The following is a 90,884-nucleotide window of genomic DNA, read 5'->3' as shown; positions in this document are numbered from 1 at the left end:
TGTCCTATTTACTCGTTCGGTTGTAAGCCGGTGTTTAACCACTGGTGCAGCTTTGAACATCTAGGTTTTCGCATTTATCGTGAAACGCTTTCGCGTTTTTCGTGCGCCGCTTCACGGGAACATACAACAAATTCAATATTCTGCTCTTTTAGTTTATTCCAAATACGATTAATCAGGTCGGCGTGAGCTGCAGCCAGGTTTTCATACTGTTCTTTATCAGCTGTATGTCGCAAGTGCTGAGGAACATCGTCGAGGAAAAGAGCAAAATGTTCTACCCCCAGCTCGACCATCGCCTGTATCTTATTATTCAAAGCAGCAAAATCAGCAGAATCGGAATAGACAATATCCAAACCCGGACTAATCGCAAAAAACAAATCTACCCCCGACTCCTCACTCACTGAGACGAATTCACTAAACTCATCAAGCTTTTCGCCGACATATGGTTCACGCCATTTGGCCCGATGAAATGGATCATCTTTGGGAGCGTAGAAATAGGTATCCATGCCAACTTCTCCCATAAACCTTACCATATCTAACCGGGCTTCATGAGTCCATGGTGTTCCATAAAAACCTTCCACTACCCCAATTTTCTCAAAGTGCTGATCCGTTTTGGAACAAAACATTATAAAAAACACACTGACAAAAATTAAAAAACCTGCACTAAGAGAATAATTCATACGCATGTTTAAAAACTAGTAAAGGGGTAACAATTTTATTCTCTGAATGCTAAGAAAAAAATATGTTAACTGCCTGATCTACAAGAGATTGAGTATGATGTTTTAATTATTTTCTGTGAATTGATATCTTAGAGTATATTAATCGATAAGACCTTATTATGATAAGATTTACAATTCATTTTCTTCTCATCATTTTCATTCCCACTTTGGTTGTTGCTCAATACAACCCATTAACAACTTCCCCACCTACCAATACTCATATTGATGAAAATTTTATCCACTTTTCAACGGAAGAGTTTAAACCTAAGAAAGAAGGAGTTGCATTTCTTTTGTCAGCAGCGGTACCCACAATGTCTTTCATTGCAGGACAAGCCCTTCTTAAAAATGATGTGAATATGCCCGGAGCAGTTTTAGCCACAGGTGGGATTATCATCGGACCCTCCGCAGGTAATATGTATGCAGAGAATAGCAAAGCTGTAGGTAAGGGTATTGTAACAAGAGCTATAGCAGGCGGTATGATTACGGTGGGCGGTTATATGGGTATATTAAATCAGTTATCCCACGGTGGTGTTAGAAAAGACCCGGACGGCTTTAACGAGATTACCGCAATGGCATTATTTTTTGGTGGTGCAGGTCTACTGGTTTACAGCACTTTTTATGACCTATTCAATTCCATGAAGAACGTGAGAAAGTATAACACAGAAAAACAGTCGGCTAAATTCACCTTCAGCCCCACCTATTTCCCAAAAGAAAAAGCTCCGGGAATAAGTGTATCCCTGAGCTTTTAATTAACTGATTTTCTTCATCAGCTTTTCCATAAAGTCATCGCTTGCTTTCACTTCTCTGAATTGTGAAAGCAGCTTCTTTCCTTCTTTTGCAGAAAATGCCAGTTCACGAAGGTCATCATCATGAACCAGCACTTCTTCAAAAGATGCTCTCTCAACCGAGCCCATTTCATCGTCCACATAATCGGTGATGAAATCTTCTATTACCGGATGGTATTCTTTATCTAAAAATTTATCCATAAGGGAAGTTTGCTAAATGAGTCTTCACTTCCCTTTAATTCACTTATGCAGCATTTGTTCCCAGCTGCACATAATCTTTAATTAAGGCCTGGATTTGAGCCCTTCCGCGGTTAATTCGGGATTTCACAGTACCCATTGGGATGTCCGTGATATCAGAGATTTCTTCATAGGAAAGTTGCTGTAGATCCCGGAGTATAATTACTTCGCGAAAATCTTCCGGTAATTCCATCAGGGCTTTTTCAAGCTGCTCCATGCATAATTTCTCATGAAGAGCATCATCCTGAAGGATAGTAGCATCCTCCAGGAGAAGCTCTCGATCATCGGGGTCAGATTCGTCTTTGTGAATTGACACCTTATACATTCGTTGCTTCTTTTTATACAAACTCTTGGCAAGATTCAGCGCAATAGTGTACATCCAGGTCGAAAATTTGGCAATGCGCTCGTAAGAATGCTTGCTTTTGTGAACTCTTAAGAACGTTTCCTGAACCAGGTCTTCACAGTCCTGGTGGTTATGAGTGTAGCGATACAAAAAGTTATGAAGACGGTCCTGATACCGGTAAACTAATTCGTTGAATGCCAACTCTTTTCCATTCTGAAAATATTCCATTAAATCTTCGTCGTCATAGTTCTTGACCGATGCTGCTTGAAACGCTTTCATTAGTAAACTCCACAATTTTAGTTTCGATTCTTATGATGAGCGAATCGATACTACCCGATGATTCGCTTGACCAGGAAGAATAAAATCGAAGTGGAGTCTAATGTGCTGAAGCCTTTGATAGAGCGATCTGCATCCAGTAAGGCTTCAAATATCCCGGGCATATCGCTGTAGCGAAAAGATGAGGCATCTTCCCAGAGTTTATTAAAGTACCAGCTGCTGCCGATGCCTAACTCGCTCTGGATCTGATTTTTAGCAAACCCCTTTTCGGAGAGCCTCAAAATCTGCCAGATATTTACAAACACACTGTTAAAGAACCCCACGAGACGAATTAATTCTCCCGTGTCTGATTTAGTGTGTTGCAACATCTGTTCCGAGATATAAAGCGATTGTTCCAGATTTCGCTTAACAATGGCCTCTTTGAGCTCTATGGCCGTAAATTCGCGATATGAGCCGATTATTTTTTTTACATCGGCCTCTGAAACGGTATCAGAAGTGTCCACAAAAGTGCACACTTTATCTATTTCAGTGGACAGTAACTGCAGGTTATTACCCACAAACTGAGACAACAACTGGGCTGCTGCCGGCTCAATTTCTTTGGAGTGATGGCTTCGAACCCAATCAATCACCCAATCCGGGATCAGATAATCAGCCATGCGTTCAAATTCATGGAACCCAACCTTCTTATCTTTTTTCAGGGCCTTTCCGATGTTGGTATTACCTGCCGGTTTCTTGGTATCAAAGCAAACCAGTATGGTGGAAGGGTTGGGTTGTTCGATGTAGGAAATAAAGTCATTAATATGCCCCGCAGGTGATCCGTCTTCACTCCCGCCCTTACTTAGCTGAAGAAAGTTACGGATAATGAGCACTCGTCGTTCTGCCATCATGGGGAAGCTGCGGGCGATTGAGAGAGTTTGTGCCGGCGTAACTTCCTGCCCGTATAACAAATCGAAGTTAAAATCTTTTTGCTCAGGCGGGATGATTTTCGAGAACCGTTCCAGCAGTTGGTCCAGATAAAAATCCTCTTCCCCGTAGAGATAGTAGATGGGTTTTAGGTTTCCGGAGTTAATTTCTCCAACTACCTGTTGATAAATCTGGTTACTGTTTGGTTTTCGTGCCATCGCGGTGGAAATTCCAAATAACGTGCACCAAATTCCATTCTGTTTTTGAGTTTTTTTGGTACAGGTTTTACTGCTCTATTATAGTTTTTCATGGAATACCGATTTTGGTAATGGAACTGATTATTTGACTGCAGATGTCTAAATTCATAATCCATTATCAACTAACACTTGCCAATGTTTAAAACAACAAAGTACTTTCTATTCCTTAGTGGAGCTGTTTTACTTTCCTACGCTTTCACCTTTTTAATCAGTCCCCACACCCTCGGCGAAATTGTAGGTTTCACTCATCACAGCCCCAATACATTGGTTGAGGTAACCGCATTTTATGGCGGACTTGAATTCGGGATAGCCCTCTTCTTTATATGGAGCGGCTTCAAGAAAGACCGGTATCAAATTGCACTAACAGCGTATACTTTTATTTTTCTTTCAGCCGGTATCGCACGATTTATGGGGATACTTCTTTATGGATTCGAAGATCCCAGCCAACCTATTGTAACCGGAGTAGAAATTATTTTCTCAATATTTGCCTGGTGGTTACGCAAAAAACTTAATTGAAATACGGGAACATTTCCCTTAGTGTATAGTTGGAAGTCATACTATGCTTAAGAGAAAATCTACCCCCGTGAAAAACACATCAAATAGTAACTCAAACTCAAGAAGCGGCTCTTCCCCTTCCATCACTTATATAACAAAATCCACCGAAATAACGGCGGATATGTTTTGTGAAGATGATGTCCGGATTGCAGGAACTGTGGACGGGAAAATTGAATCAAAAAAGAAAGTGATGCTTACCGAATCAGGCAAAGTGAATGGCAGTATTCATTCCCCTGATGCCGACATTTCCGGTTCTGTATCAGGAGATGTAAAAGCCTCCGAATCGCTGGTTCTTAGGGCATCAGCTATTGTAGATGGAAAAATCTTTACCAAAAAGCTGACTATTGAGAACGGTGCTCAGATAAAAGGCTCCTTTCAGGTTGGCCCCAATGTCTCTGTTCCATCCGGCGACTCACAAACTGTTAGAAAAACAACGGCTGGCAATAAAAAGAAAGATGAAACCGACAATTAGTCCCATCTGATTTTTTTGTAATCAATGTAAATAAATTGATCTGTATTCAATATTTTATGGGTTCGATCAAGGTTAACTAATTGGTATTTCGTGGACGAACTTAACAAGGCAGAGTCGGTAACTAATATTACGAAGGGCACCCGGGTCTCAGCTAATATTGAAACTGAAACAGATATCCGTATTGCCGGAACAGTGGATGGCGATATTAAAGCTCAGAAAAAACTTATTTTATCTGATACCGGACGGATAACCGGTTCTGTAATTGCACAGGATGCTATTCTTGAAGGTCGGTTTACAGGAGAACTTCGGATCAAAGATCATATTAAAGTGACCTCCTCTGCTGTGATCGATGGCTTTATTTTTTCAAAGAGAATTTCCGTTCATGAAAACGCCGAAGTAACGGGAATTGTAAGTGTAGGGCCTGATGTGGATGTAATGAACGCTAAACTCACCAAAGAGCCAAAACGCCCTGAAATCCAACAAGCCGTTAAAAAAGCAAAAGAAGCTATTTCCGATTCTGATGACAGTGATCAGAAAGAAAAAAGTATCGAAACTACCTCTCCATTTGGTAATGAGCCTAAACCTCACAAGAACCGCTATATTGGTAACGTATTGATTGGTGTGCCTTCAGCTGATGTTGATGAAGTCAAAGCCGGTGAAATCAAGTCTGTTTGTGAGAATTTTATGGAGCAGCTCGGGTTTGAGCTTGAAATTTATGACGAACCGGTTCTGGATTCTTTCTACCAGAAACTGACTTATGTACGGAAAAGCTCTGACACAGAAAACGATATCAGGGATTTGTACAAAAAAGGAAAAGAGTGCATCGAAACATCCCTGCTCAATAAAGGAAATTCAGATGCCAACTCTGCCCTTCAAAACGCTGCGGATAGACTGGTTCAGCTCTTCAGGCAGTTTGATGAGTTTGCAATCACCCTGGGTGATATCGTCCTCGTTCAGCAGGTGGAAGACGACGTGCAAAGTATTGCCGTAGAGATAGTACCCGAACAGCTGCACTCTGCTTTAAAGAAAGATGCTGAATTGGTGAACAGTCCTGCCCGGGTATATTCTTACGTAGGAAATTAAGGCGTCAGCCGTCCCATCATTCTTGGGAATGGAATAGTCTCACGCACGTGAGATAAGCCACACAGCCACGCTACGGTCCGCTCTAACCCAAGACCATATCCTGAGTGTGGAACCGAACCAAAGCGGCGTAAGTCGAGATACCATTCAAATACCTCTTTATCCAACCCTTCTTCTTTAATGCGCTCTTCCATCACTTCGAGATCATCTTCACGCTGACTTCCACCAATAATTTCACCATATCCTTCAGGAGCAAGAACATCCATCCCAAGGGCGAGTTTATTGGTGTCATCACGCTTCATGTAAAAGGCTTTGATTTCAGCAGGCCAGTGTGTCACAATCAGCGGCACATCGTATTGCATCATGAGTACGGTTTCGTCGCTACCACCGAGGTCATTCCCCCACTCAAAGTTACGGGCCGACACTTTCCAGCTCGGTATATTTCGAAGGTCTTCTTCAATTTGATCGATGCGAGCTGAAATTTCTTTTATGCGTTGATCAATCTGGGCTTTACGCCACTTTTTTGCCGATCCGTGTTCTTTTTTTATTTCTTCCCACTCCTTCTCGAGATCCACCTGCTCCTGTCTGCGCGACTCTGCCATCTCATCCAGCATATCAGCGGTTTCATCACTCTTCAGGATTTTCACGGCCTCGTCATAAGTCATTCTTTCGAAGGGTTCTGTAGCCGTTTTTTCAAGAGATGACGTATCCCGTTCCAGGATCTCCAGCTCATCCTTTCTCTTCTCCAATACAGTAGATACAATCGCTTTGATCATATCCTCAGCCAAATCCATATTCATGTCCAGATCGTAATACGCCATTTCCGGCTCAATCATCCAGAATTCAGTCAGGTGTCGGCGTGTTTTAGACTTCTCTGCACGGAAAGTGGGGCCGAATGTATAAATCAATCCATGTGCCATGGCCATTGCCTCTCCGTAAAGCTGTCCCGTTTGTGCGAGATAGGCTTTTTCCTCAAAATAATCCGTTTCGAAAAGTGTGGTACTTCCCTCGGCCGCGTTACCGGTAAAGATCGGTGAATCCATTTGTACAAAGTCACGCTCCTGGAAAAAGGTATGGATGGCATAAATAATCTCATTCCGAACACGCATAGCCGCCCACTGTTTTTGGCTGCGTAACCAAAGGTGTCGGTTGTTCATAAGAAACTCAACGCCGTGTTCTTTTGGGGTGATGGGATAGTTCTCCGCCACCTGATGTACCTTCACATTAGAGACATGGATTTCATGACCTCCAATACTACGCTCATCAGCCTTTACGGTACCCACCACTTCCAGCGAACTTTCCTGTTTGAGAGAGGTTGCGGCTTCCCAAACGTTTTCTGAAACATCATCTTTGGCTACCACACATTGTGTAATGCCGGTTCCGTCTCTCATTTCAATAAAGACAAGGCTTCCGCTGCTGCGGAAATTATATACCCAGCCTTTTAAGGTTACTTCTTTATCAACGTGGTCAGCAAGTTTGTTGATGTAGGTCATTGGAAATTATAAATTATTAAATGCTTAAGGTGGAATGTGACTTTGCGGTAATTCTTACTCTGGTAACAGGATTGCTTCCATGAAATCTTCTTCGGTGAAGAAGTCTTTTACGAAGCGTTGAATTTCTTCTGCGGTTACCGAATCGATGTTTTCAACGAGTTCGTCCAAAGTAACAAATCGGCCAAAATATAATTCGCTCTTCGCCAAACGAGTCATACGGTTACTGGTGCTTTCCTGAGATAGCAGCAACTTCCCTTTCAACTGTGATTTGGCTTCGGCCAGTTCTTTTTCAGGAACCTGTTCGTCCTGCATTTGTTTGAGTTCTTTTCGGATCAATTCGCGAACATGATCCACGTACTCTTTGTCGGTTCCTACGTAAATTCCCCATAAACCGGTATCGGTATACGACTGGTTGAAGGTTTGAATGGAGTAGCAGTATCCGTACTTCTCGCGCACATTCTGATGCAGTCTGGAGCTCATCCCTCCTCCCAGAATGGTATTAGCCAACAGAAGTAAGTATTTGTCCTTATGATCAAAGTTCAGCCCTCTCCTGCCATAAATATAATGGGTTTGTTCAATGGCTTTGGTCAGCGTGACATCTTCCGGTTTGAATTCAGGCAGTGGCTGCTCCGACTCGTCGTGGTCTTTGGCTTCAAGGTTTTCGAAATACTCAGTAACCAGCTGCACTACTTTGTCGTGATCTATATTGCCGGCAACGGAAACCAGTAAGTTGCCCGGGTAATATCGATCCTTCATATAATCATAAAGGTCCTGGCGGGAAAAGTCAGATACTGTCTCCTCATATCCCAAAACCGGCCGTCCTAACTCATGGCCGTTAAAAATTTTGGAATTGAATTCTTCAAAGAGATAATCATCCGGAGAATCACGGTACATCTTCATCTCTTCGATTACCACTTTCTTCTCCTTCTCTATTTCCTCTTCAGGAAAGGCCGGGTTAAGTACCATGTCAGAGAGCACATCCAAGGCGCGGTCCAGCTGAGTATTCAGGCATCTTGAATAATAACAAGTGTATTCTGAAGAGGTGAATGCATTCAGGTATCCCCCTACCGATTCCATACTCAGCGCAATATCAAATGAAGAACGTTTATCAGTTCCTTTAAACAGCATATGTTCAAGGAAGTGAGTAATTCCGGCTTGCTTCGCAGTCTCGTGTCTCCCTCCAGTTTTCACCCAAATTCCAACGGATACGCTTTTTACAGACTCAATCTTTTCGGTAACAATTCGAAGTCCGTTTGGCAGCGTACTCTTGCTTACAAAATCAATTTCTTTCACGTTTTCCATTCCTTTTTATCTTCTCTTCTAAACAATAACTTTTCCAAAGTTATAAAGATACCATTAAGCGTTTTCAGTCCTGTTAACTTTGGAAAAGTTATTACGGCGTATTATTCAAAAAAATGGCGCTCTTTCGCGAAGAAAAGCGCCTAATATAAACAGCTTTGTTGGTAAAGACTTACTCTTCTTCTTCGTTTTCCAACAATGCTTTTCTGGATAATCGAAGCTTATTGCCCGGCTCAATCTTGAGGAGCTTAACTTCAATCTCATCGCCCACACTCATGTAGTTTGTTACGTCTTTAACATGCTTATGGTCGATTTCAGAAATATGAAGCAGGCCATCGCGTCCCGGAGCGATCTCTACGAAAGCACCGAAGTCTTTAATGGTCTTAACGGTACCCTTGTAAGTAGCGCCTTCCTCAAGCTGACCTGTGATTGCCTTAATACGATCTTGTGCATCTTCGGCTTTATCTAGGCTGTCAGCTGAAATTGTAATTTTACCTTTGCCGGTTTCGTCATCTTCTTCAATCCAGATTTCTGTATCTGTTTCTTTCTGAAGAGTCTGAATCACTTTACCACCCGGCCCAATCACAGCACCAATCATGTCGCCATCAATAGTCATATTAATGAACTGAGGAGCATATTCGGATAGGCTTTCTCTTGGAGCAGAAATGGTTTCCGCCATTTTCCCAAGAATGTGCATTCTTCCGGTATGAGCTTGCTTAAGGGCTTCTTCCATAACTTCAAAAGAAATGCCCTTAACTTTCATATCCATTTGGCAAGCGGTGATACCATCTGCGGTACCGGCCGTTTTGAAGTCCATGTCGCCCATGAAATCTTCTTCTCCACGGATATCAGAAAGAACAACGGAATTGTTTTCTCCAACAATCATACCCATTGCAATACCTGCAACCGGTTTTTTCAGAGGCACACCGGCATCCATCAGCGCCATAGAACCACCGCAAACGGAGGCCATGGAAGATGAACCGTTAGATTCTGTAATATCAGAAATAACCCGGATTACATAACCAAAGTCATCAAATGATGGCATCATCATTCGGAGTGCACGCTCGGCAAGGTGACCGTGTCCAATTTCACGTCGGCCAGGACCTCTCAGGAAACCCGCTTCACCAACAGAATATGGAGGAAAGTTGTAATGCAGATAGAATTTCTTCTCTTCTTCATCGAACAGAGTATCTACTGCCTGGGCATCTTTTTTAGTACCTAAGGTCACAGATACAAGAGCCTGTGTTTCGCCACGGGTGAAAATAGAAGAACCATGTGTGCGAACGAGGTATCCGGCTTGCGTCCAGATATCGCGAATGTCCTCCGGAGCACGACCATCGATTCGGCGTTTTTTCTCCAGGATCATGTTGCGAAGCTCTTCTTTCTCAACCGTACTCAGAATATCCTTAACGATATCCATTTGCTCTTCAAACTCTTCTTCGAGCTCAGCAATCACGCTGTCTTTCGCTTCCTGAAGCTTGGCAGAGTATTCTTCTTTTCCTAGTCCGATATTAACTACTTCTTTAATTTTGTCGGTAGCTAATTCACGAACTTTATTCTCAATTTCCTCAGGATTTGATTCCGGAGTGAATGCTCTTTTCTCGCGTCCGTACTCTTCACGAAGTTCTTCCTGAAACTCGCAAAGGGTAATAATAGAAGCATGAGCAGCTTTAATAGCGCCTAACATCTCATCTTCAGAGATTTCATCCATCTCTCCTTCCATCATCAACACCGAGTCGGCTGTACCGCCAACAATCATGTCGATATCACTTTTCTCCAGTTCAGACAGGGTTGGGTTGATAACAAACTCGCCATCAACGCGCCCTACACGAACTTCGGCCATAGGGCCGTCGAATGGTACATCAGACATGTGCAGTGCAGCTGAGGCACCAAATCCACCCAGAACATCACCGTCGTTTTCACCGTCAGATGAAAGTACGCTTGAGATGATTTGGGTTTCACATAAATATCCTTTTGGAAACAGTGGACGCAAACTGCGATCGATCAATCGACTTGCTAAAACTTCTTTTTCTGAAGGACGTCCTTCACGTTTCATAAACCCACCGGGAAAACGTCCACCGGCTGAAAAACTTTCTCTGTGGTCAACAACTAATGGGAAAAAATTCTGTCCCGGTTTTGGTTCTTTAGCACTTACGGCGGTACAAAGTACCTGGGTATCTCCCATTCGAACCACTACAGCGCCATCGGCTTGCTTGGCAATCCGGCCTGTTTCTACTGAAAGCACCTTACCCGGTGCAAATTCTACACTTCTTATTTCTTCTTTCATTTGTCTTCTTTGTCTTTATTGATTTGCGAAATCCTGTCAACATCGGATAGGAAAATAGCGACAGGATAAATTGAAAAAGGCTCCACAGCGGAGCCTTTTTATACGAATATAAACTTACTTACGGATACCGAGTTCTTTGATCAGTTCTCTGTACTTCTCGATATCGTTTTTCATGAGGTAGTTCAACAACCTTCTTCTTTTACCTACCATTTTCAACAATCCTCGTCGTGATGCGTGATCCAATTGGTTGTCTTTGAGGTGGTCAGTCAGGTCATTAATTCTTTTGGTAAGAAGGGCGATTTGTCCTTCAGTGGAACCCGTATCGGTTTCACTTTTTCCAAACTTCTTAAAGATTTCTTTCTTTTCTTCTGCGGTTATGCTCATTGCAATGGTTTAATTAGTACTTATATAAATCGATTTACAGTTTTGAAAGATAGGGGTTTTTGTTGAAATGGACAATATCTGATCTATGATTTGTTTTCCCCCGCTATCCTTCAAAGAGCCTTCGTTTCAAGGATAGTTTTTTAACTGCCAACCATTAGAATAACTGGTACTGAGGTGGCGTAATCCCGTTCATTCTCAAATAAATAGTTGTTTGCCCTTTGTGATGCGTATTATGCTCTAACGCTTTGTGAATCCACCCTCTTCTGGTTACTTCAAATTGCCCTCTTTGTACAATCTCCGTCAACTGAGAGGCATCCATTTCTTTGATACTCTTTATAGCAAAATCATAACTCTCGGTTACAATACGAAGCACCTCCTCTTTGGTGTGATAGGCTTCGGTGGCTTCAAGATTTTCTCCTTGAAAGATCGGAGTAGCTCCGGTTCCGTTTGATGATAACCCGATGAGTCCCTGAGCAAGATGTAAATACTGCGCGGCAAAAGTCCGTACTTGCTCATTGGGCTGAAAACCAAATTGATCAGCAGGCATGGCTTCAATATAGGAAAGAGACATGGCTTTACTTCTTTCCATATCTGAGGCAAGTTCATCAACAATATACTGCTGGGAAAAGGCTGTGGTTGAAAGGCTAAGAAAAAAAATTGTAATCAGTAATCGCATGGGTTCGGGATTTGTTTGGATTGAGTCCCTTGAAAAAAAAAGGGCTAACCCAAACCTACGTAGTAAAACCCGAATTGATTCAGTCTTCTAAAATTTGAAGTGCTGTTTGCTTGTCCGATCCCAATTGTGCTTTAAGCTCTTCAATCCCCTCAAACTTCTTCTCATCCCGAATGCGATCAATGAACCGGACTTGTATCGTATCTCCATAAATCTCCCGGTCAAAATCAAAGATATTGACTTCCAGTGTTCTCTGATCTTCCCCGAACGTTGGACGAACACCGATGTTCATCATACCGCCATACCATTCGTTATTCACCCGAACTTTGACCGCATACACCCCGTTTTTTGGAATCACTTTATTCTCATGTTCAGGCTTCAGGTTTGCCGTTGGGTAACCGATGGTGCGGCCGCGTTCATCCCCGTGCATAACAATGCCATTCAATAAATAATGACGGTTCAGATATTCAGCGGCTTGTTTCACATCGCCTTCCTCAGCCAGGGTATTCCGGATTACGGTACTGCTGATGGTCACCTCTCCCATTTCCTGCTTCGAAACCACATACGAATCAAAACCTAACTCGCCGCCCAATTTCTCAATAGTCTCGATGGTGCCCTTGCGGTCACGTCCAAAATGATGATCGTAGCCTATCACAAATTCAGACACGCCGATCTTCTCAAAAATAATATCACGGACAAACTCTTCGGAAGACAAAAGAGAAAAATCACGGTCAAATGGAATCACCAATAATACATCCACCCCAAGATCTTCCAGTATCTCCGCTCTTTCTTTGAGTGTTGTAAGTAGCTTAATTCCTTCTTTACCCGGATTTATAATCTCTCGGGGATGAGGATCAAACGTCACCACTACACTGCGGGCATTTCGTTCGCGGGCCTTGGCAACTACCGCTTCCATTAGCGCCCGGTGTCCCTGATGCACACCGTCAAAAGTGCCTACGGTTGCTACGGTGTTGGGATCACGGGTAATGTTTTTCAGTTCAATTAACTCTGCCATATGTCCTTTAATTGATCTCCCATTTCATGAGGCGTTAGCGCATCGTCCACTAAAAAATCTCCGATGGCCGTTCGTTCCAACCCACTTAAATATCCTTTTGAGTCAAGAGCTTCTCCCAAATCACGTGCTAAAGATCGAATGTAGGTTCCCTTGCTGCACTTTATTCTAAGAGTGAGCTTAGGCGGTTCAAAAGTCAGAATTTCATGTTCATGAAACGTAACCTGCCGTGGTAGCCGAACCACTTCCTCCCCTTTTCGAGCCAATTCATACAGCTTTTTTCCACCATATTTTAGGGCTGAATACATCGGAGGAATTTGCTCTACCGTACCAGTGAATTCCTTCTCAAGAACATCAATAATCTTCTCTTTGGTGATGTGATCCCAGCTTGCTTCTTCACTCACCTCTCCTTCGGCATCATAGGTTGTTGTAGCTTTACCAAAGGTGATTTCCCCGGTATATACTTTGGGTAAATCCTGAATCATGGAAATAGATTTGGTCGCTTTACCACAACACAAAATCAGCATTCCTGTTGCCAGCGGATCTAAAGTGCCTGCATGCCCAACTTTCTTAACCCGTATTCTTTTTCGCAAAAATTTAACTACATCAAAGCTGGACCATTCCAAGGGCTTATCGATAAGGAAAATAGCACCGTCAGATAAATTAGTATCCCTGTCCGGTAAATTTTTTTTACCGTAAACCGGAATTTCATCCAAAGGAAGAGCTCGGGCCATTGGTTAGTCTTCGGAGGGTGAATCAGGGTCTTCTTCAGGTATATCTACCTTTTTAAGCAATTGCTCCATTTTATTGACATACTCAGCGGTATCGTCTTCATAAAAGTGAAGTTCAGGAATCTTACGAACCTGATTCTTGATTTTTGAGGCCAGATCGTAACGAATTTGGTCGATATGTTCATCGATAAATTCATAGACCGGTTTGTCATCCCGTCCTGGGGAGAACACACTTAAATAGACCTTAGCTATGGAGAGGTCATCGGTCATAACCACATTGGTTACGGTTACAAATGTTCCGCTTGGCTGGTAAGATCTTTGTATGATTTGGCCGAGGTCACGCTTAATAACCGCTGCCAATCGCTTTGGTCTGAAACCCATAATCAGGTAAGTATAAAAATTAGACTTCTAATTCCGTCAGATATGGATTATCCGGCAGAATCTTCAAGAGTACGCTTCTGCTCGGTAATCTTGTAACTCTCAATCTGATCGCCAACCTTAATGTCGTTGTATCCCTGGATACTGATACCACATTCGTATCCGGAGGTAACTTCTTTCACATCATCTTTGAAACGCTTGAGAGCATCGATTTCACCATCGTAAATGACAACACCGTCTCGTACAAGTCGGATTGGGTTATTTCGCTCAATCTTGCCTTCGGTTACATAGCAACCTGCAATAGTTCCAACTTTGGAAACTTTGAAGGTCTCACGAACATCAACTACACCCATCATCTGCTCTTTCAGCTCAGGTGATAACAGTCCCTCAAGGGCATCGCGTACTTCATCCACTGCATCGTAAATAACACTGAACAGTCGGATGTCAATCTCTTCAGATTCAGCCAGCTTACGTGCACTTGAAGTTGGCCGTACCTGGAAACCGATAATAATCGCATCAGAAGCTGAAGCCAGAAGTACATCAGATTCAGAAATTGCACCGGCTCCGGTGTGAATAATATTGACCGCTACTTCATCGGTACTTAATTTCTGGAGTGAACCTGAAAGTGCCTCAATAGAACCATCCACATCGGCTTTAATGATAATGTTAAGCTCAGAAACCTCACCAAGAGCAAGTCGGCGTGAAATATCATCCAGCGTCATATGCTTGGTCGTTCTCATGGCTTGCTCACGGCGGATTTGCATTCGCTCGTTAGCTACTTCTTTAGCCAGTTTCTCATCTTCAGCTGCAATCAGCTTATCACCTGCTTGTGGCATTTCATCAAAACCCATAAGCTGTACCGGCGTTGATGGTCCGGCTTCTTTCACACGCTGACCACGATCATTTTCCATGGCTCGTACACGTCCGAAGCAAGGACCGGCAACAAACGGATCTCCTACTTTCAGCGTACCACCCTGAACCAGGATATTGGATACAATACCTTTTCCTTTATCCAACCGCGCTTCAAGTACAACACCATCTGCTCGTCGATTTGGATTCGCTTTCAGTTCGAGCAGTTCGGCTTCGATCAGTACTTTTTCGAGCAGGTCTTCTATTCCCTGTCCGGTATGAGCCGAAACTTCAGCATACTGAACTTTACCGCCGTATTCCTCGACAATCACGTCATGCTCAGAAAGCTGGGTTTTGATTTTATCGGGATTAACACCCTCTTTATCAATTTTATTAATTGCAACAACAATAGGTACACCTGCTGCTTTGGCGTGATTAATCGCCTCAATCGTCTGCGGCATCACAGAATCATCGGCTGCAACTACCAGAATTACAATATCGGTAGCTTGTGCACCACGAGAACGCATAGCGGTAAAAGCCTCGTGACCCGGGGTATCCAGGAAGGTAATTTCATTATCATCATGTACTACCTGATAAGCACCAACGTGCTGGGTAATACCTCCGGCCTCACCGGCTGCAACTTTCTCTTCACGGATATAATCCAGCAACGATGTTTTACCGTGGTCAACGTGACCCATTACCGTAATAATAGGAGCACGAGGCTGAAGGTCTTCTTCCTTATCTTCCGGAATGGTAAGATCTTCATCCATTTCTTCAGCTTCAATAAACTGAACTTCCTTACCGTATTCTTCGGCAACTAATTCAATGGTACCGGCATCCAGTCGCTGGTTGATCGTAATCATCAACCCAATAGACATACAGACTGAAATAATATCGTTTACACCCACACCCAGCAGGTCAGCCAGTTCATTAGCAGTAATAAACTCGGTAGTCTCGATAATATCTGACTCGAGCTCTTCGAGTTCCGCCTGCTTTTGCAGTTCCTCCTCTCGTTCCTCTTTTCTTTCCCGGCGACGTTTCTGACGCTTGCTACCCACCGTTTTAGAAGATTGCATCTTCTTCATGGTTTCGCGCATCATTTTATCAACATCGGTCTCGTCAATCTCGGTCTTTTTCTTCCTCTTTTTGCGAGACTTCTTAGACTTCTTGTCCGAATCAGATTTCGAGCTCGAAGAATCATCGTCTTTTCGATCTTTACGACGTTTTCTCTTCTTACGAGGCTTACGTTCGGTAGTGAAAGATGCTTTACCTAATACCTTAGTTCCTTTTAGTTTGCCGGCAGAGCCACGGATAACATCTTCTTCCTCATCGTCTTCGTCATCGTCATCTGACGTTGTGGATTCAGTATCTTCTTCCTCATCTTCGTCTTCGTCTTCTGCCTTTTTGGCTTCGGCTTTTTTCTTCTCGGCTTTCTCAGCCTCTTCTTTCTCTTTCTTTGCTTTGGCCTCTTCTTCAGCTTTTTCCTTAGCTTCCGCTTCTTCTTTCTTCCTGGCCTCTTCTTCTTCTTTCTCTTTCTTAGCCTTGGCTTCTTCTTCAGCCTTTTTCTTAGCCTCTTCTTCCTCGGCTTTCTCATCAGCCTCGTCTTCTTCATCGATAGGCTCTAAATCAAGCTCGTCACTGTCCTCGTCCTGTGGCTCAAGATCTTCCACATCATCTTCCGGCTCCAGCCCTACCTCTTCCTCAATAGGTTCCAACACGTTATCCAGAGTAACGCTGTCGTTGCGTTGGTTCATCATCTGGCTTCGGCGGCTTTCATATTCTTCACGGGCTTTTTCGTGATCTGCACTCTTAGCCCGGTCTTCGCCATATACTTCATCAAGCGCCTCATACATTTCAGGCGTTATTTTGAAGTTGGGACGATTGGCAACGTCAAAACCATCTTCACTTAACGTATCCACAATGCTTTGTGTAGATACGTTAAACTCTGATGCTACTTTAAATAATGGTTTGGGTCTTTTAGACATATACAATATTTGAATGTGAGCTTGTTAAACTAAGAATTTTTAAATGGAATTGCCGACTTAAGCCTCGTCTTCGAATTCGTAGGCAATAACACTCATTATCTTCTCAGCAAGCTCGGGATCTATTTCTTCGTTCGTTCTGCTTACTAATTCATCTGCATCTAACTCAAGTACTGCGCGTGCAGTGTCGCAGCCAATGTCATGAAGCATCTGGATTACATCAGCTCCAAAATCAACTTCAAATTCATCGATATCAATGTCATCTTCAGCTTCCACTTCCCGGTATACATCGATTTCAGCTTCAGCCAGCTTGGAAGCAAGACGGATGTTAACCCCACCCTTACCAATAGCTTTAGAAACTTCATCTGCCGGAACCAATACATTGGCGTGCTTGGCTTCTTCGTTCAGCTCAACCTTCAATACTTCAGCCGGCTGCAGTGCTCGTTTGATAAATTCAATTTTATCGGGGGTGAAGTTGATGACATCAATATTCTCGTTCTGCAATTCACGTACAATAGCATGAATTCGAATCCCCTTCATACCTACACAGGCACCAACCGGGTCAACGCGCTCGTCGTGAGAGAGAACAGCTACTTTGGAACGGTCACCCGGGGCGCGTGCAATACGCACCAATTCAATGATGCCATCAAATACTTCCGGAATTTCGTTCTCAAATAATCTTTCAAGGAATAGCTCTGAAGTCCTTGAGATAATAACCGTCGGGTTACCATTACGCATATGAACACCCGTTACAACCGCACGAATGGTATCGCCTTTACGGTAACGGTCTTTATAAATCTGCTCACTTTTCGGAAGCAGCAGCTCAACCCCATTGTGATTTACCAGAATATCTTTGTTGTGGCGAACCTGGTACACATCCCCAAGAATAATTTCTCCCACACGGTCGGTGTAGTCTTCATAAATATTATCTTTCTCAATCTCTCGGATTCGCTGTGCCAGCTGTTGCCGGGCCATCGTCACCGCTCTTCTTCCAAAATCAGTAATCTGAATTTCCTGAGCGAGCTCGTCATATAATTCAATATCCGGATCTACTTTCTGGGCATTCTCGAGAGTGATTTCAGCCACTTCATCAGTTAGCTCGTCAGCAGGAACAACTTCCTGTACATGTAATATCTGAATCTCTCCCCGGTCGGCATTGAGGATTACCTCAAATGAATCATCTGACTCATATTTTTTTCGAATCATAGTGCGGAAAACATCTTCCAAAATGGAAAGAAGCATATCACGCTCAATGCCTTTCTCGTGTGCAATTTCGGCAAACGAGGAGATAATCTGTTTTGATAATTCGTTCTGCATCAGTATAGCTTATTAAATTACGGGGATTATTTTGGTTTCAACGATGTTGTCGAACGCGATCTGAGTTTCCACTTCCTCTTCGTCCGTTATAGCCACCACTTTGTCTTCAATGCCGGTGATTACACCTTCAATTTTCTTATACTCACCGTCTGTATCTTTAAATTTGATAGTAGCCACCCGGCCCTCATTCTTTTTGTATTGCCGCAGGTCGCTCAGCGGACGGCTCAATCCCGGAGAAGAAACATTCAGCCGGTATTTTTTATCAAAAAGCTCATGCGCCTCAATCAAAAATCCAAGTTCGCGGCTAATTTCAGAGCAATCATCTATATTTACTCCGCCTTCTTCCGTGTCCAAAAGAACCCACACTTCCGTTTGTCCGGAATGTGTTTTTAACTCCACATCCACCACAAACAAATCGTGTTCCTGAGCAAGAGGATCCGCTAAGTCCTTAATATTTTGAGTGATATCTATTTGCATTTCTATCAAATTCTGAAACAAAAAAAAGCGAGTGCCTTGCGACGCTCACTGCTTTCCAAAGGTAGCTCTATTTCGTCTAAATTTCAATGAAACAAACCGATTGAAGATAGATTCATTTTTGATTCAAAGTTTTTGGAGTTAATTTCCTGACTGCCTTAAAAGCTGACATTTATCAAGTTTTTCCTCTAACCCGTTTCTTATTTATGAAGTACTCCACAAACACTCTGTTTTTTTGTGCCTTATTTTATTCACTTTTTATTCTTTCCTGCTCCCAAAAAGATTCCAATAAAAAGAATGACAACACTGACCGGGGAAGGCAATTGGATTTAGTAGAAGAAGTTACTTTTCTCACTCCGGATGGAGAAGCGGTTTCTACCGTCATGGTGGCTCTGGCAGATGAACCGGAAGAACGAAACCAGGGGCTGATGGATGTAAACGAAATGGATACTAATGCCGGTATGCTTTTTATTTTCCCTGACGAAGCACCACGCAGTTTCTACATGGCTAACACTCCTCTGCCGCTCGATATAATTTTTGTAAATGCGGATAGCATAATCGTAAGAATTCACCACAACACCACCCCTTTTAACAGTGAGCAGCTCCCGTCTGAAAAACCTGCTAAGTTCGTAGTTGAGACCAACGGTGGTTATTGTGTTTCTAACGATATTCAGGAAGGAATGCGAATTCGATTCTGATCAGCTGCTATTCTTTTTCGAATAACCGTTCGTAACCGTGGTATGGGCGAAGTGGAATAAGTTCAAAAGAAATTAAGCCTTTTTGAACAAGTGGAAGTGTTGAGAGTTTCTCTTCTGCTTCCTGCACATCGTTACATTCAAGAATAAGAACGGCTTCCGGTTTATCATCCCGAAAGTACATTTCACGGATTACGCCTTCCTTATAAAGCTCCCATCCACCCCGGGCTTCGTCTCTTAAATGGGGAACAAAATCCCTTTTTGAAAGTCCTTGAGCTTCTTTTTGAATAGCGATGATTCTCATAATTAATTCTGTATTAAGAATGAACTTTGAAATACCTGATGTGGGAAAAACTATACTCAATTTACCAAACGCGATGCCTTGAACAACTCGCTTGCTTATCGAAATACATCTTGCCTTTTTTTACCAAATAACCCACCAATAGAAAAAGCTTTTTATACTATAACCCTTCCACAGTTATGGCAATTAGTTTGACTCGAGCATATGGGTTTAAATCTGGAAGGGTTAAACGATAGTCGGACAACGAGAGGTTCAGCCCTTAGCAACTAAAGACATTTACTGTTCAACTGTTGCGTGCTCTTCCAGGAATTCCATCACCGTTTGCACATTCTTTTTTGAGCCAATGTAAATAGGAGTTTGTTCGTGAATGGATTTGGGCTGGAGTTCCATTATACGCGTTTGTCCATCGGTAGCTACCCCACCGGCCTGCTCAATAATAAAGCTGAGTGGATTACACTCATACATGAGTCGTAATTTTCCATTGGGATATTTCTTGCTGTGCGGATAAATGAAAATCCCTCCCTTCATAAGCGTACGGTGAATATCAGCTACCATAGAGCCAATGTAACGGGCTGAATAAGGTCGGTTTGTATCCGGATCTTCTTCCTGGCAATACTTGATGTATTTTTTAAGGCCTTCATCCCAGGAGTTATAGCTTCCCTCATTAATGCTGTAAATAGCACCATGTTCCGGCATTTTTATACCACGATCACTCAAAATAAATTCGCCAATACTTGGGTCTAAGGTGAAAATCGACACTCCCAGTCCTGTAGTATAAGCCAGAATGGTACTTGAGCCATATAACACATATCCGGCCGCAACCTGACGTACGCCGGGCTGCAAGGCATCTTCTTCCCGAACGGTAGGGTCAAATCGAGGCTCCCGCATGTACACTGAAAAAATACTCCCTATCGATACGTTTACATCAATATTGGAGGAGCCATCAAGCGGGTCGAGATATACAATATATTTTCCGCCTTTGCTGCCCAGTTTCACCACTCCATCGTTCTCTTCAGAAATCACCATACAGGTAATCAGAGAGCGATCCAGTGCAGAAATAAGCTGTTGGTCGGCAAACAGATCCAGCTTTTTAACGGATTCTCCATGTACGTTGGTGGAGCCATCGTAACCAAGGATATTTGTAATTCCTGCTTTATTCACTTCCCGGGAAATAATTTTCGCGGCCAGGCCAATATCCCTCAATAATTGTGAAAGTTCCCCTGTTGCACCCGGAAACCTGTTCTGAGATTGAATAATGTATTCTTCTAAGGTTACCAATCTGGAATCTTTTGTACTCACCATATTTCTTTACTTTTTGGAAGCGCTTTTTTAAAAGATAAGAATGTTTATGAGAGAAAATCTCCCGTTTTTTAAAATTCTAATCAGTAACCGACTTAATCTCTTTCAAAATCTGACCTGCTTTCTCTCTCAACTCATCTTTGGAGCCACTGTTGAGAACTACAAAATCAGCAAGGTGAGCAAGCGATTCAAAATCAGGCTGTTGAGCCATACGGTCTCTGATCTCTTGTCCTGTCGCATGATCACGCTCTGAGGTCCGTTCCATTCTTACCTCCTCATCAGCCGTCACAATAATTACATAATCCAGGTCTTCTGGCCGCCCATTCGACAGAAGTATGGCTGCTTCTTTAGCAAATACCTCCACTCCATCCAGCTCTTTTTTCTTAGCCAGATCATCAGCCCTTTTCCATAAAACCGGGTGAACCAAGCTATTCAATTCTTCTACTCTTCCTTTTTGAAATGCCTCCCGGGCAAGAAAAGATCTGTTCAGATTTCCGTCAGAGTCATATGACTGCTCCCCGAACACTTGCTTAATTTTTTCCTGAAGTTCCTGATCTTCCTGCATCAGCTGTTTGGCAAAATCATCTGCATATAATACGAAAGCCCCAAGCTTTTCCCATTCCTTGCAAAAAGTAGTTTTTCCTGAACCTATTCCTCCGGTTATGCCTGCTTTAATCATAGCTAAATCACTGTAGTTGTTTTTTGGCTGGAGGTTTCCGGGTAATCGGTAGTGTAATGCAGACCCCGGCTTTCTTTACGCTGCATGGCTGATCTGACTATCAGGTAGCCTACGCAAACCAGATTTCTTAGCTCACACAAAGGAACGCTAACTTTTGTTCGGTGATAGAAATCTTCTGTTTCCTGATAGAGCAATTCGGTCCTTCGAGCCGCTCTTTCAAGTCGCAAATCACTCCGAACGATTCCCACGTAATTCCACATTACCTGGCGTAATTCCTGCCGGTTGTGAGAAACCAACACCCACTCTTCGGTATTGGCTGTCCCGCTTTCATCCCACTCGGGAATCTCAGCGTTGTAGTCCAGCTCTTTGAAAAATTGAACCGATCGTTTAAAAGCCTGGTCCGCAAATACCAATGACTCCAGCAGGCTGTTTGATGCCAGGCGATTGGCCCCGTGCAATCCTGTGCAGGCTGTCTCACCGCACGCAAAGAGCCTCTGGATAGTTGTTTGCCCATTAAGGTCGGTAGCAACCCCACCACAAGTATAGTGAGTGGCGGGAACTACGGGAATCAGATCTTTAGTGATATCAATACCGTAGTTCAGACAGGTATCGGAAATGGTAGGGAATTCTTCTTTGAGGACTTCTGAATCCAGATGAGTTACATCCAGAAAAACATGAGCATCCCCCCTTTTCTTAAGCTGATCATCAATAGCACGTGCAACAATATCTCGGGGAGCTAATTCTTTTCGGTCATCATACTTCTCCATAAATGGCTCACCGGCAGAATTCCTCAAGATCCCCCCAAAACCGCGCACGGCTTCAGATATTAGAAACGAACCTGCTTCGGGAATGGCTAAACTGGTAGGATGAAACTGAACAAACTCCATATTCTCAATCCGGGCTTTAGCACGATAAGCCATGGCGATTCCATCTCCGGTAGCTACCGATGGATTAGTGGTATGTAGATATACTTCACCGGCACCTCCTGAAGCCAGAATGGTCACTTTGGCGAGCATCCTCTTAACCAGATCCTTTTTCCCATCCAATACATAAGCCCCGAAGCAATGGATTTTGTCAAGCGATTTCACTTTCTGCCCCAGGTGGTGCTCAGTTAACAGCTCCATGGCAAAGTGGTGCTCAAAAATCTCAATATTCGGATGATTCCGGGCCTGATTTACCATAACTGATGCGATCTCGAAACCGGTGGCGTCAGCAGCATGGACAATGCGATTTTCGGAGTGACCTCCTTCCCTGCCCAAATCGAGCTTACCGTTCTTGTGTGTGAACTGAACCCCGTAATCAATCAGTTCCTGAATAAGCCTCGGGCCTTCTTTTACTACCAATTCAACGGCATCCCGGTTACATAGTCCTGCCCCAGCTTTCAGTGTATCAGAGATATGCTTTTCAAACGAGTCGTGCTTGTTGAGGACACCGGCAATGCCACCCTGAGCATAGGCCGTATTGGCCTCCATCATCTCTTTTTTAGTGATGATGGCTACGGTTCCGTGTTCAGCAGCTTTCAATGCAAAGCTAAGCCCTGCAATTCCACTGCCAATCACCAGAAAATCGTAGCTAAACTTCGGCATCCTGTAAGAGATAAGCTTTTATGAATTCATCAAGATCGCCATCCATCACCCCGCTTACATCACTGGTTTCGTAGTTAGTACGGTGATCTTTAACACGCTGGTCATCAAAAACGTAGCTGCGGATTTGTGACCCCCACTCGTTCTTGCTTTTAGAACCTTCAAGCTTGGCCTTTTCTGCTTCCTGAATCTCCTTTTCCAGTTCATAAATACGGGACTTTAGCAAAACCATAGCCTTTTCCCGGTTCTGAAGCTGTGACCGCTCCTGCTGGCACTCAGCGACTACCCGTTCGGTCCTGCCGTCTGAGAGTTCACCTTCCCAAACAAGCCGAACTCCGGTTTCTACTTTGTTTACGTTCTGCCCACCGGCACCGCTGGAATGAAAACGTTGCAGTTCCACATCACTTTCGTTGATATCTACCTCGATGGTATCGTCAATCAAAGGGGCTACGAATACAGAACAAAACGATGTATGTCGCCGTGCATTACTGTCGAATGGAGAAACCCGCACCAATCGGTGCACGCCACTTTCCGCTTTCAAAAATCCATAGGCGTTATCACCCTGTACTTCGATGGTGGCACTTTTTAGCCCGGCCACATCCCCATCCTGATAATCTACAACGGAAACTTTGAATCCTGACTTATCAGACCACCGGGTGTACATACGATAGAGCATTTCGCCCCAATCCTGACTTTCCGTTCCGCCTGCTCCCGGGTTAAATGTGACGATCGCATCACGATGGTCATCGGGGCCGCTGAGCATATTGCGGAGCTCCATATCTTCCAGGGCTTTCTCAAGCTTTTTATACTCAGCTTGCAGGTCATCTTCCACATCCTCGCCCATCTCCTGAAATTCAAGATACACGTTAATGCTTTCCCGGAGGTCGTTCAGGTTATCCCAGCCTTCCACCAAACTTTTTTCATGGTTGAGCTCTTTCATAATGGATTGAGCTTTATCAGGGTCGTTCCAAAAGTTTGGATCCTGGGTGTGTTCGGTAAGTTCTATTATTCGGACTTTTCTTTTTTCGTAGTCAAAGATACCCCCTGAGCGCGTCCACACGCTCGTAGAGTTCATTAAGGTGATCTGTATTTATTGCCATCTCAGTAGTTGAATATATTTTATTTACCGCCTCTGGTAAGCAGGGCGCCAACCAGCAATCCGGCTACAAATGCGATCCCTAACCCTTGTTCAGGATTAGCGCGCACGTATCTTCGGGCGTTGCGGTATTCGTGCTTTAATTCTCGTTCGAGGCCGTCCCGCTCATACTTTAAACGATCGAGCAAAACGTCATATGTTTCTTCTGCTTTATTCTGAAGAGCCTCTGTAGTATCGTAAATAGTCTCTTCTATATCGCGTTTTGTTGTTGAATTTTTCTTCGAAGCAGCCATAATATTACCTCCATTAGTTTATCAGAAAATACAAATTCGTGTGCTTAATTTTCGTGTGATTTAGAGCCTTATTTAAGCCTACCTACACATATGAACAATTTATAAAACCTGATGTTCCACGGTATCCTCAACCGGCCACCAACTGGTCTTTGTACTGAAGCTCATAAAGTTTCTTATAGATGCCGTTTTCCTGCAAGATAAGCTCCTGATGACTTCCGGATTCTCTGATCTCCCCTTTATGCATTACCAAAATTCGATCAGCATGCTGTATGGTCGACAAACGGTGGGCTACTACAATTGAAGTTCGGCCTTCCATCATCAACCGGCTGGACTCTGTAACCAGTGCTTCCGTTTCTGAGTCCACACTTGAGGTGGCTTCATCAAGAATCAATATCTCGGGATCGTACACCAGAGCGCGGACAAAACAGATTAATTGTCTCTGCCCCATCGATAAAGAAGCACCCCGTTCCTGTAAAACATAATCATAGGTTTCCGGCAGTTTTTCAATGAACCGATGAGCTTCTACTTTATGAGCAGCTTCAATCACTTGTTCCCTGGTAATTTCAGGATGCCCTAAAGTGATGTTGTCCAAAATAGAACCTGAGAACAGTGCATTATCCTGAAGTACCAACCCAAAATGTGATCGCAAATCATGCAGTGTAAGGTCACGGATATCAACACCGTCCAGCTTTATGCTCCCTTTCTGGATATCATAAAACCTCATCAGAATATTTATGATAGTCGTTTTTCCGGCTCCTGTCGCACCAACAAGGGCGATATCATCTCCTGGTTCAGCTACAAATGAAATGTCTTTGAGAATCCATTCTTCATCTTCATTGTATTTAAACCAAACATTCTCAAATTCGATTTTACCCTGTGGGTTCTTAATCTGCTTAGGATTATTTGTCTCTTTAACTTTGGTTTCGGTATCAAGCACACTGAATATGCGTTCTGATGAAGCCAGTGCTGATTGAAGCGTATTAAATTTCTCAGACAATCCCTGAATAGGACGGAAAAACTGGCGGGCATACTGAATGAAAGCTACCAGCACACCAAAAGTTACACCATCCATCAAGGCCCTGGCACCGCCATACCAAACAACAAGTGCCATCGCCAAACTGGCAGTTACCTCAACAATGGGCCAGAAAATAGCAAAGTAGAAAATGGTTTCGATGTAAGCATCACGGTGGCCGGCATTAATCTTCCGGAATTTCTCCTGCTGCTTTTCTTCCGGTTGAAAAGCTGAACCACATCCATCCCGTTAATATGTTCCTGAACAAAAGAGTTGAGTTGGGCGATTTTATCTCTCACTTCCAGAAATGTAACCCGCACCTTTGCCTTAAACCAAAATGTGGCATAAAAAAGGATGGGGAGAACCGTCAGCGTTACCAGGGTCAGCTCCCAGTTCATGCTAAACATAAAGTACAGGATGAAGATAATCCGGAACATATCCCCGATTATCGTGACAACCCCGTCTGAGAGAAGTTCACTCAGAGCTTCAATATCACTGGTAGTTCTTGTAATCAGCCGTCCAATAGGGTTTTTGTCAAAAAACTGAACATTAAGCGTCTGAATTTTTTTAAACACCGAATTCCGAAGAGCGTACAGTGAGTTTTGCCCAAACCAGCGGGTCAGGTAGGTATTAAAAACCAGGAGAATGAATTCCCCCAGTAAAGCCCCTGCAAGCAGAGTGATAATCCACCACAAGCCTTCAAAATCATCGGTGGCGATGTACTCATCAACAGCAATCTGGGTAAGCTTGGGACGGATAGTCCCCAGGTAGGAAGCCGACAGTGTAAGGCCTATGGCGAGGAGTACGTACCAACGATAAGGTCTTAGAAAAAAATAAAGCCGCCGAATCAGTGTGGTATCGACGGCTTCAGAATTTGATTTATTGCTCACAAGTTAATTTGATTAGAATCTGTCAAAGTCATCATAGGAAGATCTTGGAGTTATCTTCCGCCTTGAGCTTGAATCAGAGTCGTCATTTTTGTCTTTGATGTTCGCGCTATAGGTACTGCTTCCGTACGTTTTGCGCTTATAATTACTTTTTCCGCTTTTAGAACGATTTGAGCTACTGCTTCGGTTCCCTCGCGAACTGCTTTTTCCGCGGTTGGAACTGCTGCCTTTTCGGCTACGGAAATTCTTCTTTCCACCGCCCTTACTGCTCTTACGTCCTTTATAGTTCTTACCACCGCCACCGGACTTCTTATTCAGTTCGTTGATCTCTACCTTCGGCGTGATAATTCCACGCTCATGGGTTGGATCTGTAAAAATTGGGCGTAACTCATTTGCCAACCAAGCCGGGTAAAATCCATCACGTGCTTCCTGGAGTAAGTCGTGCTCGTTCGTATAACGTGCTGAAAAATGACCGATAACCAGAAGTTTGGTTTGAGCTTCTGTTGCTACCCGAGCAGCATCAGCTGTAGAGGAGTGTCCGGTTTCTTTCGCTTTATCATCCAGATCTTTACCAAAGGTTGCTTCGTGATACAGGATGTTGGTATTCATCGCCAACTTCACTGCATTTGGAGTGTATTCGGTATCGGTAACATAAGCAAAACTGTCGCCCGGGCGTGGGTGACCAACTATTTCGTGAGACTTAATTACAGTGCCGTCTTCCAGGGTAACATCCTCACCGGCTTTAAGGGCCTTGTATTGTTCATCTTCGGAGATGCCCATTTTTTTAGCCTTTTCAGCATCTACTTTACCGGGACGATCTTTTTCCTGGAACCGGAATCCTACACAAAACTTGGTGTGATTCAGTGGACGAGCTTCTACATAATATTCATCTGCATCAAAAACACGATCCACTTCTTCAAGATCTTCCTCTATTTCGTGGAAGTTAATTTCATAAACCGGATCTATTTGAGAAAATTTGAGATTCCATTCCACATATTCTTTGATGCCTTTCGGGCCCACAATGGTAAGCGGCTTATCCCGACGCTGAAGCTGAAGGGTTGCCAGTAAGCCAAGTAAGCCTGAAAAGTGGTCCACATCAAAATGTGAAATAAAAATGGCTTCTATTTTTGAACGCTTTATTCCTGCCTGAAGCATGCGCATTTGTGCATTTTCACCGCAATCGAAAAGGAAAACACTTCCCTCTCTCCATAAAGCTACTGAGGGTAAGTGTCTTACAGCGGTTGGGGTTGCTGAAGCTACTCCTAAAGGTACTACAATCATTTTTCTGATCTCCCGTAATGTATGTTTTCTTTTTGGGGCATTGCTTTCATACAATTGGCCCCGGTTGATAACTTATATTTCTGCCAATTCTTGTTCTAATATCTGCTTATTGTACATAGCGGTGTATCTGCCATCTTCAGCCAACAATTCTTCGTGTGTGCCTTCTTCTACAACGCTTCCTTCCTCAATGTAATATATCTTGTCAGCATCCTTTATAGTAGAAATACGATGACTAATCATGATGGTTGTGCGTCCGCTTAACTCTTGTCTGAGGTGTTTTAATATTGCGTCTTCTGTTTTTGTATCTACCGCACTCAGTGAGTCATCAAAAATTAAAATCCTGGGGTCTTTAATCAGTGCTCTTGCTATTGCTGTCCTTTGCTTTTGACCACCTGACAATGTGATACCCCTCTCGCCAAGCATAGTCTTAAATTTTTTCTCAAAATCCAAAATATTCTGTTTTACCTGCGCTTTTTCTGCAGCTGTCTCAATTTGCTCATCCGAGGCGTTATCTACCCCAAAGGCTATATTTTCACCAATGGTATCAGAAAATAAAAATGTTTCCTGAGGAACAAAACCAATGGCTTCCCTCAAACGGCCAAGCGACCAATTCTTTAAGTTGACTCCATCAATCAAAATCTCCCCTTCCACCGGGTCAAAAAGGCGGGGTATCAACTGCACCAAGCTTGTTTTACCAGATCCGGTTCGGCCTACAATGGCTATATTCTCTCCGGGTTTAATTTCAAAACTGACCTTACTGAGCACCATTTCATCGTTATCCGGATATTTGAAGCCCACATCCTTAAACTCGATATGCCCTTTAACTTCGCGATCAACCTGCTCGTCCGAGTTTTTAATCTCTATAGGTTCATTCATGAGCTCCTCAATACGGTTCCAGGATGCCAGTGAACGCTGAAACCGATTCGTAGTGTAGCCCAAAGCTGCAACCGGCCAAATTAAATAGGCTACATAAATCAGAAACTCAGCGATATTACCTACTGTAATCGTTCCGGCAATCACCATTTCTCCCCCCTTCCAGATCACAATAAGCAAGGATATCCCAATCAGAAAATTAAGAGCGGGATGAAACATAGACTCAATCATATCTAACCGAAGTTTTTTCTTCCGGTATTTTTCGCTCTCGTCTTCAAATAACTTCTGCTCATTATCAATGCGGTTGTATGCTTTTATGAGCCTGATGGCTGAAAAGGTTTCCTTTGCCCTGCCGGCGAGCGAAGAATACTGCTCCTGAATAATGGTTGAGTGTGTGTGGATGAACCCGGTAATCCAATAAGCAAAAATTGAGATGAGTGGAAGGGGAATCAAAGACCACAAAGTAAGTGTGGGATTCACTAAGAACATCATGGTTAATACAAAACCGGCACGTGTAATCGTATTGATACTGTACATGATTACCGGCCCATAGTAGTCACTAACTTTACCTACATCTTCGGTAGCCCGGACATAGGTTTCGCCCGAGGAGTTCTCCGCAAAATAGCGTTGCGGGAGCTTCATCAGCTTTTCGACTATATCATTTCGAATATCGAACTCTACCCTTCTGGAGGTAACTATAAGGGTTTGACGAGTAGCAAAAAGCAGAATACCGTACATCACAACCGCACCGATGAGAATCAGGGAATTGGTAGCAAGCAGCTTGGATGCTTCAGTAGTAAAAAGCGTTTGCACAATACTTGAGGGTACATCAAACCCCTGCTCTCCTATTCTCTCCACCTCATCCATAGTCTGCCGGATGAGCACCGGTATCCAGACAAGAAAAGCATTTGATGCAGTCAGGAAGAGGGCACCCAGTATCATCGTGCCCTTGTACTTTTTAAGGTACCTGTTAAGTTGTTTTATAGCACCCAAACCTAATCCGGTTTAATGGCTTTTAAATTTAATTAGTCGGCAAATTGCTCAACCCAGTGTTTTCCGAGTCTCAATCCAGACAGGTAAGCCGACTCAACGGTGTTACCGTTCATGTAACCACCAACCAAAGCTAATGGAGTGTCGTTTCCTCTAATTTCCATAAAGTCGTGTGGAAGTGGATTCACAGCCCGGCTGTATCTCCAGAAGTGCATTTCTTTCCAATCTGCAAGAGCCGCCCATCCTCCTAAAATTTCCGTAAGTCGATCAATAATCATTTCTTCAGCCACTTCGCGATCGCTGTGCATATGCTTCTTCGCAAATTCTGATGTAGTATGAACAACCAATGTTTTTAAATCTCCCTCACTTCTCTTAGTAGTTTCATTGGAAATGAATTCAATAATATCATCTTCACAATCCAGCGCATTCCACTCGGGCATGTCTGCTTCTTCGAAACCAGCCATCAGGGCGAACTGAGACTCATATTCCACTTCATCAATTTCCCGGACCATCTTCAGTGTTTCGATTTCATCGATGGTGGTATTTAAGAGTGCATAAGCCTGACGGGCTGGTGCTGAAATAATAACCGCATCCGCGCTTTCCGTTAAAGCAGTTGGGAAATTCAGCATCCAGCTTTTTTTCTTGCGGCGGTTTTCACCGATATGAGTTAACCCTCCCACCTTTTCATTGAGCCGGATATCGAGATTTCTACCCAGATACTTCCCAATGGTATTCATCCCTTGGGGAGCATAGTAATAAGGCGAGCCATTCTCCCGAATGGTTACCTCACCGTTCGCAATCCTGGTGGCATAACTTCCTTCCCAGGTTGTAACAATATCTTTAGCAGCCAGTTCTGTAATTAATTTTTTGAACTCCGGAGATTCAGCTGTAAAGAATGAAACACCGTGATCAAACTTATGGGCATTATCTTTACCGGCATAACGGGTAGCCAGCCTGCCCCCATAGCCTCTGCTTTTTTCAAATACTACAACTTCGTGGCCTGCATGTGCCAATTCTCGTCCGGCTGTTAATCCTGAGATTCCTGCTCCAATAACCGCAATCTTCATTATTCTTACTTTTTTAACTCTTGCGCAAACCAGTCAGGGTTTGTGCTTTGATGATGATTAATTATTTAATTTCAAATAAAGTGACTTTCGGACTCACTGCATCCTTGTCCAACAAAGCCGGCCAGTAAGCTACCACATCGCTTGCTTTGGGCCGCCCTCCCGCAAAGCCGGTTACACCGCTTGGACCCGTTAAGATAAGAGGTGCTATTTCCATCCCAAAGCGATTTAAATCATTTTTGCTTTTTCCTGAAACCGAGACCCGCATCTGAATTTCATCAAACTCCGCATTCAGGGCTTCTTCTGTTACAGGGGTCTCTGTATTTCCATTAAAGCCAATATATTCTTTATTGAATTCATCGAAATTCAACCCAAGTGCTTCAGCTCTTTTCTCCAGGATTTCAGCACCTTTAACGGCTTTCTTCAGGGCATCGGGCCAGCAGTAAACCAGTGTTGAGGAGAGTTTAAATCCGTCATTATAACTGGCTGATACTTTATAAGTGGGTGTATCGGGTCGGCCTTTTATACCGGTCACTTTTACCCGATTGGCTCCGGCTTCTTCAACCTTAACAGAAGTGAAATCAGCAATTACATCCGGGGTAATATACTCTGAAGGATCCCCGATTTCGTACAACAACTGCTCTTTTACCGTCATCTCACTTACAAGTCCACCGGTGTTTTCGTGTTTGGTAACGAAGAAGTCTCCGTTTGGATACGCTTCAATGATAGGGAATCCTATATCGGTGAAATCGTCCACCTTTTCCCAATCGGTGAAGTTACCGCCCGACACCTGGGCTCCGCATTCTATAATGTGTCCGGCAATGGTCCCTACCGCCATTTTATCGAAATCATCCGCCTCCCATCCAAATTCATGGATCATAGGTGCGAGCGTAAGTCCGGTGTCTGTTACTCTTCCGGTAATGATCACATCAGCCCCGGCCTCCAAAGCTTCTACAATAGGCTGGCAGCCAAAATATACGTTGGCGCTGAGCAGGTCATCCTTTATTTCCGAAATAGGACGCCCATCGTCCATATTTTTCAGCTACATGACCGTCTGCTATCAATTCATCAATATTGCTTAGAATATCATCGCCGTTTACAACCGCTACTTTTAAACCGGTATAGCCTTTTTCTTTGGCTACTTTCAAAATTTCATCCTTACAAGCCATCGGATTCACTCCACCGGCATTGCTGATTACTTTAATTCCGTCATTTTTGATTTCCGGCAAAACCTGTTCTACAACATTCACAAAATCGCGGGCATATCCCCAGTCAGTATTTCTCATGCGCTGCTTTTGCATGATGGACATGGTTACTTCAGCCAGGTAATCCATCACCAGGTAATCGATGGGCCCTTTTTTTGCCTGATTGACGGGTGCATTGGGCAGATCGCCCCAAAAGCCTTGTCCCGATGCGATGCGAATAAAATCTTTCATAAAAAGCTGCGTGGTTTGTACATCTGAAATTCGCGCTGAATATCGGGATATTTTCGCTGCATGTGAAATTAAAAAAGCCCCGTCTTTATCAAAAGACAGGGCTTTAGTGTATTAGGTTAGTATAGTCTGGAAGGACTTACTGCGCCCAAACTAAAAACCACACGTTCCAATTAAACCGCATGATAATGTGGTTCTAACAGAAAACAGGCGTATCAATCGTTGTCAGGATCGATAATATGGCGGGTAATTCCTTTGGCTATGGCTTCGGAACGGGAATGCACTTCCAGCTTTTGGTAAATATTACGGATATGATGCCGGACTCCATCCACCGACAAGAATATCTTTTTCCCTATAGCTGCATACGAACGACCGGTGGCCAACTCTTTCAGGATTTGTATTTCACGATCCGACAGCTCTTCTTCCAAATCCGCTGCCTTTTGAAAAGTGGCGATCACTTTTCGGGCTATATTTGGGGTGATTGGTGAACCGCCTTCATGGGCATCACGAATAGCATGTACCATTTCATCGGGTGTTACTTTTTTCATCAGGTATCCCACAGCACCGGCTTTCAGAGCATCGAAAATATGGTCGTCATCATCATGTACCGTTGCCATGATGATATTCACATCCGGGTGGTTTTCCCGCATGTATTTCACCCCTTCAATACCGGTCATTCCCGGCAGACCAATATCCATAATCATCAAATCCACTTTATTGATGGCATCGGACTCAAAGGCATCTTCACACGAACCAAAGCTTCCGATTACCGTTAAATCCCTTTCATGGTCGATAAAGGTTTCCCATCCCTCCCGCATGTACTCATTGTCTTCTACGATACCAACTTTAATCACGATAAGCCCTTGTTACTTTGTAAGATATTTGCTTCCCTGAATATAGCCCGTTCTACCGAAAAACCTACCACATGCTTATGTGGTCTTAATCAAAGTGGAACTTTCAGCATCCATCGGGTTCCGAAACCTTCCGATGTTTTCAAAGAAATCTCTCCATCTATCTGCTCTGCCCGTTTGTGGATGTTCACCAGCCCGTTCCCTTTTCGTACACTATCCACATCCATGCCTTCACCGTTATCCTGAACTACCAGTTTTAACTCCCCTTCTTCGTACTTCATGATAACATCCAGCTGGGTGGCTTTGGAATGACGTACGGCATTCGTCACCATTTCCTTGAAGATCAGCCACAGGTGTTGGCGCAATTGCATGTCGAGCTTACCGGGGATAAACTCATCGATTTTAAGGCTGTATTCCATCTCCTTACTTTCCAACAAATCTGACGTAAAACGGCGGCACTTGGAAAGAAAAGCCGGCCAGTCGTCATGCTCCGGGTTGATCGCCCACACGATGTCTGTGATTTTCTCTTTAGCGTCATCGGCGCTGTTGGCTATCAAATTAACGAACCGGTTCTTGTCTTTTTTCACCTTGTCACTTTTTATAGCCTCTGCAAAATAGCTGATACTGCTAAGAGTGGCACTAACCTCATCGTGAAGGTCGCTGGCAATGTTATTCCGGATTCGTTGTACCCGAAGAATTTGATTAATCCTGATTTTATAGGCCAGGTACAAAATCCCGGCAATGGTAAACGTATATAACAAATAGGCCCACCAGGTTCGGTACCAGGGGGGTAAAATTTCGAATGGAATAGCATCGGCGATACCTGCTACATCATACACATTCTTACTGCGGACCCTGAACATATATTCCCCTTCCGGGATGTTGGTATAATCTTTTTGGGTTTCGGACGTCCATGTGCTCCAGTCTGAATCAAATCCTTCCAGCTTTACCTGGTACTGGTTGCGGTCAGGGGCCACATAACTGGCAGCTGCATAACTAAACCTGAGCTCGTTATTGGCATAGGGTAATATAATAGGCTGCTGCGGTTCGCCGAAGCCTCCATAAATCAGCGAGTCTCGGTTTATGTAAATACCGGTGATATTGGTTTTGAAGTCAGTGTCATAATTAAAATCGGGCTCTTTCAGGTGAAAAAGCCCGATTGTTCCACCAAACCACACCCCATTTGACTCGCAATTTATCGTATTAATTATTTCCGAAGCGCTTCCTCCGTTGAGTAAACCAAAAGACGATTCATCCAATTTCCATTCTTTTGCTTCTTTAAATATCCTTACAATTCTTAGCCCCCCAATAAACCAAATCTCTGAATCTGAACATTGTTGAAATGTAACTACCTGGTTAGAATTGAACTCAGGGATTTTTGATAGAAAATGTTCGTTACTCATAAAGCTCACTTCTCTTTCAAATTTGTAGAATGAGATTTCAACATCATCCCCCTCTACGGCTACATAAATGTCATTGTTAATACTATCAATTTCATTGTAGAGGTTAATAGCTTCCTCATTAGTTCCGAATGGGATTGATGTCACGGTACCGTTGACAACTAACTGCAAACCTGTTGAAGGGTTTAGTACAAAAAGTGAATCTCCGGTTAACAGTGCATCCCCGGGTGTATGTATATCCGGCAATGATAATTTCTCAAACCGAGATCCATCGAAGTGAATGAGATGAGTTTGATTCACGAATGAAATTCGATCTGTCTCATATTTCGACTTCACCTTTATCAGGTATGGATCATTAATCAGTTTTTCAAAACTTCCTTCTTCGTCAATCTTATACAGTCCGTTACTTGATAATGCATAAAAAAGGTTCTTCCAACTGAATACATGCACTATGCTTTCAGGGGTATCTACTTCTGTAAACTCCATAGTTCGTTCGGGTTGAATGACTTCTCCCCTAAACAATCCAAAAGTTGTATTGACAAAAACCTTTTGGGCATTAAATGCAAAACCGGTTACAATGTCATTCAAACCAGAGGATTCATTATATATTATTAGTGTTTCATCCAATAATAGTTTCTGAATTCCTTTTTGAAGTCCCAGCCAAAGTATTTTTTCTTCATCAAAATAAAGATCATAAACCTGATTAGTCGCCAGGCCATTCTTCTCAGTGAACATTTTTAAGAGTTCACCCTTTTCGTTTATAAAAACTACCCCACCAGAAAGAGTTGCTATGGCATATACACTGTCTGAAATTACTTCAAAATCGTAAATGCGATGTTCTCTCAAATAACCATCGACTTCCGTAATAAATGGTCTGAAAGAAGAACCATCATAATCAATCAGCAGGTTTCCCCAGTCCCCAAACAGCACATGTCCTGGTTTATAATTGTTGGCAATCCAGACGTGCTTCCCAGCAAATATTTCAGAGCCCTTTTTAAAATTAAAGCTGCCCTCTCTATCCAAACTAAATGATACAATACCCCGGGGAGCTCCTATTAAAATTGAATCGGCCATCCTGGCTGAATGTCCCAATATGCCTTTATCTATACCAAACTTAGTCAGATTCTGTCCATCATATTTATTAATACCCCATGAGTGCCTGAAAAATAAGCTACCTCCCTGCTCGTAGGTTTCGAACTGTCCGGGAACCCGTTCCTCTTCTGAATAAAATTTTTGTGAAATAGATTCATAGCTAAAAGAAGAAGTAGAGTCCGGTGCCAGGTATCCAAAATCTGTTGAGCCGCTTGCATAAATTTTGCCTGTACTAGAGGTAAAAATTGAATTTCCCCTGCCGGTTTCGCCTATGTGAGTTCCTTCCCATTCCACCCCATTAAATGTTATCAAACCTGAACCATTACCAATATAAATGAATCCATTAGTATCCTTTGCAGCCGTCCAGTTCTGCACGTGTGAACCATACTCCTGAGGTGAATAATAAGTATGTAATGAAAATCCCTGTCCCAAAGTAGATTCAATACAAAGAAAAGTAATAAAGAACACAGCCACACCTTTTAGACAAAGACTGGCTGTGTTGAATTCTATTTTCAAAAAGACCAAGTGTTTTCTTTAGTAGAAGCTTGAGGTTTAATTACATATTTCGTGAGTTGGGTCACACACATGACCATAGATGTGCTGCACCATCAATGCTTTGTGCGCCTTCATCCCTTCCTTAAAACCCTCCATTTCTTCATCGTATTCAATGTGTTCATGATCTTTCGGAAGTTTTGGAATGCCTTTGTGGAAATAATAATGAATTTCTATTCCCTTGCTGTTTGGCAAAATTTTTGTACTTGTTGAGGTGGGTCTGAAATGTTCATTAAAATTGGTAGTAACCCCTCTTAATTGATAATTACCCTGGCCCAAATCTTTACTCGGAATAACAAGTATTAATGTGACTGGCTGATTATTACCAGATCTTAGTCTTGCTGTATCCATTTGCATTGGTGAATTCTTAACTAATCTGGACATAAATCCGCCCAATCCATCACTTTTTGAGGAAGCACCCTTTCGATTTCCCCCTTTCTGTTTGATAAATACCTCAATTGGAAATTCTAACTTACTAACCAATGAGTCTGGAAATTCAGGGTGCATTAATGATTGTGTTTGCAACAAATCAGAGATCTCTACAGGATCCTGTACATCCATATTTGAATACTGAGCATGTAGTGCTCCTGTTGTAAATACCCCAAAGAATAGAACCAAAAATGCTTTTTGTATTACTTTCATATTGCTTACCCAATTTAGATTTAAAATGTAGAAGAATTAACGAGATTTTCTTCCCGAATCACCGCATAGGTATGTTGTTTGAAGTACGCTGTTAATCCTCAATAAATCAAGGGAAGCCATTTGGTGTGATTAAGAGGCTATGGTAAGCCCTGTTGACTGTTAATTTTATGTTCTGATAATGCAGATATAATTTGACTCATTGGGATAAGATTCACACATTAGGCTCATTATTGATTGAAAACTGCATAAACAGGTGGTGATCAATTAGTATTTTTTCGGTACATATAACATCACATCTAGTCATTTTTACGGGGAGCGAATAAATAAGTGGGTACGCTTATCTCAACTGATTAGGGGTTACTAAACAAACAATAAATAATACAAGGGGTAATCATGAGATCCAGATTTCTACCATTTCTGTATGCTATCTTTATACTCTTTTTGGGAACGCAGTATGCGTACTCTCAAACCGGAGCATTCGAAGCTAATGCCTTTGCAAGTCCTTCCGCTGATGCGATCATAGGGAATGCAAATGTTACATTCGAACTGAATATTCTAAACGCAGTTATTACTGACAGTTTAGATTACGTAGATGTTTTTGTATTTCCACAAGGAGATACATTATCAGCTGCTACCTTAACTCAGTTGGGTACGCCAGGTACTCTGAATGAATTAGCTACAAACGAACAATTCTTAGTTCAGGGTAATGATATAAACGTTGCTCTTGGAGGTTATGATCCAGGGAACTACTACACCATTCAGGTTGATGCCTACACAGATGATGATGGTGTTGGTGGTGGTGCCACTACATTAGAAGAGACTGCATATATTGATGTGTATGTTGATGTAAACGCACCTGTAATTTCAGCATATGGCTTGGACAACTACTCTGTTGATAATGAACCAAGGATAGGTGGCGATACATTACGTTTTAACCTTCAGGATGATTTTCTGGAAGTCTCTAATGACGATTTTGTACTTGATTTGGCTATTTTTGAAAATGGTACTACAGATACTACCTATCAAATATCAGGTACTATTGCCGCTCTTTTGACGGATGGTGTACTTATTGATACTACAATGAATGATTCATTAGACTATGATTTCACTTTCCTGTTAGATATTACAGAGTATGTACCTTCTTCCTCAATTAATGTTGACATAGATCTTGAGGTTACAGATGGAGCAAATAACAATTCTGTAGAAAGTCAGACAGTCGTTATAAACGACAACACCGCACCAACGGTGCAATTACTTACCATTGATGGAGCGGCTCCTACAGCCGATGTTGTTCCTAACGCAAATACAGGAGTTAACACACTCATTTATGACGTGCGGGATACGTATTTAAGTTCAGACAGCTTAAGAGATGACTATAACTTTGACCTTACTTTGTTTGGAGATCTCTTCTCTGGCACTATCGAAGAGCATGAAGACGCCGGACGACTTACCGTTCAGGGTGATACCTTATTTATCTTCAATGTAAATCTTAAGCCTTATACCCAAAGTAACGGCAATATTACGCTTGAGGTTACCGATGCGGCCGGAAACAGCGGGTCTGATACAGATAATATAGATATCATCGATTTTAACACCGATGATTATTACCTGATGCAGCCCTACCCTCATACAGCTTTCAATGATGACCTGACCGTTGAACTTGTACCTAATAAGGAAGGAGAATACACCGGAGCAACCATTCAGCTTTCGAGCGATCCTAATTTTGCCACCACAGATACTACCTATACTCTGGATGATGCCGTTCTAAACGGAGTATTTGATACACCGGCTGATCTTGGGCTTACTGATGGAGGAATGTATTATGTACGGGCCGTTGTTTCTGATGCCGATGGCTCTACGTTCAATACTCGGGCAAACCCGGTTTTCTATGATACGACCGCACCGTCGCTGACTTTAGCTTTGCTTGACGCCATCGATTTTGGTGGAACCGATTACATTACCGGCGATAATACAAGAGTACAGTTCAATTCAACAGACGATGATCTCAATGAATTGGATGTAGATGTACAGCGGGTACTTATTGATTCTACTACAAATTACTTTAACGCAGCTTCGCTGACTGAGTATCCATTCCGCTTCGCTTTCGATTCGGAAGACTATGACGGAGATCTAACCAACGAGTTATTTGATGGAATGTTTGTTTTCAGAGTTATATCAACCGACAATCTGGGCAACCAAAGCATGCCTATGTACTTCCCGGTTAACGTTGATAACGTATCGGCTGATTATATCCTGTCGGAAGTAAACGGCATCGATATCCTTGCTGATAACGCTGACGGCAACTACCCTCCGATTAATGCCGGTGGAGTTCTTACGCTTGAATTCACCCATTATGCCGATGACATAGCCGCTGATGGTGCCGAATTCGAACTGGATTACGGTGGTAATACCATTATTGGAGAAATCACTGCTCAAACATCGGATACCTATACGGTAGAGTTCGCCATCCCGGATAATGATATGGACGTAGATGTGGATCTGACTCCCGGCTCTGGTGATATAACCGTAAACTTTACCGATGTATTTGGAAATGATAATGAGAACTACATTGGTACTCCAAATGTTGGAACTATCCAGATTTTTAATAATGCACAGCCATGGGTAGCCTTACTTGATGGTTTTGCCAACAACACTGTACGTGATACACTTGAACTTGATCTTGACCTGCAAAGCGACCGCGAGCTGGTTGACAGCGTCATGATCCAGTATGGTACGTATAACGAAACGGATACTACCTATTCTGAACTGGTAACCTTACCTGTAGATTCTCTGGACGGAGCCGGTGATTATACCTATCCGTTCTTAACTACTGACTTAGCCGACGGCGATTATCTGCTCCGAACCGTGACGTACGGTTTTGAATATGATCGCTTTGATGGTACACAAGTCACCGTAGCCGATACCTCCTATGCTCTGCGCATTGATAACACGCATAACGGTACAACCGAACGTGTGGCTATCCTTGAGCAGCCGGACAACACCTTACATGGCAGCGAGGATATCACGTTATCAGCTGAAAATGGCGGAGATGCTTACGGTACCCTTTTCGAAGGTAAATTCGTTGCCACCAATCCTATGGTTGAAGATGGTGCTGATACTACATGGGTACTCATCGATTCTGTAACTGCAGAAACCACCGACGGTATCTTTACTACTGATGTAGATGAATTAACACTGGAAGGGTTGTTTGATATCGACAATGTGGAAGGTGTGTTCACATTCCGTGCGGTCGGTTTTGACTCTGCAGGTATTTATCAGAACATTACCGGTAACATGGATGATCCAATGGCGGTAGCTACCATCGAAGTTTTCTACGACGATATCTCTCCATCAGGAACCATTGCCGTTAACGGAATGTCGATTGAGCATCCCTCCTCTCCTGTAAATGCTGATGACTGGGGTTCTCAGTCTTTCACAGACTTCAATTCATGGAGTGGTATGGTAACCATAGGCTTTGAGCTGGATGAAGAAGAGAATGACTTCAACAGAGCCATTTTAGATATCCGAAGAGGTGCGGCCAGAGAGCCCGGAGATTATGATGATTTCCGATCTTCTCAGGATCAAACCATTGCCACTATGACTGGTGCCGGAGCAACATATGAACTGGACGTGGATGAATTAGATCCGGGTGCGGTTTATGTACTTACCATGTATCTGATTGATGACTTTGGTAACCGCTACGAGGCAGGAACCGTTGAATTTACCGCTGTAGGACCAAGAGCACACATTACCGGTTTAAGTGACGAACACGGTGATATTTACGTGCAGGCTACTCCTCATACCCAAACAGCTATTCTGGAGGTTTCTACCGACAGTGGAGCGACCTATGAGCAGGTATCTGTTATTGAAGATGGTGATTTCAGTTACTTCCAAAGTTTTGGATATGATGCCTACAAATATACCAGCATGAACCTGGAAGATTTCCAGTTACCTTTGGGTAACCTGATGTTCAGGTTAACAGCCGGTGAAAATGAAGAGTTGTATGAATCAGAGCATCAAAACTCGACCACTATCATGATCAACCATTCCGAAAGCTCAGATGTACGAGCTAAGGCAGGTCCTGAAGTAAATCAAATGCAGGGTGTCTTCACTCCTATTACTTCAGACGACATTGACCTTTCTCTCTACAGAGCTAAAGGTGAGATCAATGATATCCGGGTTGAAATCGCTCCAATCAATACTAACGATAATGTAAGTCTGTTCCTTTTAGCCGATCAGAATACATTCTCTACTCTTAATAGTCTTGAGTGGGCCATTTTCCCGAGATGGGCTGATTATACCGATAGCGATTGGTTTGGTATTTCCAGTCCGCTTGAAGCTATAGACGGCAACTACCTTGGATTCAAGGATGAAAATGATGCCATACGCCTTGATGATGACGTTGACATTACTGGCGGCGGTAAGTTTTATGCTTACGTTACAACGGTACTACCTACCGGTGAAACCATTATGACCCGTGAAATCATTGAAGTGCAACGAGTAGCTGCCCAAAATGGTGGAATGGTAGTTTCCCAGGATGGTAACTTCATGATTGATATTCAGGAGAATACGCTTGACAAAAACGCCAACCTTATGATTGAGGAAGACCCTTCAAGCTTATTCTTTACACATGCCAGTGAAGCTCAATACGGACAGATTGGTACAGCTTATTACCTGAATTCGTTTACAAGTAATGCTGTACGGGATGGACGAAGAGTTAACTTCTCTATTTCTTATAACCCGGCTGACATCATGGACCTAAATGAGAATGGTTCCACTGATGATGAAATCGCTGCCCTTTGCGTTGGTTTTACCGATGTGGGAGACACTGAGATCAGCTTCCAGGGAATACTTGACAAGCAGATTGACACCGACAATAACATGTTCCATTTCACGATGGAATACCTTCCTACTACGGCCATGCGTTTAGCCTTGGTACTTGAAGGGGCGGTTGTTAACAACCCGGGATCAATGAGAGTAGTTAATACCTCTATTGACAGTGATGTACCATATGTGAATGAAGATCATTTCCTTTCCATCACCGTTTCTGATGATAAGGTAAATAGCTTCAATGAGTACTGGATGATTGTAGATGGCTCCATCATAGGTGCTGATACCTATTCTGCAGACGGGCTGGAAAATGGCTGGAAAATAGTTGCAGACAACGATATTGAAGACCTGAATCTGAATGAAGGTCTGCATACCGTACGGTTTGTAATCACCAACAACAATGGCAACCGCCTGGATATGACTTACGATTTCATAGTCGACAAGAAGAAGCCTGTAATTTCTCAGGATATTCAGTTCGTTGATATGATTCAATCCGGTCATAAGAACACGCTTTCGTTCATTGTCAGAGATGCAATGGCCGGTAACCAGGCAGGGTCCGGAGTAGCACTTGACGAAATCTACGTAGATGTTTACCTGATAGAGCCGGACAAGCGTTACGGAGCATATGATACAGCTTCCGGAACATGGCACTACCGTCAGGATGTCTTCAAGCGATACTTTAAACAGTATAGCGAAGGAGATTTTATGATGGGCGAAGGAAGCCGAAGCGATTCCATGGGCTTGTATTTTGAAGTAGTCTTCAACCAGGAACTGGAAGTTTCAGGCTACGAATTCGTGGTGCATAACGGGGATTTTGTTTTCGATGAAGACTCTCTCGAAATATGCGAAACCGTTTGTAGAGAAGATGACTTCGAAATCGAGAACTATTACGAAGGCGGAATTATGGACAGGGCCTCCAACCAGGCGAATGCAGTTTCATTTACCGTTGGAATCGATCCTACCGTTACTTCGAATGAAGAGGAAAACATCATTCCTGAAAAATTCCATATGGATCAGAACTACCCGAATCCATTCAACCCAACTACTACTATTCAATATGGCATTCCTGAAGCAAGTGATGTTATAATGAAGGTGTACAATACACTTGGGCAGGAAGTAATGACCCTGGTTAACGATCGCAAGAGTGCCGGAACGTACAAAGTACAGTTCGATGCCGCTACCCTTGCCAGCGGTATGTATATATACCGTATCGTAGCCGGAGATTTCGTTCAAACGAAGAAACTGATGCTGATCAAGTAGAACTCAGCGCTCAGTTAAATACATAGTAACTTTAAAGGGCTGCTCTCGGGCAGCTCTTTTTTTATGTCTTTATTTTTAGATGGTATTGTTCCAGCTACAACAATCGGGTTAATGATGCTGATGAGTATAATAGCAGCTAATCACTTATAAATCGGACTGAGCTGTAGCATATAGCAAGGTCTTCTTTTTCATGGTTCTACCTTGCTCCTGTTGGGTAAGCTATATAAACACAAAAAGGCCCGTCATTTCACAGACAGGCCTTTAGCAGTTCTTTAGGTTAGTAAATGAGTAAAACTCAATTTGGTAATTTGTACCCCGAAAACCCAAACCAGTTTTTACTCTGATACGCCACTATGATCGAGAATATTCTTTCATCAAACACTACATACTTATGTAGTATTTGAGTTATTAGGTTTTTTTAATAAATCTCCGGTATTTCAGATCAGTTTATCACGAAGTGCTTTAGCTACTGCTTCACTCTTATTGCTCACTTCCAGTTTATTATAAATATTCCGGATGTGATAGCGAACTCCGTCAACAGATAGGAACACTTCTTTTGAAATACCTTTGTATGAATACCCTTCGGCCAACAATGTCAGTATTCTGACCTCAGCATCTGATAGTTCAATGTCAACATCTGTTGAGGCCTGAAAAGAGCTAATTACCTTTTTGGCTATGTTCGGACTCATGGGAGATCCCCCGTTCTGGGCAATATGAACAGCATCAATTAAGTCGTCAGGAGATATTTTCTTGGACAGATACCCGATGGCCCCATTTTTAAGCGCCTTAAAAATGCGTTCATCATCATCGTGGATAGTCACCATCATAACAGATAGATGAGGAAACTTATCACGGATAATTTTAACTCCTTCTGTACCATGAATTCCCGGCAGCTGAATATCAAGCAGAACAACATTGGCTTTTGCAAGCTGTGTATCTTCAAAGGCATCTTCGCAACTTTCATATTCAGCGATTACACACAAGTCTTGCTCAAAGTCGAGAATAGTTTTCCAGCCTTCCCGCATATACTTGTTGTCTTCGATAATTACAATGTTAATCATGGGGCTGATTTTTAATGCTATATAGCCATTAACTAAGAAAAAGTAACCACCTATTCAGGCAGTTCTAAGGAATTTCAGGAGATACTGAACGTAAAGGTCCATTTCGTTCCTTCTCCCGGAGCTGATTCCAGATCAACGGTACCTTGTATTTGCTCTGCCCTGTACCGGATGTTATCAATACCATTACCTGATTTGAGGCTTTCAGGGTCAAAACCCAATCCGTTATCAACAATACTTAAGAAAACATGATCTCTCTTTTCCTGTAATGTAATCCCAACTTTGGTGGCTTTAGAATGCTTACTCAGATTTGTGATGCACTCTTTATAAATGAGCCATAAATTCTGGCGAAATTGAAGCTCTACCGGAAAGCTGAAATCCTCGTCCATATCAAAACTATACTCAATATCGTTGCTGTCCAGTACATCAGCCGCAAACCGTTTACATTTTTTCAGAAAAACAGACCAATCATCTTTGGATGGATCAATCGCCCAAATTATGTCATTGATTTTCTCTTTGGCCTCCACAGCGCTCTTAGTAATGATGTTAAGGAAGCGTTCAGAATCTCCCCTTTCTTTGTTTACCCGATGAGCTGCTTCACTGAAAAAGCTGATACTGCTTAAGGTTCCGCTTAAATCGTCATGCAGGTCCCGGGCAATCTGATTTCTTGTTTTTTCTTCCTTAAGTAAGTAATACAATCGATAACGGTAAAAAACATAGCCGGTAATCAATATCAACCCCACAATGATCAACATATTCCTCAGCCTGATATTCTCGATCTCCAGGTTGGCGTCCATTAACTGAGCTTCTTTATTCTTAAGCTGATATCGTACAGCTAGCATGGCTTCATTTCGCTCTCTCCTTCTTTCATTAATTTCGTTTTCATGTGTTCGTTGAAGCCGTTCATTAATTAGCGCATTATCCAGATCACCTGTCTTCTCAAAAGCATTAGCTTTTAGTTCATACACCTTTCTCATCATTCTGGACAGGTTGTGTTTCTCTGCTATTTCAATAGCCTGATCTGCATACCTCAGGCTTTCTGAATACTCAGCCTTCGCCAAGTGTAATTCTGATAGAAATTCATACTTTCTAATGTCTTCATTCGGTCGCGAAAAAGGTGTGGGCGGAGCGGTTCTTATAATTCTACCTACAGAATCGGCTTCTTCAACCAAACCCTGATCCAGATAAAGATTGCCAAGCCTCGCTAAATGCGAATTACCAATATTCGGTACCCTGTATCGTGAACTGATAGAAGTAGCTTCCTCCATGAGCTGAGTTGCCCGGGGCAGATCTTCCCGCTGATACATGGAACTCAAATTGGATCGTACCATCGCACTTATAGGCGGAGGTAAGTTTTCATATTCCAGACAGGGACTAAGGGTTGATATTGCCCGATCCATATCATCCAGTTCCATAAAGCTGGTTGCCAGTTTTGACAAGATATTGCATCGATTGGGCGGACTATCCTCATGCTCCAAAAATTTCTCAAACATCTGTATGGCCAAATCGTGAGCACCTACCGTCACATACAAATTTCCGAGGTTGCCGTAAAAGAATTGAATGGGATATTCTACCTGTTCCTCAAGTTCGCTTCGGTAGGAAATGGCGTCCAGATACAGTGATTCTGCTTCCAGGTATTGATCCTTACGTGCATATTGCATAGCCTGAAGGTTCTCCATCATCAGGTACGAGTTATGCTCACCCAGTTCCCGAAGTTTGTCAGAAGCCCTGCTGGCATAGAATATTGTTGAGTCAGCATTCATCAACCGGTAGGCATTAGCGTTCAGGAATGAAATGAAGGCTTCTTTCTTCTCTTCCTGTACCCCTTCAAGTTGGTTTATTTCACCTGCGATCACCAGCAGAGAGTCAGGAGCATTCCGAAAGTATCGGTTACTCATTTCTATGTAGGTTCTCAGTTTATCATCCTGAGACTCAAGCAGCTCTATTTCTTTGCGAATTTCATCCAAACTAAGGGAAGGTGCCCGCTGTTGTGCAAACGATAAAACCGGCAGTAAAAAAAGGATAACTGCTAATAAACTACTAACCTTAAATCTCATACTCATTGCCTGCTTCCATTTCGGAATTCGTCTGATAATCATAGCTATCAGATTGGATGTCAATCCACTTTACCAAACCCGATGTGTTAAATAACACACATTTAATTTTAAACAGCAGAAAATAACAAAATCAACCTTATAAAAAAGTGCTTTAAACGTGTTTAAATAACAAAAAAGCCCATCCTTAAATTAGGATGGGCTTTCCCGGAGAACTATGACCTACTGTTCAAAATTTACTTATTCACAGCATCACGATTCAAAAATTCATCATAGAGCTGTGTGTGACGACTTGTCATCGGGATTTTATACCCCTTAATAAATACCTGTTCAATATTGGTCATAGGCTCCAGCGGATCACCATCAGAGATGAACAAATTCGCTTGTTTGCCTGCTTCCAAAGATCCGAGCACATTATCCACGCCAAATATCTCAGCAGGATTAATGGTCAAAGCTTTAATAGCTTCTTCTTTGCCCAAGCCATATGCCGCTGCATATCCGGCTTCAAATGGAGCGTTCCGGGAGTTCTCGGTGTCGTCAGAGACGATAGCAACTTTCACTCCTGCAGCCGCCATCAAACCGGGATTTTGATATGGGCGCTGGTAGTTGTCATAGTCACGAGCAGGAGTGTAAAGAGTGGTTGTCAGAACAGGGATACCTGCTTCAGCTATTTCATCAGCTACCCGCCAGCCTTCTTCAACGCCGGCAAACACAAAGTTCATGTTTTCATGAGATTTTGTCCATTCGATGGCATCTAGTATTTGCTGCTCTCGGTTAACGGAAATCACAACCGGAACTTCACCTGAAAGTACTTCTCCCATTGCGTCCATTCGAGGATCATAATCCGGCTTGGTTTTACCGGATGGATTTTCATTGTAAGCTTCCATCATTTCATGATAGAATTTAGCTTTTTCAATGAAGTCATTGATCTCTTTAATGTTCTGCTCGTATTGCTTTCTGATCTCCTCTTCCGACCGGTTATCCCACCAGCCTCCTCCCTGAGAAGATGGAAGGTTCAAAATCAGCGCTCCGCTTTTCTTCACAGCCATAGAATCCGGAGAATATCCCCATAAATCCATAACCGCACCTTTACCGGCTATACTTCCCGAACTTGGGCGTGTCATAACTGTGGTAACACCACTAACTCTTGTTACCGGCACAGAAGCACTATGCGGGTTGAAGGCTGTAAAAGCATACATATGAGGGTTGAATTGACCTAATTCCCGGTTATCAACGGTTACGGCAACAGCCGAAACCTCAACCAGTCCTAAAGCTGACCAGCCGTCTATAAACCCGGGATAAACATGCTTTCCTGAAGCATCAATACGCTGGTAATCGTTTGTGATTCTTACATTCTGACCTACCTGGACAATTTCTTCTCCGTCAATCAAAATAACTCCACCTTCAATGGTTCCGTTGGTTACCGTGTGAATGGTGGCCCCTGTGATGGCAAATTTACCAAATTCAGGTTTTTCGGTGATTTGTGCTTCCGCTGTGGCATTTAATCCAAACAGCAGAACAGCTGCAAAAACAAAAATATTGAGTTTCTTCATGATGCTGTCTCCTGTTTAGTTTTGGGAATGGTTATGGGCGGATTGATTCTCCATCAGAATAAAGACGTCCTGAATACAGGAATCTTCTTCGCGGTTATCAACAATACGGCGAAAATTGGACCCGTCTTCAAACTCTGTTCCCGGGTTGATTTGGATGCGCATATCATCGGGATCATTTTCGATATCGAAGTATTTTTTACCATCCACGAATGTCATCACAGCTTTGCTGTAGATACTGAACGGGTGTCCGTCCCAGATTACCACATCACCGTGTTTTCCTTCTTCGATGCTTCCCACTCGATCGTCAATGCCCAGCTGAATAGCGGGATGCAAAGTAATCATTTTCAGAGCATCGTTTACAGAAGTATTTCCATATCTGACTACCTTAGCTGCTTCATGATTCAGCGTTCGCAGCAACTGGTCATTATCACTGTTAATGGAGTTAATGACTCCATTGGCATTCAGAATTGAAGCGTTGTAAGCCGTTGAGTAGTACACCTCGAACTTATACGCCCACCAGTCAGAGAAAACGGAAGTATGTGCTCCATTTTTTGCCAGTTCAGGAGCTACCTTGAACGCCTCATTGGCATGCTGGAAAGTATAATTCTTGACACCATAATCATTGAAAACACGCATCAGCATTAAAATCTCATCAGAACGGTAAGAGTGGCAGTGGACCAGAATCTCTCCCTCTATGATGTCGTTAAGAACTTCATAACGAAGATTTTTAGCCACAGGAACAGGTGGTGTTCCGCGTCCTCGTCGGTCATATTGCTCTTTTGCATTCAGATAAGCCTCTCGTTTCCGTTTGTAATCGATGGCTTCATCGAAGTGACCTCTGATAACCTGCTCAACTCCCATTCGGGTTCGTGGCTGAATGCCGTTACCCTGTCCGTGTACACGGGTTGGGTTTTCACCCAAGGCAAACTTGATGGTTCTTGGTGCATCTTCAAACTTCATGCCTTCCTGGGAAGCACCGTAACGAAGCTTAAGCGTCTCGCCCTGACCTCCAATTACATTTGCTGAGCCGTGCATCAGGTGAATACTTGTAGCACCCCCTGCCAGTGCATGGTAGATTCCTACTTCATTTGGATCTACCGATTCTTCCATGGTTACTTCTGCAGTAACCGGATTTCGGCCTTCATTAATATCCACGCCGTTTAAGTGTGAGTGAGCATCGATAATGCCCGGCATCAGGTATTTACCGGTAGCATCAATGGTTTCAACTCCTCGCGGGGCACGCAGGTCCTTTCCTATTTCGCGAATAATTCCATCACGAATGAGTACATCCGTATCCTCGAGATCTCCGTCAGTAATTGTGATAACCGTTGCATTCTGTATCAGCACTGAGCCTTTGTCCTGAGCTTCAGCTGTAATACAGAAACCAAGGAGCAATAAAAGTGTAATTAGTTTCTTCATCTTTACTCTCCGTTAAATTCGTGAATAGTGCCGTTCGAAATGCTTTGAAGCACCTTCGCTTTATCTTCTGACATGGGTTTATCAAAAACCGAGAAACTGGCATTTTTCCCTTTGGCCATACTTCCCAGCGTGTTATTTAAACCCAGGATGGAAGCCGTATTTGTAGTCATTAGTTTTACGACATCAGCCTCAGACAGCCCTCCTTCATCCATCAAGATGTCCAGCTTTTTGGAAAGATCTTTCAGCTCGAGTCCGGCAGATGCATATCCAACAGAAACACCGGCATCCATCAGTTTCTTGATGTTCGTGACTTCCGCTTTCCATGCAGCCAGTCGTTTATCACGATACTGCTGTTCTTCTTCCGAAATTTCCTCTTTCTCTTCCTCTTCTGCTTGATCAGAGTCTCCCTCTTCTTCCTCTGACTTTTCTTCAGCTTTCTTCATCTTTGAGTACCAATCAGGCGCATCCGTAAAGTCTATACCGGCAAGTACCGGGATGTTTCTACGCTTCAACTCAGCTGCCTGTGCATAAGCTTCCTTACCTGAAACAATAACAGCTTTAAACCCAAATTCATCTTGTAGCTTGAATAATCGCTCCATGTGCTCTTTGGAATCCACTTCGAAATAAAGCGGTGTAGCCTTATTTACCAATGGGAATAGAGCTTCCAGCACTTTATCTCGTTTTGGAGCCGGCATTTCAGGATTCTGAGAGTAGTACTTGATGTGTTGCTGTAAAGCACTCGCATCAAACATAACCTGACGAAACTGAGCCATCACTCCCATCATCGTAGATGGATATGCTCCGTTACCCCATCCTCCGGGGGCTTCATCAAAAGAACCGGCCAGCGCCATGCTTTCCTTCAATAAACCAACATTATCAGATTCTGGTGCCAGATAAAAGATTTCTACCTGTCCGGGCAGCATGTAACCGTTCGGATAGAGAGCCGCTGCCGTGAAACCGGCTTTCATTCCTGCTTCAAAAGCTTTGTCGTCTTTTAATAAATTACTTGGCTTCCTCTCGGGCTGAATACCAGCACGGTCATAGGGCGGGTCTCCGGGGTTGTCTAATGACTCCAAATTTCTTGGAAGATCGGGACTTCCCCAAATAGAAAACCCATCAATAAACCCGGGATAAACATGGAGACTATCTCCTCCATCTATCTCAAAAGCATCAAAGGGAATGTTTACGTTTGTTCCAACGGCTTCAATAACCCCAGCCCGCCAAACAATAGTGGCTGACTCGGTTACGGATCCATCGGCATTATGAATAGTAATGTTTTTTAGCGCATGTGCGGGTGAGGTCTGAGCAAATACTCCCTGCAGACTCGTACCCAAAAACAAAAACGCCAATAAAAGAATGTGTTTTCTCATAGCACCTGTACTGATTATGGTTTTAGGTGCCGAAATAACTGAATTAATTAGGTATTAAAAAAGGCGTGCCGATCTAAATTTTGTAAATATTATACCCATTAATTCATCTCATCTGCATAGGCAGCAGAAGAGCTGATTATTTGCCAGTAGCCGGACTTTCCGGAAAATGCTGATTTCATAAGTTGATCAAAAGCCGATTTGGTAATCGAGACTCTGGCATACCCTCTGTATTTGCCCTCATCAGAGCGGGAAACTCCATTCGAAAGGCTTGCTGCTTCCTGCACCTGATTGTGAGCGTTACGTAAGGTGAGAATGAAGTCAGAATTTGATACCGTTGCATTTCCTTGCTCTTCCAATACAGCCCTCACATCTTCCATTTTGTAGGCTATAGCACTTTCAAGGTTTGCCCGGGCCTGCAGCTCTGCGTTCGCAATGGCTACTAAGGAGTCGGCTGAAATTGCGGTTGCAAAACCGTGAAAAGAAGTTGAATCAGTATCAAAATCAGCGGTGCTGTACCAGGTCGGGTACATGGATAACGAAGATGAGGGAACGGAGGCTTTTTCTGAGGAGGAACAGGCTGCAAAGCCTATTAAAAGAGCGGACAAGAATACAGGTACCTTTAAAAAATGGGTCATTTAATTTCTTTTTAACTCGATGAAACCGCGGGCATCTTCTTCATTTATGATTTCCAGCGTCACCGATCCTTTTTCATTTAAATATCGGCGCATAAGTTCTTCTAAACTGGAGAGATCTTCAACCTTTTCTTCTCCTATTTTTATAATCTGTTGATCTTGCCGAAGTCCCCTGTTCCATGCTTCTGAATATTTGTAAACCTGATCAACAATTAAATCAAACTTTTGAGCATTTTCTGCTTTGGCAAGTGCCATCACCCGAAAGCCTAAATCAAATTCCTGGTACATCACCCCTTCATTATTTCCTTCCGGAATTTCTCGGGGATCAATTGGGATTTCGTTGGATGATATTTCCGGAATGTTTTCGGACTCCAGTAGCTTAAGCTTCACTTCCTTTTCCAGCTCTCTTCCGTTCCGAAGTATATTCAACTTTACTACTTCTCCCGGACTCATAACTGCTACTTGCTGCTGAAGCTGATTGGCTTCATAAACCTCTTTACCATTTACACTGAGCACCACATCACCCGGAATAATACCGGCCTGAGAAGCAGCTCCGTCCTGTGAAGTACTTAAGATTTCAACTCCCCTGACAGTTTCCATTCCTTTTTCAATGGCCCGATCATAATTAACACCGGCAATAGATACCCCCAACAGAGCACGGCGAACCTGTCCGTATTCAATCAGGTCTTTGGCTACTTTAATAGCCAGGTTGCTTGGGACAGCAAATCCATATCCCTGATAAGCGCCGGTTTGAGATGCTATCGCCGTATTTATCCCAATCAGCTGTCCACTTGTATTAACCAATGCTCCGCCACTGTTCCCTTTGTTAATTGCAGCATCAGTTTGAATAAAACTTTCGATTCTCATTCGATCATCTATAATCTGAACATCCCGACTAAGGGCACTCACAATACCGGCTGTTACCGTTGATCTTAACCTAAACGGGTTCCCAATGGCCAGTACCCATTCCCCAACATCCAGTGTTTCTGAATCTCCAATAGTTACCTTGGGTAAATTCTCGCCATTTATTTTAATAACGGCCAAATCCGTACTCGCATCAATACCAACTACCTTTGCAGGATATTCCCGTTTGTCGTTAAGTACTACCCTCAGTCCTTTCTCAACTGCGCCATCAATTACATGATAATTGGTTAGAATGTATCCGTCAGTGGTAATCAAAACACCTGAGCCAACTGTTCGGGCTCGTCTGGGCATCAAGCGATCCCAAATGCTTTCGCCGTCATCTTCCTCTCCGTCAAATTCATGACTTTCATCTTGTGGGATAGCTTCATCTACAGGCACAATGGCTTCTATATATACTACGGTCGGTGTAACTTCTTCGGCTATCTTTTTAAACAGAAATCGTGCATCAGCTCCTTCCAGTTCCTTGTCTGTAATGAAAGGTTCATTGCTTTGGGTGATTTCGGTAGTCCTTACTTCTGCAAGAGGTGCCAGTTCCTCGTTAATGGTATACAGCGCAATCAGCGTGCCGGCGGTAATGCCAATCATTATCAGTAATATGGCTGTGAGAATTAAGTCTTTACGTTTCATAGAATCACCTATAGCATCTGTTCAAAAATGGAATCCGACCTTCTTTCCTGATATCCTTCAATATGGTATTTAAAATAAACATCTAAATGGTGAACAAGTTGCCTTAGCTCTCCATTCTCTAATCCCACTTTAAAAATATTCTTACTTTTTGTGGACATTCCTAAAATTAAAAACCGCGTTTGGGCAGCTGTTAGTTTATAAGACAATTCTTCTTCCGACTGTTCCGAAATTTTTCCGCTCGACACATTTAAGTAAGCTTGATCCGGGACTTCGGCCAACCCACTGATTAAACCAATTCCTGAGATTTCAGCCAAACGGAGCTGGACGTACGCAAATACTGATGGATAAGTTTCCCTGGTGTCGCCCAACCACTCAATAAAATTTCTGCTGAACTCAAATACCGGCTTATTAACCTCATTTTCGTGAACTAATTGTGATACAATTTCGAGCGTGGAATATAAAATGGCCGCTTTCTCAAAATCTTTGCGAAACTGATCGGTTGAATACTGAACTGAGGCTTCGGTTAGCGTTTGTACACCCCGGTTAGCTTTGTAGTAGTAAACCACATCTAATACCACTCCTATCTCCAAAATACCTGCAAGTTTACTTTTCGGCTTTTTCGCTCCTTTAGCTATCAGGGCAATCTTGCCGTGCTCTGCCGAAAGTACCGTAAGAATCTTGCTCGACTCCTGGTAATCGATAACCCGTAAAATAATGACCTGGGTGTGTGAAATCATGAGTTCAGACTTGTCGCTATGGTAATATGTATATTTATAATGAATCCGTAATCATTTCAGCGGTTCTATAAATTCCACTTTGAATTTGAAATAGATATCGAGCTTTTCTTCCAGTTCCCGGAAAATATCATATACTTCATCTAACTCTTCCTTGTCAGACTTAACCAATCTGATATATCCATTTTCCGTCATTATATCGAAAGTAAACCACTCTTTATTCTCCATGCCCTTGCTGAATAAAGCTTTTCCGGTCTCATGATTGGAGAGTAAAAATTCTTCCACTTCCCCAAAACTTATGGTTCGTAACCTGAACCTGAAATAACTGAAAAGTTTATAGTACTTGGTGATGGTATACTCATCGGTGTTAAACTCGAACTCATACCGGGAAAAAATTTTCTGGAGCACCGCTACTGCAAAAATCAAAAAGAACAATGCGAATACAAAGCCTAATAAAAAGCTTGAAAAGAATAGCAGAAAGTCGATTAATGTAAAGCTGGCTTCTACACCCAGAAAAATCAGGTTATACTCTTTGGTTAGCTCGTAATTCAAAAAATAGTTTGTTGGGTTGAGTTCTTTCTCTTTGATAATATCATCTGCCTGAACTGATTGCAACAGTGGGCTTTCTGATAATTAACAAATCTACTTTAACTCAATTAGGTTATATTTGCTATTTATAACTTAATTAAGTAATGTTTGAGGAATTAATATTTGGAATGGTATGATTGCAGTTCTAACAGGAGATATTGTTTATTCAACTTCAGCTGATAGCTCAGAAACCTGGCTTCCTGACCTGAAAGAAATTTTTGTGCGTATAGAAGATCGTTTTGAATTAACAGGAAATGGTGCGGAAATGCATCGTGGAGACGGATTCCAGCTTGGACTCCATGATCCCCGACAGGCACTAAGGGTTGCCTTTATTATCAGGGCCGGACTTATTAAATCAACCAAAACCGATCACAAAATGGATACCCGAATTGCCATTGGAATCGGGGAATATGCTTATCTGGAAAACAGTGTAAATGAGTCATTCGGAGATGCTTTTACTCGTTCCGGCCATGCCCTTGATGAATTGAAAAACTCGGATGACCGTCTTGCATTATCATCCGACAATCCTGACTTTGACGGTGAAATGAGTGTAAGCCTGACCTTTGCTGATATTTTCGTCAAGAGCTGGTCTCAAGCGGATGCTGAGATTGCATGGTATTTTTGGATGGAGAACTTGACACAATCTGAAATCGCCAAAGAACTGAATATTTCTCAGCCGGCTGTATCTAAAAGAAAAAAAAGAGCTCATATCGATGAGTTTGAGCTATTGCTGAACCGGTTTGAAACCAAAACCAAATATATGTAACCATGGATGATTTATTTTTGATGCTGGTTCTTGCTCATCTGCTTGGCGATTTCCTTCTTCAACCCACCCACTGGATAGAGGAGCGCCGGCAAAAGAAATGGAAAGCAGGTCCTTTGTACCTTCACGGCTTTGTTCATATAGCCCTTGCTTTCGGTGCTTTATGGATGGGCGGATTTTCAAGCGTTTGGTTTCTTGCTCTTTTGATTGGTGGAACCCACATCCTTATTGATCCCATCAAAGCCTTTGCTAAGAAGAAGCGCCTTTCTTTTTTCCTTGATCAGCTGATTCACTTGCTGGTGATTGCCCTTTCCATGCTCATTATTAGTGATTTTAACTTTCCGGAGATATCTATAAGTAGCATAGAGTGGGGAGTGATTGTTGCGTTTGTATTTGTGACAAAACCCGCCTCCATACTCATTAACCAGCTTTTACCGGATGACTGGGGCCCGCAACCAAGTGCTAAAGAGATTAAGGCTCAGCAAGACGATAACGGGCTTGAAAATGCCGGGGAATACATCGGCATTCTTGAGCGACTACTAATTCTCGGTTTCATCCTCACTAACAACTGGAGCGGCATCGGATTTTTACTGGCAGCTAAATCCGTTTTCAGATTCAGCGACCTTCAAAAGGCCGAGCAGAGAAAACAAACCGAATATATTATGATCGGGACTCTGCTCAGCTTTAGTTTGGCAATAGTGGCCGGCTGGTGGGCTTCCTTTTAGGTTTGCATAACCCCTGTTTTGAATTCCTCAATTTCCGGGTTCAGGTTTGCACACTCAATCGCTTTTGAAATCCGGGCGCGCGTATCTAATGGATTAATAATTCCATCAACCCATAACCTCGAGGCTGCATAGCGGACATCCGTTTGCTTGTCGTAGCGGTCACTGATTTCTTTCATAATTCGCTCCTGATCTTCCTCACTTACCTCTTCTCCCTTCTTCTTCATGGCTGCAACCTGAATCTGCATCAGGGTTTTTGAGGCTGAGGCTCCGCTCATTACTGCGATCTTAGCGGTAGGCCATGCGTACATAAACCGTGGGTCATAAGCTCGTCCACACATGGCATAATTTCCGGCTCCGTAACTGTTACCGACTACAATAGTGATTTTCGGAACCGTGCTGTTACTCATGGCATTTACCATTTTAGCCCCGTCTTTGATAATGCCTCCATGCTCACTTCGTTTCCCGATCATAAAACCGGTTACATCCTGCAAAAACACCAATGGTATTTTCTTTTGGTTGCAGTTCATAATAAACCGAGCTGCTTTATCAGCGCTGTCTGAGTAAATCACTCCACCGATCTGCATCTCCCCTTTCTTGGTTCGGTTTACCGTTCGCTGATTGGCAACAATGCCTACGCTCCATCCATCAATCCGTGCAAAGCCGGTAATAAGTGTTTGCCCATATCCTTTTTTGAATTCGGTGAAGCTGTCCTCATCCACCATACAGTCTAACACTTCATACATATCATAAGGACTGGTTCTGGATTCCGGAACGATGTCGAACACATCGCTGGCCGGACGTTTGGGATCTTTGCTTTCTTTTCGGTTAAACCCGGCTGTATCAAACGGACCAAATTTATCCACCAAATCCCGAATAGTTGACAGACATTCTTCATCGTCTTCCATCTTATAATCAGTTACACCCGAAATTTCGGTATGAGTAGTAGCACCTCCCAGCGTTTCGTTGTCAACCTCTTCCCCGATGGCAGCTTTAACCAGGTAACTTCCGGCCAAAAACACACTTCCGGTTCCATCTACAATCAAAGCTTCATCACTCATTATAGGCAGGTAAGCTCCACCGGCCACACAACTTCCCATGATGGCCGCTATTTGAGGAATCCCTTTTGCGGATATAATGGCATTATTTCTGAACATACGCCCGAAGTGATCTTTATCCGGAAAAATTTCATCCTGCAAAGGAAGATAAACGCCGGCAGAGTCAACCAGGTAGATCAGCGGAATATGATTTTCTATGGCAATTTCCTGCGCTCTCAGGTTCTTCTTGGCAGTGATGGGAAACCACGCACCGGCTTTTACAGTCGCATCATTGGCTACAATCATACACTTTCTTCCGCTTACACTCCCGATACCGGTCACCACTCCGCCTGAGGGACAACCGCCTTGCTCTTCATACATCTCGTAGCCGGCCCAAAGCCCAAGTTCATAAAAACGGGAACCTTCATCGGTAAGCTTTTCAATACGTTCACGTACTGTCAGCTTTCCTTTAGCGTGTTGTTTGTCAATTCGTTTTTGCCCACCGCCAAGTTTAATCTTGTCCTCAGTTTCTCCGAATTCTTCAATAATTTTATGTAACCAATGGTTGGTAGCGCTTCCAGATTCACTGCTCATATTCTGTTATCTTTTTTGTTTGTATAATGTTGATTCGAATGCTGCGTTGAAAATAGGGATTATATTTAATGTGTAAACCCCGATATTGATTTAAATCATTCAAAAAAATGACTTCCATGAGTAAGCGACTTTTAGCCATCCTTTTGCTTTTAGGTTTTTCCACCTCCATACTTGCACAACGGGTAAATTATCGACAACTGGTTATGAGGTCGCAGAGCCCAACTATTTTCATTGATGATATTATCCTTCCCGGTGATGATGGAAACACAACGTTAGCCTTTGTATTCAGGTTTAATAATGACTTTATCCCGTTTAAAAAGATTCCACTTAATAACGACCTGAATGCTCCTGAGAATGCTGAATTCTACTCCACAATAAGACTTAGCACAGAGATTTTTGAGGGGAAATTAAAACGACGGGAGGATCCGTCTGCCAATTCTGCTTCCCGTGATGTTTGGAAAGACACTCTTTTCACATCCAATTTTGAGCAAACACAATCCTCAAAGATGTATGCTTCGGGTTCAGTCTCTACAGAACTTAATGCCGGACACTACAACTTTATTCTTCAGCTGGCTATGATGCAGGAAGTAAACGAAAGAAATACACGCCGTCGGGGAATATATGTTCCGGACTTATCCCAAAAGAAAACCGGAGAAGTTATTTTAGTAAAGAATAAAAAAGGAAACCGGTTGGAACTGATGAACATGGAGCAGAATGTTCTGTTCGGCGAAGACTTCTATGCATTAGTCCGAATTCCAGATTATGATGGTTCAGCTAAGTACCACTTAAAAGTTGATAAGGCAAATACTTCCCGGCGGGATACCTCCTCTATTGAAACTATCTATTCTGCAGAACTCAATTCTGATGAAGTATTTCAAAACTCAACGATCAGGCTTATTAAATCAGAAAACCCGGCACTGAATCTCGTTCAGGGTAACCATCCCTATACGTATGCCCTTGTATCCATTCCCGGAAGCACTTTTGAAAATGCTCCTTATATATTGAAATTAACCAAAGACGGACAAGATGAACCGGTAGCAAGATCCTTTTTCCGATCCTACTGGCCAAACATGCCTGCCAGTCTGTATAACCTGGATGTTGCCATTAATAATCTGAACTACATTATTTCTGAGAAAGAACTCAAGCAAATAAACAGTGGAAATAACCGTGAGCGGGAAAGAAAGTTCAGAGAATTCTGGGACAGCAAAGACCCAACTCCAAAAACTGTGTATAACGAATTAATGGCCGAATACTACCGTCGAATTGATTTTGCCTTCAAAGAGTTCGGCAGCCAGGAAAACCCCATGGGTCACGAAAGTGATCAGGGAGAAGTGTATATAAAGTTTGGTCCCCCAAATAATAAAGAACGCCGGTTTCCGGAAAGCGGAAAAACCATTGAGCTTTGGAAGTACCCAAGTCGTACGTTTGTGTTTGAGGCCACTTCCGGCTTCGGCGACTTTATGCTGGTTGGAACTCGATAACGCTGTGTATTGCCCATTAATCGCCTTATTTTAGGCGTATCATGCTTAAGAAAGATATTCCACGCATAGCTATTTCGATTGGCGACTTTAACGGGATTGGTCCGGAGATCGTCCTGAAGTCATTGTCCGATTTGGATTTGGGAACATCCACTCCTGTGATCATTTCCCCGAAAGAGATCATAACCTCCGTTCTCTCCTACCTACCTTATGATTTAGATGTTAATTATTCAGAGGACGTCACCGGTTTACAGTCGGGAACCATTAACGTTCTCAGCTTTGCTGTAGATAATTTGAAAATGACTCCGGGCATACAGTCTGCCCAAAGCGGCAAGGCGGCTATGCAATCCATCGAGCAATGCATACATTTTTGCGTGAACCATGTGGTAAATGCAATGGTAACCGCTCCGATATCCAAAGAAGCCGTGAACCTGGCCGGTTATGAAATACCGGGGCATACCGAATTCCTGGCTTCTCAAACTAATACCGATTCTGTGCTTATGATGCTGGTTAGCGGAGATTTGAGGGTGGCATTGGCCACGACCCATATTCCGGTGAAAGATATTTCAAAAGCCATCACTCCGGATGTCATCGAAGAGAAAGTTGAAATTCTTTCCTCGAGCCTGATTCATGATTTTGGGATTACAAACCCTAAAATTGCCGTGTTCGGCTTAAATCCCCATGCCGGTGATGGTGGTGTAATTGGTATGGAGGAAATTGATACTATCACCCCGTCCCTGAAAATGATCAGGGAAAAACGAACAGATATAACCCTTCATGGCCCCTTCCCCGCCGATGGTTTTTTCGGGCAACAGCTTCACAAACATCACGATGCGATTTTAGCGATGTATCACGATCAGGGACTGGCTCCGTTTAAACTACTGTCTTTTGGTAAAGGGGTGAATTTTACGGCCGGACTTCCTATCATCCGCACTTCTCCGGATCATGGCACGGCCTTTGATATAGCAGGCAAAGGTGTTGCCAATCCATCTTCTTTCAAAGAAGCGTACAAACTGGCGGTTGAACTTGCAAATAAACGACTTAGTGAAGACTGAACAAGCCAAAATCTATACAGCATTGGCCGAACTCTACGACACCCTGATGAAGGACGTAGACTATGAAATGTGGGCAGACTTTATAGATGAAGTAATCCAAACTCACCACCCAGACCCTGTTGATGTGCTCGAACTGGCTTGCGGAACCGGGGCTATTTCCCTGCATCTTGCACAACTTGACGAATATGAGCTTACCGCTACCGATCTGTCGTCTGCCATGATTGAGAAAGCCAGATTAAAAGCAGCACAACAGGAAGCAGATGTTGACTTTCATACCATGGATTTCAGGGATATTCGTAGTAATGATACTTATGATATTATCTTCTCTGTATTCGACAGTGTGAATTACCTTCACTCAAAAGAAGAAATCCACAAAATGCTGAAAGGATGTTCGAATATTTTGAATCCGGGTGGATTATTGATCTTCGACTTTTCCACCCCGCAAAACTCACTGGAAGCGGTAGATTACCTCAACAATGAAGAAGGCAGCTTTGGCAACTACCGCTATTTCAGGGAAAGCCGGTATGAACCGGGAGAGCATTTTCATTACAACGAGTTTGAAATCGATAAAATGGACGACGATGGTAAAACCGTTCTTGAAAGCTACCATGAAATTCACAGGCAGCGAATTTATTCGCTCAAGGAAATGCTATCAATTTTGGAACAAACCTCCTATCATCAGGTAGCCAAATATGAGGGTTTTGATTTGGTGGATGCAGACGAAAAAAGCACACGCGTAACGATGGTACTTCGATGTCAGAAACAGCAGTAATTGAACTTAAGAATGTAACCCTGAGATATGATCATACCAGGGTATTGGATGATGTAAACTTCAAGCTTCATAACGGTGAGTTTGCCTACCTGATTGGACCGACGGGTATCGGAAAAAGCTCTTTCCTGAAACTTTTGTACCGTGATGTTGTACCCTATACCGGAACCGTTCGTGTGACTGAATACCCGGTAAACAAAATATCGGAACGGGAAGTACCCATGCTGCGCAGAAGGCTCGGTATTGTATTTCAGGATTTCCAGCTTTTGCAGGATCGAAACGTACACGAAAATGTAGCCTTTGCCCTTCAGGTAACCGGAGAAAAACCCAAGTTCATCAAACAGCGCGTATTGGAAGTATTGACTATGGTTGGGCTTAGTCATCGGAGAAAGCACATGCCGAAGGACCTCTCCGGAGGTGAACAACAACGTGTGGTTATTGCAAGGGCTTTAGCTAACGAGCCCCGAATTTTACTGGCCGATGAACCCACCGGAAACCTTGATCCCAAAGCCACCAAAGACATTATGGAGCTGCTGCGGAGTATCAACAACCGGGGCATGGCCGTATTGATGGTTACTCACGATTATGCCGTGGTCAAAAAATACCGTGCCCGCACGGTACGTATGGTAAATGGTAAAACTCAGAATTTAATCTGGAAAGGCGAGAAACTGGTTCCGGAAAAAACGTAATTCGGAATGCTTCAGCAGCAAAAATTCACAGAACAAATCCGTTCGCGCGCCCTACAGCTGGGATTTGATGCCTGTGGATTCGCCAAAGCCCAACATCTCCCTCATGAAGCCCGACGCCTTGAGGAATGGCTGAAGCAAAACCGTAACGGCACTATGGACTGGATGGGCAATCATTTTGATAAAAGAGTTGATCCTACCCTCTTGGTTCCCGGTTCAAAAACGTTGGTTTCCGTTTTAGCCAGCTACTATCATCCATCCCACCAACAACAAATCGGGGAAAAGAACGAGCCCTTGATTGCCAAATATGCACACGGGCGTGATTACCACAAAGTGCTGAAGAAGAAGCTGAAGGAGCTGTTCAATTTCAGCAAGGAATTATTAGGCGGAATTGAAGGACGAATTTTCGTGGACTCTGCCCCGGTACTGGATAAGGTATGGGCACAAAGAGCCGGACTTGGCTGGATCGGAAAAAATTCCAACCTGCTGAACAAAGACATTGGTTCGTTTGTATTTATCGGGGAAATGATAATAGACGCCGAATTAAGCTACGACACGCCCGTAACCGACCATTGCGGCTCATGTACCCGCTGCCTGGATGCCTGCCCTACTGATGCGATTTATGAACCGTACAGAGTGGATGCTACTAAATGTATTTCCTACCTCACCATTGAGCTGAAAGAAGAAATAGACAGGCGGTACCAAACAGATATTGAAAACTGGGTGTATGGCTGTGATATTTGTCAGGATGTATGTCCCTGGAACAGTAAATCCATAACGGCACAATTTGAAGACCTGCATCCAAGAGAGTATGTGGTTGAACGGGATATGGAGTTCTGGGAGAACCTTACTCCCCAACAGTATGATGAGACTTTTGAGGGAAGTGCAATCCGACGGGCTAAGTATGATAAGTTTAAGTCGAACGTAGAGATTGTATCCCGGAATCTCACCAAATAAAAAAAGCCGACTGATTAAAAAACCGGCCGGCTTGATAGCTACTTTATCAGTCCATTAATACCCAACGCTGGCGCAGGCAACATCCTCAAAATTACTATCCCAGCACGATCGGTTTGATGAATCAGATCCGATCTGCAAGTACCCGGTCATAGCTTCATCATCCCAGAAAACGGTTAAGTCGTTTTCTTCATCCGTATCGCTTAAGAAAACTGTGAATTCGTTGTCATTCTGAGTATAGGTATAGGTTGTTACCACACTGCCTGAGTCATAATAATCGGTTTCGATTTCCAGATTATTCTCACCGGAGGTGGACCATTCAGAAATAAGAACCGGTTCTTCCCTCATTAGTATCCGGATTTAGTGCATTGAATGTCCAGCTTCCTGAATTGCCATCAGAGGCAATACGGCCTGTTACAATTGCATAATCCGTGATCGAATTGCCCTGACCGTCATCAAAAGACCAAAGCATTTCCCAGTTAATAAAGTCACCGTCGGGTTCGGCCGTTAGTTTTATGGATACAGATTCGCCTTCATAAGAATAGCTGTATTCCCATACCCATTTACCGTTTTTAAAGTCGGCATTTTCAGAATCAGCCAGTGAAAAGAAACTGACATAGGCCTGAGAGGTAAAGGCAATGCTACCCAGTCCCACGCCGTAGTAATAGGCCTCTGAATAATTGGAATTACTTTGCTGAGGCTGGTTTGACTCAAAATAAGAAAGGTCGGGCTCTATATTCTCAAATGTAGGCAGCACAGGGGGATCTTCATTAGCAGAAGTGGGATCATCCCCGCAAGAAATCAGTGCAAACGAAAAAAGAAGTACGACCGAGAATAGTGTTATTACTCTTGAATTACGCATAGTTTTGAAATTATGTTTAGGTGTTCACTTACCTATGCGTAAAATTGCCCGGAAAAGGCTCATAAATATTTAGAATTGCTCTCTTTTATCTTTCAATGCTTTGTAGAGTAGTTCCCTTGCTCTGAAGATATGGGCTTTAACCGTACCGAGCGGCAAATCCAGGACGTCCGCTATTTCCTGGTACGACTTCTCCTCCATGTGCCGCATCTCAATAACGGCTTTATATTTCTCAGGAAGATTTTCGATGGCATGCTGAACAATCGCCTTTCTTTCTTTCTTCATCACCGGGGTATCGGTAGAAAAGCTTTCATCCGGCAGCTGAATTTCCATGTCCCCATCTTTAGTTTTGTAGGGCTCGTTAATAGAGAGTGTTTGCAGCTTTTTCTTTCTTAAATAATCGATGGTATGGTTGGTTGCAATGCGGTACAACCAGGTAGAAAAAGCATACTCGTTACTGTAAGAAGAAAGGTTATGAAAGGCTTTCATAAAAACTTCCTGGACCAGGTCTTCAACAAGCTCCACCTCTTTAATCATTTTTCGGATGTGGAAATAGAGAGGCTTTTGATATTTATCTACTAATTTTTTGTAGGAATCTTCTTTACCGGCTAATGCTTCCGCCACAAATTTGTCATCTTCGAGACTACTTGCAGACGCATTTTCGCGCGGTGACGTATTTTTGATTTCGGAATTTTCTTCAGACATATCTACAATTATTCAGCCCTTAAAATACAAAGCCTGAGACAAATGAAAATGTCTTTTTTGAGCCTTTTTTCTAAAACTTGACGCATATACCTGTGTAGTCTTTTAAACAAATAAAAAACACACAGAACTATGAGAAAATTATCCTTTTTAATCCTAGCCCTGGCTTTTAGCCTGTCACTCAATACAAATGCTTCAGCCCAGGAAGCCGAAAACGCTTATGGAGATATCCAGATAGGAGCCGGTTTAATGTATGGAAGTGAAATAGAGCAGCCGGGCTTACGCCTCGACGGCACCTACCGAATCAATGAAGATTTTCGGGCTGTTGCCGAACTCGGGTTCTACCTTCCCGATGATGCCGGTAATGCCGATGTAAACTGGTTCGAGTTTAACATAAACGGGAATTACATTTTTGTGAATGATCCTGAACAAGGCCTGATTGCCTATGCCCTGGCCGGATTGAATTACACGCGGGTAAAAGTGAGCTCCGGAAACTTCAGTTCCGACAATGGAGAAGTTGGGCTAAATGTTGGCGCAGGTGCTGAATACGGCCTGGATTTTGCCAACCTTTTTGGTGAGTTCAAATACGTTCTTGGCGATTATGACCAGCTGAATATCGGAGTTGGACTTCGTTTTGCGATTGGCAATTAACCCGGAAGGAACAACTGAAGAAGCATCATTCCCGCCGGGGTGATGCTTTTTTTTATTTAGCTAAGGTAATGATTGCCCCGTGACGAATACCGCCGGTTGATACTACAATTTCCTCAAAATTGAAGTGCTTCAGAAAGCCTTCAAGAATCAGCATCCCTCCCAAAAAGATATCTTCCCTGCCCTTCAGAAATACCGGGTTCTGAGCCAGCATATCTTCATGCGTATTCTCCGAAAAATCTTTGATGCAGTTCTGTACCGATTCCAGAGTCAGCGAATGGCCGTTTAACTTATCCGGCTCGTAATTGGTGATGTTTAAAACCATTGCCGCCAGCGTAGTAACCGTTCCGGCTACTCCCACGGCTTTCACTTCTTCCCCTACTTCAAATTCCCTGCTCTTGTAAAACCCGGTTACCTTATTTCTGCAGGCTTCTATTTCTTTGGAAGAAGGCGGATTTCCGGAGAGGAAACGTTCCGTAAACCGAACCGAACCCATATCAAAGGAATGGCCATCTGTAACTTTACCTTCCTTAACCAGAGCGACTTCTGTACTCCCTCCACCAATGTCTAAAATCAGTGTTTCTTCATCTTCTATATTTTCAAGAACGGATAAAGCACCAGCAGCTGTACACTCCGCTTCTTCCCTTCCTGAAAGTAGCCTGATATCAAAACCGGTTTCCTCTTTCACCCTGTTAATAAACGCTTTCCTGTTGTTGGCATCACGTACAGCACTCGTAGCCGTAACTATAATCTGATCTACTTTAGGGAAGTCAGCTGCTAATATTTTCCGGTAAGCACTAAGGGCGTTTATTACTCTTTCAGTAGCCTCTTCATTTATATTCTTGTCAGCATCTACTCCTTTTCCCAACCGGGGCACACGGTGTTCTTCGTGGACGTTTTTAATAACCCCGTTTTCATACTCAGCTACCAAAAGAAGAACCGTATTTGTACCAATGTCTATCGCTGCTTTCATGCTTCAAATAATATGGCTATCCACTCTTTATGCTGGCGGGTATCGCGATGAGTTAATTTTTCCAGGGCTTCCTGTTTTAGCATCACCGGCTCGTCTTCTTCCAACAGTCCGGAGATGAGCAATTTCCCGCCCTCATTCAAATACCTAAGTAATTCGGGAATTAAACCTATCAATGCGTTCCTGTTTATGTTGGCTAAAATCACATCGTACTTCTCACCTTCCGGAATTACTTCTGTGGACCCAAGTTTAACTTCAAAATTCTTTACTTCGTTAAGCAGAATATTTTCCTGGGCATTGGTCTCGCTCCACTCATCAATATCAAAGCCAAAAGCAGATTCAGCTCCCAATTTTAATGCTGCGATCGCTAAAATACCTGTTCCGGTTCCTGCATCAAGGATCTTGTCGCCCTCACTGATCACCTCGGGCAGCCATTCCAGCATCACCCTTGTAGTTGCATGATATCCGGTTCCAAAAGCCATCTTTGGGTCTATCATCAGCTCAATTTTATCACTGACATCGGCACCGGTCGTTGACCAGGTGGGATGCACATAAAACCGACCAATAGCCTGAGGCTGTATGGTTTTCTCCCAGGTCTCATTCCAGTTTTGATCAGGTATAATCTTTTCACTCAGAATGGATGACTCCCCTCCAAAATTCATCAGCAGCTTTTCAATTTGCTCCCGTTTGGAATCATCAAATCGCTGAGTGGGAATGGTAGCAATGAGTAAATCATCATCCTGTTCAAAACCTTCAAAATCGAGGTCAAAAAGTTCGGCGATCAACAGTTCGTGAAAATCATCTTTAAGTGAAATCTGAAGCTCAACATATTCCATTATAGTCGGTTGTAAATAAGTTCTGCCATTACATCACCTACGGCTTGCAGCGTTTCTCTGCTAATGATCTCCATGTTATCACTATGGGTGTGCCAGTGAGGAGCAAACTGCGCATTTCCACGAGGTGTACGGCTATGATTTATGATATTTATAATGGGAATCCGGGCCTGTTCATTCACAATTACATGATCGTCCGAAACAGCAGCTCCTTCTTCATTCAAAAAGTAATTTTCATATCCTTTCTCAACTGCAATGTTCCATACTTCTTCCACCAGATTTGGGGCATAACTTAACGAATATCGTTCTTTAGGAAACTGTGCTCCTTCAGCTCCCACCATATCCAATAAAATTCCAAAACGGGGGCTATATCCCGGAACAGGTGGATTGTTTGACCAATACCGCGAGCCAAGGAAGTATTTTTCTAAACTGCCCGACTTGCCGTAATCTTCCCCATCAAATAAAACGATATCCACGCCTATGGGTGGGGGATTTTCACTAAACATGCGGGCCAGCTCCAGCAAAACGGCGACTCCGCTTCCCCCATCATCTGCTCCGACGATACCCTCCTCTTGACGGGTTGAATCCATATCAGCGCGGGGACGACTATCCCAATGTGCACTCAACATAATCCGATCGGGTGCATTAAGGTTGAAAGCAGCGATTACATTACCAAGCTCAAGCTCTTCATCATATCCTTCTGCCGTAAACTCTTGCACAAAAACTGCGTTAGAACCGGCGTACTCTTTAAACTTTTCCGCAAAGTAAGCTTCAGCCTGGCGGTGAGCTTCCGTGTTGGGTACGCGTGGCCCAAAATCTACCTGTTGCTGAACAAATTTATAGGCAGTATCCGCATTAAACTCCGGAACGTCTCTCCCTTTTTCGGAAAACTGAAGACCTGATTTATCGGAACCGGAACATCCGGCAATCATAATTGCCAGGGTTAGAAAAAACCATTTATACATCTCGGTGTACCATTGTTGCTGAAGATTGTGCCGTAGGGTAAATGATAGTGTCCATAATATTTACGTGGGTCGGTCGGTTCGCCACAAAAACGATGATCTCGGCAATATCCTGAGCAACCAGCGGCTTCATGCCTTTATAAACTTCTGCCGCTTTTTCTTTGTCGCCTTTAAATCGTACTTCGCTAAACTCGGTTTCCACCAACCCGGGCGACACCATACTTACACGAACGTCTGTCCCGTGCAGGTCTTTCTTTGTTGATTCCGTAATCGCCTTAACCGCATGTTTCGTGGCAGTGTAAACCACGCCACCGGCATACGATTCGTGACCGGCAGTAGAACCCACATTGATGATATGCCCGGTGTTTCTTTCTTTCATTTGCGGGATAATGAGTCTGGAGAGATACAACAGTCCTTTGACGTTGGTATCAATCATGGCATTCCAGTCGTCAAATTCGGCCTCATACACCGGATCTGTTCCCTTTGCGAGACCGGCATTATTAATCAGAATATCCACGTTAGCTGACAGCGATTCTACAAAGGAGCCGCAAGCTTCTGCGTTACTCACATCAAAAGCGGCGGTTTGCACCTTTACTTCAAACTCAGATTCCAGCTTTTCCTTGATGTCCTCCAGCCTTCCTGCCCTGCGGCCGGTAATTACGAGATGTACACCTTGTTCAGCCAAAAGCTCCGCGGTTTTGTACCCAATACCTGCGGTAGCTCCGGTTACGATTGCGGTTTTACCTTTCAGCCTGTTCATAAGTGTGGTGTAATTTATGATTGGAGTTCTACAAGGCGTGCAGCATTAAGAACTTTGGTTTCCTGGAAACTGTCTCCCATAAACTGAATGCCGTAAGGAAGTCCGTTACTGTGAGTACCCGCAGGAACGCTGATTCCACAAATACCGGCTAAATTAGCCGTAGTGGTATATACATCGTTCAGGTACATCTGGACAGGGTCATTCATTTTGGACCCTAAATCAAAGGCCGTGGTTGGTGCTGTAGGGCTCACGATTACATCCACTTTCCCGAAAGCTTCCTTGTAGTCGTTTTGAATAAGACGCCGTACTTTTTGGGCTTTTCCGTAGTAAGCATCATAGTAACCGGCACTCAACACATAGGTTCCGAGCATAATACGTCGTTTTACCTCAGTTCCAAACCCTTCGGTTCGGGATTTTTTATACAAGCGGATCAGCGGAGAGTCCAATTTCGATAATTTTTCCTGTAGCTCAATTTTTTCTTCGCCCTTGGCCTGTTCGAATGCTTCTTTTAAGGCCTGCTCTTCCTTCTTGAGCCCATCCAGCATCTCATCCTTATCAGCGCGGTGCCCGTATCTAATTCCATCATACCGGGCCAGGTTACTGGAAGCTTCAGCGGTAGCTAAAATGTAATAGGTGGCAATACCGTACTTGGTATGAGGAAGCTGTATAGGAACCAGCTCAGCTCCATCTGCTTCCAGCTTATCCAAAACCTCTTCGATACCTTTTTTAATCTCCTCATCAAGGCCTTCACCAAAAAATTCCTCCGGAACACCGATCTTAATGTTCTTGTCCGGATTTTGAACCGCACCCACATAGTCATCTTTCTCACGGTGAGATGAAGTATTGTCCCGCTCATCATAGCCGGCGATGACATCCAAAATACGGGCGGTGTCTTCCACTGAATTGGCCAACGGACCGATACAATCAAATGAAGAGGCAAAAGCTACCAGTCCGTACCGCGAAACTCTTCCATAAGTAGGCTTCAACCCAACCACTCCACAATATGAAGCAGGCTGACGAATGGAACCACCGGTATCTGAACCTAAGGTGGTCATGGCCATTCCGGCAGCAACCGCAGCTGCACTTCCGCCCGATGATCCACCGGGCACTTTATCGGTGTTTTGAGGATTCTTTACCGGGCCGAAATTGCTGTACTCGTTGGTGGAGCCCATGGCAAATTCGTCCATATTCAGCCGGCCTATAAAGATGGCGTCTTCATCACGAAGGCGTTCAATTACGGTGGCATCATACACGCTTTCGAAGTTCTCAAGTATCTTTGACGCACAGGTTAGCTTCTTTCCTCGCTCAGAAATCAGGTCTTTGATTCCCATTACCACCCCGGCAAGCTTCCCGGCGGTACCGTTATCAACCTTTTTCTGAACCTCATCGGCACGGGTAAGTGCCCCCTCAAAATCGGTGGTTACGAAGGCATTAATCTCCGCGTTTTTGTTCTCAATTTCTTTATGGTACTGCTCTACAAGGTCTCGAAGTTTTAGTTCTCCTGATAAGACTTTTTCCCGAGTCTCTGTAATCGTCATGTAGTTCAATTCTGGGTTTATTTGCTTTTAGATGAGGTTTCTTCGTGATTAGCGGCATCATTAATATCACGGGAACTGTCTTCAATTTCCTTTTTAATATCTTTTGAAGCCTGACGGAATTCTTTGATTCCCTGCCCTAATCCACGAGCCAATTCCGGGATGCGTTTTGCTCCGAAAAGTACCAAAACCATGATGGCAATAATGAGAATTTCAGGGGCGCCTAAACTGTTAAACATAAAATAATCCTCTCAGGATTTAGTTGATGTATTTGTGCGAAGATAACAATATTTTCGGCACGAATTTGGAACAAAAATTTTATTTATTCACTTGTGTTTTATCAACACATGTGTTTATTACACTCATTCATTCTAAAAAAATTACCTAACTATGATTTGGACCGTTGAATTAGCCGCAGCTTTAGATGATGCCCCTTTCCCGGCCACCCGGGAAGAACTTATTGAATGGGCAGAACGCAATGGCTTGCCTAACCAGGTTATTGTCAATCTCGAAGAGCTTGAAGAAATCGAACAAGGGGAAGAGCCTGTATATGAAGGAATTGAAGATATCTGGCCTGACTATATCCGTAAAGAAGACTTCTTTCATAATGAAGAAGACGAAGGATTCGATTACGACGACGTTTAAAAACTAATCCTCAACAGAGGCTGCGGTTGTTCTGTAAAGAGCAGCCGTTTTTTCTGTATTACCTTGCTTGCATCTATCTACAGCCTACTTAGAATCACATTTCTGCTATGTATTTTTGCATGGGTGGATATCATTTATCCGGGCGAAATTTATGCCCAACAAACCCAGGAAAGCACCAACACCGAAGATGTAGTACGCCGCATCCGGTTTTCAGGAAATGAAAACGTCAAAGACCGGACCTTAGAAACACTGGTAAGAACCCGCACCAACCGTGAATTCCTTGGAATACCCCGCTTTACTCCCTGGTATTTTATCTGGAATTTATCGAATGGAAGGTTCGGTGAAGACCCGGCCTACCTGAATCTGCAAACCGTTGGCAACGATATGGAGCGGATCACCTTGTACTACGAGTCGCTGGGCTTTCTGGACGTGCAGGTAGATACCACCATTGTAGAGTACCGTACAGATAAGATTGAGGTCTCTTTCATTGTTGATGAAGGAGAGCCTTATTTCATCAATACGATATCGTACCGGGGAATACCGGGATTTTCAGATCCCCAAAAGAGGGTCGAGTTTCTTGAACAGAGCGCTCTCACGAAGGGGCGCATTGATGAAAACACTTATCGGGTAAACCGGCAATACAGTTCCCAGGAACTGAGTAATGAACAACAGCGCATCATCACCTTCCTCAAAAACAATGGATATGCCTCCGTTCAGCGAGATTCGGTGATTGCTTTGGTAAAACCCGACACTACTGCGTCCAACTCACTGGATGTGTTGTATCAGGTAAGTCTCGGTGATATATATCGCTTTGGGGACATCAGGGTTCGGCTAAGTGACGAGGAACCTCCTGTTAATTACACTCAACGAGATACGCTGATCGGGCCTCCGCATACCGAGGATTCTTCAAATGTGATTTATCTGCAAAAAGAACCGGGGACACAATCTCACTTTAGCTTACTTTCCAGTCAGCTACTGTTCAAGCCGGGTTCTATTTACAATCATTCTTTATATCTGGAGACTGTAAATGAGTTTCAGAATCTCGGGATGCTCTACATACAACGCTTCGGGCAGAACGAAAACCAGGCCCTGCCAGACTTCACCCGTGAAGAAATTCCTGTTTATTTTGACCTTCAAACCCTGACTAAACACAGTATATCTACCGAGCTGTTCGGGATGAAGCGATATGGGTACGGCACCGGTTTTGGAATTGACTACAACAACAATAACGTATTCGGAAATGCCGAAAACCTGATTATTGGTGCCAATGCCAGCTTCGAATTTGTGAGCCCTGCCGTACTCGAAGAAATTGACACCACGGCCACACAATCTTCCGTGTTCCGTAGCTACGAACTAAGAGCTGAATACTCCGTCCCCCGCTTGAACTTCCCATTCCGAACTCTTGATAACCGTCCGGGCTTTACCAGCGGTGTAACCCGGTACTTGTTATCCTACAGCCGCTCCGACCAGCTTCTCTTCGATATAAATTCTGATGTGGGATTCAACATGCGGTATGAGGTTAACCACACTCCCAATTACTCCAGTTTCCTGGACTTAATTGAACTGGATTTGGTAGATACCAACCCCTCGGATGCCTACATCCGGAACCTACGGAATGAATTTGGTACCGATACCCTGCAGGATGGCACCATCGTTGATGCCTTTGAACTGCAGCGTATCCTGGAGGATTTTGAGCCCCAGGTTTCTTCCATCATCCGATATACCTTCCGTAGCCAAAACACGGACCTTATTAAAAGAAATCGCGGGTATTTCAGTGAATACTCCATTTCGGTGGGTGGTAACATTCCTTATGTGATTGATAATCACATCTCAACTCCGGATACCCTGGAAGGCAACCTACCTTCCCTATTTGGGTTGAGTGATAACGATTTGAGCTACAGCCGTTTTGTCAAGCTTTCTGCTGATTATCGGCGCTACATACCCATTTCAAATTCCGGGGTTTTTGCCTGGAGACTCTTCGGCGGTTTTGCCCAACCATACGGGGGCTCCACTTCCATCCCGTTGAACCGGCGTTTCTTTGCCGGAGGAAGTAATGATATTCGTGGCTGGGCACCCTTCCAGCTCGGGCCGGGTGATATCTCTACCGACAACGTGAACATTCCCGGCGGTGAAATTAAACTGGCTGCCTTCAGCGAAGTACGGCAGACCTTTATCCGGGATTTTCTGGGCGCCAACTGGATGGCTGCTTTATTCGTTGACGCCGGCAACGTATGGTATGGGCCCGAAAATGATTTCCGCGATGAAAACAATCAGGACAGGCTGGAGCAGGGGCGCTTTCGTTTTGATAATTTTTATAACCAAATTGCCGTAGGCAGCGGACCGGGTTTACGTTTAGACTGGGAATATGTGGTGGTTCGGTTTGATTTTGCCTTCCGCCTGCACGACCTTCAGGATGGCTGGTTAAACAACAAGCAGCTATATTTCAGTTTTGGGATCGGTCACTCCTTTTAACCTCAATTACAGGCGCCATGTTTGATAAATTAAAACGCTTAAAAGATCAGTCGAATATCGTCTTCAAGTCGAAGTTCCTGGCAAACCTCAATCCCGCTGAACGCTACGAGTTTTTGCAGCTGTGCCATCGCAGGAGCTATAAAGAGGGCGAGTATGTATTCTACAAAAATGATCCGGGTACCGGCATGTATTTCATCGAAAAAGGGAAAATACAGCTCACCATTGGCACTCCGGATGAAGAAGCTCCGGACGAAATAATCTCAGAATTGGAGCTGGAATCACCGGATAGTTTTGGTGCTCTTTCTATCGGATATAATTTGAGGAGAAAGTCATCGGCGCGATGTGTAACTGATTGTGACCTGCTGGGTTTCTTTAAACCGGATTTTGAGGTATTGCGTGACCGTCACCCCCAAATAGCCGTTAAATTCCTTCAAACACTCACCAATATTGCTTTACGTCAGCTGGAAACGACGGCTCAAAAACTTGCAGAAGTTTCAAGTGAACAGCTGGCGCTCAACATACAATTTCAAACCTATTACGAAGCAAACAGAGAAGAGAAAGTATAAATATGTCGCTTAAAAAAGGTCAGGAAGTAGAACTCGAAATTATAGATGCGGCGTTTAAAGGCAAAGGACTGGCAAAGGTGGACGGCCTTGCCGTTTTTGTACCCGGAACTACTCCCGGCGATAAGGTTAAAGCCCGGATCATCAAAAAGAAAAAGAAACACCGGGAAGCCAAACTGCTGGAGGTGCTGGAACCCAGTCCGCACCGCATTGAGCCTAAATGCCGACATGCCAAAGTGTGTGGAGGCTGCAGCTGGCAGCATATCCCCTACCAGAAACAGATTGAGTTTAAAAGCCAGCAGGTTCGGGATCACATAGAGCGGATTGGCCACCTGGACGGATCCATCGTCAAAGAAGGTGTGGGTGCCGATCAGGAATTCTATTATCGGAATAAGATGGAGTACAGCATCAGCTCACGGCGCTGGCTCACTGAAGAAGAAATCCGGAGTGATGAGTATGTGGATGATTCCGCCTTTGCTGCCGGCCTTCACGCCCCGGGCCGTTTTGATAAAATCCTGAATTTGAAGGAATGTCACCTGCAGGTAAAAGAGTCGTTTGAGATTTTGGATTTTGTTAGGAGCTATTGCATTGAACACGGCATTGAACCGTACGACACCTTTGAAAACACCGGTTTTATGCGTCACGTGATGATCCGTAATTCCCATCACACTGATGACTTTATGGTGAATCTGGTTACCTATCAGGATGATCAGGATGTTATGAAAAAGATGGCGAAAGCCCTTCTTGATGAATTTACTTTCATTACCACCATTGTGAATAACGTGAATGATACAAAAAGTCCGACGGCGGTTGGTCGTTTCGAGAAAGTGCTGCACGGGCCTGGTTTTATAGTTGATAAAATTGGGGAGTTCACTTTCAAAATTCATCCCAATGCCTTCTTTCAAACCAATACGGCTCAGGCTGAGAAGCTGTATGAAATTGCCCGCGATTATGCCGAATTGGAAGACGGTGATGTAGTATATGACTTGTATTGCGGAGTAGGCACACTCAGCCTATTCATGAGTAAGCCTGCAAAACACGTTCTGGGAATCGAGCTGGTAGATGTGGCCGTAGAAAATGCCCGCTTCAATGCAAAAGAGAATGAAGTGGAGAATGTATCTTTCATCAAAGGAGATATGAAAGATGTGTTTACACAGGATGTGGTAGATGAATATGGTGCTCCGAACGTACTCATTACTGACCCTCCCCGCGCCGGTATGCACCCGGATGTGGTTGAACGCCTGTGTGAGCTGAAGGTGCCGCGTATTGTGTACGTAAGCTGTAACAGTTCCACCATGGCGCGTGACCTGAAAGAGCTGAAGGAAGTGTATGACATCGAAGAAGTGCAGCCCGTGGATATGTTCCCTCAAACCTACCACATCGAAGCGGTAGCTAAGCTGAAGCTTCGGGATTGATATTAATTAATACATCGAGAGTATAGGGTCATTCCCGTGCAGACGGGAATCTAATTATCGCCAATATCGTCTCTCGAACAACAATCAGATTTCAGGCATACGCCGCGAAATGACTACTATTTTGGCAAGAGAATAAATCTGTTTCAGAACTCACTATATAAACAAATACCCCACCAGCCAAACAATCGGTATGCTCTCCACCCAAAAAGAAGCATAATATCTCCCCTGTTTCTCTTTGCTGAACCAGACTACCAAAAGGAGTAACCCTAAAACACCAACATTCACCGGCAGGTAAAAAGCATACACGTATTTCTGCAGGTAAATCAGAACAGCTATAACACCCACCAAAGCCGTACCCAGCCACTTTGTTTTCTGAACGCCGATCAGTTGTGGTATGGTTACAAGATGCGGCATATCATATTTCAAATCGCGGATCTCGAAGGGCAGCATCAGTACCATCACAAATAAGAATATCTCTGCACTCTGCAGAAGAACCCGTTCACTCAAAAAACTCATGTAGTGGTATTGAAGGGGCAGAACAACGGTAAACCCGACCCAGACTGCGGCAATCACAAATATCTTAGCCCCTTTGAAACTCCTCAGGTTTTTTTGCCTGAAGAATGGAATGGTGTACAAAGCCGTCATCACTCCCACTACTCCGGTTGTGTACCAAATATACGTTGGTAGTAACCGGCCGAAGTACAAAAAACCGGCAAAGCAGCAAACGGTAAAGATCCGAATCAACAGCACATTCCTGGTGATTTCCAGGTGATGACGATTCGAAATTCCCGCATACTTCACAAAGTTGTAGCCGCAAATGGTACCCAGCCAAATGAATAACAACAGGGTTGGTTCCGGTACAAAGCCAAATTGCATCACCGAAAGTGTAGCCAGCGTCATAACAGTAAGGCCAACATGGATACTGCTTTGGATATAAAAATCGAAGATATTCTGCAGAAATTTCATGAGTCGAACTTAGACAATTTTAAAGAGACAAGAACACTGACTTAAATAATTTGTCACAAAGCAGCATTCTGGTTGTCTTCTATTTGGTAAACCGAAGTATCACATTTTACCACAACCTTTTACTTGAAGAAGTCTGATGATTCTCTATATTCGCAACACCAAACAGAACTAACAAAATTTCCCTATGAAATTGTCCACCAATCGCTCTTTTCCCCTGCTCATTCTATTCTCTTCTTTGATTCTGCTCACTTCGGGCTGTAAAATTTACTCCGAAAAAGTGTCTGAAGAAGACTACCAGCGAGCTGAAAAAATGCTCTCCACTCATACCAATGATTTGGTTCACGGAACCTTAGCCGGTGAAGAATGGCTGGATGATAACCGACTTATTTACCGGCACTCTTTAGCTGATGGTACCGAATTTATGATGGCTGATCCCGAAGCCGAAACCAAAGAACGGGCATTTGATCATGACCGGCTGGCGGACGTTTTATCAGGTATGATGGATGAAGAGGTAGAGCCCCTGGACCTCCCCTTTAGAAGCTTCGATTTTACCGATGAAGGTGAAGCCATTACTTTCTCAGCCAATGGAAAGGAATACAAGTGTGAACTCATAGGTTACGATTGCGAAATTACCCGTGACGAAGTTCGAAACTACTGGAATGAATCGGTTTCTCCTGATGGAAAGAAATCCGTGTTTATAAGGGATCACAACCTGTATATGAGGAACCTGGAATCCGGCCGGGTAACTCAACTTACCTTTGACGGCCTGGAAAACTTCGGCTACGCCACCAACAATGCCGGCTGGGTGAAAAGAGAAGGACCTGTAGTGTTGTGGTCGCCCGACTCAAAACGAATTTCAACCTTTCAACAGGATGCCCGCGGCGTGGGTGAAATGTATCTGGCGTCTACAAAAGTAGGTCACCCCGAACTGGAAGCCTGGAAGTACCCTTTGCCGGGCGACAGTGTAATTTTCCGCATTCATCGGGTAGTAATTAACCTGGAACCCACCCCGATAGTTGTTCGACTTAATATGGATCCCGATCCTCAGCGCTCTACCATCACTGACCATATTGCGGACTGGGGCGGAAACTTTCTGGATAACAAATGGAGCAATGATAGTAATACGCTGGCATTTGTATCGGTATCACGCGATCACCAGGATGTACATCTTCAAACCGCTGATCCCAATACCGGAAGTGTTCGATCGGTGTTGAAAGAAGAAACGGATACCTTTTTTGAATCCGGTAACGACATGGTGAACTGGCACGTACTCAACGAAAGCAATGAGGTGATTTGGTATTCACAGCGTGATAACTGGGGCCATTTATACCTGTATGACCTTCAAACCGGAAAGCTCAAGAATCAGATTACTTCCGGTGACTGGAACGTGAATCAGGTTCGTCATGTAGATGAAGACTCCCGAACTATCTATTTCACCGGTGCGGTACGTGAGGATGGCGACCCCTATTTCGAATATTTTTACCGGGTGAACTTTGACGGAACCGATCTCCGTCTGCTAACGCCGGAACAAGCTCATCATGAAATTGAAGTTTCAGAGTCCGGGACCTATTTTGTAGATACCAGGTCAACACCAACTACTCCTCCAACATCAGTTATCCGAAATATGGAAGGTGAAGTACTTGTTGATTTGGCTACCGCCGATATCTCTGAGCTGCAGGCACACGGCTGGGTACCACCTGTTCCCTTTTCTGTTAAAGCCCGCGATGGCATTACCGACCTGTATGGACTGATGTACAAGCCGTCCAATTTCAGCTCTTCGGAGTCTTATCCCGTGCTGAACTATATTTACCCCGGTCCTCAAACCGGCAGTGTGGGAAGTCGCTCTTTCCGAGCGGCCCGCTCCGACAAGCAAGCCCTGGCTGAACTTGGTTTCATTGTGGTTGAAGTGGATGCGATGGGCACGCCTGGTCGTTCTAAAGAATTTCATGATTTCTATTACGGAAACATGGGCGACAATGGACTTCCTGATCAAATTACCATGATTGAACAGCTCGGTGAGCGTCATTCATGGATGGATATCAGTCGGGTAGGCATCTTTGGCCATTCCGGTGGTGGATTTGCCTCTACCCGTGCCCTGTTCGCCTACCCCGGTTTTTATGATGTCGCCGTTTCCGGTGCCGGTAACCATGATAACCGAAACTATGCCGATCCATGGGGAGAGAAATGGCAGGGACTGCTCAAAGCCACCAACATTGACGGTGCTACTGACGATCAGTCCACCAACTACGACAACCAGGCTAACCAACTACTGGCTGATAGCCTGCAAGGCAAGCTGCTGATTACCCACGGCACGCTCGACAGCAATGTCCCTCCTTACAACTCTCTGCTGGTGATAAACGCACTCATCGAAGCCAACAAGGATTTCGATATGATCATGTTTCCAAACCGCGGACACGGATATTACAGCGAAGATTATATGATGCGTAAGCGTTGGGATTATTTTGTGGAGCATCTGAAAGGTGTGGATCCGCCTAAGGAGTATGAGTTTGGGATGTTGGACCAATGATTAACGACCTACGACCAATGACCATTGACCATTGACCATTGACCATTGACCATTGACCATTGACCATTGACCATTGACCATTGACCATTGACCAGGTTATGAATAAGAGTGTGAAGGAGAAATTTGAAAGTTATCCGGAGCCTGTCAGGGTGAAGATGGAGAGGTTGCGGGCGTTGATATATGAGGTGGCTGAACAAACCGAGGGCGTTGGTGAGCTGGAAGAAACCCTTAAATGGAGTGAACCGGCTTACCTCACCCGTCGCCCTAAAAGCGGCACCACCATTCGCATAGACTGGAAGGAGAAAAACCCGGAGCAGATTGGGATGTATGTGAGCTGTAACACTTCCCTTATTGAGACCTGGCGAAGCATGTTTAAGGATGAGCTGGAGTTTGAGGGAAATCGTGCCATTCTGTTACCTGCTGATACTAGCCTGCCTGAAAAAGAACTTCGGATTTGCATACAAATGGCTTTAAGGTATCATCTGGATAAGCATTAATAAATAATGGGTCATTCTGAGCCTGCCTGACGGCAAAGGCAGGCGATAGCGAAGAACCTTAGCCATGAAATGATAACCAAACATTTCCGACTCAACTGGTTCCCCTACGGTCGGCTTTAACTTCATATGTTATTCTATCATCAAATATTTCATTCAAGTCTCGCCCACCTGTCAGCCACTTGTAAATAATGCGTTTGTACTTTTAGATAGAATTTTAGCACCTTCGCTTATTATTAAAACGGATATTAGACGAACCGTTTAGGCGAATGCCCGTTCGGATAACATCCATATTATCACATTATGCGAATGATAAGTAAGGATAAAACAGATCAGCGTATGTTTATCTGGTTCGCCCTAACAAACCCATGATTCGCCTAATACAATGTTAGCCAAACTTTCAGAATGAAATTACTTTTAAAGGCTTTTTTAATAATACTAGTGATTGGTTGTTCTGAAAACAGGACTAATTTTGAAACTTTACAAGGAGATTGGCAGGGACAGGAATCAGGAGAAATTAAATCATATCTACATGTATCTGGTGATAGCCTTCTGTTTAATGATTTCTTTTATCAAAAGTATAGAGTTTACGATGATTCAATTGTTGTCGATCTAGATAATCCATATCAATCGCGAATTACCTCTAAGCAGGTTACTCAGCACGTCTTCTATATCACTAAATTAACTGATTCAAATTTTAGGTTTGAAACAGTACTAGAACAACGGCAGAGAAGAGTTAACGACTTTAAATTTGATACGGTTGAATTTCGATTTGAGCGTTTTAAACCAATAAGAAATGAACCGAAGTTGGTTAGAATTGAATTTTCTTCCGGTGAATGTTATTACGGAGGCTGTCCACAAAGAAATTTAATTGTCGATTCTAGCGGTTATTATTACTACGAACCTGTGGAAAATGTGGATATTGACACAACTTTTGAAAGCAATACAGCCCATGAGTTATTTAGTGAGATTTCATTAATCGTTTCTTCGATTCCAATTGTATATATAAAATCATTGGACGGAATTACAATACATGCTCAAGTTTTACATTCGAAGCTAATTTTTGATAATGGAGATGAAGTAAGCATTTTTACTGATCACACCAATGACTTATTCCCTGTATTCTTAAAACTCGAACATTCACTGGATTTTGTAGATGATTTGAGTCCAACCAAGAAGATTAATTTCTCAATTCGAGATACTCTTGATAACTACCCACTTTAAGTAAAAAAACCGTTTGGCTAACACCATTAAAAAGGACTTTGTCAAGTAGATAGTCTTTTCCCATCTGTGATTAAGCATTTCTTTGAAAACGAATCATATTTACCTCATTGATAGGTTAACCGGGTAATTAAACGAACTTCTTTCGATCTATTCGATGGTCCAGTTTCATAAACCAGCCATCCAACACCATTACGGGCTTGTTCCCGACACACTTGTCGGAACTGCAATCCGCCGGCTGGCGGACTACCATCCCTGATCTTACATCGATTACCCATTCGGAGTCCCAATCAAATTGCGTCGGGCTGTGACGGGTCTGCTCTGTCACGCCCTCTTAGACTGTGCGGGCTTACCGAATGAGGCCAGTTTAAATACGTGTCTTTGGGAGTTTCCTTCCCTTTAAAGCCTTTGTACGGCTGGTTCCTTGAAAGCATAAAATATACAATACGGGCCAGTTCTTTGGCTACCACCGTCCGCGCTACATGCTTGCCACTCCGCCGGCGGATCTTGTTATAAAACTGACGCACCGGCGGATAATACGTGATCGCTCCAATAGCCGCCTGACTGAAGGCCACTTTCAGATATTTATTGCCATCTTTGTTGCGGGATTTATGGCGACGCTTTCCGCCACTGTCAGCAGCTCCCGGCACCAGCCGGCAGTAACTGGCAAAATGCTTATCGCTTCCGAACCGGGAAATATCCCCGACCTCTGCCAGGATACTCCAGCTGCTCACCTTGCCAATACCCGGCAACTGACTGATGCGATCATAGCCCGGAAACTCCGGGCGGTATTCGTCAATATTCTCCTCGATTTGGTACACCTGGCTTTCCAGCAGCCGGAGTTGGCCAATCTGCAGGACTGCCTCCAGACTGGATGCGGGAGAAAGATGCGCGGTCAGGTGTTCTTCGAGCCTGTGCAAATCCCGGAACGGATACTTCGGAATCGACACATTGTACTTGAAGAATAGGTTGTACAAGCTGTCCTGTACCTTACATCTGCGCCAGACCAGCCGAAGCCTCCCCCGAAGCAGTTCCCGTAACTCCCTTTGGGTTCCCATTACCATATGAGCTCGTGGGATCAAATCGGCCGCTAACAGCTGAGCCAGCCTGTGGGCATCCACGGAATCGGTTTTTACTTTCGCATAGGCAATGGCTTTGAGCATTTTGGCATGAGCCAATATCAACTCCAGGTCGCGGCTTTGCGCCCAACCGGCCAGCCAGTACCAGCTGCTGGTAGCTTCCACCACAGCCTTAACAGGACCGGCCATGTTCCGGATCAACGCATCCAGTTGTCCGATATCGTTAGCGAGTTTCCACTCACCGATTCTTTTTCCGTTGGATGAAACCGCACAAATGGTCATATTACGTGTATGAAGGTCTATTCCTAAATAGGTCATGATGTCCTCCGTAGGTTTTGTTATTGGGGAATAATGAATCTACGTGAGGACGTCCTTTTTGGAAAGATCAAAGCGTTTTAAATCGGACGCCCCGAATGTTCGGGACAGGCAGGACGGGATTCGATGGAAACTTGATTGCCAGAAATTAATTTTGCTACTTCAAAAGAAATCAGAATCCCCGTGCCCGTTATGCGCAAGGTCATTATAACCCTTCCAAATAAATAAATTGCCCGTTCGTTAAAGTTGTGTTACATTGTAAAACATTTAAATAACACTGCTCTTATGGACACTACTCTTACTATTCGAATTGACAAAGAATTGGAACAACTTCTTGAAGAATCATCGAAAAAATCCGGACGTTCAAAGAGTGAGCTGGTCCGGCAAGCTTTAAAACGCCAATTATCAATTGAGTCTTTTCAGGAACTACGCAAACAACTTTTACCCTACGGTGAAGCTCAAGGATGGCTCACCGATGAAGATGTTTTTCGTGAAGTTTCATGAAAATTTTTACTGATACAAACGTTTTGGTAAGTGCGTTCACCGCAAGAGGATTATGTGCCGACCTTCTTGAAGTTATTCTTGCAGACCACCAATTAATAACTGGAGAAATTGTTTTAAATGAATTGGAACGGGTATTGATTAATAAACTCAACGTACCACATAATAAAGTTTCTAAGACCCTTTTATTTCTTCGAAAACAACAAATAGAACCAATTCCTGATAAGCCTTCTGAAGTAAAAGTAAGAGACGAAGATGATCGATGGGTATTGGAATCAGCATTGAGTGCAAAAGCTGATATTTTGGTTACAGGTGATAAAGATCTATTGGTTCTTTCAAAAGACATCACGCAAATCAGGATAATTTCACCACGAGGGTTTTGGGAGATTATAAAACAGTAAATCGGGCTATAACAACGGTTTCAATGCTGACTTGGCCGCTGTTTCCCCTCATTCCCAACAACCCTGTTGGGAATGCTAAAGCGGGCCACCCGGTCCGCCGTGCAAAAGCTGGCGATAGCAAAGAACCTTAGCCATGAAATGATTACCGAATGCTCCATGCTCCGGATCCTTTGGAAATATCCCCAAGATGAATCTTGCTCTTGCTCTATACTCTTGCTTTAACTGATTAATTTCACTATTTCTGCTACACAATAATTCCCGCAATGGGATTACAGACATGTCATACTTCCCAGGTGTACTTTTCATCCGCAAAAAGCTCTCAACGATTTACAGGACACCGTGAATAACAAGCAGAATGAACTTCCATCCCATAAGAACCTCATCCTTCCTATAATTTGCACAATACTCTATTGGATTTGGGAGGCAAATACCGAAGGCAATATCAGGGTCGATCTGCTATTGATCTATCCTGTGCTTTTCATCATTTATATAAGATCGTTGTGGGATAAATTCAGGTTCTACTCAATATTGATAGCATTGCTCATCATGGCTCTCAATATCCTATTCTTTGTTTTATCCTATGATCTATTTGGAAAGTCAACAGGTTAAAACACCTACCTAACAAGGCCGGCATAACAATAGGAATCTGTGACAATCCGGGCTTGCTTACAAGAAATTATTCCCCTCATTCCCAATAACCCTGTTGGGAATGCTAAAGCGGACCACCCGGTCCACCGTGCAAAAGCTGGCGATAGCAAAGAACCTTAGCCATGAAATGATTACCAAATGGTCCATGGCCCGGATCCTTCGGAGGTATTCTCAGGATGACTCTTTCCCCTTTACGTTGCCCGGATGAGCACCAGCCTACACTCTGAAAAGCGTAGTCACCACATCCCCGCCCCATTCCTTTGCAGGAATTGTAAGCCATTGCTCTTGCTTTTTTACCTTAAGATCAAACGGCGGCTCCAGCAAATCCACCCCGCTATTCTTTTTGAGTCTCGTTCCCTGTCCGGATATGATATCTCTGTTAGGTTCAAAATCGCCTTCGGGCAGGTGCTCGGTTAAAATGATATACTCATAGTTATACAGCTTACTCACAATACACTGAATCTCTGCATTCGACAGGTGTTGAAGTACCTGCCTTAGGATTACACAATCACCCGCAGGCCAGCTGTCTTCTGCAATATCAAGAGACCGGAATTCCAGGTTATCTGCTGTGAAAGTCTCTTTGTTACGTTCAATGAGTTCAGGTACTATATCCACCGCAATGTATTTATCAGCATACCTGACCAGTTCCATTCCCACATTGAAATCCCCGCAGCCCAGATCACAAACCACCAACGGTTCATCAAAAGAACGCAGAAAAGAAGTTACCGCCTCAACATAAGGATCGACCAATTCCGGATGGTGTGAGCCGCTGCCGGAATAGAAATCTGTATCCCCACCTCCCCAAAGGTTCTTTTCATACACCTGTGTCATGGCACCTTTGGTCGGCCAGGGTTTCTTGGTGCGTTTTGGATTTCCTTCTTTCATGCGACCTATGTTAACCATAATCCAGCTTGGATGCATCTGAGCGTAGAGCCTGCCCTCTTGTTTCTAAAGATTTAATTTTGCTACTTCAGTGACACTAAATTATACACCGGGTATTCAATAACAGGAATAACACAATGACTACTAAAACATTCGGTTTTTCTATTTTCTTGCTTTGCTTATCTACTATTACATTTGCTCAGAAACAATCCGCTCAACGTATTCCCATCATCGATGTTCACCTGCATGCCACAAACGAAAATGCGGCCTCTGTGGAAAAAGTGCTTCAACAGATGGAGGACCATCATGTAGTGTTGGCTGTGTTATCAGGAGCCGATCGGGAGCTTGCAGTAGCATGGAAAGCGAGTGCGCCGCATAAATTTAAGATCGGACCTTCCTTTCCCTGTACCGATGGAATGTATCCGAGAATGTATCCCTGCTTTCCAGAAAATAATGGCTGGCCGGACTTGGATTGGTTACGAACGGAATATGAAGACGGAAGAATGAGTGCCCTGGGAGAAATGCTGTATGTTTACTATGGAATTTCACCTGCTGACAAACAACTGGATCCTTATTTTAAACTTGCTGCGGAACTCTCCATACCGGTGGGAGTACATGCCGGGCATGGTCCTCCACCACAGTCTCGAATGGAAGGTTGCTGCCCGAATTTTAAGGAAGAAATGGGAAATCCTCTCCTGCTCAAACCGGTGTTGGATAAATATCCGGACCTTAAAATTTGGCTGATGCATGGTGGTGAAATTAATTTTCATGATCAGGCTATTCAGCTAATGAAAGCATACCCAAACGTGTATGCCGATATGAGTATTCTGAATAGTGTAATGCCAGCAGAACTTCATGCCCGTCTCCTGAAAAGTTTTATTGATGCCGGGCTTGAAGACCGCCTGATGTTTGGTTCGGACAACCTTCCTTACGGGTTGATCCTCAAACGCCTGAATGAACTGGATTTTTTATCTGATAAACAACGACGTGGCATTTTGTATGATAACGCCGCCCGTTTTTTTGATTTAAGTGAGGAAACGAAAGTTAAACACCTCGGAAATTGAAAAGTAATGATGATCCGCCCCATTCAGCCCAAAGACATCCCCGACATCACCCGTATCTACAATTACTACATCCGGGAGACAACCGTCACTTTCGAGGAAGAAGAAATCACTCCTGATGATATTCAAACCCGCATATCGAAAGTAGAATCTACCGGACTCCCCTGGCTGGTGGCTGAAGTAGAAAAAGAGATTATGGGTTATGCCTATGCCACCAAATGGAAAGAGCGTTCTGCATACCGGCATTCGGTGGAGATTTCTGTTTACGTAGATTATCAAAAGCAGGGACAAGGCTGGGGAACCAAACTCTATCAGGCTTTATTCACCGAACTTCAAAAGAAAAACATTCATCTTGCCATTGGCGGAATCACCTTACCGAATGATGCCAGCATTGCCCTCCACGAAAAGTTCGGCATGACGAAAGTGGCTCACTTCAAAGAAATCGGTTTCAAATTCGGCCAATGGCTGGATGTAGGTTATTGGCAGAAAAGGCTGTGACCGGCTGCTTTCGTAATGTAATACCGGAACTTCACGGAATGAAGCCATATCAGATGATACCTGCTAATCCTCTTCGTTTGTAGGATCGATCATGGTTTCAACCTTTGTAATTTCAACCACGGATGCTCCGCTTTTTTCAGCATGTTCATGGATGATTTCTTCATTCCTGGCAATATAGACACAATGGGTCCCATTTTCTCTAACATAGCTATGAAGCCATTGTATATCAGGGCCAAGCTCATTCAACACCCTATTTGAGTTTATGGCTACTTCTTGCAATTCTTCTTTATTCATGCTTCCAATTCCGGGTATGTCGCGCTTTATTACATATTTTGGCATGGTCTTCTTCGTGTTTATGTTTGATGATTCATGTTCATATGTCTAATATGAGTGTTCATCAGAATTTAGAAAAGAGGCAGAGTTGACTTATTAGCAGGGTGATTTTGCCAAACCTGACTATATGCTTGATGTCGCAGTTATTTTTCTTGAAGGCGGAACCCCATCAACAGCCGTTACACCGGTAGAAATACTCAGTAGTGCCGGTTTCCTGTATGAAAACTTACAGGGCAAAGAGGGGAAACGAAAATTCAATGTCAGGACAGCTTCATTGACCGGCGAAAGTGTTCAAACGTTGTCGACCCTGAAGTTAGATCCTGAGTATTCTGTAGATGAAATAGACTCCCCGGACCTAATGGTTGTTTCCGCAGGCGGTGGCGACCTTGATACAGAGTGCCGGCGAAATGCTCAACTCCCTTCCCTCCTTCAAAAAGCCTATGAGAATGGCACCTCAATAGCCGGTGTCTGCTCGGGCGTAGTTCAACTTGCTGAGGCAAAACTTTTAGATGGACGACCGGCCACTACACATTGGGCGCTGGTAGATGAATGCAGAAAACGTTACCCAAAGGTGGATTGGCAACCCGAACGGTATATAACAGAAAATGACCGGGTTTTCTGTAGTGGCGGAGTGTACAGCGGAGTAGATTTATGCTTGTATTTAGTGGAGAAATATTGTGGCCATCAGGTAGCAATGCAAACGGCAAGAGCCCTTTTAGTAAGAACGCCCCGTGTTTGGCAAGCCGGTTATACCGCCGAAACTCCACAAATTAATCATGAAGATGATGAGATTCGAGACTTGCAGCAATGGCTTTTCAAAAGTTATGCAGAAAATATCAAGGTAGCTGATTTAGCTTCCCGTGCTAACATGAGTCAACGTAATTTTATGCGTCGCTTTAAAGCAGCCACAGGTGAAACTCCTATCAATTATGTACAACGATTGCGAATTAAAGCAGCCAGGCATTTACTTGAAAATGACTTGAAAACCGTCCGGGAGGTTTGCCGGGAAGTTGGCTATGAAGATGTGAACTTCTTTCGCAAACTTTTTAAGCGTTTTACTGGATTAACCCCCACAACCTACCGGGATCGATTTTCCGTAAACACTCTTAATGGTATTACTTATGGTAACAGGACTCAGCACCATTGAATCCAAATTTTTTTAATCAAAAATCTTCTTCCTCAATTGTACATCCATACTGAACCGGGTATCTTTAATTCTATACAGGAAGTAAGGACGACCTTACCGCTCTTTTCCACAATGAGGACGGCCTCAGCAAACATTTGATATACATGTCCTGGATTTATTTATTGGTTGCCGGTTTATTTGAAATAGGATGGGCAATTGGACTTAAGTACACCGAAGGCTTTACCAGGTTTTGGCCTTCTATTTTTACCGGAGTTTCCATGCTTATTAGCATTACCCTCTTAGGCTTTGCTTTAAAAAATTTACCCATCGGTACAGCTTACACTGTATGGACCGGCATCGGGGCAATTGGCACCGTTATTCTCGGCATTTATTTATTTGACGAACCCGCCACTGCTGCCAGGTTCTTCTTTATCAGCCTGATACTCATCGGTATTATCGGTCTGAAACTCATCCATGAGTAGCTTTCAGGAATAGATGCACTGTTTAAGAGCCAGCTATTGACGCTTGTTTCTGAGAAATTAATTCCGCTAATTCCATCAGGTTAGTAATTTATGAAAAGAACATGGCTTTTGATGAGGGATTGGCGGAACGAGTTAGGAACCTGCTGCAAAACCGGGACAATGTAGTTGAAAAGAAAATGTTTGGCGGACTCTGCTTCATGGTTTCCGGTCATATGACGATTGGCATTGTTAACGATAAGCTTATGGCCAGAATAGGTCCCGACCAATACGAAGAGTGTCTTACCAAACCCCATGCCATCAAAATGGATTTTACCGGCCGGCCCATGAAAGGTATGATCTATGTTTTACCAGAAGGGTTGCAAGAAGATCAAGATTTAAAAACCTGGCTGGATACCTGTTTGTCATTCACCTCCTCTCTCACCCCAAAATAATAATGCTATGCAGGAACCCCGTATTGTCACCATCTCGGATATAAAACTTGTGGGAAAACGCATTCGCACTTCTCTGTCGCAGGATCAGACCCGTGAGTTGTGGAAGTCATTTCATCCCCATGTGCACCAAATCGAAAACACAACAGGCTCTGGCTTATACTCTGTCCAGGTTTTTGATGACGATTTGAGTTCTGAAGGCTTCACCCCTGAAACACCTTTCGAGAAATGGGCTGCCGTGGAGGTCAATGACTTTGGAACTTTGAACAACGGAATGGAGAATTATACACTGGCCGGTGGTAAATATGCTGTGTTTATCCATAAAGGACTGCCTTCCGACTTTCCAAAAACCAGCCAATACATTCACGCTGAATGGCTGCCGGGCACCTTCTACGAACTGGATAAACGTCCTCATTTTGAGGTCATGAAAGACGACTACGATCCCACCGACCCCGAAGCAGAAGAGGAAGTTTGGATTCCGATCAGAGAGTCGGAAGTTGGCTATGATTTATAGGGCCTGAAGGTGAGTCCCCTTCTTTCATGCTAATTCTCCGGATAATTTGATGTATATTTGGGCATGAAATTTTTGCTTCTTTTATTAGCGGTACTGCTCAACAGCGGGATTAATCAAATCCTTGCCGCTACACCCCATTCCCCTCCCGAGGCAGAAATAAAACAAACCAAGAGTATTGAGTTTGAGAATACCTGGTTATTCGGACACGCTGCTCTCTCTTTCTTCCCCCACATCGGGAGAACACAATGTTAACTACAGGGAGAGACTTACAGAATCAAGCGCGGAAGAAGAACCCGCATCACTCTATTGCCCACCATGTAAAAATACATCCGGAGTTACGCCCGATTCTATTTATTTAGAATGCTCAAAACTCATTGTTGGAAGCCAAACGGCCAGGAAGCTCCTGTTTCCCTTCCACTCTTTTCTATAAGCCATCTTGATGAATCAGCTTATTAATTAAGCTGCTTGCCAAACAAACCATGATTAACGGACAAGCCTCCTTTCATGGAAATTATTTAACATCAAAAATATCTCAAGATGGAAATCGATCTATTTTCAATTGTGGTCGTAATTATTGCGTTCTCGCTTTTTTTAATCCCTATTGTAATCGATAAAGTGAAGAGCAATAAAAAGAACGATTCGCAAGAAACAAACTAAGAATTAAGCCCCGGCAATGTGTCGGGGCTTTTTATTTGTTAATTGCTTTTCATCAACTTCTTGCGGAAAAACCATACAAGAAGCAGCGCAAGCCCCCATTGAAGCACAACTGTCATCACCGAAAATGGACTTAACGGATTATACCATGTATCCGGTGCATAGGTAGTGGCAGAGAGATACATCCACCAGCCCAGCAACGTAACCACTTCGATCGGCACCACATATTTAATGATAATCTCCCACCAGGAGCCTAAGGTAGCGGAACGCTCTTCCGTATTAATAAGCTCATCCCGGAATTTCTGAGTTCCATACTTGATAACGGCATAGGAAATGAGTGCACCGGAAACCATCAGTCCTATCCCCCATACAAAATCCTGATTAGCAAAGATGGTGAGGTTCAGTGCTGAAGGAATTCCAAACCCAAAACCGGTTGCACATATAATAAGTGTGGCTCGTTTACGATTAGCTCCCATATCCACAAATACTTTTACAGCCAGTTCAATCATGGAAATCAGGGAACTGAATGCCGCAAAAGTCAATCCAAGGAAAAACAAAATGGCAAATATTCCACCGCCTCCCATGGTTGCAAACAGCTGAGGCATCCAGATAAAGGTAAGCCCGGTGGAAGCCGGTCCGGAGGTTTTCATCACTTCCAGAATCTCACCGCTTCCCATCTGTGGGCTCAAAGTGCCAAACACGGTTGAGAAAATGATGATGGCGGCCAGCAACGAAACCATGTCATTCCCGATGCCGGTCTGGAACGCAGTAATGGTAACATCATCGGTCTTGCGCATATATGCAGCATAGGTCAAAATCAGTCCCCAGGCCGCCCCGGTATCCCAGGCATTTTGCGTAAGAGCCTCAAGCCATATTTCCGGCTTCTTCAATGTTGACCAATCCGGGGTGAACAGGTACTCAATTCCAAGTCCGCTGCCTTCAAGTGAAAGTGCTTTGAACAGGGAAACGATTAGTACCAGCAACAGGGAAGGAATCAATACCTTGTTTACTTTCTCTATTGAAGAAATACCTTTAATAACGATGAACCACTCCACACTCATCACAAATGCGTGTGCAATCAACGGCCAGTTCGAACCCTGGAAACCATCCCATATGGCATTGGCCTGCTGCAGGTTGGCGGGCAAGGCTTCGGTGATGCTGGTTATTAAATAGTAGAGACACCATCCGGCAACCACACTGTTAGTAAACGTTGATGGCCGTGGCTACAAAACCGACAAACATGTTGGTTTTGTAGCCACCGGCCATAATATTTTACTTACAGTGGTTGCCGATGGTGTCTCTATTATTTAATAACCAGCATCACCAAAGCCTTGCCCGCCAAGCCTAGCAGGCCAATGCCATATGGGATGGTTTCCAGGTTCAAACTGGCCGTTGATTGCACACGCATTTGTGATGAGTGTGGGAGGGTTCATCGTTATTAAAGGTATTTCTTCAAATAAGAAAGTAAACAAGGTATAAACACCTATTTGCTGGTACTAATCGTTTCCCTGTTCAAAGCGCTCACTTGAAGGCAGCGGGAAACTGGAATTGAGTACCTGTTCGCCGGATTGGTCAACATTGAAGCCGGAAACTGAGGCTTCTACGCAAAATGCCTGTGGCGGGGAGCTGGATTTTTGACCTATGCTGCATATATACACAAGCCGATGATGTTACCATTACTGCATTCCAGACCGGCATCGGGAATAACATGGTTTTTCGTCTCGCCGCCATGGTAACTTTCAACCGTGTTTGGCGGCTTGAGCCCACAGATGGGAAGCGGTAGATTCTGGAAGTGATGAAAACCTGGACCGGCTTCCACCGGGCTTACCTTTATCTGGAATCCCTCAGCTGTTTCCGACCATCGGGAGGCGGGGTGAATTTGCCGTTTGTTCCTTCAATTAGCTTTGCGGCATTCAGTTCCCCTGATTTCCATGAATTGAACTGGCTGTAAAAGTATTTTGTGGATATGGGAGCTAATCGTAAACGAGCCACACTTATTATATGTGCAACCGGTTTTGGGTTCAAATCCTTCAGCACTGAACTTCACCATCTTTGCTAATCAGGATTTTGTATGGGGGATGAGACTAATGAGCTCCGTGTGCACTCATTTCCTATGCCGTTATCAAGTATGGAACTCAGAAATTCCGGGATGAGCTTATTAATACGGAAGAGCGTTCCGTTACCTTGTTGTGGTGATTATCATTAAATATGTGGTGCCGATCGAAGTAGTCTTCTAGGCTGGTGGATGTATCTCTCTGCCACACCTTATGCACCGGATACATGGTATAATCCGTTAAGTCCATTTTCGGTGATCGCGCTCTGTGTTCAATGGGGGCTTGCGCTGCTTCTTGTATGGTTTTTCCGCAAGAAGTTGATGAAAAGCAAATTAACAAATAAAAAGCCCCAACACATTGCCCAAATTCTTAGTTTGTTTCTTGCGAATCGTCTTTATTGCTCTTCACTTTTATCAATTACAATAGGGATTAAAAAGCGAAAACGCGATAATTACGACCACAATTGAAAATAGATCGATTTCCATATTTAGATATTTTTGATGTTGAATGATTTCCATGAAAGGAGGCTTGTCCGTTAATCATGGTTTGTTTGGCAAGCAGCTAAATTAATAAGCTGATTCATCAAGATGGCTTAGTCAAAGATCAAAGGAAACCCGAGCTTCCTAGCCATTTCACTTCCCGACAATAGATTTGGCATTCTAATAAATAAAATAGACGGTGACACTTGGGAATATTTACATGA

General features: G+C 43.6%; 84 protein-coding genes and 1 pseudogene. 30 read left to right on the top strand and 55 right to left on the bottom strand.

Translation table 11 applies throughout. From position 1 onward, the window contains the following. Window positions 1-74: 74 nt before the first annotated feature. A complete protein-coding gene (locus tag ABFW99_RS01870; protein ID WP_440707402.1) occupies window positions 75-677 on the bottom strand; it encodes a beta-N-acetylglucosaminidase domain-containing protein in 603 nt (200 codons plus the stop codon). 158 nt (window positions 678-835) lie between these two features. On the opposite strand from ABFW99_RS01870, the gene ABFW99_RS01865 reads away from it, so the two are divergent. Beyond that, window positions 836-1,465 carry a hypothetical protein gene (locus ABFW99_RS01865; RefSeq protein WP_349353222.1) on the top strand — a complete coding sequence of 210 codons (630 nt, stop codon included), beginning with the start codon at window positions 836-838 and terminating at the stop codon, window positions 1,463-1,465. Here ABFW99_RS01865 and ABFW99_RS01860 read toward each other — a convergent pair whose 3' ends face one another. The 3 genes from ABFW99_RS01860 to holA are packed head-to-tail and all read right to left on the bottom strand — an operon-like array spanning window position 1,466 to window position 3,478. Then, the gene (locus ABFW99_RS01860; protein ID WP_349353221.1) at window positions 1,466-1,702 is read right to left on the bottom strand and encodes a hypothetical protein; all 237 of its coding nucleotides are present in this window, start codon (window positions 1,700-1,702) and stop codon (window positions 1,466-1,468) included. 43 nt (window positions 1,703-1,745) lie between these two features. Further along, window positions 1,746-2,360, bottom strand: coding sequence for a sigma-70 family RNA polymerase sigma factor (locus ABFW99_RS01855; RefSeq protein WP_349353220.1), 615 nt, complete (start codon window positions 2,358-2,360; stop codon window positions 1,746-1,748). Between the two features lie 50 nt (window positions 2,361-2,410). Further along, a complete protein-coding gene (gene holA / locus ABFW99_RS01850; RefSeq protein ID WP_440707401.1) occupies window positions 2,411-3,478 on the bottom strand; it encodes a DNA polymerase III subunit delta in 1,068 nt (355 codons plus the stop codon). 174 nt (window positions 3,479-3,652) lie between these two features. Here holA and ABFW99_RS01845 point away from each other — a divergent pair, with 174 nt between their 5' ends. The 3 genes from ABFW99_RS01845 (at window position 3,653) to ABFW99_RS01835 (ending at window position 5,627) form a co-directional block, all read left to right on the top strand. Next, on the top strand, window positions 3,653-4,033 hold the full coding sequence (locus ABFW99_RS01845; protein ID WP_349353217.1) for a DUF4345 domain-containing protein: 381 nt from the start codon (window positions 3,653-3,655) through the stop codon (window positions 4,031-4,033). A 67-nt stretch (window positions 4,034-4,100) separates the two neighbouring features. Continuing rightward, a complete protein-coding gene (locus ABFW99_RS01840) occupies window positions 4,101-4,544 on the top strand; it encodes a bactofilin family protein (protein WP_349353216.1) in 444 nt (147 codons plus the stop codon). A gap of 90 nt (window positions 4,545-4,634) precedes the next feature. Beyond that, entirely contained in the window at window positions 4,635-5,627 is a 993-nt protein-coding gene (locus ABFW99_RS01835; protein WP_349353215.1) for a bactofilin family protein, read from the top strand. Here the strand turns inward: ABFW99_RS01835 and ABFW99_RS01830 are convergent. From ABFW99_RS01830 to rimP, 11 genes are all read right to left on the bottom strand, one after another. Then, window positions 5,624-7,117, bottom strand: a complete 1,494-nt coding sequence (locus ABFW99_RS01830) for an asparagine--tRNA ligase (RefSeq protein ID WP_349353214.1) — start codon at window positions 7,115-7,117, stop codon at window positions 5,624-5,626. The genes ABFW99_RS01835 and ABFW99_RS01830 overlap by 4 nt on opposite strands. Window positions 7,118-7,171: 54 nt before the next feature. Then, entirely contained in the window at window positions 7,172-8,419 is a 1,248-nt protein-coding gene (locus tag ABFW99_RS01825; RefSeq protein WP_349353213.1) for a M16 family metallopeptidase, read from the bottom strand. 169 nt (window positions 8,420-8,588) lie between these two features. After that, window positions 8,589-10,703, bottom strand: coding sequence for a polyribonucleotide nucleotidyltransferase (gene pnp, locus ABFW99_RS01820; protein ID WP_349353212.1), 2,115 nt, complete (start codon window positions 10,701-10,703; stop codon window positions 8,589-8,591). Between the two features lie 114 nt (window positions 10,704-10,817). Further along, on the bottom strand, window positions 10,818-11,087 hold the full coding sequence (gene rpsO / locus ABFW99_RS01815; RefSeq protein ID WP_349353211.1) for a 30S ribosomal protein S15: 270 nt from the start codon (window positions 11,085-11,087) through the stop codon (window positions 10,818-10,820). A 154-nt stretch (window positions 11,088-11,241) separates the two neighbouring features. Beyond that, window positions 11,242-11,763: a DinB family protein gene (locus ABFW99_RS01810; RefSeq protein ID WP_349353210.1), complete on the bottom strand. Its 522-nt coding sequence runs from the start codon at window positions 11,761-11,763 to the stop codon at window positions 11,242-11,244. Window positions 11,764-11,842: 79 nt separating this feature from the next. Then, window positions 11,843-12,775 carry a bifunctional riboflavin kinase/FAD synthetase gene (locus tag ABFW99_RS01805; RefSeq protein WP_349353209.1) on the bottom strand — a complete coding sequence of 311 codons (933 nt, stop codon included), beginning with the start codon at window positions 12,773-12,775 and terminating at the stop codon, window positions 11,843-11,845. Further along, the gene (gene truB, locus ABFW99_RS01800; protein WP_349353208.1) at window positions 12,763-13,506 is read right to left on the bottom strand and encodes a tRNA pseudouridine(55) synthase TruB; all 744 of its coding nucleotides are present in this window, start codon (window positions 13,504-13,506) and stop codon (window positions 12,763-12,765) included. Before truB ends, ABFW99_RS01805 begins: the two co-directional genes overlap by 13 nt. A gap of 3 nt (window positions 13,507-13,509) precedes the next feature. After that, on the bottom strand, window positions 13,510-13,884 hold the full coding sequence (gene rbfA, locus ABFW99_RS01795) for a 30S ribosome-binding factor RbfA (protein WP_349353207.1): 375 nt from the start codon (window positions 13,882-13,884) through the stop codon (window positions 13,510-13,512). 47 nt (window positions 13,885-13,931) lie between these two features. Further along, window positions 13,932-16,715, bottom strand: coding sequence for a translation initiation factor IF-2 (gene infB / locus ABFW99_RS01790; protein WP_349353206.1), 2,784 nt, complete (start codon window positions 16,713-16,715; stop codon window positions 13,932-13,934). A 57-nt stretch (window positions 16,716-16,772) separates the two neighbouring features. Next, on the bottom strand, window positions 16,773-18,029 hold the full coding sequence (gene nusA, locus ABFW99_RS01785) for a transcription termination factor NusA (RefSeq protein ID WP_349353205.1): 1,257 nt from the start codon (window positions 18,027-18,029) through the stop codon (window positions 16,773-16,775). Window positions 18,030-18,041: 12 nt separating this feature from the next. Then, window positions 18,042-18,506, bottom strand: coding sequence for a ribosome maturation factor RimP (rimP, locus tag ABFW99_RS01780; protein ID WP_349353204.1), 465 nt, complete (start codon window positions 18,504-18,506; stop codon window positions 18,042-18,044). Window positions 18,507-18,709: 203 nt separating this feature from the next. Here rimP and ABFW99_RS01775 point away from each other — a divergent pair, with 203 nt between their 5' ends. Then, entirely contained in the window at window positions 18,710-19,201 is a 492-nt protein-coding gene (locus tag ABFW99_RS01775; protein ID WP_349353203.1) for a DUF192 domain-containing protein, read from the top strand. Between the two features lie 7 nt (window positions 19,202-19,208). Here ABFW99_RS01775 and ABFW99_RS01770 read toward each other — a convergent pair whose 3' ends face one another. From ABFW99_RS01770 to ABFW99_RS01695, 16 genes and pseudogenes are all read right to left on the bottom strand, one after another. Next, window positions 19,209-19,502: a superoxide dismutase gene (locus ABFW99_RS01770; protein WP_349353202.1), complete on the bottom strand. Its 294-nt coding sequence runs from the start codon at window positions 19,500-19,502 to the stop codon at window positions 19,209-19,211. A 273-nt stretch (window positions 19,503-19,775) separates the two neighbouring features. Then, window positions 19,776-20,801 carry a class 1 fructose-bisphosphatase gene (fbp, locus tag ABFW99_RS01765; protein ID WP_349353201.1) on the bottom strand — a complete coding sequence of 342 codons (1,026 nt, stop codon included), beginning with the start codon at window positions 20,799-20,801 and terminating at the stop codon, window positions 19,776-19,778. A 76-nt stretch (window positions 20,802-20,877) separates the two neighbouring features. Further along, window positions 20,878-21,477 (bottom strand): dephospho-CoA kinase, encoded by a 600-nt coding sequence (gene coaE, locus ABFW99_RS01760; RefSeq protein WP_349353200.1) that lies wholly within the window; start codon window positions 21,475-21,477, stop codon window positions 20,878-20,880. Window positions 21,478-21,479: 2 nt separating this feature from the next. After that, window positions 21,480-23,063 (bottom strand): L-aspartate oxidase, encoded by a 1,584-nt coding sequence (nadB, locus tag ABFW99_RS01755; RefSeq protein WP_349353199.1) that lies wholly within the window; start codon window positions 23,061-23,063, stop codon window positions 21,480-21,482. Continuing rightward, a protein-coding gene (gene prfB / locus ABFW99_RS01750) for a peptide chain release factor 2 (RefSeq protein ID WP_349353198.1) occupies window positions 23,050-24,160 on the bottom strand; the annotation gives its coding sequence in 2 pieces (ribosomal slippage) (window positions 23,050-24,093 and window positions 24,095-24,160; 1,110 coding nt in all). The genes nadB and prfB overlap by 14 nt, the downstream gene beginning before the upstream one ends. Window positions 24,161-24,179: 19 nt before the next feature. Beyond that, on the bottom strand, window positions 24,180-24,449 hold the full coding sequence (locus tag ABFW99_RS01745) for a DUF883 C-terminal domain-containing protein (protein WP_349353197.1): 270 nt from the start codon (window positions 24,447-24,449) through the stop codon (window positions 24,180-24,182). A gap of 127 nt (window positions 24,450-24,576) precedes the next feature. Further along, window positions 24,577-25,521, bottom strand: a complete 945-nt coding sequence (locus ABFW99_RS01740; protein WP_440707403.1) for an ABC transporter ATP-binding protein — start codon at window positions 25,519-25,521, stop codon at window positions 24,577-24,579. Beyond that, window positions 25,516-26,351, bottom strand: a pseudogene (locus ABFW99_RS01735) (ABC transporter ATP-binding protein); the annotation flags it as partial. The pseudogene ABFW99_RS01735 and the gene ABFW99_RS01740, both read right to left, overlap by 6 nt. Window positions 26,352-26,363: 12 nt before the next feature. Further along, window positions 26,364-27,629: a ribonuclease Z gene (rnz, locus tag ABFW99_RS01730; RefSeq protein ID WP_349353195.1), complete on the bottom strand. Its 1,266-nt coding sequence runs from the start codon at window positions 27,627-27,629 to the stop codon at window positions 26,364-26,366. A gap of 72 nt (window positions 27,630-27,701) precedes the next feature. Then, window positions 27,702-29,444 carry an ABC transporter ATP-binding protein gene (locus tag ABFW99_RS01725; RefSeq protein WP_440707400.1) on the bottom strand — a complete coding sequence of 581 codons (1,743 nt, stop codon included), beginning with the start codon at window positions 29,442-29,444 and terminating at the stop codon, window positions 27,702-27,704. Between the two features lie 83 nt (window positions 29,445-29,527). Continuing rightward, the gene (locus ABFW99_RS01720; protein ID WP_349353193.1) at window positions 29,528-30,559 is read right to left on the bottom strand and encodes an NAD(P)/FAD-dependent oxidoreductase; all 1,032 of its coding nucleotides are present in this window, start codon (window positions 30,557-30,559) and stop codon (window positions 29,528-29,530) included. A 61-nt stretch (window positions 30,560-30,620) separates the two neighbouring features. After that, window positions 30,621-31,589 (bottom strand): acyclic terpene utilization AtuA family protein, encoded by a 969-nt coding sequence (locus ABFW99_RS01715; RefSeq protein ID WP_440707399.1) that lies wholly within the window; start codon window positions 31,587-31,589, stop codon window positions 30,621-30,623. After that, complete coding sequence (locus tag ABFW99_RS01710; RefSeq protein ID WP_440707398.1) at window positions 31,552-31,992, bottom strand: acyclic terpene utilization AtuA family protein; 441 nt, start codon at window positions 31,990-31,992, stop codon at window positions 31,552-31,554. The genes ABFW99_RS01715 and ABFW99_RS01710 overlap by 38 nt, the downstream gene beginning before the upstream one ends. Window positions 31,993-32,204: 212 nt before the next feature. Continuing rightward, window positions 32,205-32,843 carry a response regulator transcription factor gene (locus ABFW99_RS01705; protein ID WP_349353190.1) on the bottom strand — a complete coding sequence of 213 codons (639 nt, stop codon included), beginning with the start codon at window positions 32,841-32,843 and terminating at the stop codon, window positions 32,205-32,207. Between the two features lie 89 nt (window positions 32,844-32,932). Then, window positions 32,933-35,848: a sensor histidine kinase gene (locus ABFW99_RS01700; protein ID WP_349353189.1), complete on the bottom strand. Its 2,916-nt coding sequence runs from the start codon at window positions 35,846-35,848 to the stop codon at window positions 32,933-32,935. 36 nt (window positions 35,849-35,884) lie between these two features. Further along, entirely contained in the window at window positions 35,885-36,526 is a 642-nt protein-coding gene (locus tag ABFW99_RS01695; protein ID WP_349353188.1) for a hypothetical protein, read from the bottom strand. 393 nt (window positions 36,527-36,919) lie between these two features. Between ABFW99_RS01695 and ABFW99_RS01690 the strand changes: the two genes are divergently transcribed. Continuing rightward, window positions 36,920-42,616 carry a T9SS type A sorting domain-containing protein gene (locus ABFW99_RS01690; protein WP_349353187.1) on the top strand — a complete coding sequence of 1,899 codons (5,697 nt, stop codon included), beginning with the start codon at window positions 36,920-36,922 and terminating at the stop codon, window positions 42,614-42,616. A gap of 437 nt (window positions 42,617-43,053) precedes the next feature. Here the strand turns inward: ABFW99_RS01690 and ABFW99_RS01685 are convergent, their stop codons facing one another. From ABFW99_RS01685 to ABFW99_RS01645, 9 genes are all read right to left on the bottom strand, one after another. Continuing rightward, the gene (locus ABFW99_RS01685) at window positions 43,054-43,677 is read right to left on the bottom strand and encodes a response regulator transcription factor (protein ID WP_349353186.1); all 624 of its coding nucleotides are present in this window, start codon (window positions 43,675-43,677) and stop codon (window positions 43,054-43,056) included. Window positions 43,678-43,751: 74 nt separating this feature from the next. After that, the gene (locus tag ABFW99_RS01680; RefSeq protein ID WP_440707397.1) at window positions 43,752-45,731 is read right to left on the bottom strand and encodes a tetratricopeptide repeat-containing sensor histidine kinase; all 1,980 of its coding nucleotides are present in this window, start codon (window positions 45,729-45,731) and stop codon (window positions 43,752-43,754) included. Between the two features lie 233 nt (window positions 45,732-45,964). After that, window positions 45,965-47,281 carry an amidohydrolase family protein gene (locus ABFW99_RS01675; protein ID WP_349353183.1) on the bottom strand — a complete coding sequence of 439 codons (1,317 nt, stop codon included), beginning with the start codon at window positions 47,279-47,281 and terminating at the stop codon, window positions 45,965-45,967. A gap of 15 nt (window positions 47,282-47,296) precedes the next feature. Beyond that, window positions 47,297-48,700 (bottom strand): amidohydrolase family protein, encoded by a 1,404-nt coding sequence (locus ABFW99_RS01670; protein ID WP_349353182.1) that lies wholly within the window; start codon window positions 48,698-48,700, stop codon window positions 47,297-47,299. 2 nt (window positions 48,701-48,702) lie between these two features. Continuing rightward, window positions 48,703-50,070 carry an amidohydrolase family protein gene (locus tag ABFW99_RS01665; RefSeq protein ID WP_349353181.1) on the bottom strand — a complete coding sequence of 456 codons (1,368 nt, stop codon included), beginning with the start codon at window positions 50,068-50,070 and terminating at the stop codon, window positions 48,703-48,705. A 98-nt stretch (window positions 50,071-50,168) separates the two neighbouring features. Next, complete coding sequence (locus ABFW99_RS01660; RefSeq protein WP_349353180.1) at window positions 50,169-50,705, bottom strand: hypothetical protein; 537 nt, start codon at window positions 50,703-50,705, stop codon at window positions 50,169-50,171. After that, complete coding sequence (locus ABFW99_RS01655; protein ID WP_349353179.1) at window positions 50,706-52,253, bottom strand: trypsin-like peptidase domain-containing protein; 1,548 nt, start codon at window positions 52,251-52,253, stop codon at window positions 50,706-50,708. Between the two features lie 8 nt (window positions 52,254-52,261). Further along, window positions 52,262-52,990 (bottom strand): DNA repair protein RecO, encoded by a 729-nt coding sequence (gene recO / locus ABFW99_RS01650; RefSeq protein WP_349353178.1) that lies wholly within the window; start codon window positions 52,988-52,990, stop codon window positions 52,262-52,264. A 51-nt stretch (window positions 52,991-53,041) separates the two neighbouring features. Next, window positions 53,042-53,602, bottom strand: coding sequence for a hypothetical protein (locus tag ABFW99_RS01645; RefSeq protein ID WP_349353177.1), 561 nt, complete (start codon window positions 53,600-53,602; stop codon window positions 53,042-53,044). A gap of 106 nt (window positions 53,603-53,708) precedes the next feature. On the opposite strand from ABFW99_RS01645, the gene ABFW99_RS01640 reads away from it, so the two are divergent. Next, entirely contained in the window at window positions 53,709-54,341 is a 633-nt protein-coding gene (locus ABFW99_RS01640) for a sigma factor-like helix-turn-helix DNA-binding protein (protein ID WP_349353176.1), read from the top strand. Between the two features lie 2 nt (window positions 54,342-54,343). Further along, a complete protein-coding gene (locus ABFW99_RS01635; RefSeq protein WP_349353175.1) occupies window positions 54,344-55,063 on the top strand; it encodes a DUF3307 domain-containing protein in 720 nt (239 codons plus the stop codon). Here the strand turns inward: ABFW99_RS01635 and ABFW99_RS01630 are convergent. Continuing rightward, on the bottom strand, window positions 55,060-56,691 hold the full coding sequence (locus ABFW99_RS01630; RefSeq protein WP_349353174.1) for an acyl-CoA carboxylase subunit beta: 1,632 nt from the start codon (window positions 56,689-56,691) through the stop codon (window positions 55,060-55,062). The genes ABFW99_RS01635 and ABFW99_RS01630 overlap by 4 nt on opposite strands. A 116-nt stretch (window positions 56,692-56,807) precedes the next feature. Here ABFW99_RS01630 and ABFW99_RS01625 point away from each other — a divergent pair, with 116 nt between their 5' ends. Genes ABFW99_RS01625 through queG form a run of 5 tightly spaced genes read left to right on the top strand, consistent with a single transcriptional unit; the run spans window position 56,808 to window position 61,636 of the window. Continuing rightward, window positions 56,808-58,172 carry a GWxTD domain-containing protein gene (locus tag ABFW99_RS01625; protein WP_349353173.1) on the top strand — a complete coding sequence of 455 codons (1,365 nt, stop codon included), beginning with the start codon at window positions 56,808-56,810 and terminating at the stop codon, window positions 58,170-58,172. A 41-nt stretch (window positions 58,173-58,213) separates the two neighbouring features. Beyond that, the gene (gene pdxA, locus ABFW99_RS01620) at window positions 58,214-59,224 is read left to right on the top strand and encodes a 4-hydroxythreonine-4-phosphate dehydrogenase PdxA (protein WP_349353172.1); all 1,011 of its coding nucleotides are present in this window, start codon (window positions 58,214-58,216) and stop codon (window positions 59,222-59,224) included. Continuing rightward, window positions 59,214-59,996, top strand: coding sequence for a class I SAM-dependent DNA methyltransferase (locus ABFW99_RS01615; protein WP_349353171.1), 783 nt, complete (start codon window positions 59,214-59,216; stop codon window positions 59,994-59,996). The genes pdxA and ABFW99_RS01615 overlap by 11 nt, the downstream gene beginning before the upstream one ends. Beyond that, the gene (gene ftsE / locus ABFW99_RS01610) at window positions 59,978-60,682 is read left to right on the top strand and encodes a cell division ATP-binding protein FtsE (protein ID WP_349353170.1); all 705 of its coding nucleotides are present in this window, start codon (window positions 59,978-59,980) and stop codon (window positions 60,680-60,682) included. Before ABFW99_RS01615 ends, ftsE begins: the two co-directional genes overlap by 19 nt. A 6-nt stretch (window positions 60,683-60,688) precedes the next feature. Beyond that, window positions 60,689-61,636, top strand: a complete 948-nt coding sequence (queG, locus tag ABFW99_RS01605) for a tRNA epoxyqueuosine(34) reductase QueG (protein WP_349353169.1) — start codon at window positions 60,689-60,691, stop codon at window positions 61,634-61,636. 54 nt (window positions 61,637-61,690) lie between these two features. On the opposite strand, the gene ABFW99_RS01600 is transcribed toward queG, so the two are convergent. From ABFW99_RS01600 to ABFW99_RS01590, 3 genes are all read right to left on the bottom strand, one after another. Beyond that, the gene (locus ABFW99_RS01600; protein ID WP_440707396.1) at window positions 61,691-61,981 is read right to left on the bottom strand and encodes a hypothetical protein; all 291 of its coding nucleotides are present in this window, start codon (window positions 61,979-61,981) and stop codon (window positions 61,691-61,693) included. Beyond that, entirely contained in the window at window positions 61,953-62,495 is a 543-nt protein-coding gene (locus ABFW99_RS01595; RefSeq protein WP_440707395.1) for a hypothetical protein, read from the bottom strand. The genes ABFW99_RS01600 and ABFW99_RS01595 overlap by 29 nt, the downstream gene beginning before the upstream one ends. Window positions 62,496-62,564: 69 nt before the next feature. Continuing rightward, the gene (locus ABFW99_RS01590) at window positions 62,565-63,197 is read right to left on the bottom strand and encodes an RNA polymerase sigma factor (protein ID WP_290962410.1); all 633 of its coding nucleotides are present in this window, start codon (window positions 63,195-63,197) and stop codon (window positions 62,565-62,567) included. A 129-nt stretch (window positions 63,198-63,326) separates the two neighbouring features. Between ABFW99_RS01590 and ABFW99_RS01585 the strand changes: the two genes are divergently transcribed. Beyond that, window positions 63,327-63,845 carry an outer membrane beta-barrel protein gene (locus ABFW99_RS01585; protein ID WP_349353167.1) on the top strand — a complete coding sequence of 173 codons (519 nt, stop codon included), beginning with the start codon at window positions 63,327-63,329 and terminating at the stop codon, window positions 63,843-63,845. Window positions 63,846-63,897: 52 nt separating this feature from the next. On the opposite strand, the gene ABFW99_RS01580 is transcribed toward ABFW99_RS01585, so the two are convergent. The 6 genes from ABFW99_RS01580 to ABFW99_RS01555 are packed head-to-tail and all read right to left on the bottom strand — an operon-like array spanning window position 63,898 to window position 69,141. Further along, window positions 63,898-64,815: a Ppx/GppA phosphatase family protein gene (locus ABFW99_RS01580; protein WP_349353166.1), complete on the bottom strand. Its 918-nt coding sequence runs from the start codon at window positions 64,813-64,815 to the stop codon at window positions 63,898-63,900. Beyond that, window positions 64,812-65,648, bottom strand: a complete 837-nt coding sequence (gene prmA, locus ABFW99_RS01575) for a 50S ribosomal protein L11 methyltransferase (protein WP_349353165.1) — start codon at window positions 65,646-65,648, stop codon at window positions 64,812-64,814. Before prmA ends, ABFW99_RS01580 begins: the two co-directional genes overlap by 4 nt. After that, window positions 65,648-66,610 (bottom strand): M28 family peptidase, encoded by a 963-nt coding sequence (locus ABFW99_RS01570; RefSeq protein ID WP_349353164.1) that lies wholly within the window; start codon window positions 66,608-66,610, stop codon window positions 65,648-65,650. Before ABFW99_RS01570 ends, prmA begins: the two co-directional genes overlap by 1 nt. Beyond that, entirely contained in the window at window positions 66,603-67,367 is a 765-nt protein-coding gene (locus ABFW99_RS01565) for an SDR family NAD(P)-dependent oxidoreductase (protein WP_349353163.1), read from the bottom strand. The genes ABFW99_RS01570 and ABFW99_RS01565 overlap by 8 nt, the downstream gene beginning before the upstream one ends. A gap of 14 nt (window positions 67,368-67,381) precedes the next feature. After that, on the bottom strand, window positions 67,382-68,905 hold the full coding sequence (locus ABFW99_RS01560; RefSeq protein WP_349353162.1) for an amidase family protein: 1,524 nt from the start codon (window positions 68,903-68,905) through the stop codon (window positions 67,382-67,384). Between the two features lie 17 nt (window positions 68,906-68,922). Further along, window positions 68,923-69,141 carry a Sec-independent protein translocase subunit TatA/TatB gene (locus tag ABFW99_RS01555; RefSeq protein WP_255135462.1) on the bottom strand — a complete coding sequence of 73 codons (219 nt, stop codon included), beginning with the start codon at window positions 69,139-69,141 and terminating at the stop codon, window positions 68,923-68,925. Window positions 69,142-69,292: 151 nt separating this feature from the next. Here ABFW99_RS01555 and ABFW99_RS01550 point away from each other — a divergent pair, with 151 nt between their 5' ends. From ABFW99_RS01550 to rlmD, 4 genes are all read left to right on the top strand, one after another. Further along, window positions 69,293-69,547, top strand: a complete 255-nt coding sequence (locus ABFW99_RS01550; RefSeq protein WP_020402200.1) for a DUF2795 domain-containing protein — start codon at window positions 69,293-69,295, stop codon at window positions 69,545-69,547. A 63-nt stretch (window positions 69,548-69,610) separates the two neighbouring features. Continuing rightward, entirely contained in the window at window positions 69,611-72,019 is a 2,409-nt protein-coding gene (locus ABFW99_RS01545; protein WP_440707394.1) for a BamA/TamA family outer membrane protein, read from the top strand. 17 nt (window positions 72,020-72,036) lie between these two features. Continuing rightward, on the top strand, window positions 72,037-72,585 hold the full coding sequence (locus ABFW99_RS01540; RefSeq protein ID WP_349353160.1) for a cyclic nucleotide-binding domain-containing protein: 549 nt from the start codon (window positions 72,037-72,039) through the stop codon (window positions 72,583-72,585). Between the two features lie 2 nt (window positions 72,586-72,587). Then, window positions 72,588-73,997: a 23S rRNA (uracil(1939)-C(5))-methyltransferase RlmD gene (gene rlmD / locus ABFW99_RS01535; RefSeq protein ID WP_349353159.1), complete on the top strand. Its 1,410-nt coding sequence runs from the start codon at window positions 72,588-72,590 to the stop codon at window positions 73,995-73,997. A 153-nt stretch (window positions 73,998-74,150) separates the two neighbouring features. Here the strand turns inward: rlmD and ABFW99_RS01530 are convergent, their stop codons facing one another. Then, window positions 74,151-74,963 (bottom strand): hypothetical protein, encoded by an 813-nt coding sequence (locus ABFW99_RS01530; RefSeq protein WP_349353158.1) that lies wholly within the window; start codon window positions 74,961-74,963, stop codon window positions 74,151-74,153. A gap of 184 nt (window positions 74,964-75,147) precedes the next feature. Here ABFW99_RS01530 and ABFW99_RS01525 point away from each other — a divergent pair, with 184 nt between their 5' ends. From ABFW99_RS01525 to ABFW99_RS01515, 3 genes are all read left to right on the top strand, one after another. Then, entirely contained in the window at window positions 75,148-77,490 is a 2,343-nt protein-coding gene (locus ABFW99_RS01525; RefSeq protein WP_349353157.1) for a S9 family peptidase, read from the top strand. 110 nt (window positions 77,491-77,600) lie between these two features. Beyond that, a complete protein-coding gene (locus tag ABFW99_RS01520; RefSeq protein WP_349353156.1) occupies window positions 77,601-77,987 on the top strand; it encodes a DUF1801 domain-containing protein in 387 nt (128 codons plus the stop codon). A gap of 402 nt (window positions 77,988-78,389) precedes the next feature. Further along, complete coding sequence (locus ABFW99_RS01515) at window positions 78,390-79,208, top strand: hypothetical protein (RefSeq protein WP_349353155.1); 819 nt, start codon at window positions 78,390-78,392, stop codon at window positions 79,206-79,208. Window positions 79,209-79,495: 287 nt separating this feature from the next. On the opposite strand, the gene ABFW99_RS01510 is transcribed toward ABFW99_RS01515, so the two are convergent. Then, entirely contained in the window at window positions 79,496-80,602 is a 1,107-nt protein-coding gene (locus tag ABFW99_RS01510) for an IS110 family transposase (RefSeq protein ID WP_349353154.1), read from the bottom strand. Window positions 80,603-80,884: 282 nt separating this feature from the next. On the opposite strand from ABFW99_RS01510, the gene ABFW99_RS01505 reads away from it, so the two are divergent. Next, window positions 80,885-81,103: a ribbon-helix-helix protein, CopG family gene (locus ABFW99_RS01505; RefSeq protein WP_349353153.1), complete on the top strand. Its 219-nt coding sequence runs from the start codon at window positions 80,885-80,887 to the stop codon at window positions 81,101-81,103. After that, window positions 81,100-81,501, top strand: a complete 402-nt coding sequence (locus tag ABFW99_RS01500; RefSeq protein ID WP_349353152.1) for a putative toxin-antitoxin system toxin component, PIN family — start codon at window positions 81,100-81,102, stop codon at window positions 81,499-81,501. The genes ABFW99_RS01505 and ABFW99_RS01500 overlap by 4 nt, the downstream gene beginning before the upstream one ends. A gap of 864 nt (window positions 81,502-82,365) precedes the next feature. On the opposite strand, the gene ABFW99_RS01495 is transcribed toward ABFW99_RS01500, so the two are convergent. Beyond that, on the bottom strand, window positions 82,366-83,052 hold the full coding sequence (locus ABFW99_RS01495; RefSeq protein WP_349353151.1) for a class I SAM-dependent methyltransferase: 687 nt from the start codon (window positions 83,050-83,052) through the stop codon (window positions 82,366-82,368). Between the two features lie 116 nt (window positions 83,053-83,168). On the opposite strand from ABFW99_RS01495, the gene ABFW99_RS01490 reads away from it, so the two are divergent. Then, a complete protein-coding gene (locus ABFW99_RS01490) occupies window positions 83,169-84,095 on the top strand; it encodes an amidohydrolase family protein (RefSeq protein ID WP_349353150.1) in 927 nt (308 codons plus the stop codon). A gap of 6 nt (window positions 84,096-84,101) precedes the next feature. Next, window positions 84,102-84,590 carry an arsinothricin resistance N-acetyltransferase ArsN1 family B gene (locus tag ABFW99_RS01485; protein ID WP_349353149.1) on the top strand — a complete coding sequence of 163 codons (489 nt, stop codon included), beginning with the start codon at window positions 84,102-84,104 and terminating at the stop codon, window positions 84,588-84,590. Window positions 84,591-84,653: 63 nt separating this feature from the next. Here the strand turns inward: ABFW99_RS01485 and ABFW99_RS01480 are convergent, their stop codons facing one another. After that, a complete protein-coding gene (locus ABFW99_RS01480) occupies window positions 84,654-84,929 on the bottom strand; it encodes a DUF4242 domain-containing protein (protein ID WP_349353148.1) in 276 nt (91 codons plus the stop codon). 121 nt (window positions 84,930-85,050) lie between these two features. Between ABFW99_RS01480 and ABFW99_RS01475 the strand changes: the two genes are divergently transcribed. The 5 genes from ABFW99_RS01475 to ABFW99_RS01455 all read left to right on the top strand — a co-directional run bounded on the left by ABFW99_RS01475 (window position 85,051) and on the right by ABFW99_RS01455 (window position 87,725). Then, on the top strand, window positions 85,051-86,070 hold the full coding sequence (locus tag ABFW99_RS01475) for a GlxA family transcriptional regulator (protein ID WP_440707393.1): 1,020 nt from the start codon (window positions 85,051-85,053) through the stop codon (window positions 86,068-86,070). 143 nt (window positions 86,071-86,213) lie between these two features. Beyond that, window positions 86,214-86,531 carry a quaternary ammonium compound efflux SMR transporter SugE gene (sugE, locus tag ABFW99_RS01470; RefSeq protein ID WP_349353145.1) on the top strand — a complete coding sequence of 106 codons (318 nt, stop codon included), beginning with the start codon at window positions 86,214-86,216 and terminating at the stop codon, window positions 86,529-86,531. A gap of 101 nt (window positions 86,532-86,632) precedes the next feature. Beyond that, window positions 86,633-86,962: a TfoX/Sxy family protein gene (locus ABFW99_RS01465; protein WP_349353144.1), complete on the top strand. Its 330-nt coding sequence runs from the start codon at window positions 86,633-86,635 to the stop codon at window positions 86,960-86,962. Between the two features lie 7 nt (window positions 86,963-86,969). Then, window positions 86,970-87,473, top strand: a complete 504-nt coding sequence (locus tag ABFW99_RS01460) for a GyrI-like domain-containing protein (RefSeq protein ID WP_440707392.1) — start codon at window positions 86,970-86,972, stop codon at window positions 87,471-87,473. Window positions 87,474-87,536: 63 nt separating this feature from the next. Continuing rightward, a complete protein-coding gene (locus ABFW99_RS01455; protein WP_440707391.1) occupies window positions 87,537-87,725 on the top strand; it encodes a hypothetical protein in 189 nt (62 codons plus the stop codon). 443 nt (window positions 87,726-88,168) lie between these two features. On the opposite strand, the gene ABFW99_RS01450 is transcribed toward ABFW99_RS01455, so the two are convergent. Beyond that, on the bottom strand, window positions 88,169-89,323 hold the full coding sequence (locus tag ABFW99_RS01450; protein ID WP_440707390.1) for a sodium-dependent transporter: 1,155 nt from the start codon (window positions 89,321-89,323) through the stop codon (window positions 88,169-88,171). Window positions 89,324-90,884: the final 1,561 nt, after the last annotated feature.

The organism is Gracilimonas sp. BCB1 (genome assembly GCF_040117685.2).
In the GTDB taxonomy this organism is placed as follows: Bacteria; Bacteroidota; Rhodothermia; order Balneolales; family Balneolaceae; genus Gracilimonas.
The sequence above is the reverse complement of the archived record's forward strand: the minus strand, read 5'-3'. Positions and strand labels throughout refer to the sequence as shown.

What these genes read in the sequence shown, in the direction of transcription:
- ABFW99_RS01870 (WP_440707402.1), bottom strand. Translation starts at nt 677, where the DNA reads ATGAATTATTCTCTTAGTGCAGGTTTTTTAATTTTTGTCAGTGTGTTT.
- ABFW99_RS01865 (WP_349353222.1), top strand. Translation starts at nt 836, where the DNA reads ATGATAAGATTTACAATTCATTTTCTTCTCATCATTTTCATTCCCACT.
- ABFW99_RS01860 (WP_349353221.1), bottom strand. Translation starts at nt 1,702, where the DNA reads ATGGATAAATTTTTAGATAAAGAATACCATCCGGTAATAGAAGATTTC.
- ABFW99_RS01855 (WP_349353220.1), bottom strand. Translation starts at nt 2,360, where the DNA reads ATGAAAGCGTTTCAAGCAGCATCGGTCAAGAACTATGACGACGAAGAT.
- holA (WP_440707401.1), bottom strand. Translation starts at nt 3,478, where the DNA reads ATGGCACGAAAACCAAACAGTAACCAGATTTATCAACAGGTAGTTGGA.
- ABFW99_RS01845 (WP_349353217.1), top strand. Translation starts at nt 3,653, where the DNA reads ATGTTTAAAACAACAAAGTACTTTCTATTCCTTAGTGGAGCTGTTTTA.
- ABFW99_RS01830 (WP_349353214.1), bottom strand. Translation starts at nt 7,117, where the DNA reads ATGACCTACATCAACAAACTTGCTGACCACGTTGATAAAGAAGTAACC.
- ABFW99_RS01825 (WP_349353213.1), bottom strand. Translation starts at nt 8,419, where the DNA reads ATGGAAAACGTGAAAGAAATTGATTTTGTAAGCAAGAGTACGCTGCCA.
- pnp (WP_349353212.1), bottom strand. Translation starts at nt 10,703, where the DNA reads ATGAAAGAAGAAATAAGAAGTGTAGAATTTGCACCGGGTAAGGTGCTT.
- rpsO (WP_349353211.1), bottom strand. Translation starts at nt 11,087, where the DNA reads ATGAGCATAACCGCAGAAGAAAAGAAAGAAATCTTTAAGAAGTTTGGA.
- ABFW99_RS01810 (WP_349353210.1), bottom strand. Translation starts at nt 11,763, where the DNA reads ATGCGATTACTGATTACAATTTTTTTTCTTAGCCTTTCAACCACAGCC.
- ABFW99_RS01805 (WP_349353209.1), bottom strand. Translation starts at nt 12,775, where the DNA reads ATGGCAGAGTTAATTGAACTGAAAAACATTACCCGTGATCCCAACACC.
- truB (WP_349353208.1), bottom strand. Translation starts at nt 13,506, where the DNA reads ATGGCCCGAGCTCTTCCTTTGGATGAAATTCCGGTTTACGGTAAAAAA.
- rbfA (WP_349353207.1), bottom strand. Translation starts at nt 13,884, where the DNA reads ATGGGTTTCAGACCAAAGCGATTGGCAGCGGTTATTAAGCGTGACCTC.
- infB (WP_349353206.1), bottom strand. Translation starts at nt 16,715, where the DNA reads ATGTCTAAAAGACCCAAACCATTATTTAAAGTAGCATCAGAGTTTAAC.
- nusA (WP_349353205.1), bottom strand. Translation starts at nt 18,029, where the DNA reads ATGCAGAACGAATTATCAAAACAGATTATCTCCTCGTTTGCCGAAATT.
- rimP (WP_349353204.1), bottom strand. Translation starts at nt 18,506, where the DNA reads ATGCAAATAGATATCACTCAAAATATTAAGGACTTAGCGGATCCTCTT.
- ABFW99_RS01775 (WP_349353203.1), top strand. Translation starts at nt 18,710, where the DNA reads ATGAAGTACTCCACAAACACTCTGTTTTTTTGTGCCTTATTTTATTCA.
- ABFW99_RS01770 (WP_349353202.1), bottom strand. Translation starts at nt 19,502, where the DNA reads ATGAGAATCATCGCTATTCAAAAAGAAGCTCAAGGACTTTCAAAAAGG.
- fbp (WP_349353201.1), bottom strand. Translation starts at nt 20,801, where the DNA reads ATGGTGAGTACAAAAGATTCCAGATTGGTAACCTTAGAAGAATACATT.
- coaE (WP_349353200.1), bottom strand. Translation starts at nt 21,477, where the DNA reads ATGATTAAAGCAGGCATAACCGGAGGAATAGGTTCAGGAAAAACTACT.
- nadB (WP_349353199.1), bottom strand. Translation starts at nt 23,063, where the DNA reads ATGCCGAAGTTTAGCTACGATTTTCTGGTGATTGGCAGTGGAATTGCA.
- ABFW99_RS01745 (WP_349353197.1), bottom strand. Translation starts at nt 24,449, where the DNA reads ATGGCTGCTTCGAAGAAAAATTCAACAACAAAACGCGATATAGAAGAG.
- ABFW99_RS01740 (WP_440707403.1), bottom strand. Translation starts at nt 25,521, where the DNA reads ATGGATGGTGTAACTTTTGGTGTGCTGGTAGCTTTCATTCAGTATGCC.
- rnz (WP_349353195.1), bottom strand. Translation starts at nt 27,629, where the DNA reads ATGATTGTAGTACCTTTAGGAGTAGCTTCAGCAACCCCAACCGCTGTA.
- ABFW99_RS01725 (WP_440707400.1), bottom strand. Translation starts at nt 29,444, where the DNA reads ATGATACTGGGTGCCCTCTTCCTGACTGCATCAAATGCTTTTCTTGTC.
- ABFW99_RS01720 (WP_349353193.1), bottom strand. Translation starts at nt 30,559, where the DNA reads ATGAAGATTGCGGTTATTGGAGCAGGAATCTCAGGATTAACAGCCGGA.
- ABFW99_RS01715 (WP_440707399.1), bottom strand. Translation starts at nt 31,589, where the DNA reads ATGGACGATGGGCGTCCTATTTCGGAAATAAAGGATGACCTGCTCAGC.
- ABFW99_RS01710 (WP_440707398.1), bottom strand. Translation starts at nt 31,992, where the DNA reads ATGAAAGATTTTATTCGCATCGCATCGGGACAAGGCTTTTGGGGCGAT.
- ABFW99_RS01695 (WP_349353188.1), bottom strand. Translation starts at nt 36,526, where the DNA reads ATGAAAGTAATACAAAAAGCATTTTTGGTTCTATTCTTTGGGGTATTT.
- ABFW99_RS01690 (WP_349353187.1), top strand. Translation starts at nt 36,920, where the DNA reads ATGAGATCCAGATTTCTACCATTTCTGTATGCTATCTTTATACTCTTT.
- ABFW99_RS01685 (WP_349353186.1), bottom strand. Translation starts at nt 43,677, where the DNA reads ATGATTAACATTGTAATTATCGAAGACAACAAGTATATGCGGGAAGGC.
- ABFW99_RS01680 (WP_440707397.1), bottom strand. Translation starts at nt 45,731, where the DNA reads ATGAGATTTAAGGTTAGTAGTTTATTAGCAGTTATCCTTTTTTTACTG.
- ABFW99_RS01675 (WP_349353183.1), bottom strand. Translation starts at nt 47,281, where the DNA reads ATGAAGAAACTCAATATTTTTGTTTTTGCAGCTGTTCTGCTGTTTGGA.
- ABFW99_RS01670 (WP_349353182.1), bottom strand. Translation starts at nt 48,700, where the DNA reads ATGAAGAAACTAATTACACTTTTATTGCTCCTTGGTTTCTGTATTACA.
- ABFW99_RS01665 (WP_349353181.1), bottom strand. Translation starts at nt 50,070, where the DNA reads ATGAGAAAACACATTCTTTTATTGGCGTTTTTGTTTTTGGGTACGAGT.
- ABFW99_RS01660 (WP_349353180.1), bottom strand. Translation starts at nt 50,705, where the DNA reads ATGACCCATTTTTTAAAGGTACCTGTATTCTTGTCCGCTCTTTTAATA.
- ABFW99_RS01655 (WP_349353179.1), bottom strand. Translation starts at nt 52,253, where the DNA reads ATGAAACGTAAAGACTTAATTCTCACAGCCATATTACTGATAATGATT.
- recO (WP_349353178.1), bottom strand. Translation starts at nt 52,990, where the DNA reads ATGATTTCACACACCCAGGTCATTATTTTACGGGTTATCGATTACCAG.
- ABFW99_RS01640 (WP_349353176.1), top strand. Translation starts at nt 53,709, where the DNA reads ATGATTGCAGTTCTAACAGGAGATATTGTTTATTCAACTTCAGCTGAT.
- ABFW99_RS01635 (WP_349353175.1), top strand. Translation starts at nt 54,344, where the DNA reads ATGGATGATTTATTTTTGATGCTGGTTCTTGCTCATCTGCTTGGCGAT.
- ABFW99_RS01630 (WP_349353174.1), bottom strand. Translation starts at nt 56,691, where the DNA reads ATGAGCAGTGAATCTGGAAGCGCTACCAACCATTGGTTACATAAAATT.
- ABFW99_RS01625 (WP_349353173.1), top strand. Translation starts at nt 56,808, where the DNA reads ATGAGTAAGCGACTTTTAGCCATCCTTTTGCTTTTAGGTTTTTCCACC.
- pdxA (WP_349353172.1), top strand. Translation starts at nt 58,214, where the DNA reads ATGCTTAAGAAAGATATTCCACGCATAGCTATTTCGATTGGCGACTTT.
- ftsE (WP_349353170.1), top strand. Translation starts at nt 59,978, where the DNA reads ATGTCAGAAACAGCAGTAATTGAACTTAAGAATGTAACCCTGAGATAT.
- queG (WP_349353169.1), top strand. Translation starts at nt 60,689, where the DNA reads ATGCTTCAGCAGCAAAAATTCACAGAACAAATCCGTTCGCGCGCCCTA.
- ABFW99_RS01600 (WP_440707396.1), bottom strand. Translation starts at nt 61,981, where the DNA reads ATGAGGGAAGAACCGGTTCTTATTTCTGAATGGTCCACCTCCGGTGAG.
- ABFW99_RS01595 (WP_440707395.1), bottom strand. Translation starts at nt 62,495, where the DNA reads ATGCGTAATTCAAGAGTAATAACACTATTCTCGGTCGTACTTCTTTTT.
- ABFW99_RS01590 (WP_290962410.1), bottom strand. Translation starts at nt 63,197, where the DNA reads ATGTCTGAAGAAAATTCCGAAATCAAAAATACGTCACCGCGCGAAAAT.
- ABFW99_RS01585 (WP_349353167.1), top strand. Translation starts at nt 63,327, where the DNA reads ATGAGAAAATTATCCTTTTTAATCCTAGCCCTGGCTTTTAGCCTGTCA.
- ABFW99_RS01580 (WP_349353166.1), bottom strand. Translation starts at nt 64,815, where the DNA reads ATGAAAGCAGCGATAGACATTGGTACAAATACGGTTCTTCTTTTGGTA.
- prmA (WP_349353165.1), bottom strand. Translation starts at nt 65,648, where the DNA reads ATGGAATATGTTGAGCTTCAGATTTCACTTAAAGATGATTTTCACGAA.
- ABFW99_RS01570 (WP_349353164.1), bottom strand. Translation starts at nt 66,610, where the DNA reads ATGTATAAATGGTTTTTTCTAACCCTGGCAATTATGATTGCCGGATGT.
- ABFW99_RS01565 (WP_349353163.1), bottom strand. Translation starts at nt 67,367, where the DNA reads ATGAACAGGCTGAAAGGTAAAACCGCAATCGTAACCGGAGCTACCGCA.
- ABFW99_RS01560 (WP_349353162.1), bottom strand. Translation starts at nt 68,905, where the DNA reads ATGACGATTACAGAGACTCGGGAAAAAGTCTTATCAGGAGAACTAAAA.
- ABFW99_RS01555 (WP_255135462.1), bottom strand. Translation starts at nt 69,141, where the DNA reads ATGTTTAACAGTTTAGGCGCCCCTGAAATTCTCATTATTGCCATCATG.
- ABFW99_RS01550 (WP_020402200.1), top strand. Translation starts at nt 69,293, where the DNA reads ATGATTTGGACCGTTGAATTAGCCGCAGCTTTAGATGATGCCCCTTTC.
- ABFW99_RS01540 (WP_349353160.1), top strand. Translation starts at nt 72,037, where the DNA reads ATGTTTGATAAATTAAAACGCTTAAAAGATCAGTCGAATATCGTCTTC.
- rlmD (WP_349353159.1), top strand. Translation starts at nt 72,588, where the DNA reads ATGTCGCTTAAAAAAGGTCAGGAAGTAGAACTCGAAATTATAGATGCG.
- ABFW99_RS01530 (WP_349353158.1), bottom strand. Translation starts at nt 74,963, where the DNA reads ATGAAATTTCTGCAGAATATCTTCGATTTTTATATCCAAAGCAGTATC.
- ABFW99_RS01525 (WP_349353157.1), top strand. Translation starts at nt 75,148, where the DNA reads ATGAAATTGTCCACCAATCGCTCTTTTCCCCTGCTCATTCTATTCTCT.
- ABFW99_RS01515 (WP_349353155.1), top strand. Translation starts at nt 78,390, where the DNA reads ATGAAATTACTTTTAAAGGCTTTTTTAATAATACTAGTGATTGGTTGT.
- ABFW99_RS01510 (WP_349353154.1), bottom strand. Translation starts at nt 80,602, where the DNA reads ATGACCTATTTAGGAATAGACCTTCATACACGTAATATGACCATTTGT.
- ABFW99_RS01505 (WP_349353153.1), top strand. Translation starts at nt 80,885, where the DNA reads ATGGACACTACTCTTACTATTCGAATTGACAAAGAATTGGAACAACTT.
- ABFW99_RS01500 (WP_349353152.1), top strand. Translation starts at nt 81,100, where the DNA reads ATGAAAATTTTTACTGATACAAACGTTTTGGTAAGTGCGTTCACCGCA.
- ABFW99_RS01495 (WP_349353151.1), bottom strand. Translation starts at nt 83,052, where the DNA reads ATGGTTAACATAGGTCGCATGAAAGAAGGAAATCCAAAACGCACCAAG.
- ABFW99_RS01490 (WP_349353150.1), top strand. Translation starts at nt 83,169, where the DNA reads ATGACTACTAAAACATTCGGTTTTTCTATTTTCTTGCTTTGCTTATCT.
- ABFW99_RS01485 (WP_349353149.1), top strand. Translation starts at nt 84,102, where the DNA reads ATGATGATCCGCCCCATTCAGCCCAAAGACATCCCCGACATCACCCGT.
- ABFW99_RS01480 (WP_349353148.1), bottom strand. Translation starts at nt 84,929, where the DNA reads ATGCCAAAATATGTAATAAAGCGCGACATACCCGGAATTGGAAGCATG.
- ABFW99_RS01475 (WP_440707393.1), top strand. Translation starts at nt 85,051, where the DNA reads ATGCTTGATGTCGCAGTTATTTTTCTTGAAGGCGGAACCCCATCAACA.
- sugE (WP_349353145.1), top strand. Translation starts at nt 86,214, where the DNA reads ATGTCCTGGATTTATTTATTGGTTGCCGGTTTATTTGAAATAGGATGG.
- ABFW99_RS01465 (WP_349353144.1), top strand. Translation starts at nt 86,633, where the DNA reads ATGGCTTTTGATGAGGGATTGGCGGAACGAGTTAGGAACCTGCTGCAA.
- ABFW99_RS01460 (WP_440707392.1), top strand. Translation starts at nt 86,970, where the DNA reads ATGCAGGAACCCCGTATTGTCACCATCTCGGATATAAAACTTGTGGGA.
- ABFW99_RS01455 (WP_440707391.1), top strand. Translation starts at nt 87,537, where the DNA reads ATGAAATTTTTGCTTCTTTTATTAGCGGTACTGCTCAACAGCGGGATT.